General features: G+C 54.2%; 108 protein-coding genes and 1 tRNA gene (1 of these 109 running past the window's edge). 67 read left to right on the forward strand and 42 right to left on the reverse strand.

The window, feature by feature from the left end:
* The first annotated feature begins 3 nt into the window (after positions 1-3).
* Positions 4-79 (forward strand) — tRNA-Gly (locus tag RTX30_RS15390).
* Positions 80-347: 268 nt separating this feature from the next.
* Here RTX30_RS15390 and queG read toward each other — a convergent pair.
* A complete protein-coding gene (gene queG, locus RTX30_RS15395) occupies positions 348-1,487 on the reverse strand; it encodes a tRNA epoxyqueuosine(34) reductase QueG (protein WP_312691036.1) in 1,140 nt (379 codons plus the stop codon).
* A 14-nt stretch (positions 1,488-1,501) separates the two neighbouring features.
* On the opposite strand from queG, the gene nnr reads away from it, so the two are divergent.
* From nnr to RTX30_RS15495, 20 genes are all read left to right on the forward strand, one after another.
* Positions 1,502-3,013 carry a bifunctional ADP-dependent NAD(P)H-hydrate dehydratase/NAD(P)H-hydrate epimerase gene (gene nnr, locus RTX30_RS15400; protein ID WP_312691037.1) on the forward strand — a complete coding sequence of 504 codons (1,512 nt, stop codon included), beginning with the start codon at positions 1,502-1,504 and terminating at the stop codon, positions 3,011-3,013.
* Entirely contained in the window at positions 3,006-3,467 is a 462-nt protein-coding gene (gene tsaE, locus RTX30_RS15405; RefSeq protein WP_312691038.1) for a tRNA (adenosine(37)-N6)-threonylcarbamoyltransferase complex ATPase subunit type 1 TsaE, read from the forward strand. The genes nnr and tsaE overlap by 8 nt, the downstream gene beginning before the upstream one ends.
* 16 nt (positions 3,468-3,483) lie before the next feature.
* A complete protein-coding gene (gene amiB / locus RTX30_RS15410) occupies positions 3,484-4,812 on the forward strand; it encodes an N-acetylmuramoyl-L-alanine amidase AmiB (protein WP_312691039.1) in 1,329 nt (442 codons plus the stop codon).
* A gap of 10 nt (positions 4,813-4,822) precedes the next feature.
* Positions 4,823-6,682, forward strand: coding sequence for a DNA mismatch repair endonuclease MutL (gene mutL, locus RTX30_RS15415; RefSeq protein WP_312691040.1), 1,860 nt, complete (start codon positions 4,823-4,825; stop codon positions 6,680-6,682).
* Positions 6,675-7,625 (forward strand): tRNA (adenosine(37)-N6)-dimethylallyltransferase MiaA, encoded by a 951-nt coding sequence (miaA, locus tag RTX30_RS15420; RefSeq protein ID WP_312691041.1) that lies wholly within the window; start codon positions 6,675-6,677, stop codon positions 7,623-7,625. Before mutL ends, miaA begins: the two co-directional genes overlap by 8 nt.
* Before the next feature lie 96 nt (positions 7,626-7,721).
* Positions 7,722-8,027: an RNA chaperone Hfq gene (hfq, locus tag RTX30_RS15425; protein ID WP_312691042.1), complete on the forward strand. Its 306-nt coding sequence runs from the start codon at positions 7,722-7,724 to the stop codon at positions 8,025-8,027.
* A 76-nt stretch (positions 8,028-8,103) separates the two neighbouring features.
* Positions 8,104-9,384 carry a ribosome rescue GTPase HflX gene (gene hflX, locus RTX30_RS15430; RefSeq protein WP_312691043.1) on the forward strand — a complete coding sequence of 427 codons (1,281 nt, stop codon included), beginning with the start codon at positions 8,104-8,106 and terminating at the stop codon, positions 9,382-9,384.
* Positions 9,385-9,471: 87 nt separating this feature from the next.
* Positions 9,472-10,728 carry an FtsH protease activity modulator HflK gene (gene hflK / locus RTX30_RS15435; RefSeq protein WP_312691044.1) on the forward strand — a complete coding sequence of 419 codons (1,257 nt, stop codon included), beginning with the start codon at positions 9,472-9,474 and terminating at the stop codon, positions 10,726-10,728.
* A gap of 2 nt (positions 10,729-10,730) precedes the next feature.
* Entirely contained in the window at positions 10,731-11,735 is a 1,005-nt protein-coding gene (gene hflC / locus RTX30_RS15440) for a protease modulator HflC (protein WP_312691045.1), read from the forward strand.
* 76 nt (positions 11,736-11,811) lie between these two features.
* Complete coding sequence (locus RTX30_RS15445; RefSeq protein WP_061498457.1) at positions 11,812-12,009, forward strand: DUF2065 domain-containing protein; 198 nt, start codon at positions 11,812-11,814, stop codon at positions 12,007-12,009.
* Between the two features lie 102 nt (positions 12,010-12,111).
* Positions 12,112-13,410 carry an adenylosuccinate synthase gene (gene purA, locus RTX30_RS15450; RefSeq protein ID WP_312691046.1) on the forward strand — a complete coding sequence of 433 codons (1,299 nt, stop codon included), beginning with the start codon at positions 12,112-12,114 and terminating at the stop codon, positions 13,408-13,410.
* Positions 13,411-13,561: 151 nt separating this feature from the next.
* Positions 13,562-13,987 carry a nitric oxide-sensing transcriptional repressor NsrR gene (nsrR, locus tag RTX30_RS15455; protein ID WP_312691047.1) on the forward strand — a complete coding sequence of 142 codons (426 nt, stop codon included), beginning with the start codon at positions 13,562-13,564 and terminating at the stop codon, positions 13,985-13,987.
* Positions 13,988-14,025: 38 nt separating this feature from the next.
* Positions 14,026-16,461 carry a ribonuclease R gene (gene rnr, locus RTX30_RS15460; protein ID WP_312691048.1) on the forward strand — a complete coding sequence of 812 codons (2,436 nt, stop codon included), beginning with the start codon at positions 14,026-14,028 and terminating at the stop codon, positions 16,459-16,461.
* 187 nt (positions 16,462-16,648) lie between these two features.
* On the forward strand, positions 16,649-17,383 hold the full coding sequence (gene rlmB, locus RTX30_RS15465; protein ID WP_312691049.1) for a 23S rRNA (guanosine(2251)-2'-O)-methyltransferase RlmB: 735 nt from the start codon (positions 16,649-16,651) through the stop codon (positions 17,381-17,383).
* Between the two features lie 117 nt (positions 17,384-17,500).
* Positions 17,501-17,902 (forward strand): DUF2170 family protein, encoded by a 402-nt coding sequence (locus RTX30_RS15470; protein ID WP_312691164.1) that lies wholly within the window; start codon positions 17,501-17,503, stop codon positions 17,900-17,902.
* 20 nt (positions 17,903-17,922) lie between these two features.
* Positions 17,923-18,621, forward strand: coding sequence for a PspA/IM30 family protein (locus RTX30_RS15475; protein ID WP_312691050.1), 699 nt, complete (start codon positions 17,923-17,925; stop codon positions 18,619-18,621).
* Positions 18,621-19,280, forward strand: a complete 660-nt coding sequence (locus RTX30_RS15480; protein WP_312691051.1) for a DUF2491 family protein — start codon at positions 18,621-18,623, stop codon at positions 19,278-19,280. The genes RTX30_RS15475 and RTX30_RS15480 overlap by 1 nt, the downstream gene beginning before the upstream one ends.
* A gap of 14 nt (positions 19,281-19,294) precedes the next feature.
* Positions 19,295-19,693, forward strand: coding sequence for a DUF350 domain-containing protein (locus RTX30_RS15485; protein ID WP_312691165.1), 399 nt, complete (start codon positions 19,295-19,297; stop codon positions 19,691-19,693).
* A gap of 9 nt (positions 19,694-19,702) precedes the next feature.
* Entirely contained in the window at positions 19,703-20,338 is a 636-nt protein-coding gene (locus RTX30_RS15490) for a DUF1190 domain-containing protein (protein WP_312691052.1), read from the forward strand.
* A gap of 2 nt (positions 20,339-20,340) precedes the next feature.
* Entirely contained in the window at positions 20,341-21,504 is a 1,164-nt protein-coding gene (locus tag RTX30_RS15495; protein ID WP_312691053.1) for a glutathionylspermidine synthase family protein, read from the forward strand.
* A 64-nt stretch (positions 21,505-21,568) separates the two neighbouring features.
* Here RTX30_RS15495 and RTX30_RS15500 read toward each other — a convergent pair whose 3' ends face one another.
* Positions 21,569-22,858: an MFS transporter gene (locus RTX30_RS15500; RefSeq protein WP_312691054.1), complete on the reverse strand. Its 1,290-nt coding sequence runs from the start codon at positions 22,856-22,858 to the stop codon at positions 21,569-21,571.
* Positions 22,859-23,051: 193 nt separating this feature from the next.
* On the opposite strand from RTX30_RS15500, the gene RTX30_RS15505 reads away from it, so the two are divergent.
* Entirely contained in the window at positions 23,052-24,671 is a 1,620-nt protein-coding gene (locus tag RTX30_RS15505; RefSeq protein ID WP_312691055.1) for an isovaleryl-CoA dehydrogenase, read from the forward strand.
* Here RTX30_RS15505 and RTX30_RS15510 read toward each other — a convergent pair.
* From RTX30_RS15510 to bsmA, 3 genes are all read right to left on the reverse strand, one after another.
* The gene (locus RTX30_RS15510) at positions 24,668-26,602 is read right to left on the reverse strand and encodes a Cache 3/Cache 2 fusion domain-containing protein (protein WP_312691056.1); all 1,935 of its coding nucleotides are present in this window, start codon (positions 26,600-26,602) and stop codon (positions 24,668-24,670) included. The two genes, RTX30_RS15505 and RTX30_RS15510, sit on opposite strands and share 4 nt — an antisense overlap.
* 169 nt (positions 26,603-26,771) lie before the next feature.
* Entirely contained in the window at positions 26,772-27,059 is a 288-nt protein-coding gene (gene yjfN, locus RTX30_RS15515; RefSeq protein WP_312691057.1) for a DUF1471 family protease activator YjfN, read from the reverse strand.
* 123 nt (positions 27,060-27,182) lie between these two features.
* A complete protein-coding gene (gene bsmA, locus RTX30_RS15520; protein WP_312691058.1) occupies positions 27,183-27,512 on the reverse strand; it encodes a biofilm peroxide resistance protein BsmA in 330 nt (109 codons plus the stop codon).
* A gap of 187 nt (positions 27,513-27,699) precedes the next feature.
* Between bsmA and yjfP the strand changes: the two genes are divergently transcribed.
* A complete protein-coding gene (gene yjfP / locus RTX30_RS15525; RefSeq protein ID WP_312691059.1) occupies positions 27,700-28,437 on the forward strand; it encodes an esterase in 738 nt (245 codons plus the stop codon).
* Here the strand turns inward: yjfP and RTX30_RS15530 are convergent.
* Both RTX30_RS15530 and yjfY read right to left on the reverse strand, forming a co-directional pair.
* Positions 28,434-29,627: an MFS transporter gene (locus RTX30_RS15530; protein ID WP_312691166.1), complete on the reverse strand. Its 1,194-nt coding sequence runs from the start codon at positions 29,625-29,627 to the stop codon at positions 28,434-28,436. The two genes, yjfP and RTX30_RS15530, sit on opposite strands and share 4 nt — an antisense overlap.
* A gap of 143 nt (positions 29,628-29,770) precedes the next feature.
* Positions 29,771-30,043, reverse strand: coding sequence for a DUF1471 family protein YjfY (yjfY, locus tag RTX30_RS15535; protein WP_312691060.1), 273 nt, complete (start codon positions 30,041-30,043; stop codon positions 29,771-29,773).
* Positions 30,044-30,386: 343 nt separating this feature from the next.
* Here yjfY and rpsF point away from each other — a divergent pair, with 343 nt between their 5' ends.
* The 5 genes from rpsF (at position 30,387) to RTX30_RS15560 (ending at position 32,910) form a co-directional block, all read left to right on the forward strand.
* Positions 30,387-30,782: a 30S ribosomal protein S6 gene (gene rpsF, locus RTX30_RS15540; protein WP_312691061.1), complete on the forward strand. Its 396-nt coding sequence runs from the start codon at positions 30,387-30,389 to the stop codon at positions 30,780-30,782.
* Positions 30,783-30,788: 6 nt separating this feature from the next.
* Positions 30,789-31,103 carry a primosomal replication protein N gene (gene priB, locus RTX30_RS15545; RefSeq protein ID WP_312691062.1) on the forward strand — a complete coding sequence of 105 codons (315 nt, stop codon included), beginning with the start codon at positions 30,789-30,791 and terminating at the stop codon, positions 31,101-31,103.
* A 4-nt stretch (positions 31,104-31,107) separates the two neighbouring features.
* On the forward strand, positions 31,108-31,335 hold the full coding sequence (rpsR, locus tag RTX30_RS15550; RefSeq protein ID WP_000135199.1) for a 30S ribosomal protein S18: 228 nt from the start codon (positions 31,108-31,110) through the stop codon (positions 31,333-31,335).
* Between the two features lie 41 nt (positions 31,336-31,376).
* Complete coding sequence (rplI, locus tag RTX30_RS15555; RefSeq protein WP_312691063.1) at positions 31,377-31,826, forward strand: 50S ribosomal protein L9; 450 nt, start codon at positions 31,377-31,379, stop codon at positions 31,824-31,826.
* Between the two features lie 154 nt (positions 31,827-31,980).
* Positions 31,981-32,910, forward strand: coding sequence for a DMT family transporter (locus RTX30_RS15560; protein WP_312691064.1), 930 nt, complete (start codon positions 31,981-31,983; stop codon positions 32,908-32,910).
* A gap of 21 nt (positions 32,911-32,931) precedes the next feature.
* Here RTX30_RS15560 and RTX30_RS15565 read toward each other — a convergent pair whose 3' ends face one another.
* Positions 32,932-33,573, reverse strand: coding sequence for a LysM-like peptidoglycan-binding domain-containing protein (locus tag RTX30_RS15565; RefSeq protein WP_312691065.1), 642 nt, complete (start codon positions 33,571-33,573; stop codon positions 32,932-32,934).
* Positions 33,574-33,838: 265 nt separating this feature from the next.
* On the opposite strand from RTX30_RS15565, the gene fklB reads away from it, so the two are divergent.
* Positions 33,839-34,459 (forward strand): FKBP-type peptidyl-prolyl cis-trans isomerase, encoded by a 621-nt coding sequence (fklB, locus tag RTX30_RS15570; protein ID WP_312691066.1) that lies wholly within the window; start codon positions 33,839-33,841, stop codon positions 34,457-34,459.
* Positions 34,460-34,760: 301 nt separating this feature from the next.
* The gene (gene cycA / locus RTX30_RS15575; RefSeq protein ID WP_312691067.1) at positions 34,761-36,176 is read left to right on the forward strand and encodes a D-serine/D-alanine/glycine transporter; all 1,416 of its coding nucleotides are present in this window, start codon (positions 34,761-34,763) and stop codon (positions 36,174-36,176) included.
* Between the two features lie 57 nt (positions 36,177-36,233).
* On the opposite strand, the gene ytfE is transcribed toward cycA, so the two are convergent.
* The gene (gene ytfE, locus RTX30_RS15580) at positions 36,234-36,899 is read right to left on the reverse strand and encodes an iron-sulfur cluster repair protein YtfE (RefSeq protein ID WP_312691068.1); all 666 of its coding nucleotides are present in this window, start codon (positions 36,897-36,899) and stop codon (positions 36,234-36,236) included.
* 273 nt (positions 36,900-37,172) lie between these two features.
* Here ytfE and RTX30_RS15585 point away from each other — a divergent pair, with 273 nt between their 5' ends.
* Entirely contained in the window at positions 37,173-38,828 is a 1,656-nt protein-coding gene (locus RTX30_RS15585; protein WP_312691069.1) for a methyl-accepting chemotaxis protein, read from the forward strand.
* A 241-nt stretch (positions 38,829-39,069) separates the two neighbouring features.
* Positions 39,070-40,719: a methyl-accepting chemotaxis protein gene (locus tag RTX30_RS15590; RefSeq protein WP_312691070.1), complete on the forward strand. Its 1,650-nt coding sequence runs from the start codon at positions 39,070-39,072 to the stop codon at positions 40,717-40,719.
* 90 nt (positions 40,720-40,809) lie between these two features.
* Here RTX30_RS15590 and RTX30_RS15595 read toward each other — a convergent pair whose 3' ends face one another.
* The 3 genes from RTX30_RS15595 to RTX30_RS15605 form a co-directional block, all read right to left on the reverse strand.
* Positions 40,810-41,778 (reverse strand): DMT family transporter, encoded by a 969-nt coding sequence (locus tag RTX30_RS15595; protein ID WP_312691071.1) that lies wholly within the window; start codon positions 41,776-41,778, stop codon positions 40,810-40,812.
* 75 nt (positions 41,779-41,853) lie between these two features.
* A complete protein-coding gene (locus RTX30_RS15600; protein WP_312691072.1) occupies positions 41,854-42,678 on the reverse strand; it encodes an AraC family transcriptional regulator in 825 nt (274 codons plus the stop codon).
* An 82-nt stretch (positions 42,679-42,760) separates the two neighbouring features.
* Entirely contained in the window at positions 42,761-43,609 is an 849-nt protein-coding gene (locus tag RTX30_RS15605) for an SDR family oxidoreductase (RefSeq protein WP_312691073.1), read from the reverse strand.
* An 85-nt stretch (positions 43,610-43,694) separates the two neighbouring features.
* Between RTX30_RS15605 and RTX30_RS15610 the strand changes: the two genes are divergently transcribed.
* On the forward strand, positions 43,695-44,090 hold the full coding sequence (locus tag RTX30_RS15610) for a helix-turn-helix domain-containing protein (protein WP_312691074.1): 396 nt from the start codon (positions 43,695-43,697) through the stop codon (positions 44,088-44,090).
* 76 nt (positions 44,091-44,166) lie between these two features.
* On the opposite strand, the gene cpdB is transcribed toward RTX30_RS15610, so the two are convergent.
* Positions 44,167-46,110, reverse strand: coding sequence for a 2',3'-cyclic-nucleotide 2'-phosphodiesterase (gene cpdB / locus RTX30_RS15615; protein ID WP_312691075.1), 1,944 nt, complete (start codon positions 46,108-46,110; stop codon positions 44,167-44,169).
* A 191-nt stretch (positions 46,111-46,301) separates the two neighbouring features.
* On the opposite strand from cpdB, the gene cysQ reads away from it, so the two are divergent.
* Positions 46,302-47,042, forward strand: coding sequence for a 3'(2'),5'-bisphosphate nucleotidase CysQ (gene cysQ / locus RTX30_RS15620; protein ID WP_312691076.1), 741 nt, complete (start codon positions 46,302-46,304; stop codon positions 47,040-47,042).
* Here the strand turns inward: cysQ and RTX30_RS15625 are convergent.
* Positions 47,032-47,589 (reverse strand): YtfJ family protein, encoded by a 558-nt coding sequence (locus RTX30_RS15625; protein ID WP_312691077.1) that lies wholly within the window; start codon positions 47,587-47,589, stop codon positions 47,032-47,034. The two genes, cysQ and RTX30_RS15625, sit on opposite strands and share 11 nt — an antisense overlap.
* Before the next feature lie 324 nt (positions 47,590-47,913).
* Here RTX30_RS15625 and RTX30_RS15630 point away from each other — a divergent pair, with 324 nt between their 5' ends.
* Positions 47,914-48,120 carry a DUF1107 domain-containing protein gene (locus RTX30_RS15630; RefSeq protein ID WP_028016471.1) on the forward strand — a complete coding sequence of 69 codons (207 nt, stop codon included), beginning with the start codon at positions 47,914-47,916 and terminating at the stop codon, positions 48,118-48,120.
* Positions 48,121-48,195: 75 nt separating this feature from the next.
* On the opposite strand, the gene RTX30_RS15635 is transcribed toward RTX30_RS15630, so the two are convergent.
* Together RTX30_RS15635 and msrA are read right to left on the reverse strand one after the other, a co-directional pair.
* The gene (locus tag RTX30_RS15635) at positions 48,196-49,530 is read right to left on the reverse strand and encodes a hemolysin family protein (protein WP_312691078.1); all 1,335 of its coding nucleotides are present in this window, start codon (positions 49,528-49,530) and stop codon (positions 48,196-48,198) included.
* A 268-nt stretch (positions 49,531-49,798) separates the two neighbouring features.
* Positions 49,799-50,437: a peptide-methionine (S)-S-oxide reductase MsrA gene (msrA, locus tag RTX30_RS15640; RefSeq protein ID WP_312691079.1), complete on the reverse strand. Its 639-nt coding sequence runs from the start codon at positions 50,435-50,437 to the stop codon at positions 49,799-49,801.
* A 244-nt stretch (positions 50,438-50,681) separates the two neighbouring features.
* On the opposite strand from msrA, the gene tamA reads away from it, so the two are divergent.
* The 4 genes from tamA (at position 50,682) to RTX30_RS15660 (ending at position 57,043) form a co-directional block, all read left to right on the forward strand.
* Positions 50,682-52,415 (forward strand): autotransporter assembly complex protein TamA, encoded by a 1,734-nt coding sequence (gene tamA, locus RTX30_RS15645; protein ID WP_312691080.1) that lies wholly within the window; start codon positions 50,682-50,684, stop codon positions 52,413-52,415.
* Positions 52,412-56,188: an autotransporter assembly complex protein TamB gene (tamB, locus tag RTX30_RS15650; RefSeq protein WP_312691082.1), complete on the forward strand. Its 3,777-nt coding sequence runs from the start codon at positions 52,412-52,414 to the stop codon at positions 56,186-56,188. The genes tamA and tamB overlap by 4 nt, the downstream gene beginning before the upstream one ends.
* Positions 56,189-56,190: 2 nt before the next feature.
* The gene (locus RTX30_RS15655; RefSeq protein ID WP_312691083.1) at positions 56,191-56,541 is read left to right on the forward strand and encodes a gamma-glutamylcyclotransferase; all 351 of its coding nucleotides are present in this window, start codon (positions 56,191-56,193) and stop codon (positions 56,539-56,541) included.
* A gap of 67 nt (positions 56,542-56,608) precedes the next feature.
* Complete coding sequence (locus RTX30_RS15660; protein ID WP_312691084.1) at positions 56,609-57,043, forward strand: hypothetical protein; 435 nt, start codon at positions 56,609-56,611, stop codon at positions 57,041-57,043.
* 107 nt (positions 57,044-57,150) lie between these two features.
* On the opposite strand, the gene ppa is transcribed toward RTX30_RS15660, so the two are convergent.
* Positions 57,151-57,681 carry an inorganic diphosphatase gene (gene ppa, locus RTX30_RS15665; protein ID WP_023478348.1) on the reverse strand — a complete coding sequence of 177 codons (531 nt, stop codon included), beginning with the start codon at positions 57,679-57,681 and terminating at the stop codon, positions 57,151-57,153.
* 400 nt (positions 57,682-58,081) lie between these two features.
* Between ppa and ytfQ the strand changes: the two genes are divergently transcribed.
* From ytfQ to RTX30_RS15695, 6 genes are all read left to right on the forward strand, one after another.
* The gene (gene ytfQ, locus RTX30_RS15670) at positions 58,082-59,038 is read left to right on the forward strand and encodes a galactofuranose ABC transporter substrate-binding protein YtfQ (RefSeq protein ID WP_312691085.1); all 957 of its coding nucleotides are present in this window, start codon (positions 58,082-58,084) and stop codon (positions 59,036-59,038) included.
* 55 nt (positions 59,039-59,093) lie between these two features.
* The gene (gene ytfR / locus RTX30_RS15675; protein ID WP_312691086.1) at positions 59,094-60,596 is read left to right on the forward strand and encodes a galactofuranose ABC transporter, ATP-binding protein YtfR; all 1,503 of its coding nucleotides are present in this window, start codon (positions 59,094-59,096) and stop codon (positions 60,594-60,596) included.
* A 10-nt stretch (positions 60,597-60,606) separates the two neighbouring features.
* Entirely contained in the window at positions 60,607-61,632 is a 1,026-nt protein-coding gene (gene ytfT, locus RTX30_RS15680; RefSeq protein ID WP_312691087.1) for a galactofuranose ABC transporter, ATP-binding protein YtfT, read from the forward strand.
* A complete protein-coding gene (gene yjfF, locus RTX30_RS15685; RefSeq protein WP_312691088.1) occupies positions 61,619-62,617 on the forward strand; it encodes a galactofuranose ABC transporter, permease protein YjfF in 999 nt (332 codons plus the stop codon). The genes ytfT and yjfF overlap by 14 nt, the downstream gene beginning before the upstream one ends.
* 110 nt (positions 62,618-62,727) lie before the next feature.
* On the forward strand, positions 62,728-64,293 hold the full coding sequence (locus RTX30_RS15690; protein ID WP_312691089.1) for a methyl-accepting chemotaxis protein: 1,566 nt from the start codon (positions 62,728-62,730) through the stop codon (positions 64,291-64,293).
* 12 nt (positions 64,294-64,305) lie between these two features.
* A complete protein-coding gene (locus RTX30_RS15695) occupies positions 64,306-64,803 on the forward strand; it encodes a DUF2569 domain-containing protein (RefSeq protein ID WP_312691090.1) in 498 nt (165 codons plus the stop codon).
* An 81-nt stretch (positions 64,804-64,884) separates the two neighbouring features.
* Here RTX30_RS15695 and fbp read toward each other — a convergent pair whose 3' ends face one another.
* Positions 64,885-65,883: a class 1 fructose-bisphosphatase gene (gene fbp, locus RTX30_RS15700; protein ID WP_312691091.1), complete on the reverse strand. Its 999-nt coding sequence runs from the start codon at positions 65,881-65,883 to the stop codon at positions 64,885-64,887.
* 279 nt (positions 65,884-66,162) lie between these two features.
* On the opposite strand from fbp, the gene mpl reads away from it, so the two are divergent.
* The gene (gene mpl / locus RTX30_RS15705; protein WP_312691092.1) at positions 66,163-67,545 is read left to right on the forward strand and encodes a UDP-N-acetylmuramate:L-alanyl-gamma-D-glutamyl-meso-diaminopimelate ligase; all 1,383 of its coding nucleotides are present in this window, start codon (positions 66,163-66,165) and stop codon (positions 67,543-67,545) included.
* Positions 67,546-67,606: 61 nt separating this feature from the next.
* On the opposite strand, the gene RTX30_RS15710 is transcribed toward mpl, so the two are convergent.
* Together RTX30_RS15710 and yjgA are read right to left on the reverse strand one after the other, a co-directional pair.
* Positions 67,607-68,815 carry an aldose 1-epimerase family protein gene (locus RTX30_RS15710; protein WP_312691167.1) on the reverse strand — a complete coding sequence of 403 codons (1,209 nt, stop codon included), beginning with the start codon at positions 68,813-68,815 and terminating at the stop codon, positions 67,607-67,609.
* A 335-nt stretch (positions 68,816-69,150) separates the two neighbouring features.
* Complete coding sequence (yjgA, locus tag RTX30_RS15715) at positions 69,151-69,705, reverse strand: ribosome biogenesis factor YjgA (RefSeq protein WP_312691093.1); 555 nt, start codon at positions 69,703-69,705, stop codon at positions 69,151-69,153.
* A 94-nt stretch (positions 69,706-69,799) separates the two neighbouring features.
* On the opposite strand from yjgA, the gene pmbA reads away from it, so the two are divergent.
* The 12 genes from pmbA (at position 69,800) to RTX30_RS15775 (ending at position 80,508) form a co-directional block, all read left to right on the forward strand.
* Complete coding sequence (gene pmbA / locus RTX30_RS15720; protein WP_312691094.1) at positions 69,800-71,152, forward strand: metalloprotease PmbA; 1,353 nt, start codon at positions 69,800-69,802, stop codon at positions 71,150-71,152.
* 55 nt (positions 71,153-71,207) lie between these two features.
* Positions 71,208-71,594 (forward strand): cytochrome b562, encoded by a 387-nt coding sequence (gene cybC, locus RTX30_RS15725; protein WP_312691096.1) that lies wholly within the window; start codon positions 71,208-71,210, stop codon positions 71,592-71,594.
* Positions 71,595-71,899: 305 nt separating this feature from the next.
* Positions 71,900-72,208: a glycine dehydrogenase gene (locus RTX30_RS15730; RefSeq protein WP_312691099.1), complete on the forward strand. Its 309-nt coding sequence runs from the start codon at positions 71,900-71,902 to the stop codon at positions 72,206-72,208.
* 10 nt (positions 72,209-72,218) lie between these two features.
* Positions 72,219-72,581 carry an SFCGS family glycine-rich protein gene (locus RTX30_RS15735; protein ID WP_061498291.1) on the forward strand — a complete coding sequence of 121 codons (363 nt, stop codon included), beginning with the start codon at positions 72,219-72,221 and terminating at the stop codon, positions 72,579-72,581.
* A 2-nt stretch (positions 72,582-72,583) separates the two neighbouring features.
* Positions 72,584-72,880, forward strand: a complete 297-nt coding sequence (locus tag RTX30_RS15740; protein WP_312691102.1) for a DUF4312 family protein — start codon at positions 72,584-72,586, stop codon at positions 72,878-72,880.
* A 50-nt stretch (positions 72,881-72,930) separates the two neighbouring features.
* On the forward strand, positions 72,931-73,707 hold the full coding sequence (locus tag RTX30_RS15745; protein ID WP_312691103.1) for a DUF4311 domain-containing protein: 777 nt from the start codon (positions 72,931-72,933) through the stop codon (positions 73,705-73,707).
* Between the two features lie 9 nt (positions 73,708-73,716).
* Complete coding sequence (locus RTX30_RS15750) at positions 73,717-74,358, forward strand: DUF4310 family protein (protein ID WP_312691105.1); 642 nt, start codon at positions 73,717-73,719, stop codon at positions 74,356-74,358.
* Positions 74,359-74,400: 42 nt separating this feature from the next.
* Positions 74,401-75,534 carry an amidohydrolase/deacetylase family metallohydrolase gene (locus RTX30_RS15755; protein WP_312691107.1) on the forward strand — a complete coding sequence of 378 codons (1,134 nt, stop codon included), beginning with the start codon at positions 74,401-74,403 and terminating at the stop codon, positions 75,532-75,534.
* Positions 75,518-76,636, forward strand: a complete 1,119-nt coding sequence (locus RTX30_RS15760) for a DgaE family pyridoxal phosphate-dependent ammonia lyase (RefSeq protein ID WP_312691109.1) — start codon at positions 75,518-75,520, stop codon at positions 76,634-76,636. The genes RTX30_RS15755 and RTX30_RS15760 overlap by 17 nt, the downstream gene beginning before the upstream one ends.
* Positions 76,633-77,373 (forward strand): 2-dehydro-3-deoxy-phosphogluconate aldolase, encoded by a 741-nt coding sequence (gene dagF, locus RTX30_RS15765; RefSeq protein WP_312691111.1) that lies wholly within the window; start codon positions 76,633-76,635, stop codon positions 77,371-77,373. Before RTX30_RS15760 ends, dagF begins: the two co-directional genes overlap by 4 nt.
* A gap of 60 nt (positions 77,374-77,433) precedes the next feature.
* On the forward strand, positions 77,434-78,582 hold the full coding sequence (locus tag RTX30_RS15770) for a lactonase family protein (RefSeq protein ID WP_312691113.1): 1,149 nt from the start codon (positions 77,434-77,436) through the stop codon (positions 78,580-78,582).
* A gap of 15 nt (positions 78,583-78,597) precedes the next feature.
* Positions 78,598-80,508: a PRD domain-containing protein gene (locus tag RTX30_RS15775; RefSeq protein ID WP_312691115.1), complete on the forward strand. Its 1,911-nt coding sequence runs from the start codon at positions 78,598-78,600 to the stop codon at positions 80,506-80,508.
* 34 nt (positions 80,509-80,542) lie between these two features.
* Here RTX30_RS15775 and RTX30_RS15780 read toward each other — a convergent pair whose 3' ends face one another.
* From RTX30_RS15780 to treR, 7 genes are all read right to left on the reverse strand, one after another.
* Positions 80,543-81,286, reverse strand: a complete 744-nt coding sequence (locus RTX30_RS15780; protein WP_312691117.1) for an oligogalacturonate-specific porin KdgM family protein — start codon at positions 81,284-81,286, stop codon at positions 80,543-80,545.
* Between the two features lie 85 nt (positions 81,287-81,371).
* Positions 81,372-83,087, reverse strand: coding sequence for a polysaccharide lyase family protein (locus RTX30_RS15785; protein WP_312691119.1), 1,716 nt, complete (start codon positions 83,085-83,087; stop codon positions 81,372-81,374).
* Positions 83,088-83,427: 340 nt separating this feature from the next.
* The gene (gene nrdG / locus RTX30_RS15790) at positions 83,428-83,892 is read right to left on the reverse strand and encodes an anaerobic ribonucleoside-triphosphate reductase-activating protein (protein WP_312691121.1); all 465 of its coding nucleotides are present in this window, start codon (positions 83,890-83,892) and stop codon (positions 83,428-83,430) included.
* Positions 83,893-84,061: 169 nt separating this feature from the next.
* The gene (gene nrdD, locus RTX30_RS15795) at positions 84,062-86,197 is read right to left on the reverse strand and encodes an anaerobic ribonucleoside-triphosphate reductase (protein WP_312691123.1); all 2,136 of its coding nucleotides are present in this window, start codon (positions 86,195-86,197) and stop codon (positions 84,062-84,064) included.
* Between the two features lie 380 nt (positions 86,198-86,577).
* A complete protein-coding gene (treC, locus tag RTX30_RS15800; RefSeq protein ID WP_312691124.1) occupies positions 86,578-88,233 on the reverse strand; it encodes an alpha,alpha-phosphotrehalase in 1,656 nt (551 codons plus the stop codon).
* Positions 88,234-88,280: 47 nt separating this feature from the next.
* Complete coding sequence (treB, locus tag RTX30_RS15805) at positions 88,281-89,699, reverse strand: PTS trehalose transporter subunit IIBC (protein ID WP_312691125.1); 1,419 nt, start codon at positions 89,697-89,699, stop codon at positions 88,281-88,283.
* Between the two features lie 128 nt (positions 89,700-89,827).
* On the reverse strand, positions 89,828-90,775 hold the full coding sequence (gene treR / locus RTX30_RS15810) for a trehalose operon repressor TreR (protein ID WP_312691126.1): 948 nt from the start codon (positions 90,773-90,775) through the stop codon (positions 89,828-89,830).
* 205 nt (positions 90,776-90,980) lie between these two features.
* Between treR and mgtL the strand changes: the two genes are divergently transcribed.
* The 3 genes from mgtL (at position 90,981) to RTX30_RS15825 (ending at position 96,526) form a co-directional block, all read left to right on the forward strand.
* Positions 90,981-91,031: a mgtA regulatory leader peptide MgtL gene (mgtL, locus tag RTX30_RS15815; protein ID WP_312691168.1), complete on the forward strand. Its 51-nt coding sequence runs from the start codon at positions 90,981-90,983 to the stop codon at positions 91,029-91,031.
* Positions 91,032-91,287: 256 nt separating this feature from the next.
* Positions 91,288-93,996 (forward strand): magnesium-translocating P-type ATPase, encoded by a 2,709-nt coding sequence (gene mgtA, locus RTX30_RS15820; protein WP_409429823.1) that lies wholly within the window; start codon positions 91,288-91,290, stop codon positions 93,994-93,996.
* Positions 93,997-94,141: 145 nt separating this feature from the next.
* Complete coding sequence (locus RTX30_RS15825; protein WP_312691127.1) at positions 94,142-96,526, forward strand: family 20 glycosylhydrolase; 2,385 nt, start codon at positions 94,142-94,144, stop codon at positions 96,524-96,526.
* 81 nt (positions 96,527-96,607) lie between these two features.
* On the opposite strand, the gene ridA is transcribed toward RTX30_RS15825, so the two are convergent.
* The 9 genes from ridA to arcA all read right to left on the reverse strand — a co-directional run bounded on the left by ridA (position 96,608) and on the right by arcA (position 103,914).
* Entirely contained in the window at positions 96,608-96,994 is a 387-nt protein-coding gene (ridA, locus tag RTX30_RS15830) for a 2-iminobutanoate/2-iminopropanoate deaminase (protein ID WP_312691128.1), read from the reverse strand.
* Between the two features lie 73 nt (positions 96,995-97,067).
* Positions 97,068-97,529 (reverse strand): aspartate carbamoyltransferase regulatory subunit, encoded by a 462-nt coding sequence (gene pyrI / locus RTX30_RS15835; RefSeq protein WP_312691129.1) that lies wholly within the window; start codon positions 97,527-97,529, stop codon positions 97,068-97,070.
* Between the two features lie 12 nt (positions 97,530-97,541).
* Positions 97,542-98,477 carry an aspartate carbamoyltransferase gene (pyrB, locus tag RTX30_RS15840; RefSeq protein ID WP_312691130.1) on the reverse strand — a complete coding sequence of 312 codons (936 nt, stop codon included), beginning with the start codon at positions 98,475-98,477 and terminating at the stop codon, positions 97,542-97,544.
* Between the two features lie 36 nt (positions 98,478-98,513).
* Positions 98,514-98,618, reverse strand: a complete 105-nt coding sequence (locus RTX30_RS15845; RefSeq protein WP_312691131.1) for a pyrBI operon leader peptide — start codon at positions 98,616-98,618, stop codon at positions 98,514-98,516.
* Positions 98,619-98,708: 90 nt separating this feature from the next.
* A complete protein-coding gene (locus tag RTX30_RS15850; protein WP_312691132.1) occupies positions 98,709-99,197 on the reverse strand; it encodes an ArgR family transcriptional regulator in 489 nt (162 codons plus the stop codon).
* Between the two features lie 101 nt (positions 99,198-99,298).
* Positions 99,299-100,702 (reverse strand): YfcC family protein, encoded by a 1,404-nt coding sequence (locus RTX30_RS15855; RefSeq protein WP_312691133.1) that lies wholly within the window; start codon positions 100,700-100,702, stop codon positions 99,299-99,301.
* 46 nt (positions 100,703-100,748) lie between these two features.
* Entirely contained in the window at positions 100,749-101,753 is a 1,005-nt protein-coding gene (gene argF / locus RTX30_RS15860) for an ornithine carbamoyltransferase (RefSeq protein WP_312691134.1), read from the reverse strand.
* Positions 101,754-101,771: 18 nt separating this feature from the next.
* Positions 101,772-102,683 carry a carbamate kinase gene (gene arcC, locus RTX30_RS15865; RefSeq protein ID WP_312691135.1) on the reverse strand — a complete coding sequence of 304 codons (912 nt, stop codon included), beginning with the start codon at positions 102,681-102,683 and terminating at the stop codon, positions 101,772-101,774.
* 10 nt (positions 102,684-102,693) lie between these two features.
* Complete coding sequence (arcA, locus tag RTX30_RS15870) at positions 102,694-103,914, reverse strand: arginine deiminase (RefSeq protein WP_312691136.1); 1,221 nt, start codon at positions 103,912-103,914, stop codon at positions 102,694-102,696.
* A 679-nt stretch (positions 103,915-104,593) separates the two neighbouring features.
* Here arcA and RTX30_RS15875 point away from each other — a divergent pair.
* On the forward strand, positions 104,594-105,046 hold the full coding sequence (locus RTX30_RS15875) for a YhcH/YjgK/YiaL family protein (protein WP_312691137.1): 453 nt from the start codon (positions 104,594-104,596) through the stop codon (positions 105,044-105,046).
* Between the two features lie 43 nt (positions 105,047-105,089).
* On the opposite strand, the gene argF (RTX30_RS15880) is transcribed toward RTX30_RS15875, so the two are convergent.
* Complete coding sequence (argF, locus tag RTX30_RS15880; RefSeq protein WP_312691138.1) at positions 105,090-106,094, reverse strand: ornithine carbamoyltransferase; 1,005 nt, start codon at positions 106,092-106,094, stop codon at positions 105,090-105,092.
* Positions 106,064-106,204, reverse strand: a complete 141-nt coding sequence (gene argL, locus RTX30_RS22395; protein ID WP_409429824.1) for a putative translational regulatory protein ArgL — start codon at positions 106,202-106,204, stop codon at positions 106,064-106,066. Before argL ends, argF (RTX30_RS15880) begins: the two co-directional genes overlap by 31 nt.
* A 52-nt stretch (positions 106,205-106,256) precedes the next feature.
* Between argL and rraB the strand changes: the two genes are divergently transcribed.
* Together rraB and miaE are read left to right on the forward strand one after the other, a co-directional pair.
* Entirely contained in the window at positions 106,257-106,682 is a 426-nt protein-coding gene (gene rraB, locus RTX30_RS15885) for a ribonuclease E inhibitor RraB (protein ID WP_312691139.1), read from the forward strand.
* Between the two features lie 44 nt (positions 106,683-106,726).
* A complete protein-coding gene (miaE, locus tag RTX30_RS15890) occupies positions 106,727-107,485 on the forward strand; it encodes a tRNA isopentenyl-2-thiomethyl-A-37 hydroxylase MiaE (RefSeq protein WP_312691140.1) in 759 nt (252 codons plus the stop codon).
* A 17-nt stretch (positions 107,486-107,502) separates the two neighbouring features.
* Here the strand turns inward: miaE and RTX30_RS15895 are convergent, their stop codons facing one another.
* Positions 107,503-108,006: a GNAT family N-acetyltransferase gene (locus RTX30_RS15895; RefSeq protein WP_312691141.1), complete on the reverse strand. Its 504-nt coding sequence runs from the start codon at positions 108,004-108,006 to the stop codon at positions 107,503-107,505.
* 188 nt (positions 108,007-108,194) lie between these two features.
* Between RTX30_RS15895 and RTX30_RS15900 the strand changes: the two genes are divergently transcribed.
* Entirely contained in the window at positions 108,195-109,397 is a 1,203-nt protein-coding gene (locus RTX30_RS15900; protein WP_312691142.1) for a DUF898 family protein, read from the forward strand.
* Between the two features lie 84 nt (positions 109,398-109,481).
* Here RTX30_RS15900 and RTX30_RS15905 read toward each other — a convergent pair whose 3' ends face one another.
* The 3 genes from RTX30_RS15905 to pepA form a co-directional block, all read right to left on the reverse strand.
* Positions 109,482-112,337, reverse strand: coding sequence for a valine--tRNA ligase (locus tag RTX30_RS15905; RefSeq protein ID WP_312691143.1), 2,856 nt, complete (start codon positions 112,335-112,337; stop codon positions 109,482-109,484).
* Positions 112,337-112,780 carry a DNA polymerase III subunit chi gene (gene holC / locus RTX30_RS15910; RefSeq protein WP_312691144.1) on the reverse strand — a complete coding sequence of 148 codons (444 nt, stop codon included), beginning with the start codon at positions 112,778-112,780 and terminating at the stop codon, positions 112,337-112,339. Before holC ends, RTX30_RS15905 begins: the two co-directional genes overlap by 1 nt.
* Positions 112,781-112,944: 164 nt before the next feature.
* On the reverse strand, positions 112,945-114,456 hold the full coding sequence (pepA, locus tag RTX30_RS15915) for a leucyl aminopeptidase (protein WP_312691145.1): 1,512 nt from the start codon (positions 114,454-114,456) through the stop codon (positions 112,945-112,947).
* 153 nt (positions 114,457-114,609) lie between these two features.
* On the opposite strand from pepA, the gene RTX30_RS15920 reads away from it, so the two are divergent.
* Together RTX30_RS15920 and lptF are read left to right on the forward strand one after the other, a co-directional pair.
* A complete protein-coding gene (locus tag RTX30_RS15920; RefSeq protein WP_216637209.1) occupies positions 114,610-114,660 on the forward strand; it encodes a hypothetical protein in 51 nt (16 codons plus the stop codon).
* Positions 114,661-114,723: 63 nt separating this feature from the next.
* A protein-coding gene (lptF, locus tag RTX30_RS15925) for an LPS export ABC transporter permease LptF (protein WP_312691146.1) crosses the window boundary here: on the forward strand, positions 114,724-115,343 show its 5' portion. Its footprint extends 481 nt past the window's final position; 620 of the gene's 1,101 nt are visible here — the first part of the coding sequence; it begins with the start codon at positions 114,724-114,726; its stop codon lies off the right edge, out of view.

The following is a 115,343-nucleotide window of genomic DNA, read 5'->3' on the forward strand; positions in this document are numbered from 1 at the left end:
TATGCGGGAATAGCTCAGTTGGTAGAGCACGACCTTGCCAAGGTCGGGGTCGCGAGTTCGAGTCTCGTTTCCCGCTCCAAATTTTCACATCAAAAAATTATCCACAGCGGGAATCCTCGTTGGGGGCGTTTTTTATTGTCTTCTGAAAATCATTGTGAACAGACTTATCCACAGGCTGCGCTTTCATTCGCAACATAATCATTGCTTCGCTGGGTAAATAGTCTCTGTTTAACGTGCTGAAAAATCTTAATAAATTAACATTGGAAAGTGTTAACGCGATCGCTTGACGATTTTGTTGACGTTGAATCGCAATGTGTTTTTTATTTTATTCACAAGCTGTGGACGATTTACGCATCGCGCGGCAGGCCTTTTTCAATCACCCGTACCAGGCGTTGTTTTTGCGGCGTTTGTACTTCAATAATGCAGGCTTTTCGCTTATCGATTTGCTGCGCAATCGCCCATTGTATATGTTCGTCAAGAAGTGGGTGCTCACCTAACCGTTTCTCCAGCGCCCGAATATTGGCCTCATCCCAGGGGGCATTACCCAGAGCTACGGCAATATTACGCAGCCAACGCAGATGGCCAATACGACGAATTGCGGAGCCTTCCGTAACTTTTAGGAACCAGGCCTCATTCCAACCGAACAGTTCGATCAACTCCGGCGCATGCAAGACTTTGCGCGGGCTGAAGTCCTCTTCCTCGGTTAATTGCGAATAGCGATTCCACGGGCAGATAAGCTGGCAGTCATCACAACCGTAAATGCGGTTACCCATTAACGGGCGAAACTCTTCCGGGATTGCACCTTCCAGCTCAATCGTGAGATAGGAGATGCAGCGGCGGGCGTCGACAGTGTAGGGCTCAACAATCGCGCCGGTGGGGCAAATTGTCATGCAGGCCACGCAGCGCCCGCAGCCTTCTTCCACCGGGGTATCGATGGGGAGTGGCAAATCAATCAGCAACTCGCCAAGGAAAAAGAACGAACCGGCGTCACGGCTCAGGATAAGTGAGTGCTTACCTGTCCAGCCCAGACCCGCTTTTTCCGCCAGCGGGCGCTCAAGAATGGGCGCGGAATCCACAAACGGTCTAAAATTCAGCGAAGCACAATGCTGCGAAATCATTTCGCCGAGCTTTTTAAGCCGGTTGCGCAGCAACTTATGATAATCACGCCCCAGCGCGTAGCGGCTGACATAACCGAGCGAGGGGTTTTTAAGCGTACTGGCGAATGCGGCGTGTGCAGGCAGATAATTCATGCGCACGCTGATAACGCGCAGCGTACCGGGGAGAAGTTCGTGGGGGCGGGCGCGCATCATACCGTGACGCGCCATCCACTCCATTTCGCCATGGTATTGTTTATCCAGCCACGCCTGCAGCTTTGGCTCAGAGGCGCTGAGATCGGTATCGGTAATGCCGACGTGCTGAAAACCCAGTTCAGAGCCCCACTGTTTGATTTGTTGCGCTAAGTGATTGAGATCGAGGGGCTGTGACATGACGGACCATAAAGATGAAGAAAATCGCAGCAAGTATACCACACTCCATCTGGCATGCTGAGGCACTCCGACAGGCAGAAAAAGACGCTGCAGATAGCCTTGGCATTACGCTCTATGAATTAATGCAGCGCGCAGGTGAAGCGGCGTTTGACGTGGCGCGGAAGCATTTTCCGCACACCCGATGCTGGCTGATCCTTTGCGGGCACGGCAACAACGGCGGCGACGGTTATGTGGTCGCACGGCTGGCCGCTGCGGCAGGAGTGCAGGTAACCTTACTGGCGCTGGAAAGCAGTAAGCCCTTGCCGGAAGAGGCCGCGCAGGCAAGGGAGGCCTGGCTTAACGCTGGCGGTACTATTCATGCCGTGGATGTGCTGTGGCCGGAAGAGATAGATTTGATTATCGATGGCTTGCTCGGTACCGGCCTTACTTGCGCACCGCGCGACAATGTTGCACGGCTTATCACCCAGGCTAATGCTCATCCAGCTCCTGTACTGTCGCTGGATATTCCTTCTGGCTTGATCGCGCAAACTGGCGCAACCCCCGGGGCCGTTATCCATGCCCGGCACACTGTCACCTTTATTGCTCTCAAACCTGGTCTGCTGACCGGGAAAGCCCGTGATGTGGTCGGTCAACTGCATCATCGTGCCCTTGGGCTTGATGCCTGGCTAAACGGGCAGGAGAGTGCCCTTGCCCGTTACGATGCCAGCCAACTGGCGCAGTGGTTTACCCCGAGACGGCCCACATCGCACAAAGGGGATCATGGTCGGTTGCTCATCATTGGCGGCGATCATGGCACGGCAGGAGCAATCCGTATGGCGGGTGAAGCGGCGCTGCGGGCAGGTGCTGGCCTGGTGCGGGTACTGACACGCCGCGAGAATATTGCACCCTTGCTAACTGCCCGCCCGGAGCTTATGGTGCACGAAATGACGGCCAGTACGCTGGATGAGAGCCTTGAATGGGCCGATGTCGTGGTCGTGGGGCCGGGCCTCGGCCAGCAAGAGTGGGGCAAAAAAGCGCTGCATAAGGTGGAAAATTTTCGCAAACCGATGCTCTGGGACGCGGATGCGTTGAACCTTCTGGCAATCAACCCCGATAAACGTCACAATCGCGTACTGACGCCGCACCCCGGCGAGGCTGCGCGTCTGCTGAATTGCAGCGTGGCGGAAATTGAAAGCGATCGCTTACTTGCGGCCCAACGTCTGGTTAAACGCTATGCAGGCGTGGTGGTGCTGAAAGGTGCCGGGACGGTAGTGGCGAGCGCGGAAGGCGCAATGGGCATTGTTGATGCCGGTAACGCTGGCATGGCGAGCGGCGGTATGGGTGACGTATTGTCGGGTATTATCGGTGCGCAACTGGCACAGAAATTAACCCTGTATGATGCCGCCTGTGCGGGTTGTGTAGCGCATGGCGCGGCAGCCGATAGGCTGGCGGCAACGAGTGGTATGCGCGGTATGCTGGCCACCGATCTTTTTACCACGCTCTTGCGTGTTGTTAACCCGGATGTAGTTGATACAAAAGATGATTAATCGAGTTATTCCTTTACCTGACGAGCAAGCGACATTGGATCTCGGCAAGCGTGTCGCGCTGGCCTGCGATGGCGCAACGGTGATTTATTTGTATGGCGACCTCGGCGCGGGTAAGACCACGTTTAGCCGGGGCTTTTTACAGGCCTTAGGCCATAACGGAAATGTCAAAAGCCCGACCTATACGCTGGTGGAACCGTACACCCTCGATAAATTGATGGTGTATCACTTCGATCTGTATCGCCTTGCCGATCCTGAGGAGCTGGAATTTATGGGGATCCGCGATTATTTTGCCAACGACGCCATTTGCCTGGTCGAGTGGCCGCAACAAGGTGCGGGTGTATTGCCTGACCCGGATGTCGAAATTCATTTAGATTACCAGGCGCAGGGGCGTGAGGCGCGCATTAGCGCTGTATCCTCATCTGGCGATTCGTTACTGGCGCGTATAGCCGGTTGACAGGAAGGGTGACGGGATGATCTCTCGCGTGAAAAGTTGGTTGGCAACGGCGTTATTATTACTCTGCGCGCAGGCTGGTGCGGCAAGCCTGGCGGATATTCAGGTATCTAATGGCGATAACCAGGCTCGTATAACGTTCAGTTTTATGGGCGATCCTGATTATGCTATTTCGCAACAGGACAAACGCAGTGTTGCGCTGGACATCAAACAGACCGGCATTATTCAGGGATTACCTTTGCAGTTCAGTGGTAACAATCTTGTCAAAAGCATTCGGGCCGGTACTGCCAGGGATAATCAATCGATTCGTCTGGTGGTCGACTTAACGCAGAATGGCAAAACCCGGGCGGTCAAACAGCAAAACGGTGCGGGTTATACCGTCATCTTTACGATCGATGCTGACGTTCCGCCCCCGCCGCCAAAAGCGGTGGTACAGCGGGCTGAAACGCCAGTCGTTACGGCGCGCCCGGTCCAGCCTTCGCAACCTGGACGCAACCCGTTTCGTTCCGAAAACGACCGTATTACCAGCGTAACCAACAGCAATACGATAACCCGTCCGGCGGCGCAGGCGGTATCCGGCGATAAAGTCGTCATTGCTATTGATGCCGGGCATGGCGGTCAGGATCCTGGCGCGATCGGTTCCGGTGGGACACAAGAGAAAAACGTGACCATCGCGATTGCCCGCAAGCTACGTACGCTGCTGAACGACGATCCGATGTTTAAACCGGTCATGACGCGTGATGGCGACTATTTTATTTCGGTGATGGGGCGGTCAGATGTGGCGCGCAAACAGAACGCCAACTTCCTGGTGTCGATCCACGCCGACGCGGCACCAAACCGCGACGCGACAGGTGCTTCCGTATGGGTATTGTCTAACCGCCGTGCCAACAGCGAGATGGCCGGCTGGCTGGAACAGCATGAGAAGCAGTCCGAACTGCTGGGCGGCGCCGGAGATGTGCTGGCAAATAGCCAGTCTGACCCTTACCTGAGCCAGGCGGTGCTCGATTTACAGTTCGGCCATTCTCAGCGTGTAGGTTATGATGTCGCCACCAATATGCTGGGCCAGCTTCAGCGCGTGGGGGCCTTGCATAAGCGTCGCCCGGAACATGCCAGCCTTGGTGTGCTGCGTTCCCCGGACATTCCTTCAGTGCTGGTTGAAACCGGATTTATCAGTAATTCGGGCGAAGAGCGTCTATTGGGGAGCGACAGCTATCAGCAGCAGATTGCCGAAGCCATTTATAGCGGTCTGCGTAACTATTTCCTCGCACATCCATTGCAATCCGCGCCACGCAGCGGGGGCGGGCAAACAGCCAGCGCTGCTGCGCCGGGTAGCGGTCTGCTTAATTAAGGACATCTTGATGCCGATTCAGGTTCTGCCGCCGCAGCTTGCGAACCAAATCGCCGCTGGCGAAGTGGTAGAGCGCCCTGCGTCGGTAGTGAAAGAGCTGGTAGAAAACAGCCTTGATGCTGGCGCAACGCGTATTGATGTTGATATTGAACGCGGCGGCGCAAAGTTGATTCGCATCCGCGATAATGGCGCGGGCATCAAAAAAGAGGAACTGGCGCTGGCGCTGGCGCGTCATGCGACCAGTAAGATCGCCTCGCTGGACGATCTGGAGGCAATCATCAGCCTCGGTTTTCGCGGCGAGGCACTGGCCAGTATCAGTTCTGTTTCCCGTTTAACGCTCACCTCCCGCACGGCTGAACAGCAAGAAGCCTGGCAGGCTTACGCGGAAGGGCGCGATATGGCGGTAACGGTTAAGCCTGCCGCGCATCCGGTTGGTACGACGCTCGAAGTGCTAGACCTGTTCTATAACACCCCGGCGCGACGTAAGTTTATGCGTACCGAGAAAACTGAATTCAACCATATTGATGAGGTGATCCGTCGCATCGCGCTGGCACGCTTTGATGTGACTCTTAATCTCAGTCACAACGGTAAGCTGGTGCGTCAGTATCGTGCAGTGGCGAAAGGCGGCCAGCAAGAGCGGCGGCTGGGTGCCATTTGCGGTACGGCATTCCTTGAGCACGCGCTGGCTATCGAATGGCAGCATGGTGATTTAGCCTTGCATGGCTGGGTAGCTGATCCGAAGAGTACTACCACCGCTTTTGCTGAGATCCAGTATTGCTATGTGAATGGCCGGATGATGCGCGATCGCTTGATCAATCACGCCATTCGTCAGGCATGCGAAGACAAACTGGGTGCCGACCAACAGCCCGCGTTTGTGCTTTATCTGGAGATCGATCCGCACCAGGTGGATGTCAATGTGCATCCGGCGAAACACGAAGTGCGCTTCCACCAGTCACGCCTGGTGCATGACTTTATCTACCAGGGCGTACTGAGCGTGCTGCAACAGCAGCTTGCTGTGCCGTTACCGCTGGCGAACGAACCTGTGTTGCGTACGCTGCCGGAAAACCGCGTAGCGGCAGGGCGCAATCAGTTTGCTGAGCCGTTGATTGCCCGTGAGCCAGAAGCACCCCGCAGGGAAACGGCTGCACCCGCACCTCGTAGCGGCGGTAATGGCGGTGCGGCTCCCTCCTGGCCCCATGCGCAGCCCGGTTATCAGAAACAGCAGGGCGCACTTTATCGGCAGCTGTTAGATACGCCGCTGGCAGAGCGCAAAAGCGAAGCGCCGCCGCCCGCCTCGCCCGCGCTGGACGGACACAGTCAGAGCTTTGGTCGCGTATTAACGTTGATTGCGCCACACTTCGCGTTGCTTGAACGCCACGGTACGCTTGCGTTATTGGCGCTCCCGGTTGCTGAACGCTGGTTGCGGCAGGCTCAGCTTTCGCCAGCCAACGCTCCCACCTGCGGCCAGCCGTTGCTTATCCCGGTGCGGTTAAAAATTTCCGCTGCTGAGAGCGAGGCTTTGAAGCGCGCGCAGCCAGTGCTGGGGGAAATGGGCATTGAATTTGTGCCTGATGGACAGCATGTGACCATTCGCGCAGTGCCTTTACCCTTGCGCCAACAAAATTTACAAATCTTGATTCCTGAACTGATAGGCTACCTGGCGCAGCAGACAAGCATTCATGCGGCCAATATTGCCCAGTGGCTGGCGCGTCATCTGGCGAGCGATCATCCGCAATGGAGCATAGCGCAGGCGATAACCCTGCTGGCCGACGTCGAACGGCTTTGTCCGCATCTGGTGAAGTCCCCACCAGATGGTTTATTACAACCTGTTGATTTACAAATGGCGATGAACGCCCTGAAACATGAGTGAAGTGAGTAAGGCTGGCCTGCCTGAGGCTATTTTTTTGATGGGCCCGACGGCCTCCGGTAAAACAGCATTAGCCATTGAGCTGCGTAAAGTTTTGCCCGTTGAGTTGATAAGCGTTGATTCCGCCCTAATCTATCAGGGAATGGATATCGGTACCGCGAAGCCTGACGCCGACGAGTTGCGTGCTGCTCCGCATCGGCTGTTGGATATTCTCGATCCCGCACAAGCGTATTCCGCAGCGGATTTCCGTCGCGATGCGCTGGCGGAAATGAAAGCCATCACCGATGCGGGGCGTATTCCGTTGTTGGTGGGCGGTACGATGCTCTACTTCAAGGCGTTGCTGGAAGGATTATCCCCCTTGCCGTCAGCGGATCCTGAAGTCAGGGCCGGGATCGAAAAACAGGCGGCAGAGCGCGGATGGGAAGCGTTGCACCAGCAGTTGCGGGAGATTGATCCTGTTGCTGCAGCACGGATTCATCCAAATGATCCGCAAAGGCTTTCCCGGGCACTGGAAGTTTTTTTCATTTCGGGTAAAACTTTAACAGATCTGACGCAAACGTCGGGAGACGCTCTGCCTTACAAGGTGCATCAGTTCGCCATCGCCCCGGCGAGCCGTGAACTGCTCCATCAACGCATTGAGCAGCGTTTTCATCAGATGTTGGCTTCGGGTTTTGAAGCAGAAGTGCGGGCGCTTTTTGCTCGCGGAGATTTGCATACGGAGATGCCTTCCATTCGTTGTGTGGGATACCGCCAGATGTGGTCTTATCTGGAAGGTGAGATTTCATACGATGAAATGGTTTATCGAGGTATTTGCGCCACGAGGCAACTCGCCAAGCGGCAGATGACATGGTTACGCGGATGGGAAGGCGTTCACTGGTTAGAGAGTGAAAAGCCAGAAAAGTCTTACCATGACGTGTTACAGGTTGTTAGTGCTATCGCAAGGTGAATGTGTACAATTAGGCCGTATCGTGCGCGAATTTTTACGCAGTTTTCAGAGCCTTCGGGTTCTAAGTACAAAACAAGCATATAAGGAAAAGATAGAATGGCTAAGGGGCAATCTTTACAAGATCCGTTCCTGAACGCACTGCGTCGGGAACGTGTTCCAGTTTCAATTTATTTGGTGAATGGTATCAAGCTGCAAGGGCAAATTGAGTCTTTCGATCAGTTCGTGATCCTGTTGAAAAACACGGTCAGCCAAATGGTCTATAAGCACGCGATTTCAACTGTTGTTCCATCTCGTCCGGTTTCACATCACAGCAACAATGCCGGCGGCGGTACCAACAGTAACTACCATCACGGTAGCAACGCGCAAGGTTCTGCACAGCAGGACAGCGAAGAAACCGAATAAGGTTTAATGCTGTTTATCTCTATCGGGGAGCCAGAAAATCTGCGTTCCCCGCTGATCTTTATTGAGGGTTATACGCTTGTTTGACCGTTATGACGCCGGTGAGCAGGCGGTACTGGTACACATCTATTTTTCGCAAGACAAAGATATGGAAGACCTTCAGGAGTTTGAATCTCTGGTCTCTTCCGCCGGTGTCGAAGCAATGCAGGTGATTACCGGTAGCCGTAAAGCACCGCACCCCAAGTATTTTGTAGGCGAAGGTAAAGCAATCGAAATTGCGGATGCTGTTAAAGCCGCGGGTGCTTCCGTTGTGCTTTTTGATCATGCGCTGACCCCTGCCCAGGAGCGTAACCTGGAAAGATTGTGCGAATGTCGTGTTATCGACCGCACGGGCCTGATTTTGGATATTTTTGCCCAGCGTGCGCGCACGCACGAGGGGAAATTGCAGGTTGAACTGGCGCAGTTGCGCCATCTGGCGACGCGCCTGGTGCGTGGCTGGACCCACCTTGAACGACAAAAGGGCGGGATTGGTTTGCGCGGTCCGGGTGAAACCCAGCTCGAAACCGACCGTCGTTTGTTGCGTAATCGTATTACCCAGATCTTATCGCGTCTCGAGAAGGTTGAAAAACAGCGTGAACAAGGGCGCCGCTCCCGCACGAAGGCCGACATTCCAACGGTCTCGTTGGTAGGGTACACGAACGCCGGAAAATCTACGCTATTCAACCAAATAACCGAGGCGCAAGTGTATGCAGCCGATCAGCTGTTTGCGACGCTGGATCCCACGCTGCGCCGTATTGACGTGGGAGACGTAGGTGAAACCGTGCTGGCGGATACCGTAGGGTTTATTCGCCACCTGCCGCACGACCTGGTCGCGGCGTTTAAAGCGACCTTGCAGGAGACGCGTCAGGCGACGTTGCTGCTGCACGTGATTGATGCCGCAGATGTCCGCGTGCAGGAAAACATTGATGCAGTGAACACCGTGCTTGAAGAAATTGAAGCACACGCTATCCCAACGCTGCTAGTGATGAACAAAATCGATATGCTGGACGATTTTGAGCCGCGTATCGATAGGGATGAAGAGAATAAACCAATCCGCGTCTGGCTCTCTGCGCAGACCGGGGTTGGCGTACCACTGTTATTCCAGGCTTTGACGGAGCGTCTTGCCGGGGAAGTCGCGCAGCACACGTTGCGCTTACCCCCGGAGGAAGGGCGTCTGAGAAGTCGGTTTTATCAGCTTCAGGCAATAGAAAAAGAGTGGGTGGAAGACGATGGCAGTGTCGGTATGCAGGTGCGCATGCCTATCGTCGACTGGCGTCGACTCTGTAAACAAGAACCGGCACTCGAAGAATACGTCGTCTGACCGGCACAGGCCTGAAGATTTTTCCCCTTTGGGGGTGCCCGCCAGTTCGGGCATACACCGCACGATAGACACATATGGAGCATATACATGGCGTGGAATCAGCCCGGTAACAACGGACAAGACCGCGACCCGTGGGGAAGCAGCAAACCAGGCGGCAACTCTGAGGGAAATGGAAACAAAGGTGGTCGCGATCAGGGGCCTCCTGATCTGGATGATATCTTCCGCAAACTGAGTAAGAAGCTCGGTGGCTTGGGCGGCGGCAAAAGTTCCGGCGGCGGTAATCCAGGTTCTTCTGGCCCGCGAGGCCATGTGGGCGGGCGTGTTGTCGGCATCGTTGCCGCCGCAGCCGTGATTATCTGGGCGGCTACCGGCTTCTACACCATTAAAGAAGCGGAGCGCGGCGTCGTGACCCGTTTCGGTAAGTTCAGTCATCTGGTGGAACCGGGGCTGAACTGGAAACCTACCTTTATTGATAACGTGACGGCGGTGAACGTTGAGTCCGTGCGTGAACTGGCCGCATCGGGGGTGATGCTCACTTCTGATGAGAACGTGGTTCGCGTTGAGATGAACGTTCAGTATCGTGTGACCGATCCGGAACGTTACCTGTTTAGCGTGACCAGCGCTGATGATAGCCTGCGCCAGGCAACAGACAGCGCCCTGCGTGGCGTGATTGGCAAGTACGTGATGGACCGTATCCTCACGGAAGGCCGTACCGTTATCCGTAGCGATACACAACGTGAACTGGAAGAAACGATTCGTCCTTACAACATGGGGATCACCCTGTTGGACGTGAACTTCCAGGCAGCGCGCCCGCCGGAAGAGGTGAAAGCGGCATTTGATGACGCGATTGCCGCCCGTGAGAACGAGCAGCAATACATCCGTGAAGCGGAAGCGTACACCAACGAAGTTCAGCCACGTGCTAACGGTCAGGCTCAGCGTATCCTTGAAGAGGCGCGCGCGTACAAGACGCAGACCATCCTTGAGGCTCAGGGTGAAGTGGCCCGTTTCGCGAAGATCCTGCCGGAATACAAAGCCGCGCCGGAAATTACGCGTGAACGTTTGTACATTGAAACCATGGAAAAAGTGCTGAGCCATACCCGCAAAGTGCTGGTTAACGATAAAGGCGGCAACCTGATGGTGCTGCCGCTGGATCAGATGCTGAAAGGTGGTAACGCGCCTGCGGTAAAGAGTGACAGCAGTGGCGCGAACAACTTGCTGCGCCTGCCGCCTGCGTCTACTTCTGGCAGCAGTGCGAACAGCGCCCCGTCAACGTCGGCGGGAGACATCATGGACCAACGCCGCGTTAACGCGCAGCGTAACGACTACCAGCGTCAGGGGGAATAACGATGCGTAAGTCAGTTATCGCGATCATCATCATCGTGCTGGTAGTGCTCTACACGTCTGTTTTCGTGGTGAAAGAGGGCGAGCGCGGTATTTCGCTGCGCTTCGGCAAAGTTCTGCGCGACAACGAAAACAAACCGTTGGTGTTTGAGCCAGGCCTGCACTTTAAATTGCCGTTTATTGAATCGGTTAAAATGCTTGATGCCCGTATCCAGACCATGGATAACCAGGCCGATCGTTTTGTGACCAAAGAGAAGAAAGACCTGATCGTCGATTCCTATATCAAGTGGCGTATCAGCGATTTCAGCCGTTACTACCTGGCGACGGGCGGTGGTGATGTCTCTCAGGCGGAAGTGCTGCTGAAACGTAAATTCTCTGACCGTCTGCGTTCTGAAATTGGTCGTCTGGATGTGCGTGACATTGTGACCGATTCACGTGGCCGTCTGACGCTTGAAGTGCGGGATGCGCTGAACTCGGGTTCTGCGGGCACCGAAGATGAAGTGTCGACACCGGCAGCGGATGACGCCATTGCTAAAGCGGCAGAGCGTGTTCAGGCTGAAACCAACGGCAAAGTGCCGGTGATTAACCCGAACAGTATGGCTGCTCTGGGTATCGAAGTGGTGGATGTGCGTATCAAGCAGATCAACCTGCCGACCGAAGTGTCCGAAGCGATTTACAACCGTATGCGTGCCGAGCGTGAAGCCGTTGCGCGTCGCCACCGTTCACAAGGCCAGGAAGAAGCTGAGAAACTGCGCGCTGCAGCGGATTACGAAGTAACCAAAACGCTGGCGGAATCAGAGCGTCAGGGGCGTATCCTGCGTGGTGAAGGCGATGCTGAAGCGGCGAAGCTGTTCGCGGATGCCTTCAGCCAGGATCCGGATTTCTACGCGTTTATTCGTAGCCTGCGCGCTTATGAAAGCAGCTTCCAGAGCAATCAGGATGTAATGGTGCTCAGCCCGGACAGTGATTTCTTCCGTTATATGAAGACACCCAGTTCCGCGACGCGCTAAGATAGCGCCAACGGTTTAGAAGATAAAAACCACCGCCTGATTCAGGGCGGTGGTTTTCTTTTTGGAAGGATCAGGAATGAATTCAACTATCTGGCTTGCCCTGGCGTTGGTGCTGGTGTTTGAAGGGCTGGGCCCTATGTTCTACCCACGAGCGTGGCGTCGGATGATCGCCTCGCTGAGCCTGCTTCCCGATCATATTTTACGTCGCTTTGGCGGTGGGCTTGTGGTCGCGGGAGTGGTGATCTACTACATGTTGAGGAAAACGATTGGCTGAGGGAAAAGAGCCTATCTTTAAGCCATTTTGCCGGGAAAAAGTGCTGAATCTGAAAAAAAGCGGTGGTAGAATCCATTTTTAAGCAAACGGTGATTTTGAAAAATGGGTAACAACGTCGTCGTACTGGGCACCCAATGGGGTGACGAAGGTAAAGGGAAGATTGTTGATCTTCTGACTGAACGGGCTAAATATGTTGTACGCTACCAGGGCGGTCACAACGCAGGCCATACTCTCGTAATCAACGGTGAAAAAACCGTCCTCCATCTTATTCCATCAGGCATTCTTCGTGAAAACGTAACCAGCATCATCGGTAACGGTGTCGTGCTGTCTCCGGCTGCGCTGATGAAAGAGATGAAAGAACTGGAAGACCGTGGTATCCCGGTTCGCGAACGTCTGCTGCTGTCTGAAGCATGCCCGTTAATCCTTGACTATCACGTTGCGCTGGACGTTGCGCGCGAGAAAGCGCGCGGTGCGAAAGCGATCGGTACCACCGGTCGTGGTATCGGCCCGGCCTACGAAGATAAAGTCGCCCGTCGCGGTCTGCGCGTCGGTGATCTGTTCGACAAAGCGACCTTTGCCGACAAACTGAAAGAAGTGATGGAATATCACAACTTCCAGCTGGTGAACTTCTATAAAGTCGACGCGGTTGACTACCAGAAAGTGCTGGACGATGTGATGGCGATTGCCGATATCCTGACTGCGATGGTTGTGGATGTCTCCGATTTGCTGGATCAGGCGCGCAAACGCGGCGACTTCGTGATGTTCGAAGGCGCGCAGGGTACGCTGCTGGATATCGACCACGGTACTTACCCGTATGTGACGTCCTCCAACACCACTGCTGGTGGTGTGGCGACAGGTTCCGGCCTTGGCCCGCGTTATGTCGATTACGTACTGGGTATTATCAAAGCCTACTCCACACGCGTGGGTGCGGGTCCGTTCCCGACGGAATTGTTCGACGATATTGGCGAGTTCCTGTGCAAGCAGGGTAATGAATACGGTGCGACTACCGGTCGTCGTCGTCGTACAGGCTGGCTGGATACCGTTGCCGTTCGTCGCGCGGTACAGATCAACTCCCTGTCTGGTTTCTGCCTGACTAAGCTGGACGTGCTGGACGGTCTGAAAGAAGTGAAACTGTGTGTGGGGTATCGCATGCCGGATGGCCGCGAAGTGACCACCACCCCGCTGGCAGCAGACAACTGGGAAGGCATTGAGCCGATTTACGAATCTATGCCGGGCTGGTCTGAATCCACTTTTGGTGTCAAAGATCGCAGCGGTCTGCCGCAGGCAGCGCTGGATTACATCAAACGTATTGAAGAAGTTACCGGTGTACCTATCGACATCATCTCAACGGGGCCGGATCGTACTGAAACCATGATCCTGCGCGATCCGTTCGACGCATAATGTTGTGCCGGGGCGCGTTCATCGCGCCCCGTTTCTTCGCTTTTTTCGCCCATCCATTCAAATAAATTAGCGGCCTGACAGGTGGCTGGTTTATCATCAATAGTGTTTATACCTGCGGGTATCTTATCTTTTCCCACTTACTGAGGTTGATGTGCAGTTAACGAGCTTTACCGATTACGGTTTACGCGCCCTGATCTACATGGCGTCGTTGCCGGAAGGACAAATGACCAACATTACTGAAGTCACAGAAACGTATGGCGTGTCCCGTAATCATATGGTTAAGATAATCAATCAGCTAAGCCGCGAAGGCTATGTTGCGGCTGTCCGTGGGAAAAACGGCGGTATCCGTCTGGGTAAGCCCGCACAGGATATCCGGATTGGTGATGTTGTGCGCTCCCTCGAACCGCTTGCACTGGTCAACTGCAGTAGCGAATTTTGTCACATCACCAGCGCCTGCCGACTGAAAAAGGCGCTCGCTAAAGCCGTGCAGTGTTTTCTCAAGGAGTTAGATAACTACACGCTTGCCGATTTGGTTGAAGAGAATCAACCGCTTTACAAATTATTGCTGGTGGAATGACGAAAATTTCCACCAGAGCTGACAACGGAGGAACCGCAATGTCACAAGATCCTTTCCTCGAACGCGAATCTGAAAAATATACCAACCCCATTCCCAGCCGCGAATTCATCCTCGATCATTTAGCAAAACGCGAAAAACCCGCCAGCCGGGACGAACTGGCTATCGAACTGAATATTGCAGGCGAAGAACAAAACGAGGCGCTGCGTCGCCGTCTGCGCGCGATGGAGCGCGATGGTCAACTGGTCTTTACTCGCCGCCAGTGTTACGCCTTACCTGAACGTCTGGACCTGCTGAAAGGCGTAGTCATTGGCCACCGCGATGGTTATGGCTTCCTGCGCGTAGAAGGCCGCAAAGATGACCTTTATCTTTCCAGCGAACAGATGAAAACCTGTATCCATGGCGATCAGGTGCTGGCGCAGCCGCTGGGCGCCGATCGTAAAGGCCGCCGTGAAGCGCGCATTGTTCGCGTGCTGGTGCCCAAAACCAGCCAGATTGTCGGCCGTTACTTCACCGACGCTGGCGTTGGCTTTGTGGTGCCGGATGACAGTCGCCTGAGCTTTGACATCCTGATCCCGCCAGAAGAGATCATGGGCGCGCGTATGGGCTATGTGGTAGTGGTGGAGCTGACACAGCGCCCGACCCGCCGCACGAAAGCGGTAGGCAAGATTGTTGAAGTGCTCGGCGACAATATGGGCACCGGCATGGCTGTCGACATGGCACTGCGTACCCATGAAATTCCCTATCAGTGGCCTCCGGAAGTCGAAAAACAGATCGCCGGGCTAAAAGAGCAGGTACCGGAGGAAGCGAAAGTCGGGCGTGTAGATCTGCGCGATCTGCCGCTGGTTACGATTGATGGTGAAGATGCCCGCGACTTTGACGATGCCGTCTACTGTGAGAAGAAACGCGGCGGCGGCTGGCGCTTATGGGTGGCGATTGCCGATGTGAGCTATTACGTGCGTCATGGCACCGCGCTCGACAACGAAGCACGCAACCGTGGCACCTCGGTCTACTTCCCGTCGCAAGTGGTGCCGATGCTGCCAGAAGTGCTCTCTAACGGCTTGTGCTCCCTGAACCCGCAGGTTGATCGCCTGTGTATGGTCTGCGAAATGACCATCTCGACGAAAGGCCGTTTAACCGGCTTTAAGTTCTACGAAGCGGTAATGAGTTCGCATGCGCGCCTGACCTACACCAAGGTGTGGCATATGTTGCAGGGCGATCAGGAGCTTCGCGAGCAGTACGCCCCGCTGGTGAAGCATATCGAAGAGTTGCATAACCTTTATAAAGTGCTGGATCAGGCACGGGCCGAGCGTGGCGGCATCTCTTTTGAGAGTGAAGAAGCGAAGTTTATCTTTAACGCCGAACGCCGTATTGAACGTATTGAACAGACTCAGCGTAACGATGCGCACAAACTGATTGAAGAGTGCATGATCCTCGCCAATATTTCCGCGGCACGCTTTGTGGAAAAGGCCAGTGAACCTGCGCTGTTCCGTATTCACGATAAACCGACTAATGATGCGATTACGGCATTCCGCACGGTGCTGGCGGAGCTGGGGCTGGAACTGCCTGGCGGTAACAAACCAGAGCCGCGTGACTATGCCGAGCTGCTGACGTCGATTGCCGACCGCCCGGATCATGAAATGCTGCAAACCATGTTGCTGCGCTCGATGAAACAGGCGATCTATGATCCCGAAAACCGCGGCCACTTTGGTCTGGCGTTGCAATCCTATGCGCACTTCACCTCGCCTATTCGTCGCTACCCGGATCTGTCTTTGCACCGCGCCATTAAATATCTGCTGGCGAAAGAGCAGGGGCAGAAGGGCAACAGCACTGAAACCGGGGGCTGGCACTACAGCATGGAAGAGGTGTTACAGCTTGGCCAGCACTGTTCGATGACCGAACGCCGTGCCGATGAAGCCACGCGAGAAGTGTCGGACTGGCTGAAATGCGACTTTATGCAGGATCAGGTCGGTAATACTTTCCCGGGTGTAATTGCCAGTGTTACCGGCTTTGGTTTCTTTGTGCGCCTCGACGATCTGTTTATTGATGGCCTGGTGCATGTTTCCTCGCTGGATAATGATTACTACCGTTTTGACCAGATTGGTCAGCGCTTGATTGGCGAGTCCGGGGGGCAAACTTATCGTCTGGGCGACCGTGTGCAGGTGAAAGTTGAAGCGGTCAATATGGATGAGCGTAAGATCGACTTCTCGCTGATCTCCAGTGAGCGCGGCCCGCGTAATGTGGGGAAAACCGAACGCGAAAGAGCGAAAAAAGGGGCCACGGGTAAAAAAGTGGCTGGCAAAAAACCGCCACGCCGCCAGATGGGCAAAAAAGTGAACTTCGAGCCGGACAGTGCCTTCCGTGGTGACACAGGGAAAGGCAAGCCGAAAAAAGCGAAAAACCCCTCAGCGAAAACGCAAAAAATCGCCGCTGCCACCAAAGCAAAACGAGCGGCGAAAAAGAAAGCCGCTCAGTGATCATGAACAAGCCCTTCGAAAATGAAGGGCTTTATATGCTGCACCGCGTCCGCCATGAAGCACAACGGCATCTCAGTTAGCGAGGGGGATGGTTCGTTCTGAGGCATGGGTCGGTTATAATGAGGCCAGGTGATGACTATCACGGCCCAATAACGCGGCGTAAGCCGCCCCCAACTGAGTACCATTAATGAGTGAAATGATTTACGGCATCCATGCGGTGCAGGCACTGCTGGAGCGCGCCCCTGAGCGTTTTCAGGAAGTTTTTATTCTGAAAGGCCGCGAAGATAAACGTCTGCTGCCGCTGATCCATGCGCTGGAAGCGCAGGGCGTGGTGATTCAGGTGGCCAACCGCCAGTATCTGGATGAGAAAAGCGAAGGCGCGGTGCATCAGGGTATCATTGCTCGCGTAAAACCCGGCCGTCAGTATCAGGAAAATGATCTGCCCGATCTGATCGCCAGTCTCGACCAGCCTTTCTTGTTGATCCTCGACGGCGTGACCGATCCGCACAACCTGGGCGCATGCTTGCGCAGTGCGGATGCTGCGGGCGTGCATGCGGTAATTGTTCCAAAAGACAAATCGGCACAACTGAATGCGACGGCGAAAAAAGTCGCCTGCGGCGCGGCGGAAAACGTGCCACTTATCCGCGTGACCAACCTTGCACGCACCATGCGTTTGTTGCAGGAAGAGAATATCTGGATCGTCGGCACAGCCGGTGAAGCGGACCACACCCTGTTCCAGAGCAAAATGACCGGGCGCATGGCGCTGGTAATGGGCGCAGAAGGTGAGGGCATGCGCCGCCTGACGCGTGAGCACTGCGATGAGCTGATCAGCATTCCAATGGCGGGTAGCGTATCGTCGCTGAACGTTTCCGTTGCCACCGGTATTTGCCTGTTTGAAGCGGTGCGCCAGCGCGGGCTTTAAGCGCGCTTCGCCTGGAAAACCACCCTGGTTCGGGTGGTTTTTTTTGTCCTTAAGGCTGGTAGAATTTGCCTGCAGGTCTTTTATTTTAATTTGAATGAAATGATTGGGATATAAATGATGGCATGGACTGTAGAGGCACTGAGCGCAGCATTATTAGATTCCACCACGCTGGCGTTAAATATTCAGCGTGAAGCCGATGTATTAATTCTGAAGCTGGATGATTACGGCGATTTGCAATTAAACGTATCACTCACGTCCCGGCAAATCATTGTCGAAACCTACATCTGCCCGCTGAGCGAAATTAAGCATCAGGATGCTTTTAACGCTTTCCTGCTGCGTAATCAAAAACTCTTACCGTTATCTTCTGTGGGCATTTCGCCGGTCGGCGGTGAAGAGTACTATGTCGCGTTTGGCGCGCTGTCGCTCAACTCTTCGCTTGACGATATCCTGCTGGAAATCACCACGCTTGCGGAAAATGCGTTAGATCTTGCTGAATTAACAGATGATTTTGCCCAATAACATTATCAGGGAGTGGTCGTATGGGAATTTTAAAAAGCCTGTTTACGCTGGGTAAATCCTTTATTGCTCAGGCGGAAGAGTCGATTGAAGAGACACAAGGCGTGCGCATGCTGGAGCAGCACATCCGCGATGCGCGCGTGCAACTGGATAAGGCAGGGAAATCCCGTGTTGACCTGCTGGCGCGGGTTAAGCTGAGCAATGACAAACTGGCCGACCTGCGCGAACGCAAAGCCAGCCTCGAAGCGCGGGCGCTGGAAGCGATGGCGAAAAGCGTTGATGCCGCGCTGCTCAATGAAGTCGCTACGGAAATTGCCCGCCTTGAAAACACGATTACTGCGGAAGAGCAGGTGCTGGCGAATCTGGAAACGTCGCGCGATGCGGTGGAGAAAGCAGTGACCGCGACGGCGCAGCGTATCGAACAGTTTGAGCAGCAACTGGAAGTGATTAAAGCGACCGAGGCGATGCAGCGTGCGCAGCAGGCGGTGACGACTTCTACCGTTGGCGCATCGAACAATGTGGCGACCGCAGCGGAATCTCTTAAACGTTTGCAAACGCGACAGGCAGAACGCCAGGCACGGCTGGATGCGGCCACCCAGCTTGAGAAAGTGGCCGATGGCCGCGATCTGGATGAAAAACTGGCGCAGGCTGGCATTGGCGGCAGTGATAAAACATCGGCGCAGGATGTGCTGGCGCGCCTGCAACAGCAACAAAAACCGTGATGCTCTCCTTTCTCAAAAACCTGCTTGGGCGGTCTGAATCGTCCGCCCCTCGCAGAGGGCCACTCGGCTTGCATCTGCATGCTGGCTTCACCATTGATACGCTACTGTTTCGCTTATGCGAAGAGGAGCTGTTGGTTACGCTGCCCGGCGAAGAGTATACCATTGGCGCCTGCGGCAGCTTTGATCTTGGCGCCGGCTGTATGATCCATCGTTATTACACAACCGGCGATGAGTTCCTGCAAATCAGCACTTCTGGCGGTCTGGAAACGCAGAATATCGATGATATTAAGCTGTTCGTCTATGAGGAGAGCGCTGGCGTTTCGTCTGAGAAAAACTGGCGCGATATGCTGAGCGCGAAAGCCATGGGCAAACCGTTTTTACGTTGGCGCGATTGCGAGTGGCAGCGAGTATTTAATGCAGAAGAGCGCGGCGATATTGAGCCGATTTATACTCTGGAAACCGTTAACAACCCTGCGGGCGCAAGCTGGGAAGTCCATAACTTTATGATGGCTTACCAGCGGCAGGTTGCCGATGACGTGTATGAATATTTACTGTTGAACGGTGAAGAAACTTTTAACGCGCAAAACCAGCCGGAATGGATCTACTCGCGTGCGCTGGGGGTAGATATTCCCCTGACATCATTAAAAGTCATAGGATAATTATGGGAACGGAAATACATATTTGGGGTTCACTGTTGGCCTTTTGTGCCTATTTCTTTATTGGCATGGCGATGGTGCTGTGTTTTCTTTTTGTTTATACCCGTATTACGCCGCACGATGAGTGGCAGTTAATCAAAGAGAATAATATTGCAGCGGCGCTGGCGTTTAGTGGTTCGCTATTGGGTTATGTTATTCCGTTATCCAGTGCGGCGATTAACTCCGTCAGTATTCCAGATTATTTAATCTGGGGCCTCATTGCGCTGGTTGTGCAATTGGTTGTTTACGGTGGCGTGCGTCTGTATATGCCAAAACTGAGCGATAAAATTATCAACAGCAATATTGCCGCCGGGATGTTTATGGGCGCAGCTGCGCTGGCAGGCGGCATTTTCAACGCTGCCTGCATGACATGGTAATGGATGATCATGGCAAGAAAGAGCAAGAATCGTCAAAAGAATTACAGTATTTCGCCCGCACAACGTCGCAGTCAGCGGCCAATTTTTTCCGCGCCAAAGGAGCGTAAAAGCGGGCAGTACCTGACGCTGGCCATTATGGGTGGCGCGGCTTTCTTTGCCTTAAAAAGCTGTAACGACCATAAAGACGACAATGATGGCGACGGCGTGTATTACTCCTCGCAACAGGATTGCGTCGACGACGGTAATAGCGCACAGGTGTGCAATGATGCGTGGAATAATGCACGCATGAGTTTTGAACAAGAAATCCCGCACAATATGTCGCAGCCTTATTGCGTGCAGCAGTATGACAATTGCTATTACGACAATGTTGGGCAGCGCTGGATGCCAGTACTCAGCGGCTTTTTGCTCAGTCAGGCCATCCGCAAAAACCGCGATGAGCAGTATAGCTATAGCAGTGGCGGCTCCACCTACTCTTCCCGCCCGGTGTGGCGTAACCGCGATGGCGACTATAGCTGGCGCTCTGGTACCAGCACCAGTAACTCCAGCGCCAGCAGCCATTATGGTTACACCACCAAAAAGGCGACCACTTTCTCCCGGGGGGGCTTCGGGCGTTCATCCAGCGCGCGCGGAAGCTGGGGAGGTTAACGATGTTACGGCACGATGTGGCTGTCCGTCCCGGTCTGGAAAGGATCGCGCGCGACCACGGTTTTGACTTTCATATTATTGATAACGAAATCTATTGGGATGAGAGCCGGGCGTATCGCTTTACGTTACGGCAGATTGAGGAGCAGATCGAAAAGCCCACCGCTGAGTTGCATCAAATGTGTCTTGAGGTGGTCGAGCGTGCGGTGACTGATGAGGCGATCCTCCGCCAGCTGGCGATCCCGCCGCTTTACTGGGAGGCGATTGCTGAGAGTTGGCGTCAACACGATCCTTCGCTTTACGGGCGCATGGATTTTGTCTGGTGCGGCAAAGATCCTGTGAAATTGCTGGAATATAACGCAGATACCCCAACCTCGCTGTACGAGTCAGCATACTTCCAGTGGCTGTGGATGGAAGATTGCCGGCGCAGCGGGGCCATCCCGCGCGATGCCGATCAGTACAATGCTATTCAGGATAAGCTCATCGCCCGGTTCGGCGAGATCCAGGGGCAGCATCCGCTCTATTTCTGCTGCTGTAAGGATACCGAAGAAGATCGCGGGACCGTGCTCTATCTTGAGGATTGCGCCCGCCAGGCAGGTCTGGATACACGGTTCATTTATATTGAAGATGTCGGGTTAGGCCTTGGTGGTGTGTTAACGGACCTCGACGATAATGTTATTCGCCAGGCGTTTAAGCTTTACCCGCTCGAATGGATGATGCGCGACGAAAACGGCCCGCTGTTGTGCAAGCGCCGGGAGCAGTGGCTGGAGCCGCTATGGAAGAGTGTGCTCAGTAATAAAGGGCTGCTGCCGTTATTGTGGCGCTATTTTCCTGGTCACCCAAACTTGTTGCCGGCCTGGTTTGATGGCGAAACACCACAAGTCGCCGCCGGAGCAAGCTATGTGCGTAAACCGCTTTTCTCGCGCGAGGGGGGCAATGTCACTCTCTTCGACGGCGCACATCAGGTGATTGACCATGAAGAGGGCGATTATGCTGACGAACCGATGATCTACCAGGCATTTCAGCCGTTACCGCGCTTTGGCGACAGCTATACGCTGATTGGCAGTTGGGTAGTGGATGATGAGGCAGTCGGCATGGGGATCCGCGAAGACAGCACGCTTATCACCAAGGACACCTCTCGCTTTATTCCTCACTATATTGCGGGCTAACCGGCGGTGCGGGCCGAAATGCCCGCGCCATCCGGTAAGGATCGTACCTGCCGATGCCCATGCATCACTCATCTAGCGTACGCAGATGATCGTTTTTATTGAGCGTCATCAACGCCACCATACTGACCACGGCGGTTGCCATCACGTAGTAGGCGGGGATATCCAGATTGCCGGTCTCTTTAATCAGCCCGGTAATGATTAACCCGGCGCAACCGGAAAAAAGGGCGTTCGACAGTGAATAAGCCAGCCCAAGCCCGGTGTAGCGCACACGGGTAGGGAACATCTCCGCCAGCATGGCCGGGCCTGGACCTGCCAGCATACCCACCAGGCCGCCTGCCACCAGCACCACCAGAGCTTTTACCGCCAGCGTACTCGACGGCGATTGCAGAATGTTTAACAGTGGAAGTGCCAGGATCAGCAATAGCGCGGTGGCAGTTACCATCACGGCCCGGCGGCCTATGCGATCGCTGAGCATGCCCGACGGGATGATAGTCAGTGCAAAGCCGACATTGGAGATCACCGCAATTAACAATGCCTGGTTAAAACCGGTATGCAGGGATGACTGCAAATAAGCCGGCATGATCACCAGATAGGTGTAACCCGCCGCTGACCAGACCATGACCCGGCCAATCCCGACCATGATGGCTTTCAGCGTTGCGGTGGCTTGTGCCTGCACCGTCAGTGGTTTTTCCTGCTGCTGCACGAACCCTGGCGTTTCCTCCATATTGACCCGCAACCACAACGCGACCACACCCATGGGCAACGCCAATAAAAAAGGAATACGCCAGCCCCAATCATGGAGCGCATCTGCTGTGAGCACTGCCGAAAGTAGCGCCACAATACCCGCCCCTGACAACAGCCCCAGAGCGACCGTAAAAGATTGCCATGCGCCATAGAGGCCGCGTTTGCCGCGCGGCGCAAATTCAGTCATCAGTGAAACCGCACCGCCGTATTCCCCTCCGGCAAACAGCCCTTGCAGAATACGTAGCCCGGTAATGAGCAGCGGTGCAGCCAGACCAATGGTGGCATATACCGGCACAATGCCGATGGCCGCTGTCGCCAGGGTCATTAACACCAGCACAATAATCAGGGTCGGTTTACGGCCAATACGGTCGCCGATGCGCCCGAAAACCATCGCCCCAAGTGGCCGGAAGAAAAAGGCAATCGCAAAGGAAGCATAGGTGAGAAGCAGGCTGGTCAGCCCCGCTTCGCCACTCAACTGGAAGAAATTTTTCGCGATCACTGTAGCCAGGAAGCCATAAACCGCAAACTCATACCATTCGATAAAGTTACCAACAGAGCCTGCAATTAACGCGCGTTTGTGGGCGATGGGTGAAGATTGGGGTGAAGGCATAATGATTATCTCTGCGAAGGTGAGAATAAATTATTCAACAACAATAGTAGCTGTGAAATATATTATTCTTATATTGTGTGAGCTGATTCACGAATGAAGACGGTGAGATCGCCGCCTTGTGACTCTACTCCCATGCAGCGTTTGCCGGGGCTGTCCATACTTACCTTCATTGCCATTGAAGGAGGGACGCATTATGCACTGGCAAACACACACCGTTTTCAACCAACCTTCTCCTTTACATAACAGCAATTTATTTCTTTCTGACCGCGCGCTTTATGATGCCGTGATGCGCGAAGGCGCAGCATGGGATGCGGAGCTGCTCGCCAGTATTGGCCAGCAACTGGGCACGGCGGAGTCGCTGGAACTTGGGCGGCTGGCGAACGCGAATCCACCGGAGCTACTCCGCTTTGACGCCACGGGAGCGCGGCTTGATGATGTGCGATTCCATCCCGCCTGGCATTTGCTTATGCAGGGCTTGTGCGCCAACCGCGTGCACAATCTGGCGTGGGAAGACGACGCGCGCTCAGGATCGTTTGTCGCTCGCGCAGCGCGCTTTGTGCTGCATGCGCAGGTAGAGTCCGGCACGCTGTGTCCGATCACCATGACCTTTGCGGCCACGCCGTTACTTCAACAGGCACTGCCGGCCTCTTTTCAGGGCTGGCTGAAACCGCTACTCAGTGACCGTTACGACTCACATTTGCTGCCTGGGGGGCAGAAACGCGGCCTGTTAATCGGCATGGGGATGACAGAGAAACAGGGCGGCTCGGATGTGCTCAGTAATACGACGCGGGCGGAAAAACATGGCGACCTGTACCGGCTGGTGGGGCATAAATGGTTTTTCTCTGTGCCACAGAGTGACGCCCACCTGGTGCTGGCGCAGGCGAAAGGCGGGCTTTCCTGCTTTTTTGTGCCACGTTTTTTACCGGATGGCCAACGCAATGGTGTGCGTCTGGAACGCTTGAAGGACAAGCTTGGCAACCGCTCTAACGCCAGCAGTGAAGCCGAGTTTTGCGATGCCAGTGGCTGGCTGCTGGGCGAAGAGGGTGAGGGAGTAAGGCAAATCCTGAAAATGGGCGGGCTGACGCGTTTTGACTGTGCGTTGGGCAGTCATGGTTTGATGCGTCGCGCCTTTTCCGTGGCGCTTTATCATGCGCATCAGCGGCAGGCATTCGGTAAGAATTTAGTTGATCAACCAATGATGCGAGAAGTGCTGAGCCGGATGGCGCTGCAACTGGAAGGGCAGACCGCCATGCTATTTCGCCTGGCGCGGGCGTGGGACAGGCGTAGCGATCCCCGTGAAGCGTTATGGGCGCGGTTGTTTACGCCAGTTGCCAAGTTTGCAGTTTGCAAAACGGGCATCCCCTTTGTGGCAGAGGCGATGGAGGTGCTCGGCGGCATTGGCTATTGCGAAGAGAACGAATTACCGCGTTTGTACCGCGAAATGCCGGTTAACAGCATTTGGGAGGGCTCTGGCAATGTGATGTGCCTGGACGTGTTACGCGTTCTGAATAAACAGGCGGGCGTGCTGGACCTGCTGGGCGAGGTTTTTGCTGCCGTGAAAGGGCAGGATCGCCACTTTGATCGCGCGTGGCGGCAGTTACAGCAACGGCTGCATAAGCCTGATGAGGCGCAGGGGCGCGAAGTGGTGCAGCAATTGTGGTTATTGGGAACCGGTGCGCAAATGCTGCAATATGCTTCGCCGCCGCTCGCGCAGGCGTGGTGCCGTTTGATGCTGGATACCCGTGGCGTGTCACCAATTGGCGGGCAGGTGCAAAACGACCTGCTGCTTCGTGCCACGGGCGGAGCCTGTTAGTCCATTTTCAAACGGAACAGGCTTACCAGTTCGCTGAGGTGTGCGCCTTTTTCCCGCAACGTTCGGGCGGTTTCTTCACTCTGAGTGACTCGCCCGGCGTTTACGTGGGTCGCGTCGCCAATATGCGTCATCGCAAGGTTAACCTGGTTAATCCCCGCCGATTGTTCATGCGAGGCGTGGTTAATCTCGTGCACGAGCTGGTTGATGTCGCCCATATGGCTGATGATTGACTGCATGGCTACGCGTGTGGCTTCAGACTGCGCATGCCCTTCGCCGACTTTTTTCAGCGTATCGGCAATCAGGGCGTCGATCTCCTTCACCGCATTAGCACTGCGTGCCGCCAGCGCACGCACTTCCTGGGCGACGACGGCGAACCCTTTACCGTGCTCGCCCGCGCGGGCCGCTTCGACCGCTGCGTTAAGCGCAAGAATGTTGGTCTGGAATGCGATCGACTCAATGACATGGGTAATGTCGGCAATACGCTGCGATGCGCTACGAATGTCTTCCATGGTGGCAACCGAGTTATTCACGGTTTCGCCGCCTTTTTTCACCACGTCGGTGGTTTCATTCACCAGATGTTGCGTTTGCTCCATATTGGCGGCGTTTTGCTGCACCGTTGCGGCCAGTTGCTCCATGCTGGCGGACGTCTCTTCCACACTGCTGGCCTGCTTGTTGATCTGTTCGCTGATCTCGCCGCTGTCGGCGGCAAGCGCCGAGGTCCCAAGGTTGATCTCCGCAGCCGACTCGCGTACCTGCAACACGATGGTATGCAGACCGTCGCCAATGCCATTAATCGCGGTGATCAACTGGCCGACTTCGTCCTGGCGGTCAACCTTCAGCGTTGCACGCAAATCGCCGTCGGCATAACGCTGGGCCAGATCAATCACATCACGCAGCGGGCGGCTCAGCCAGCGACGGATGATCACCACAAACAGTGCAGCAAACAGCAGGGAAACCACCACGCCTGCCAGCAGGAATTGATCGCGCATGCGGGTCACATCCCCCAGCAGCGTTGCTTTGTCTACTTCGCCTACCACGGCCCAGTTCCAGCCGGGCAACGTGGTATAAGACATCAGCAGGGTGCGCCCATCTGTGCCCTGGCGTTGCAGCGTGCCGCTGCTACTTTTCAGCAGGGTCTGCAGATCGCTCTCGTTCCACTGCGGGCGTTTACCTTCCTCGCTGTCATGGAACAGATAATTGCCGTAATTTTTGCCCGCGTTACGGTCGATAACATAAAAGTGACCGCTTTCACCCAGCTTACGACCAAGGATTTTGCTGCGCATGGTTTGCCATGAACGGGAGATATCCACGCCAACAAACAAAATGGCGATCGTATTGCCGCTGGCATCTTTCACCGGTTGATATTGGGTGATATAGCGTTTGCCAAACAGCAGTGCCAGGCCGCGATAAACGTCCCCTTTCATAACCGGTGCGAATGCCGGGCTGGCGGTATCCAGTTTCGTGCCAATGGCGCGATCGCCATTTTCTTTGCGTAGCGAAGTGGCGACGCGCACAAAGTCATCGCCGCTGCGAACAAACAGCGTGGCAATCGCCCCGGTACGGTTAAGGAAGTCATCTGGAATGGTATTGTTATTGTGCAGTTCGGTATCGCCGCCTTTCAATTGCGGTACGTTAATACCGTTAATTTCCCGGCGCTGTTGCGGGTCAATCGATAAGGGTTGCGGTAAAAAACTGGTGAACAAGCGCGTGTAACTTTCGACCTCTTCACTCAGGCTGCTGTTGAACATCTCAACCATATCCACCACGCCGGTAGACTGATTATGAAGATCTTCCATCGCCAGCTTTTCCAACTGTTGGCTGGCGTTATTGCTCATCAAAAAAGTAAATAAGAGAAAAAGCGTCGCAACGCTTGCGCCAGTGAGCAGTGACAATTTGGCACCGAGGCTGGCGCGACGAATAAAGGCGCTCATAATTTGTCCGTTGTTCTGTGTGTGAGGCTCCTTCAACGGCACAAAGCGGATAACATTTAGCACATCAATGTAACAAGATGTAACGTTATTAATTATTTACATTAACATAATCTTAGTAAAAGTATGGGCATTAAAAAGCCACCGGAATTGGGTGGCTTTTTGCGACGGCTCAGGCGTAGAGAATAGCCTGCACACGCCAGTTATCAACACGTTGATTTTCTTGCATTTGAACGATTCGATACCATGACGCTCCTTGTTCATCCGCTTTTAACGCAATCACGCGTTCCACATCTTGTGGACTTCCTGAGACATTGTTGACCGAAATCAGGCCGATTTCGTTAAGTCCCGTTACGCAGTCTGCGCTGGCGAACTCTGCGGGCTGCGCTGTTGTATTTAGCATTCCTGTAGAAAGCAACAGTGAGTTTAAGGCAAGAGATCGTTTCATTGTCAGCTCCATTTTACGTTACCCCGATTCATTGCAGGGCATTCCTTCGCGCAACGGATCCATCAGATCCCATTGTGCACAGGAGAACATCAATGGACGAAAAGCAGTGTAAATGTCCTGAAAATCAACGTTTCGCTACTGCCGATAAAGCATGGCGCGCGAGTACCAGCGGCCGGGGATCACGGTGTCATCCATCATCTGAATAACATAGTAATCGGCTTGCGCGGCGGCGGCTCTGGTCTTGATTGCCTGTTCCACGTCCATGGGAGAACCCAATACGGTGACACTTATCGCGCCGATTTCCTGCAGCGCCTGCGTTTGATTGCGCCGGATCTCCTGCGGATGGTCGCTAACGGGCGGTGCGGGTTGAGGTTTACCCTCCAGCATTGAACAGCTGCTAAGCAGCAGGGCAAACAGCACCGTCAGTAAGGCGCGCATTGTTTTCTCACTTCTCCTGATAGCCATAGTGTAGTTCCTGATGGATTTCCCTTTGGGGGAATGTTCCCGAACTGTTAGCTCGAGCACTGTTTTCGAATGAAAGTATTTTGAAAGCGTAATCTATATCTCAACCTCGCCAAACTCATAGATGAATTCTGACTTGCAGCCGCCATTCACCAGTGGCATACCTGCACTATAGATCAAGGAGAGTGCAATGATTGAGCTTCAAACCGAACAATTTGCTGGCATCGAAACGCTGCATGCTTTTCCGGCGGGAAAACGCGCGCAGCCGCTTCCTACTGTGGTGTTCTACCACGGCTTTACCTCCTCAAAGCTGGTCTATAGCTATTTTGCCGTGGCGCTGGCACAGGCTGGCTTGCGCGTGATCATGCCGGATGCGCCCGATCACGGCGCCCGTTTTCATGGAGATGATCAACAGCGCCTTGGCCAGTTCTGGCAGATCCTGCGTGGTAATCTTGAGGAGTTTTCCGCGCTGCGCGAGGCACTGGAATGCCATCAATTGATTGAGAACCGGCGGCTGGCCGTGGGGGGCGCATCAATGGGGGGAATGACCGCGTTGGGCATTATGACGCACCACCCGGAAGTGCGTTGTGTAGCAAGCTTAATGGGCTCCGGCTATTTCACCACGCTTGCGCACTCGCTTTTTCCGCCGCAGGCGGCAGAACCCGGGGAGCGGGAAGCTGTTATCGCCTCACTGGCGCAGTGGGAGGTGGGTCATCAGCTCTCGCGCCTGGCCGATCGCCCGTTGTTGCTGTGGCACGGTGAACAGGATGACGTTGTTCCTGCAGCGGAGTCATTCCGTTTACAGCAGGCATTGCAGGATGCAGGCCTCGATACGCATCTCACTTATCTGTGGGAAGCCGGGGTAACACATCGTATTACCCCGCAGGCGCTGACAGCAACGACCCGCTTCTTTCAGCGTTATCTCTAATGGGCTGACGGCGTTTTGGGTGCCAGGCGCATCCCAAGAATGGCAAGAAGACAAATGGCTGCTCCAGCCCAGAACGTCGCGGCAGCACCGTGTGTTTCCCAGAGGATGCCAGCGCCAAGACTTGCCAGCAGCAGAGCAATGCCGCTGAGCAGGTTGAACATGCCAAAGGCGGTGCCGCGCAGTTCTGCCGGCGCGGTCTGAGCGACCAGGGTTGCCAGCAGTCCCTGCGTCATACCCATATGCACACCCCACAAGGCCACCCCCAGCAACAGCGTGCTCCAGTGTTGGCTCAGCGCCAGCGTGATGTCGGCCAGGATTAACACCACCAGGCCCGCCTGTAATAAATAGCTATGGGACATGCGATCCGACAGCTTGCCAAACGGGTAAGCGGTCAGCGAGAAGACCAGATTCATGGCCACCATGACCAGGGGAATTGTTGCCAGCGGTATCGCCATTTGCTGCGCACGCAGCACTAGAAAGGCCTCGCTGAAGCGGGCAAGGGTAAAGATAAAACCGAGCGCGACCACCCACCAGTATGCTTTGCTCAGCCGCTTGAGATTTTCACGGCGGATGGGGTTTGTGCGCTTTTGCCCCACCGGTATTTTTGGTTCGTGCAAACCAAAAAACAGCAGCGCGACGGCCAGCCCACCGGGGATCACTGCAATCCAGAAGACGGTCTGAAAGTCGTCATTCCACAGCAGCATAAAGGCAACGGCGAGCAGCGGGCCAAGAAACGCGCCGATGGTATCCAGCGACTGACGCAAACCAAACGCCGCGCCACGGATCTCTGGGGGAGTGACATCGGCGACCAGCGCATCACGCGGAGCCCCACGAATACCTTTGCCGAGGCGGTCTATCATCCGTGCGCCGAAAGCCACGCCCGTGGAGGAGGCCAGTGCAAACAGCGGCTTGCTCAGTGCACCCATGCCATAGCCCAGCAGTGCCAGCCCTTTGCGCTTACCGATATAATCGCTAAGCACACCGGAAAACACTTTCACCATCAACGCGGTGGCTTCCGCCAGGCCTTCAATAAGCCCAATGAGCACAACGCTTGCACCGAGCGTAGTGGCCATAAACAGCGGCAATAAGCTGTGGATCATTTCTGATGAGATATCCATCAGCATACTTACGCCGCCAAGAACCCACACGCCTTTGGGTATACGGCTTAACGTTGCGAAACGCCCGGACATCATTTCCCACCATGCTTTATGCAGTCAGAGGGCCATTAAACCTGTTTAGAAACAGTTTTATAAGATCTTAAAGGAAATAATACGTTCTTGCGCACGGCCTCCCGTTCAGAGGCCGCACCAGTAAAAAGGGGGGCTCTGTACGATTAGCGGTAAATATAGGCGCTGGCGTGCAGAGTGCCGTTGCTTCCCGGCTCATGCATCAATTCGGCATGGTAATATTTGGCGCCGCGGGTGTCGGTTTCAGCGTTGAGCGCCTGGTTAGCTTCCGTTTCGGTGGCGAAGTTATGATTGATGTAGATAACGCCTAAGCTGCGTACATCGTCCATGTTCCGGGCTTGCTGATTGTCGAGTTTGATTGCCGCTGTGGCATTAAGGCTGAGCAGCAAGGTGGTTAATAATAATGTTAAATATTTCATGGTTTTGCGCTCCGGTGAGACATCGTTAATGCGTGTTTTGAAGGTGTTTTCTCCTCTGTTGGAGGCCTGATAAAAGTGTACGCGCTCGCCTGAAAACGTATCGCGACCATTTCTGATGCTGTCGTTCAAAAAATTGCCGTAAGAGATTTTCTTTAATTTTAAATCCTGCTGGCCGGTTCTCTTTGCGCTTAGTGCGAATTATTTGTGCAATCAGCTTGAGTTTGCCGGGGTAGATAAGTATTATGACGCGTCAATTTTTCAGCCGACCTTTAACACGTTCCTTGCCTCCCCGGGATTCGGCTGACCCAGACAGGAGGCTGAATAATCCGTAAGGAGCAATTCGATGCGTCATTACGAAATCGTTTTTATGGTCCATCCTGACCAGAGCGAACAGGTTCCGGGCATGATCGAGCGTTACACGGGTGCTATCACCGGTGCGCAAGGCACGATCCACCGTCTGGAAGACTGGGGCCGCCGTCAGCTGGCTTACCCGATCAACAAACTGCACAAAGCACACTACGTTCTGCTGAACGTTGAAGCTCCGCAGGAAGTGATCGATGAGCTGGAAACAAACTTCCGCTTCAACGATGCCGTTATCCGTAGCATGGTAATGCGTACTAAACACGCTGTTACTGAAGCATCTCCGATGGTTAAAGCGAAAGACGAGCGTCGTGAGCGTCGCGATGATTTCGCCAACGAAACCGCAGATGATGCAGATGCTGGGGATTCTGAAGAGTAATCATTGATGGTTAACCGTCTGAAGTTGTCCGGTACCGTGTGCAGGACGCCGCTTCGAAAGGTCAGCCCATCAGGAATTCCTCATTGCCAGTTCGTGCTTGAGCATCGCTCTGTGCAGGAGGAAGCCGGTTTTCACCGGCAGGCGTGGTGCCAAATGCCTGTAATAATCAGCGGGCAGGAGAACCAGGCCATTACTCACAGTATAACGGTCGGTAGCGCAGTAATCGTTCAGGGGTTCATTAGTTGCCATAAGGCAAAAAACGGCCTGAGCAAAATGGTTCTGCATGCCGAGCAGATTGAATTGATAGATTCTGGAGACTAGCCAAATGGCACGTTATTTCCGTCGTCGCAAGTTCTGCCGTTTCACCGCGGAAGGCGTTCAAGAGATCGACTATAAAGATATCGCTACGCTGAAAAACTACATCACCGAAAGCGGTAAGATTGTCCCAAGCCGTATCACCGGTACCCGTGCAAAATACCAGCGTCAGCTGGCTCGCGCTATCAAACGCGCTCGCTACCTGTCCCTGCTGCCGTACACTGATCGTCATCAGTAATCGGTCACGGTCCATTAATACGACTTTGAGAGGATAAGGTAATGCAAGTTATTCTGCTTGATAAAGTAGCAAACCTGGGTAGCCTGGGTGATCAGGTTAACGTTAAAGCGGGTTACGCTCGTAACTTCCTGGTACCGCAGGGCAAAGCTGTTCCGGCTACCAAGAAAAACGTTGAGTTTTTCGAAGCACGTCGTGCTGAACTGGAAGCCAAACTGGCTGACGTTCTGGCGGCTGCTAACACTCGTGCTGAAAGCATCAATGCACTGGGCACCGTTACCATCGCGTCTAAAGCAGGCGACGAAGGTAAACTGTTCGGTTCCATCGGTACTCGCGATATCGCTGACGCTGTTACTGCAGCTGGCGTTAACGTTGCTAAGAGCGAAGTTCGTCTGCCGAACGGCGTTCTGCGTACTGTTGGCGAGCACGAAGTGGACTTCCAGGTTCACAGCGAAGTATTCGCTAAACTGACTGTAAACGTTGTTGCTGAGTAATTTCTTACTCTGAAACGATGTTGAAACGCCGGCCTTGTGCCGGCGTTTTGCTTTTCTACGCGTCAAGAATCTGTCATTTCACTGCATAAGGTAGCTATTTTCATCGCATTCTTCGATAATAAATTGAAACGCAATTTTATTTCTGAGATTTGCCATGGACACCGCTTTACCCACTCCGGTTTTTGCCCGCCGAAATGTTGCTTATGCCTGCGCTACGCTTTGTTGCCTGCTTTGGGGAAGCTCTTATCCCGCCATTAAAAGCGGTTATGAACTGTTTCACATCGGCACTGATGACATCCCCTCAAAAGTGGTCTTTGCAGGCTACCGTTTTCTCTTTGCTGGCGTTTTACTGCTGTTGTTCGCGCTGGCACAGCGTAAACCTGTCGGCAGACTGACAGCCGCACAGTTTGGACAACTGTCGATTCTGGGGCTGACGCAAACGACACTCCAGTACACCTTCTTTTATATCGGTCTTGCTTATACGACTGGCGTAAACGGCTCGATCATGAACGCGACCGGGACATTTTTCAGCGTTCTGTTAGCGCACTTTATCTACCAGAACGACAAACTGAGCTATAACAAAACGCTGGGCTGTGTGCTGGGCTTTGTCGGCGTATTGCTGGTGAATTTCCACAGTGGTTTAAGCGATTTTGTTTTTGTCTGGCAGGGTGATGGTTTTATTGTGCTGGCGGCGTTTATCCTCTCTGCGGCCACGTTGTATGGCAAACGTATTTCCCAGACTGTTGATCCTACGGTGATGACAGGCTGGCAGCTGGCAATGGGCGGCCTGGCGCTGCTGGCCGGAGGATATCTGACGGGAGGCACGCTGGAAGTGCATAGCGTAAGTGCGGTGGCGCTGCTAGGCTATCTGACGTTGCTGTCGTCCGTTGCCTTCGCGCTATGGAGCATGTTACTGAAAGTGAATCGCGTCAGTATGATTGCACCGTTCAACTTTGTGATCCCCGTTGCTGGCAGCGTACTATCCGCCATTTTTCTCGGTGAGAATATCATGGATATCAAATATGCCGTGGCGCTGGTGCTGGTTTGCTCAGGGATTTGGTGGGTCAATAAGCGCGCCGGGTAGGGAAATTACCCGGCGGCGGGTTTAACGTGCGCGAATAAACGATCCATCCAACTGGCGGGTAAACAGTACTGACTGGCCGCCCGTTTCAATGGTTAACCCGGTAACCACACCGTTGGCGTTCTGGCGGATTTTCACCATCTGGCCGCTCTGCAAGCTGCTCAGCGGTTTACCCTCTCCCTCTACTTTCGCCATGGCGTATACATCGGTCGGCGGCAAATTATGGTCGCGGAATAACTGCGCCAGTGTTTTTCCCTCTTCAACACGGTATGTGCGCCACTGTTGTTCAATACCGGAAGCGGCCACCGGCCGGTTTTGCGCCGGGGCGGTTTGCTGCTGAACCGGCTGCTGCTGTTGCAACGCGTCCTCCGCGCTCGGTGTGCTCTGTTGCGGTTCGCTCACAACCTGCGGCGGAGTGGGCTGCACGGGTGTCGTTTGGGTTTGAGAGGTTGTTGGGAGATTGAGTTGTGCGTCCCGCGCACCGGAGGAAGGGGCCGGCGCGTTATTATCGTTCGTCGATGGCAACAGAAAACCGATCACCACCAGTAAAGCAGCGAGGATCACACCACGGCGGTGCATAGGCGGGAGCGGGTCCATAAGGCGAAAATGGTCCGGGGCGTGCCAGATTTTCGCCAGCGTAGGTTTCAGTTCAAAGCGCCCGGGCATGGCTTTCCTCCTGCTCCGCGTCATTTAATATCCTGTCTTGTTGAAGTATATACACTTTATCATTTAAGCGTGGCTTCCCTTGTGCATAACTGCCTGATCGCGGGCACAAAACGTGAATATCGCAAGGGCAAATCGGGAATTATCTTACTTCCGCTATTCTTTTCCTTTCCCTGCGATTTGTCATCTTTCCTGCGACAACGTTTTACCCCGTGCAGCGCGACTGTTATGCTGCGCGCTACTTTAAAAAGTGATGAAAGGAAAACCCATGACAACCCCAACTTTTGACACGATCGAAGCGCAAGCCAGCTACGGCATTGGTTTGCAGGTAGGACAGCAGCTGAGCGAATCCGGGTTAGAGGGGCTGTTACCGGAAGCGCTGGTTGCCGGTATCGCCGACGCGCTGGCGGGTAAACAACCTGCCGTGCCGGTTGACGTTGTTCATCGTGCCCTGCGTGAAATCCACGAGCGCGCCGATGCTGTTCGTCGTTCGCGTTTTGAAGAGATGGCGGCAGAAGGGGTGAAATACCTCGACGAGAACCGCGACCGTGAAGGTGTAAACAGCACCGAGTCCGGTCTGCAGTTCCGTGTGATCACCCAGGGTGAAGGCGCGATCCCGGCGCGTACCGATCGCGTTCGTGTGCATTACACCGGTAAGCTTATCGACGGCACCGTGTTCGACAGCTCCGTTGCCCGCGGCGAACCGGCTGAATTCCCGGTCAATGGCGTTATTGCAGGCTGGATTGAAGCGCTGACGCTGATGCCGGTTGGCTCCAAATGGGAACTGACTATCCCGCACAATCTCGCTTATGGCGAGCGTGGCGCTGGCGCATCTATTCCGCCGTTCAGCACGCTGGTTTTCGAAGTGGAACTGCTGGAAATCCTGTAATTCCCCGCGTGAATACCTCTCTCCGTCAGGGGAGAGGTTACGCCACAGCGCTGATCGTTTGTTAATAAAACTATTATCAATATATTATCTTGCAAACTGCACAATCGCGTGTATTTTTGTGAGCTGTTTCGCGTTAAGTAAGTGATATGACACTCACTTTAAACAAATATTTAACATTGATTTTATTTCTGAGTATTCATCCCGCCGATTCTTACCTAATATCGTTGCGTCCTGCAAAGGGCGGAACACGCAGATAAAAAAGGCCAGCAGAGCCCCAACACAACACAGACAGGAATTAAACATGGTAGATCAGGTTAAAGTCGCGGCCGACGAACAGGCTCCGGCTGAACAGTCGCTACGGCGCAATCTTACAAACCGGCATATCCAGCTTATTGCAATCGGCGGCGCTATCGGCACCGGGCTGTTTATGGGCTCGGGCAAAACGATCAGCCTCGCGGGTCCGTCGATCATTTTCGTTTATATGATCATCGGCTTTATGTTGTTCTTCGTTATGCGGGCAATGGGTGAGCTGTTGCTGTCAAACCTCGAATACAAATCCTTTAGCGACTTCGCCGCCGACCTGTTGGGGCCGTGGGCGGGGTACTTCACTGGCTGGACGTACTGGTTCTGCTGGGTAGTGACCGGCATGGCGGATGTAGTAGCCATTACCGCGTATGCGCAGTTCTGGTTCCCACATCTCTCCGACTGGGTTGCCGCGCTGGCGGTGGTCTTCGTGCTGCTGAGCCTTAATCTTGCGACGGTGAAAATGTTCGGCGAGATGGAATTCTGGTTCGCGATGATCAAAATTGTCGCGATTGTAGCGCTGATCATCGTCGGGGTGGTGATGGTGCTAATGCACTTTACCTCGCCAACAGGCGTTCAGGCGTCGTTTGCGCACCTGTGGAATGATGGCGGCTGGTTCCCGAAAGGCATCAGTGGCTTCTTTGCTGGTTTCCAGATAGCGGTCTTTGCCTTTGTGGGTATTGAACTGGTGGGTACCACGGCGGCGGAAACAAAAGATCCTGAAAAATCTCTTCCGCGCGCGATTAACTCAATTCCGGTGCGCATTATCATGTTTTATGTGTTTGCGCTGATTGTGATCATGTCGGTGACGCCGTGGAGCTCGGTCGTGCCGGATAAAAGCCCGTTCGTTGAGCTGTTTGTGCTGGTGGGTATCCCGGCGGCGGCCAGCATCATTAACTTTGTGGTGCTGACGTCTGCGGCCTCATCGGCCAATAGCGGCGTGTTCTCCACCAGTCGTATGCTGTTTGGCCTGGCACAGGATGGCGTAGCGCCAAAATCGTTCGGCAAACTCTCTAAGCGCGCTGTTCCGGCAAAAGGGCTGACCTTCTCCTGTATCTGCCTGCTTGGCGGTGTCGCGATACTGTATGTTAATCCTAGCGCCATCGCGGCCTTTACCATGATCACCACCGTGTCGGCGATCCTGTTTATGTTTGTCTGGACGATTATCCTTTGCTCTTATCTCGTGTATCGCAAAAAACGTCCGCATCTGCATGAGCAATCGATCTACAAAATGCCGCTGGGCAAGGTGATGTGCTGGGTGTGCATGGCCTTCTTTGTGTTTGTACTGGTACTGTTGACGCTGGAAGCGGATACACGCCAGGCGCTGATTGTGACGCCGTTGTGGTTTGTCGTGCTGGGCGCAGGCTGGCTGTATGCCGGTAAAAAGCGTCTGGCGGCGAACCGTCAGCCATAAAAAAGAGCCGCGTGGCGGCTCTAAACTTCCATGGTTCAAGGGCGCTCTCGGGCGCCTTTATTTTTCGCCTGCGAGGGCACGCGGGAACAGGTTGTTATTTTCCAGACTGATGTGTTCCATCAGGTCATCTATCAATGTATTGATGCCGTTGTACATGGCTTTCCAGGTGGTGCAGGCTTCTGGCGGCGGCGTCACATTGTCAGTAATGTGCTTGATGACTTCCAGCAGTTCACCCGCTTCGTCATGTTCGCTCTCCATCACGCTGATCGGCCCCATCGCCTGCGAACCCATGCCCTGTTTAATCATCGGGAACAGGATCTGCTCCTCTTTCATCATATGGCTGGAGAGTTCCTGGTGCAGCATAGTCAGGTATTTGGTTAACCCGCGCGGCACATTGGGTTTGTCGGCATGGACGCGTTCGACTTTAGTGGCTTGCAGGATCAGCTCCGGTAACTGCTCACGGTGGCGATCGTGGTAGCGCACGATAATGTGGTCAATGATTTCCGCCAGCCCTGCAACGCGCCAGTCTTTTTCAATCGGCTGTTCTGCCAGCTTTGCCAGCTCCGACTCGATAACCTCAATATCCAGCTCTTTACGGGCCGCAGAGCGCCCCAGCGTTTGTTTACCGCCGCAGCAGTAATCCATGTCGTATTTACGGAACAAAGCCGAGGCGCGGGGGATAGAGAGCGCCAGCTCACCCAGGGGTTGATCGCGGAAAGCCATAGCAGTTACCTCATCATGAAATTATAAGATGCATTTTAAATGCATCTTATAATGGAGGATATACCCCTTCCGGGGGATCCTGAAGGGCCTTATGCTTTTCTTACGCAAAAAACAGTGACATTCATCACAAAAATTATTTCGAATTTAACATGTTGAATACAGATGATATTTCTGGAAAGTTTTGGATAGGGCCACCGTGCAGGATTAAACAACTTTGCCCCGCTGCCGATACCCAGTCTTCAGACAATATCCTGCACAGAACAAAGGCCTCCGATGTTTAAACGTATCAAAGTTATAACTCTATTAATCATGGTATTACTCGTACTGGGTGCCATGCAATTGATCTCAGCGGGTGTATTTATCAGCGCCCTTAATAATGACAAAAACAACTTCACGGTTTCTCAGGTTTCCAGCCAGAACGTTTCTGAATTTACCGATGCCTGGATCAGCCTGAACCAGGCGCGCGTGACGCTGAACCGCGGCATGCTGCGTCTGCAAAGCAGCACCGCCAGCCAGATTAATGGTGGGCAACTCAGCGAGCTGGCTAACAATGCCACCGCACTGCTGAACTCCGCACAGAAGCATTTCGATAAGTACAAAACAATTCCGGAAACGCCAGGGCTTGATAAGAACCTGTCGCAGGATCTGGAAACCCAATACGGTGTCTACCACGCCACGCTGACTGAAATGAATCGCCTGCTGTTAGCCGGTAAGCTGGAAGATATGTTCCGTCAGAATGCGGAATCGAAACAGGTAGCCATGCAGAAAAGCTATCGTGCATGGCGCGATGCGCAAACGCAGCTCGCCAACGAAGGCGTGGCGCAAAATGAGCGCGATTACGTGCGCATTATGTGGATCCTCGGCACCGTGATGGTCGTGGTGCTGATGGTGATCGTGATGAGCTGGATGGCGATGCAGCGTGTACTGCTGAAACCGCTACATGAAATTATGGCCCACATTCGTCATATTGCTGGCGGCGATTTGACGCACAGCATTAACGCGGAAGGTAAAAACGAGATGGCGCTGCTGGCGCAAAACGTGCAGGAGATGCAGCAGTCACTGGTGCAGACCGTCAGTGTAGTGCGTGACGGCGCGGACACCATTTATACCGGTGCCGGTGAAATCTCAGCGGGCAGCAATGATCTCTCCTCCCGTACGGAACAGCAGGCGGCATCGCTGGAAGAGACCGCAGCCAGCATGGAACAGTTGACCGCCACGGTGAAACAGAACGCAGACAACGCGCGTCAGGCAACACAACTGGCGTTAACGGCCTCCGGTACTGCGAAGAAAGGCGGTGAAGTGGTTGACGGCGTGGTACGTACGATGGACGAAATCGCGACCAGCTCCAGTAAAATCGCCCAGATCACCAACGTGATCGACGGTATTGCCTTCCAGACCAACATCCTGGCGCTGAACGCGGCCGTTGAAGCGGCCCGTGCGGGTGAACAGGGTCGTGGCTTCGCGGTGGTTGCCGGGGAAGTTCGTACTCTGGCGCAGCGCAGTGCGCAGGCGGCGAAAGAGATCAAGGGACTGATTGAAGACTCTGGTAGCCGTGTTGATGCAGGGGCTGCACTGGTACATGAAGCGGGTGAAACGATGGCGGAAATCGTCAGCGCGGTAACACGAGTAACGGACATTATGGGCGAGATCTCCTCCGCATCTGATGAGCAGAGCCGTGGCATTGACCAGGTTGGCCAGGCCGTTGCAGAGATGGATCGTGTTACCCAGCAGAACGCCTCGCTGGTTGAAGAGTCTGCTGCTGCTGCCGCGGCGCTGGAAGAGCAGGCAGCCCGCCTGAACGAAACCGTGGCGGTGTTTAAAGTGAATCGCTCTCGTAACGCGAAAACCACGCTGCTGCGACCGCAGGAGAGCAAACCGAAAGCGAAAGCGGCAGAAGGGTTTAGCGAGGCAAATTGGGAAACATTCTGATCCCTGCTTATTCCCTTTGTATTAACCCGGCCTTGTGCCGGGTTTTTTATTTTACCCCGTCAATTCATTTTCATTATTAATATATTAAACAAACATATTCTTTATGATTATTTATTTTATTTCAGCTTTGCCGCTTATGGCGAATTAATTAATTATTCGTGCTTTGTGAAGTAAATAATTAAACGATATGGCCGATAACGGGGAGGTGAAAGTCAATGGACGTTAATAAAAGGGAATAAATATGTTTAAAAGAATAAAGGTGATGTATTTGCTGGTCATGGTGCTGGCCAGTCTGGGTACGCTTCAATTTCTTACTTTAGGTTTATCAATCAGTGCGCTGAATAATGATAAACAGAATTTTATGATATCGAAGGCAATGAATGGCAATGTCATTTCATTTACGGATGCCTGGATAAAGGTGAACCTGGCGCGGGTGGACATTAACCGCGGCCTGCTCCGGTTACAAAGTACGGATGACAGTCAATTAGATGATGCGAGTCTCGAGGAACTGCATAATTCGGCGTCGCTCCTGCTTCAGGAATCTGACCAACATTTTCGCCATTTTACCTCTCTGGAAGAAACACCGGGTATGGATCCTGCCTTATCCCGCAATATGGAAAAGGCGTTTGAGCGTTATTTTTCCTCGCTCACTGAAATGAACCGACTGCTGGTAAAAGGTGATGTGGCTGGCATGTTGCATCAGGGCGCGCAAGAAAAACAAGCGTTGACGCAGCAGCTTTACCAGCAATGGCGTAATGCGGAGGAAAAACTGGCGGCTGCCGGGGTTAAAGAGAATGAGAGCGGCTACCAGCGCATGTTATGGATCATGGCGCTGGTGTTATCGCTGGTGCTGGTTGTGGTGGTTTCAAGCTGGGTGTTTATCAAAGAAGTATTGATAAAACCGCTACGTGTGGTGATGGAGCATATTCGTTATATCGCCGCTGGCGATTTAACCCATGATATTGCCGCCGATGGCGAAAACGAAATTGCGCTGCTGGCAAAAAATGTGCAGGAGATGCAACAGTCGCTGATGAAAACGGTCAGCGAGGTACGCGATGGCGCGAACACTATCTATACCGGCGCTGGCGAAATCTCTGCAGGCAGCAATGACCTCTCTTCCCGAACGGAGCAACAAGCCGCTTCGCTGGAAGAGACCGCCGCCAGTATGGAACAGTTAACCGCAACCGTGAAACGCAATGCTGACAATGCCCGCGAGGCAACGCAACTGGCGCAAAATGCCTCCGGTACGGCTCAAAAAGGGGGACAAGTTGTGGACGACGTGGTGCGCACGATGGACGAAATCGCCACCAGTTCCAGCAAAATCGCTCAGATTACCAACGTGATCGATGGTATTGCCTTCCAGACCAACATCCTGGCGCTGAATGCCGCTGTCGAAGCGGCCCGTGCCGGCGAGCAGGGGCGCGGTTTTGCCGTTGTGGCCGGAGAGGTGCGCACTCTGGCGCAGCGCAGTGCCGAGGCGGCGAAAGAGATCAAAACGTTAATTGAAGACTCCGGGAGCCGTGTGAGTGCGGGTGCGGCGCTGGTGCATGAAGCCGGGGAAACCATGGCGGAAATTGTAAATGCGGTATCGCATGTCACCGATATCATGAGTGAAATTTCTTCCGCATCTGATGAACAGAGTCGCGGCATTGATCAGGTGGCGTTGGCGGTTTCTGAAATGGATCAGGTCACTCAGCAGAATGCCTCGCTGGTTGAGGAATCTGCCGCAGCGGCGGCAGCGCTGGAAGACCAGGCGGCGCGGCTCAATAAGGCGGTTTCGGTGTTTAAAGTAAGCCGCTCGCGCGCATTATCGGTGTTACCAACCGAAAGCCCGCTATCTGCTTTGCCAGGTCAGGCGGATAGCAGCGACAGTAGTTGGGAAAAATTCTGATGTCTCTCTTGCCTGCCGCCACTGCCGATACGAGTAGCGGCAGGTGTGCAGGCAGAGCAGCATGGGTAGCAAACGTTCGCCGCGCCAGCGTTATGCCGTCTCGTTCAGTGGGGTAACGCTGGCTTTTTTCGGCTTCGACAATACGGCCATCACCACGCCTCCCACCAACAACACAATGCCGCCGAGTGTCAGTAACGGTGGCATGCTCTGGCGCAGCAGGAAGGTATAAAGCAGACCGGCGAGGGTTTCAAAGACAATCAGCGGGCCGACTATCACTGTCGGTAACCGCTGACAGGCAATGTTCCAGCACAATGCACCCACCCATGAGCAGAGCACGGCAATCGCAAACATCAGACCGATAAACACCAGCGGGCGTGGACCAAAAGGTAGAACAAAATCGGGCTGCTGATGTGCGAGCCACGCGCCGGCGGCAAAGTAACCGACTAGCGACACCGGCAGTGTGACCAGTGCTTGTGCTGTGGCCCACATCATCGGGTTCTTATTCGGGTTTTCCCGCAGCCAGCGGGCATTACGCAGCGCATACCAGGCCCAGCACGCCACCGAGATAAAGGCCAGCGCTATACCAGAGCCGTACCGCCACCAGCTAAAGTCCGGCAAGCCATGCTGCAGTTCGGCAATATTCACGCAGCCCAGGCCTGACGCAATGCAGACCAGCGCCGGTGCCAGCCGTCGCCATGACAGTTTACCGTCGCGCTGGCTGTACAGCAGGTTGGCGCATATCGGGATCACCACCGGCAGGGTGGCAATAATCATGGTCGACACTGGCGCGCCTGTGCGCTGAATGGCGCTCGCCAGGCAGACGTAATAAATCAGATTGCCCATCATGGTCAGCCCCAATGCAGTGACCCAGTCGCTGCGGGTCAATTGCCGTAGCCGTGCCCGACCCAGCCAGGCCAGCGGCAGCGCAATCAACCCTAATGCCAGATAGCGTCCGGTCGACTGCAATATGGCGGGGTAGTCCGGCACAATCAGCGGCCCGACAAAAATCAGCCCCCATAACAGCCCGGCAAGCAGGGCATACAACACACCACTAATCATCTTTCCGTCCATTTTCCTTGCGTTCAACGTCAGTGTAGGAAAGTGCAGGGGGAGAATATTGTATGAGATTGCGCATTAACGGCGCGTGACCTGTTTTTGGTAACGCACCGGGGTAATGCCGTAACGCCGGGTAAAGGTGCGAGTAAGATGTGACTGGTCGGTTAAACCGGTCACGGCGGCGACATCGGCGGCAGGCATGCCCTGAGTGAGAAAGGCCTTGGCACGCCACAGACGGATGGCCATCAGCATTTGATGCGGAGTGACATGAAAATGTGCCTTAAACTGACGCTGAAAATGATAAGGACTGAGCGCGGCTACGTTCGCCAGCTCATCCAGCGTCAGGCTGTGCATGTAGTTGTCATGCAGGTAGTCGCGTACCCGATCAAAGCGGTGTGCGCCTTCGGGTAATTGCGGCGCATGGTGTGCCAGCGGGCGAAAAGTATCGATCAGATCCAGCAGAATACCTTGTTGCGTCAGCGGGTCGTCGGTATGCCAGAGGTTGTGGATCTGCGTGCAAATCTGGCGGGTGCGCCGGGGATCGTGGCGGGTAACATCGCTGAACCACCACTGGCGGATACCGGTGATCTGTTCCAGCAAATCCGGCTCAAGATAAACCATGCGATAGCGCCAGCCGTCTGCGGTTTCCGCCTCGCCGGTGTGCAGCTCATCAGGATTCATGGTGACAACGGAATTCATCGCCGCGACGTGCTGCGTGCCGCGATAGCGAAAACGTTCGGCTCCGGCTTCGATGGCGCCAATGCCAAACGCTTCATGGGTGTGCGGTTCGAAAGCGTAACGGGAGATATGCGCGTGGTAAAGTTCCACACCCGGCAACAGCGCCAGATGGCGAAAGCGGGCGCAATCTTTCTCATCGTTAAACTGTTCTGGTACACCTTCCACTTGGGTTCCTCCGCGCGGGCCATCTCTCCATTATTAGGGATGGCCCGGCGGGAGGCTACAAAAATTAACCAGTTTGTAACCTTTACAGGATGGCTTTAACGCTATCGGCAATCGGCGTAGTCGGGCGACCAATCAGGGTGCTCAGCGTTTTGCTGTCGTCAAACAGGCCGCCTTTTGCTGCACCGGCGTCGGAATCGGCCAGCAGGTTAGCGAAGCCGTCCGGCAGGCCAACCTCTTTCAACGCGGCGGCAAAATCGGCCTCGCTCAGGTTCTGGTAGACCACCGTTTTGCCACTGGCTTTACTCAGCAGGGCCGCCAGCTCGCTCAACGTCCAGCCATCATCACCGGCCAGTTCATAGACGTTACCTGCATGCCCCTCTTCGCTGATCACGCGCGCTGCAGCAGCGGCATAATCGGCGCGGGTCGCAGAAGCGATTTTCCCATCGCCTGCCGCACCAATAAACACTCCATGCGCCAGCGCTGCAGGGGCGCTGGCAAGGTAGTTCTCGCTGTACCAGCCGTTGCGCAGCAGTGCGTAAGGAATGCCGGATTCCGCCAGCATTTTTTCGGTTTCGACATGTTCAACATGCAGGCCGAGCGGTGATTTATCCGCATGCAGGAGGCTGGTATAGGCAATAAACTTCACCCCGGCCGCTTTGGCGGCAGTGATCACGTTGCGATGCTGGGTGGCGCGTTGGCCGACTTCGCTACTGGAGATCAGCAGCAGTTTGTCGACGCCTGCGAGGGCCTGGGTGAGTGCCGCCTGGTCGCCGTAATCAGCCTGGCGAACGAGCAGACCTTGTTTATTCAGCGTTTCAGCTTTGGCCGGATTACGAACGATAGCGACAATTTCTTTTGCTGCCACGGTTTTCAACACTGCTTCTACCACAAACTGGCCGAGTTGGCCGGTAGCGCCGGTAAGTGCGATCATGAGTATTCTCCTGACGTGTTCGGTAAGTGTTGTGGTAAGCTAACACCTTAACTAACTTTTAGTAAGTACGTACAAAAAGGTAAGTATGAAAACCCCTTCCCGAACGTTAAGTGAACAAGTGCGCGACGGCAATCTGTTCGCCGAACAGTGCCCCTCGCGCGACGTACTGAAACATGTGACCAGCCGCTGGGGCGTGTTGATTCTGGTTGCGCTGCGCGATGGCACCCATCGTTTTAGCGATCTGCGTCGCAAGATGGGCGGCGTCAGTGAAAAGATGTTGTCACAGAGCCTGCAGTGGCTGGAACAGGATGGTTTTATCAACCGCGTGGCTTATCCGGTGGTGCCGCCACATGTGGAGTATAGCCTGACCCCGTCAGGGGAGCAGGTGAGTGAGAAAGTCGCCGCGCTGGCGGACTGGATAGAAGTCAATATTCCGCAGGTGCTGGCACACCATGCGCTGCATGCTGACCGGTCCGTGTAAGCACGTCGCAGTTGCTCGGCTTGCCGGGGGATCAGGCCGGATACGCACCCGCGTTATCCGGCCATTTTCCCTGCAGTTACTGGCTTAAATCGACTTTATAAATAGCGAAACCGATCTCATCATTGCCCACCTTTTCCATTGGGTAGCGGGCTTTCTCTTTGATAAATGCCGCCGCTTTGTCTGTTGGCGCAGTTTCAAAGCGAATATCCAGCTTGCTATGGGTGTGGATGGGAGCCAGTCGCCAGTTGTTATCCGCCGCAGGGTGGATTTCCCCCGCACGTTTTGATTCATCACTAATCCATTTCGCCAGTACCGCGCGGTTTTCATCCGGCGAGGCAAAGGCGATATGGCTGTCGCCGGTACCTGCAAATTTACCGCCGTAGGCGCGGTAATTATTGGTGGCCACCAGGAACTGCGCATTCGGATCGATGGGCTTGCCGTTAAACGTCAGGTTTTTAATACGCTCTGCCTGCGGGTTAATGCTCTGGCACTCACCGTCGTAGCGCGCCGGTTGCGTGACATCAATTTGATAATTCACACCGTCAATAACATCAAAGTTATAGGTACGGAAACCCTCCCAGTTCAGCAGGCTTTGCGGTTTGTCGCTGTTGGGATCAATTTGGTTGAACTGGCCCGCAGAACACTCCAGCCACTCTTTTACCTCTTTTCCGCTCGCTTTGACGACGACCAGCGTGTTGGGGTAAAGGTAAAGATCGGCAGCGTTTCGGAAGGTTAATTGGCCTTTTTCCACTTCCACAAAGCTGGCGGGATCGTTTTTACGGCCACCGGCTTTAAACGGGGCGGCTGCCGACAATACCGGCAGTTTCGCCAGGTCCGGATCGCCCTGAATAAAGTGCTCAACGTAGGCTTTTTGCGCGTTGTTCACCACCTGAACGGTCGGGTCATCCTGTACCAGCGACAGGTAGCTGTACATGTTGTCTGCCGATTTACCGATAGGTTTACCGACAAACTCGCGGGTAGCGTCATGATCGTGTTTCAGTATCGCCACCAGTTTGCTGTCTTCGCCGACCAGCGCTTTTTTCGCTGCTGTGTCATAAATGGGGCGCGCTTCGGCTTTCGAGTCGGTGACCTGCCATTTCCCGGCATCATTATTCAGTACCAGATCGACGACCCCCAGATGATCGCCCCACATGCCAGGCATCACAGAAGGGACGCCATTCAGCGTGCCTTTGCTGATATCGGCGCCTTTAATGGACGCAAACTCCTTGCCGGGGAAAACCGCATGGGCGTGGCCGAAGAGGATGGCATCCACGCCGGGGACTTCACTAAGGTAATAAACAGAGTTTTCCGCCATAGCCTGGTAAGGCTCAGCAGATAACCCGGAGTGCGCCACCACCACGACCAGATCGGCACCTTTGGCACGCATTTCTGGCACATATTTGCGTGCGGTTTCAGTAATGTCGTTAACCGTCACTTTGCCGTTCAGGTTGGCTTTATCCCAGACCATGATTTGTGGCGGCACAAAACCGATATAACCAATGCGTAAGGTGTGCGTCTTGCCGTCTTTATCCTGAACAGCGGTTTCTTTAATCAGATATGGCGTGAATAGCGGCTTTTTGCTTTTGGCATCAATAATATTGGCGTTGACGTAGGGGAATTTCGCCCCCGCCAGCGCACTATGCAGGTAATCAAGGCCGTAGTTGAATTCGTGGTTACCCAAATTACCAACGGCGTAATCCAGCGTATTCATTGCCTTATAAACAGGATGAACCTGCCCGGCTTTCAGCCCTTTTGCCGCCATATAGTCACCGAGCGGGCTGCCCTGGATTAAGTCGCCATTATCGACCAGCACGCTGTTTTTGACTTCCTGGCGGGCGGCGTTGATCAGGCTGGCGGTACGCACCAGGCCAAATTTTTCCGTCGCCGAGTCTTTGTAGTAATCAAAATCCATCATGTTGCTATGCAGATCAGTGGTTTCCAGTATCCGTAAATCCACCGTTGCAGCTTGCACGCTTGCCGCGATCAGCGTGGCAAGAAGCGTTACACTAAACTTAATCATCAGAGGCATCCTTTTTCGATCTGGGCCACAAAAGAAATTGTTATGTACATTTTGTTGCTTACAGAATTGTGAATACTGCCATAAAAGTGAGCGAAGAAAACGCAATCGCTATCACAGATGGCAGATCCGGGCGCAATACGATATAAGTAAAACAACGAGTTACAAACCACTGAACAGACAAGAGGTGGATAATGTTAGATGCAATTTGCCAGCTCGCGCGTGACGCGGGCGACGCCATTATGCAGGTTTACGAGGGGCACAAGCCGATGGATGTCACCAGCAAAGTGGACGACTCCCCCGTGACGGCGGCGGATATTGCGGCGCATGAGGTCATCGTGCGTGGGTTGCAGGCGCTAACACCGGAAATTCCGGTATTGTCGGAAGAAGATCCGCCAGCCTGGGAGATCCGCCAGGCCTGGCAACGCTACTGGCTGGTCGATCCGCTGGATGGCACCAAAGAGTTTATTAAGCGTAACGGCGAATTTACCGTCAATATCGCGCTGATTGAAAACGGTAAACCGGTAATGGGCGTAGTTTACGCGCCGGTGCTGAAGGTGATGTATTTCGCTGGCGGCGGCAAAGCCTGGAAAGATGAGGCGGGCAATCGGCAGGCCATTCAGGTGCGCGATGCGCGGCCGCCGCTGGTGGTAGTGAGTCGATCACATGCGGACGACGAACTGAGGGAGTATTTACACCAGTTGGGCGAGCATCAGACCACCGCGATTGGCTCGTCGCTGAAATTCTGTCTGGTGGCGGAAGGGAAGGCGCAACTCTACCCCCGCTTTGGGCCTACCAACGTCTGGGATACGGCGGCAGGCCATGCAGTGGCGGCAGCTGCCGGGGCCCATGTGCATGACTGGCAGGGGCGCACGCTGGATTACACCCCGCGTGAATCCTTCCTGAACCCCGGCTTCCGCGTCTCTATTTATTAAGCAGCTTGTGCAGCAGGGCGATGACCTGCTGCACCTCTAGCTGGCTCAGGCCGCCATCTTTTGCGTATTCAACCCGTCCCTCTTTATCCAGCACGACAATTGCCGAGCTCTCTTCTTCCAGTTGCCAGGCTTTGCGCGCGACACCGTCGCTATCGACAATAAATTGTGACCACGGATAGAGCTTCTTATTGCTCTCAATGCTGCTGCGCACAAACATGGCGCTGCCGGGAATGGCGTCGTCAGTATTAATGATAGTGGTGGTCTGGTAGCGGTCGTGAGGCAGCCCGGCTGATTTAATCGCTTCTATCAGCGCTGCATTCTTCTCTTTGGCAGAGGTCCGACCGGCAATATGCTGCACAACCCGCACTTTGCCAGGAAGCTGGGCGCTATTCCATTTTTTATAGCTAAACTTGTCGTTATCAAGAATCAATTCCCCTCTGTCGGCTATGCCCACAGGCGGCACGCGTTGGTTGGTTTGGAAATTATGTGCCGAAGCAACCAGCGGCAGTAACAGGCATGTCGCTGCCAGTATCTTACGTAGGGTCATGGTGTTTCCTTGTTGTTATACAGGTGATCCGACCACTTGAGCGGTCGATTTAATCATAAGTGCGATCAATCTGTTTTTCCCGCAATCAGGATGCCAGTTTGCGGGCGAACGCACATATCCGTGAAAAAATGTGGATTTATACTGCGTAGAGAAAAGTGTTGAAAAGAAAATTCTGAATAATTGTCATCAAAAGGTAAATAAAGTTATTCACACTATGTATGAGTGAGGTTCTGAACTATAGTCATTGAGCATTAAATTTGCGCTCATCAACGCTGGTCCGATTGTGGTACCGCAAGGGCGTAATGCTTTACAGGAGATACAAGAATGAAAATTTTCCAGCGTTACAACCCACTTCAGGTGGCCAAGTACGTTAAGATCCTGTTTCGTGGACGGTTGTATATCAAGGACGTTGGGGCTTTCGAGTTCGACAAGGGTAAGATCCTTGTGCCGAAGGTCAAAGACAAGCAGCATTTATCTGTGATGTCTGAAGTTAACCGTCAGGTTTTGCGCTTGCAAACCGAGATGGCGTAATCCGTAGTGCTATGCAGTAGTTCAAGTACGATAAAAAAACGGCCCCGATGGGGCCGTTGATATTTCTGCGCAACGTTACGCTGCGCCTTGCTCTTTCGCATCCGGCAGCTTCGGCGTCAGTACTGCCGCACGCGTATCAACGCGGGTAACCAGCAACTGATCAATCCGGTAGTTATCAATGTCTACCACTTCAAATTTATAGCCAGAGAACTTCACCGCATCGGTGCGCTTCGGGATTTTGCGCAGCATGAACATCATAAATCCGCCGATGGTTTCATAGTTACCAGACTGCGGGAATTCATCGATATCCAGTACACGCATAACGTCGTCAATCGGCGTGCCGCCGTCGATCAGCCATGAGTTTTCATCACGCGCCACGATCATCTCTTCGACCTGGCCGACCAGGTCGCCCATTAGCGTCGTCATCACGTCGTTGAGGGTGATCACACCCACCACCAGCGCGTATTCGTTCATGATAACGGCGAAATCCTCCCCGGCGGTTTTGAAGCTTTCCAGCGCCTCGGAGAGGGTTAAGGTGTCCGGCACGATCAGCGTATTACGGATTTGCACACCGCTATTTAACGCCATACTCTGATTTGCCAGCACGCGGTTCAGCAGATCTTTCGAATCCACATAACCCACAATGTGGTCAATATCATCTTTACAGACGAGGAACTTCGAATGCGGATGTTCGGCGACTTTGTTCTTCAGGCTCTGCTCATCTTCATGCAGATCGAACCAAATCACGTTCTCGCGCGACGTCATCGACGACGGCACAGTGCGTGATTCCAGCTCAAACACGTTCTCAATCAGCTCATGTTCCTGTTTACGCAACACGCCTGCCAGCGCGCCGGCTTCCACCACGGCATAAATATCGTCTGAAGTAATATCGTCTTTGCGCGCCATCGGCAGTTTAAAAATGCGGAAGATGACATTGGCAAGGCCATTAAAGAACCAGACCAGCGGGCGGAAGATAAATAAACAGAAGCGCATCGGGTTGATGATACGCAAAGCCACGGCTTCAGGCGCAATCATACCGATGCGTTTCGGTGTCAGGTCGGCAAACAGGATGAACAACCCGGTCACCAGCGAGAAAGAGATAATGAAACTGAGCTGTTCAGCAAGCTCCGGGGAGACAACGTTGATCAGGATGCTGTGGAAGACCGGTGAGAAGGCCGCGTCGCCGACGATACCGCCAAGGATTGCAACGGCATTAAGACCGATTTGTACCACGGTAAAGAACATACCGGGCGTTTCCTGCATTTTCAGAACACGTTGCGCATTGATGTTGCCTTCATCCGCCAGCAACTTGAGTTTGATTTTTCGCGATGCGGCAAGCGATATCTCCGATAACGAGAAAAACGCACTTACTGCGATCAGACAGAGTATGACTAAGATACTGTTTAACATAATTTATCCAGCTATTAACCGGATCCTCGGAAGGGTTTTTTGAATATCCATGTGGTAAACACACTGAAAGCCTGACCGAAGCGGTGGGCAGGCAATTTCGCCGTTAGTATAGCGTAAGCCTGTTACAGCCTGCCAGAGGTGTAAGCATTATGTTACGGCGATAAAAAAGCACACTTTGTGAGGGGATATAGATGCAGATGCGATTTGCCCGCCGCCAGGCCAAAGGAAGAGAAAACCGATCCACCCCGTGGATCGGTTATTACTGCGCCTACGCTTGCGGCGGCAGGCAAACGCCAATACCAGCGATACCGCAGTAACCATACGGATTTTTATGCAGATACTGCTGGTGGTCATCTTCTGCGTAATAGAACGGTGTGGCGGTTTTGATTTCGGTTGTCACCTGGCGATCATCGCCTGCGCTACGCATGGCGGCCTGAAAACGTTCGAGGCTGGCTTGCGCCGCTGCGCTTTGCTCTGGCGTTAAGGGGTAGATCCCGGAACGGTACTGGGTACCCTGATCGTTGCCCTGACGCATGCCCTGCGCCGGATCGTGATTCTCCCAGAATACCTGCAACAGCTGTTCGTAGCTCACTAGCTGGGGATCGTACACCACGCGCACGGCTTCGGCGTGACCGGTCTGCCCGCTACACACTTCCCGATAGGTCGGGTTTGGGGTGTACCCGCCTGTATAACCCGCCGCAGTGCTGTAAACGCCCGGTAATTGCCAGAAAAGACGTTCAACGCCCCAGAAGCAGCCCATGGCGAACAGTGCAATTTCCATCCCATCCGGAACATGCGTCATTGAATGCTCGTTGACGGCATGTAAACTGGCGACAGGCATCGGTGTATTGCGTCCGGGTAATGCATCCGACTGAGAAACAAGCTCTTTTTTATCAAACAGACTCACGGTTGAACCTCCCGGAGGGTCGAATTGCGGTTAAGGTTGTAACGGAGCGTGTGTTTTAACACAATATGCACCGTAAACCGACTAGATTTAAACATAAGAAATTTTGGGGTAGTCGTCCGTTTTTCAACCCATGTTTTGGGTTTTTATCGGCTTGTGTACCGCCAACAACGCGGTGCAAAGCTCAGCGCGGAGCTGCGCTTACGTTTCCTTCCAGGGGTGGGAACAAGGATATTCAGGAGAGAACGTGCCAAAGATCCGTCTGTTATGTTTTGCCGGTTTGTTGCTGGCGAGCGAAACGGCCTTCGCTGCCAATGTGCGATTGCAACTGGAAGGGTTGACCGGAGCGCTGCAAAAAAATGTCCGCGCCCAGTTGTCGACCATCGAGAGCGATGAAGTCACGCCCGATCGACGTTTTCAGGCACGTGTGGACGATGCCATCCGTGAAGGGTTAAAAGCGTTGGGCTACTACGAGCCGACGATTGATTTTGAACTGCGTCCGCCACCGAAAAAGGGGCGTCAGGTGCTGGTGGCACGCGTGTCACCTGGCGAGCCGGTGCGCATTGGCAGCACCGATGTGGTGCTGCGTGGCGGCGCACGCACCGACAGCGACTACCTCGATTTACTCAAGAAACGCCCGGCCATTGGCTCGGTGCTGAATCACGGCGACTATGACGCCTTTAAAAAGAGCCTCACCAACGTCGCTCTGCGTAAAGGCTACTTTGACAGCCAGTTTAGTAAAAGCCAGCTGGGCATCGCCCTCGACAGACGTCTTGCATTCTGGGATATCGATTACGACAGCGGCCAGCGTTACCGTTTTGGCGCGGTCACCTTTGAAGGGTCGCAAATCCGCGAAGAATATCTGCAAAATCTGGTTCCTTTCCACGCAGGTGATTATTACCAGACCAAAGATCTGGCCGAGCTGAACCGCCGCTTATCAGCCACGGGCTGGTTTAACTCGGTGGTGGTGGCGCCAGAATTTGATAAAGCCCGTCAGACCAAAGTGCTGCCGCTGAAGGGCGTTGTTTCGCCGCGCACGGAGAACACCATCGAAACCGGGGTGGGTTACTCTACCGATGTGGGGCCGCGCGTCAAAGCGACGTGGAAAAAACCGTGGATGAACTCCTACGGCCACAGCCTGACCACCAGCATGAGTGTGTCGGCACCGGAGCAGCAGCTGGATTTCAGCTATAAAATGCCGCTGCTGAAGAATCCGCTGGAACAGTATTACCTGGTGCAGGGCGGCTTTAAACGCACGGATCTTAACGATACCGAAGCCGACTCCACCACGCTTGCGCTCTCTCGCTACTGGGACCTCTCCAGCGGCTGGCAGCGTGCCATTAACCTGCGCTGGAGTCTCGATCACTTTACCCAGGCCAGCGTGACCAATACCACTATGTTGCTTTACCCTGGCGTGATGATCAGCCGCACCCGCTCACGCGGCGGCCTGATGCCAACGTGGGGAGACTCGCAGCGCTACTCCGTGGACTACTCCAACACCGCATGGGGATCGGATGTCGACTTCCTTGTGCTGCAGGCGCAAAACGTCTGGATCCGTACCCTCTATGATCGCCACCGCTTTGTGGTGCGCGGCAATCTTGGCTGGATCGAAACCGGTGATTTTGATCGTGTCCCGCCGGATCTGCGTTTCTTCGCCGGGGGTGATCGCAGTATTCGCGGCTACAAATACAAATCTATCGCGCCGAAAGATGACGATGGCAAGCTGATCGGTGCCTCGAAACTGGCGACCGGATCGCTGGAATACCAGTACAACGTGAGCGGTAAATGGTGGGGCGCCGTCTTTGTCGACAGCGGCGAAGCGGTGAGCGATATCCGCAAGAGCGATATCAAAACCGGCACCGGTGTTGGCGTGCGCTGGGAGTCGCCGGTAGGGCCAATCAAGCTCGATTTTGCCGTACCGGTCGGCGACAAAGATGAGCATGGGTTACAGTTTTACATCGGTCTGGGGCCAGAATTATGAGTTTATGGAAGAAAATCAGCCTCAGTGTACTGGTGTTTATCTTGCTGGTGCTGGGTACGGTGGCATTTTTGGTTGGCACCACCAGCGGGCTGCATCTGCTGTTTAGCGCCGCGAACCGTTGGGTGCCCGGGTTGCATATCGGTCAGGTCATCGGTGGCTGGCGCGATCTGACATTAAAAAATGTTCGCTATGACCAGCCGGGTGTCGCCGTCAATGCCGGGGAGTTTCACCTTGCAGTCAATGTGGGCTGCCTGCGCAGCAGCAGTTTATGTGTGAACGATCTGTCGCTAAAAGACATTAATATCGCCATCGACAGCAAAAAAATGCCCCCTGCCGCGCCGGTACAGGAAGAGGATAGCGGCCCGCTCAATCTCTCAACACCGTACCCGATTACCCTGAGCCGCGTGGCATTGAACAACGTCAATGTCACTATCGATGACACCACGGTCTCAGTAATGGATTTCAGCACCGGGCTGAACTGGCAAGACAAAGATCTGACGCTGAAACCGACATCGCTACAAGGGTTGCTAATAGCGTTGCCAAAAGTGGAGAAAGTGGCGCAGGAACAGGTCATTGAACCCAAGATAGACAACCCGAAACCGGAAGAGAAACCGCTTGGCGAAACGCTGAAAGCGCTGTTTGAAAAACCGCTGTTGCCAGAAATGACCGATGTGCATCTGCCGCTCAATCTTAACATTGAGGAATTTCGCGGCGAGCAACTGCGTGTCACGGGGGACACCGACATCCTGGTGCGTAGCCTGCTGCTTAAAGTGAGCAGCATGAACGGACAGATGAAGCTCGACGCGCTGGAGGTGGATTCAAACCAGGGGCAGGTCAGCGCCACTGGCAGTGCTCAACTGCGTGATAACTGGCCGGTGGATATCACCCTGAACAGCGCGCTGAATATGGCGCCGCTGCAAGGCGAGAAAGTGAAGCTGCACATTGGCGGCGAAATGCGCAAGCAGCTGGACGTTAACGTCAATCTTTCCGGCCCGGTGGATATGGTAATGCAGGCGCAAACGCAACTGGCGGAAGCCGGGCTGCCGTTGAACCTGGCGATCACCAGTAAACAGCTGTACTGGCCGTTTACCGGCGAAAAGGAGTTCCAGGCGGACGATCTGGCGCTGACCTTTAGCGGCAAAATGACCGATTACACGCTGGCGTTCCGGGCTGCGGTTAAAGGCCAGGAGATCCCCCCTGCGACTTTCCAGCTTGCAGGGAAAGGTAATGAGCAGCAAATCAGCATCGATAAGCTCACCATCGCGGCGCTGGAAGGTAAAACCGAATTAACCGCGCTGCTCGACTGGCAGCAGGCGATTAGCTGGCGTGGTGAACTGACCCTGAACGGTATTGATACCGCAAAAGCTTTCCCGGAATGGCCATCAAAGCTGAATGGCCTGATCAAAACCCGCGGCAGCCTTTATGGCGGAAGCTGGCAACTGGATGTGCCAGAACTGAAGCTCAATGGCAATGTGAAGAATAACAAAGTTAATGTGGCCGGGCAGGTGAAAGGCAACAGCTACCTGCAGTGGACGATCCCTGATTTGCACCTTGAACTGGGGCGTAACAGCGCTGATATCAAAGGTGAGCTGGGGGTTAAAGATCTCAATCTGGATGCCAACATTGATGCGCCAGGACTGGATAACGCTCTGCCAGGACTTGGCGGTACGGCAAAAGGGATCGTAAAAATACGCGGCACAGTCGATGCGCCGCAGGCGCTGGCGGACATTACGGCCAACGGATTACGCTGGCAGGATCTTTCCATTGCCCGGGTTCGGGTGGAAGGGGATGTGAAATCCAGCGATCAGATCGCCGGCAAGCTGGATGTTCGTGTCGAGCGTATCAGCCAGCCGGGTGTTAACGTCAGCCTGGTGACGCTGGCGGCCGACGGCAATGAAAAACAGCATAAGCTACAGTTGCGTGTCCAGGGCGAGCCGGTATCCGGGCAACTGAACCTGGCAGGGAGCTTTGATCGCCAGGAACAGCGCTGGAAAGGCACTCTGAGCGATACGCGCTTCGCCACGCCGGTAGGGCCCTGGTCGATTAACAGACCGATCGCGCTGGATTACCGAAACCAGGAGCAGAAAATCGCCATTGGCCCGCACTGCTGGCTTAACCCTAATGCGGAGCTGTGTGTGCCGCAAACCATCGATGCTGGCGCGCAGGGGCATGCGGTGGTGAGCCTCAACCGTTTCGATTTGGCAATGCTGAAACCCTTTATGCCAGACACTACTCAAGCGAGCGGTGTGTTTAGCGGTAAAGCGGACGTCAGTTGGGATGCCAGCAAAGAGGGGCTACCGCAAGGACAGGTGACGTTATCCGGGCGCAATGTGAAAGTGACGCAGGTGGTAAACGATGCGCCGCTGCCGGTGGCCTTTGAGACGCTGAATCTTAATGCCCAGTTACGTAATAACCGCGCCGATCTGGGCTGGCTGATCCGCCTGACTAATAACGGGCAATTCGATGGACAGGTGCAGATCACCGATCCGCAAGGTCGGCGCAATCTGGGCGGTAACGTCAATATTCGCAACTTCTCACTGGCTATGGCCAATGCCATTTTCAGCCGTGGCGAGAAAGTAGCCGGTACCCTGAATGCTAACCTGCGGCTGGCAGGTAATGCCCGGAGCCCGCAACTGTTCGGTCAGTTGGGCCTGAATGGCATTGATGTGGAAGGCAATTTTATGCCGTTCGATATGCAACCCAGCCAGCTGGCGATTAACTTCAATGGCATGCGATCTGTATTGCAGGGCGTGGTGCGGACCGGACAGGGGCAAATCAACCTCAGTGGCGATGCCGACTGGAGCCAAATTGATAACTGGCGCGCACGCATTGCGGCGAAGGGCAGTAAAGTGCGCATTACCGTACCGCCGATGGTGCGGCTGGACGTGTCGCCGGACGTGGTGTTTGAGGCCACCCCAAGCCTGTTTACGCTTGATGGCAGTGTCGACGTGCCGTGGGCGCGCATTGTGGTGCATGACGTACCGGAAAGCGCAGTCGGCGTCTCCAGTGATGAGGTGATGCTTAACGATCAGCTGAAACCCGAGAAGCCGCAGACCGCATCGATCCCGATTAACAGTAATCTGGTTATCCACGTTGGGAATAACGTTCGTCTGGATGCGTTTGGCCTGAAAGCCAGGCTGACCGGCGACCTGAAAGTGGCGCAGGATAAACAGGGACTGGGGCTTAATGGGCAAATTAATATTCCTGAAGGGCGATTCCATGCTTATGGTCAGGATTTGATCGTGCGTAAAGGCGAGTTGCTGTTCTCCGGGCCGCCTGATCAACCGCTGCTGAACATTGAGGCGATCCGTAACCCGGACTCGACAGAAAACGATGTGATCGCCGGGGTGCGGGTCACCGGGACTGCAGACGAGCCGAAAGCGGAGATCTTCTCCGATCCGGCGATGTCGCAGCAGGAAGCGCTCTCCTACCTGCTGCGCGGGCAGGGTCTGGACAGTCAACAGAGCGATAGTGCAGCAATGACCTCTATGTTGGTAGGCCTGGGGGTTGCACAAAGTGGTCAGGTTGTGGGTAAAATCGGCGAGACGTTTGGCGTAAGCAACCTGGCGCTGGATACCCAGGGAGTAGGCGACTCCTCTCAGGTGGTGGTCAGTGGTTATGTGCTGCCGGGTCTACAGGTAAAATATGGTGTCGGAATTTTTGACTCACTGGCGACTCTCACGTTACGTTATCGCCTGATGCCTAAGCTGTATCTTGAAGCGGTGTCTGGCGTAGATCAGGCACTTGATTTGCTCTATCAGTTTGAGTTTTAGCAATGCGAATATTTGTCTACGGCAGTTTACGAAGCAAACAAGGCAACAGTCACTGGATGACCAATGCGCAGTGGCTGGGGGATTTTTGCGTCGAAAATCATCAGCTGTTTAGTCTGGGACATTACCCGGGTGCAGTGCCGGGTGAAGGAAGCGTGCAGGGCGAAGTGTATCGTATTGATGCGGCAACGCTCGGCGAGCTGGATGCGCTGCGCACCGCTGGCGGCGAATATAAACGTCAGCTTATCCAGACGCCTTATGGCAGCGCCTGGATGTATGTGTATCAGCGTTCGGTTGAGGGTAAAACCCTCATCGAAACCGGTAACTGGCTCGACAGAGATAAGTACCAGAAATAGTCAGTATCAGAAGACCGCGCCGCAGGGCGCGGTTTTTCTTTGGGTAAAATAAAGGACGGCAGGGTCAATGAGAAAAACAGTCTGGGCAATCGTGGGCGTACTGCTGCTGATCGGATCGTTCAGTTTTGGCTATCAGACTTACTACTCGTTCCTGCGCTATTTCTGGGGGCCGGCCGAACTGGTTACCACATCCATACAGGATATGCTGGTGGCCAATCTGCTCAATGGCCTGCAATTTGCCTTCTGCGGCTTTTTAATGTTGATGGTGTTGATACGCCGGAATGCCCGGCGCCGTTTCACAACACGTGGTCTGGCACTCACCGGCGTGGGGTTAGTGATCAGCAACGCCGTGCTCTACAGCCTGTTTGTCGTTATCCACAAGTTCGCGCTGGCACCGACGTTACCTGACGGGATCAGTATTAATATCACCCACCAGTATTTCTCTCCGGAAATGTTATTGAGCACAGTGATCGTAGTGCTCTTCGTCAGGGCCCGTCGCTAAGGCTTTTTCCCGGGTCTGAGCGTGGTTTGTGGCAGACGAAAAAAAGACAGGCATAAAAAAGCCCCGACCGCGTTAACCGCGTCAGGGCTTTTGGCCATAAAAGCGAATTACTTCTTGGCAGCGCGTTCGAAGGAGGCAACGATTTCAGCTTTCGCCGCTTCAGCGTTGTCCCAACCGTCCACTTTCACCCATTTGCCTTTTTCAAGATCTTTATAGTGCTCGAAGAAGTGGGTGATCTGCGCTTTCAGCAGTTCCGGCAGGTCGTTCACATCTTTAATGTGATCGTACTCTTTGCTCAGCTTAGTGTGCGGAACAGCAACCAGTTTCGCATCTTCACCGGACTCGTCGGTCATTTTCAGCACGCCAACCGGACGGCAGCGAATAACAGAGCCTGGCTCCAGCGGGTAAGGCGTCGGGACCAGCACGTCTACCGGGTCACCATCCAGAGAGAGGGTGTGGTTGATGTAACCGTAGTTGCACGGATAGAACATCGCGGTGGACATAAAACGGTCAACAAACAGCGCGCCGCTTTCTTTGTCGACTTCGTATTTGATCGGGTCAGCGTTAGCCGGGATTTCGATAACAACGTAGATATCTTCTGGCAGATCTTTACCCGCCGGGACGTTAAGTAAGCTCATGTTTGTTTCCTTTAAAATGTGTGGCAAACAAGTGCCGGGTATTATAGCCAACTGGTTGTGAATGTCTTTGCTTGTTTTAACTTACTCACACTTTTCAGACGCTTTTCTTGTGCCAGTTTGTGACAGTTTTGTCCATAACCATAGCAGCATACTGAATAAATTTATGTAAGCGATTACAGTGAAATTGTCGCACTGTTTCAGCGCAGTAAATTTCTGCAATTTCAATGGATAATTGAGGTGAATTAAACCACCCCTTTTCGCGCGCCAGATCGCAACTGACTCACAACAATTCATTCACTTTTCCGATTTGTGATGTAACGCATTTTGTTACATCCCCGATTGTCTATAGTTTCCCCGCAGGTGAAGTTGTAGCCAACAATAACCCTACGAGGATGCTCTTATGTGGAAGCGCTTACTTCTTGTCACAGCAGTTTCGGCAGCCATGTCGTCTATGGTAATGGCCGCCCCGTTAACCGTGGGATTTTCGCAGGTCGGATCAGAGTCCGGCTGGCGTGCCGCTGAAACCAACGTCGCGAAAAGCGAAGCCAGCAAACGCGGCATTACGCTGAAGATTGCTGACGGTCAGCAAAAACAGGAAAACCAGATCAAAGCCGTGCGTTCGTTTATCGCCCAGGGCGTGGACGCCATCTTTATTGCCCCGGTGGTAGCGACCGGCTGGGAGCCGGTACTGAAAGAAGCGAAAGATGCCGAAATTCCGGTTTTCCTTCTCGACCGCTCCATTGATGTAAAAGACAAATCGCTCTATATGACCACCGTCACCGCTGACAACGTGCTGGAAGGCAAATTGATTGGCGACTGGCTGGTGAAAACAGTGGCGGGTAAGCCCTGTAACGTTGTAGAGCTGCAGGGTACCGTGGGTGCCAGCGTTGCGATCGATCGTAAAAAAGGTTTCGCCGAAGCCATCTCAAAAGCCTCGAACATCAAAATTATTCGTTCTCAGTCTGGCGACTTTACCCGCAGCAAGGGCAAAGAGGTGATGGAGAGCTTTATCAAGGCGGAAAACAACGGCAAGAACATTTGCATGGTTTACGCCCATAACGATGACATGGCGATCGGTGCCATCCAGGCGATCAAAGAAGCAGGCCTGAAGCCGGGCAAAGACATTCTGACCGGCTCTATCGACGGCGTGCCGGATATCTACAAAGCGATGATTGACGGTGAAGCGAACGCCAGCGTCGAGCTGACGCCAAATATGGCCGGCCCGGCTTTCGATGCACTGGAGAAATTTAAAAAAGACGGTACTCAGCCGCCGAAGCTGACCATTACCAAGTCCACGCTCTATCTGCCGGATACGGCGAAAGAGGAGCTCGAGAAGAAGAAAAACATGGGCTATTGAGTCCTGAGTTCCCTCTCCCCGCTGGGGAGAGGGCGATGTAGAAGGGGAGAGGGTCATGACTGACGCAGCACCGCAGGAGATCCTGCGAACCGAAGGATTAAGTAAATTCTTTCCCGGCGTTAAGGCGCTCGATAACGTGGATTTTAGCCTGCGACGCGGCGAGATCATGGCTCTGCTCGGCGAAAACGGCGCGGGAAAATCAACGCTGATTAAGGCCCTGACGGGGGTTTACCAGGCCGATAAAGGCGCAATCTGGCTGGAAGGCCAGCAGATTCGGCCAAAAAACACCGCCCACGCTCAGCAACTGGGCATTGGCACGGTTTACCAGGAAGTGAACCTGCTGCCGAATATGTCGGTAGCGGATAATCTTTTTATTGGCCGTGAGCCGCGACGGTTTGGCCTGCTGCGCCGAAAAGAGATGGAAGCGCGCGCAACCGCATTAATGGAGTCTTACGGCTTTTCGCTGGATGTGCGCGAGCCGCTAAACCGCTATTCAGTGGCGATGCAGCAGATCGTGGCGATCTGTCGCGCGATTGATCTCTCCGCAAAAGTGTTGATCCTCGACGAGCCGACCGCCAGCCTGGATACCCAGGAGGTGGAAATGCTGTTTACCCTGATGCGCCAGCTTAGCGCGCAGGGCGTCAGCCTGATATTCGTCACCCATTTTCTTGACCAGGTTTATGAAGTCAGCGACCGCATTACCGTTCTGCGTAACGGCGGCTTTGTTGGCTGTCAGCCGACCAGCGAATTGCCGCAAATCGAACTGGTCAAAATGATGCTGGGCCGCGAGCTGGAGAGTAATGCACTGCAACGTGCCGGGCGTACGCTGTTGAGCGAAAAACCGGTAGCGGCGTTTAAAGGCTTCGGTAAGAAAGGCACGATTTTGCCGTTTGATCTGGAGGTTCGCCCTGGTGAAATCGTCGGCCTGGCCGGGCTGCTTGGTTCCGGGCGTACTGAAACTGCCGAAGTGATTTTTGGCATCAAACCTGCCGACAGCGGTAGCGCCACCATCAAAGGCAAAGCGCAGACGTTACGTTCTCCGCACCAGGCATCCTGTCTTGGTATTGGCTTTTGCCCGGAAGATCGCAAAACCGACGGCATTATTGCGGCGGCTTCCGTAAGGGAAAATATTGTGCTGGCGCTGCAGGCACAGCGCGGCTGGCTGCGACCCATTCCCCGCAAAGAGCAAAATGCGATTGCCGAACGCTTTATCCGCCAGTTAGGCATTCGCACGCCCAGCGCGGAACAACCCATTGAGTTCCTCTCTGGCGGCAATCAGCAAAAAGTCCTGCTTTCGCGCTGGCTGCTGACTCGCCCGCAATTTCTTATTCTCGACGAGCCGACACGCGGCATCGATGTGGGCGCACATGCCGAGATCATCCGTCTGATTGAGACGCTATGTGCTGATGGCCTGGCGCTGCTGGTCATTTCGTCCGAACTGGAAGAGTTAGTAGGCTATGCGGATCGGGTGATTATCATGCGCGATCGCAAACAGGTCGCAGAGATCCCGCTCGCTGAGTTATCGGTTCCGGCGATCATGAATGCCATTGCGGCATAAGGAGTAGAGTGTGATGCCTCAATCTCTTGGGCAAACCGGGCAGCCAAAGCGGCGGTTTAAGTGGCCTGTCGGCACGCCGCAACTGATAGCTCTGCTGCTGGTACTGGTGGTGGATAGCCTTGTCGCACCGCATTTTTACCAGGTGGTGTTGCAGGACGGGCGGCTGTTCGGCAGCCCTGTCGACATTCTTAACCGTGCCGCGCCGGTCGCGTTGCTGGCGATCGGTATGACGCTGGTGATTGCCACGGGCGGCATTGACCTCTCTGTTGGAGCGGTGATGGCCATCGCCGGGGCGACGGCGGCGTCGATGACCGTTGCCGGCTACAGCCTGGGCATGGTGCTGCTGGCAGCGCTGGGGACGGGCATCCTGGCGGGGCTGTGGAACGGCATTCTGGTGGCGATCCTGAAAATTCAGCCCTTTGTTGCCACGTTGATCCTGATGGTGGCGGGGCGCGGTGTTGCGCAGTTGATCACCTCGGGGCAAATCGTTACTTTCAATGCCCCCTCGCTGGCGTGGCTGGGCAGCGGTTCGCTGTTGTTATTCCCAACGCCGGTGATGATTGCGCTGGCGACGCTGGTGCTGTTCTGGTTATTCACCCGTAAAACCGCGCTGGGTATGTTTATCGAAGCGGTGGGGATCAACATTCGCGCGGCGAAAAACGCCGGGGTCAGCACCCGCCTCGTGGTTATGTTGACCTACGTGCTGAGCGGCGTCTGCGCCGCGATTGCAGGTGTCATTGTCACGGCCGATATTCGCGGTGCCGATGCCAATAATGCGGGGCTGTGGCTGGAGCTGGACGCTATCCTGGCGGTGGTGATCGGCGGCGGCTCGCTGATGGGGGGACGCTTCAATCTCGTGTTGTCGGTGGTGGGCGCATTGATTATTCAAGGGATGAACACCGGTATTCTGCTCTCCGGGTTCCAGCCAGAACTCAACCAGGTTGTGAAAGCCGTGGTGGTGATGTGCGTACTGATTGTGCAGTCGCCGCGCTTTATCGCGTTGATTAAAGGAGTCCGCGGTCATGATAAAACGTAATTTGCCGCTCATGATCACGCTGGGCGTGTTCGTGCTCGGCTACCTCTACTGCCTGACACAGTTTCCGGGCTTTGCCTCGACGCGGGTTATCTGCAACATCCTGACAGATAATGCGTTTCTCGGGATTATCGCCGTTGGTATGACCTTTGTGATCCTCTCCGGCGGTATCGATTTATCGGTCGGTTCCGTCATCGCTTTTAGCGGCGTCTTCCTGGCGAAGGCCATTGGCGACTGGGGCATCTCACCACTGCTGGCTTTCCCGCTGATCCTGGCGATGGGCTGCGCTTTCGGTGCGTTTATGGGGTTGCTGATTGATGCGTTAAAAATTCCCGCTTTTATCATTACCCTGGCGGGGATGTTTTTCCTGCGTGGGGTCAGCTACTTATTGTCGGAGGAGTCCATTCCTATCAACCACCCCATTTACGACACGCTCTCCAGCCTTGCGTGGAAAATCCCTGGCGGCGGGCGCTTAAGCGCAATGGGGTTACTGATGTTGCTGGTTGTGGTGATGGGTATTTTTCTGGCGCACCGTACCCGGTTCGGTAATGAGGTTTATGCCATCGGCGGTAATGCAACCTCGGCGAATTTAATGGGCATCTCTACCCGAAGTACCACGGTGCGGATTTACATGTTGTCGACCGGACTGGCGACGCTGGCCGGGATTGTGTTCTCTGTTTATACCCAGGCTGGCTATGCGCTGGCGGGCGTTGGCGTGGAGCTGGACGCCATTGCCTCGGTGGTGATTGGCGGCACTTTATTGAGCGGCGGCGTGGGGACGGTGCTCGGCACGCTGTTTGGCGTAGCGATCCAGGGGCTGATTCAGACCTATATCAACTTTGATGGTACGCTCAGCTCGTGGTGGACCAAAATCGCCATTGGTATTCTGTTGTTTATTTTTATCGCGTTGCAACGTGGCCTGACAGTATTGTGGGAGAACCGACAAAGCTCTCCTGTAACACGTGTTAGCACAACCGTAACAAAATAGTAACGTCATGAAAAATTGATGTATTCCTAAAGTAATTCCGTTAGCAGTCGATAACTGACGAATGGGCTTAATTTGCGCCAAAAAGTATCACTGCTACCGGAATTCACATCATGCTTAAAACGCTTTCGATCCGTACTGGTTTACTTTCGTTGTTGGCTGTTATGACCCTCCTGCTGCTGCTGGTCAGCGGTATTGGAGTGTATGCATTAAATAAAAGCTCTTCGTCGCTGGAGCGTATTAGTCAGTTGCAGGGCGAGAAAATGGCGCGTCTGAGTGAAGGGTATACCCTGATCCTGCGCGCACGTAATGAAGCAGGCCAGGCTGTGCGTATGATGGAAGTCGGCCTGCTGGATGATGCAGCAAAATCCGTTAAGATGATCAACACCGAAATCGCCCAGGGCGAGAATGCGCTGTCCGGCGTGATCAAGATGGGTGTGGATGACGAACAAGGCGCTGCGCTGCTGGGGCAAATGGCAAAAAGCTATGGCGATTACGTCAACCAGGGCATTACGCCGATGCAGGATGCCCTGAACAAACAGAGCGCCGATGCGTATTACGATCTGCTGGAAAACAAACTTATCCCTATCTCCCGCCAGTTCGACAACGATATGCAATCTTTCCAGCGCTGGGGCGAGGCGCGGGGTAAAACCGAAGTGGCCGCCGTACAGAGCAGTAAAAACGTGGTGATGCTGCTGATTATGGTCGTGGCGCTGCTGGTGGCGGGCATTATCGTGCTGGCCTGGCTGGCGCTGCGCCATATGCTATTGAAACCGCTGGAAAGCTCCATCGAACAGCTTGAAAAGGTTGCCGCGGGTGATTTGGCACAGGTGAAAGCCGAAGTGGCGAGCCAGGAGTTCAACCGCCTGAACGCCGCCATTGAGGAGATGCGCCATGCGCTGATCAACTCAGTAACGCGGGTGCGCGATGCCAGTTCCCAAATCGATACCGGTAGCCGCGAACTCGCTGCCGGCAACGTCGATCTGTCACAGCGTACGGAATCTACGGCCACGTCGCTCGAGCAGACGGCCGCGAGTATGGAACAGATCACCGCCACGGTAAAACTGAATGCCGACAATGCCGAGCAGGCGCACCAACTGGCGCAGACCGTCTCTGATACCGCGGATCGCGGTAGCGAAATGGTGTGTTATGTGATTGAAAAAATGCGCGATATCTCCGGCAGTTCTGATCGTATCGCCGACATTCTTAGCGTTATCGACTCCATCGCCTTCCAGACTAATATTCTGGCGCTGAACGCAGCGGTAGAAGCCGCCCGCGCCGGAGAGCAGGGCCGTGGTTTCGCTGTGGTAGCCGGTGAAGTGCGTAACCTCGCCAGCCGTAGCGCAGAAGCAGCCAAAGAGATCCGCACGCTTATCAGCAGCTCGCAGGCGCAAGTCTCTGAAGGGAGTGATTTGGCAATGCAGGCCGGGGAAACGATGGACGAAATCGCAGAAGAAGTGTTGCGAATGACCAAATTAATGCGCGAAATCGCCAATGCATCGCAGGAACAGAGCCGGGGCATTGAGCAGGTGAACATTGCGGTCAGCCAGATGGATGAAACGGCGCAGCAAAACGCGGCACTGGTGCAGCAGTCCTCTGCGGCGACGCGTTCACTGGAAGAACAGTCTCGCGAGTTGTTACAGGCTATGGCATCATTTCGCCTGCAAACTCAGGCGTAATCAGGAAGGAACATGGGCGTTTGTATTCAGTGCGATAAAGAAGCACTCAAAGACAGTGATTATTGTGCACAGTGTGAGGAGCGCGAATTCAAAAAAATTCGTGGCTGGCTGTATGTGGCCGCCTTCGGACTGATCATGAGCATTCTGAGCACAATCCTCAGCATTAACAGCAGCCTGCGCCTGTTAATGGAGTACTACGCCCAGATTGACGGCACGCGAAAAGCCATTCTGTTTTTTGAACTGTTTGCCTGGCTGATTCTGTTTGGGTTTTCGCTGTTTACCAGCAGCCTGTTTTTCCGCAAGAAGCGTCTGCTGCCGCGCTGCTATATCGCGCTGTTGGTGATGTGGGTTGCGTTTATGGTGATTGATTTGCTGCTTGCGCATCAGTATCTGGCAATGCCCTTTGCCTATGAGACAGTTCAGCCGGTGATCCGCAATATCCTTAGCGCCTGTATCTGGATCCCTTATTTCCTTGTTTCTGTGCGGGTAAAACGCACATTTGTACGCTGATGCTCTAAAATTTGCCCGTCCAGGCGTGTCAGGCTGTGGCCGGGCAAGTCCCTAACTGGCGCTTACAGCGCCAAAAACGGATTATGCGTCCGGGTACTCAAGCATAAAACGTTCAACATCTTCAACCATATGCTCATTGCCGACGAAGAATGGACGGCGCTGGTGCAGGCTTTCCGGCTGGATATCCAGAATACGTGCTTTACCATCGCTGGCCTTGCCACCCGCTTGTTCCGCGAGGAACGCCATCGGGTTGCATTCGTACAGCAGACGCAGTTTCCCTTCCGGGTGGCTGGCGGTGCTAGGGTAGAGATAAATACCGCCTTTCAGCAGGTTACGATGGAAATCCGCCACCAGTGAGCCGATGTAACGCGTAGTATAAGGACGGTGCGTGGCCTTATCTTCTTCCTGGCAGAATTTCAGGTATTTCTTCACGCCCTGCGGGAACTTGATGTAGTTACCTTCGTTGATGGAGTAAGTGTAACCCTGCTCCGGGAAGCGCATCCGCTCCTGGCACAGGCAGAACACGCCCAGCGACGGGTCATACGTAAAGGCATGAACACCGCAGCCGGTGGTGTAAACCAGCATCGTGGAGGAGCCGTACACCACATAACCCGCTGCGACCTGTTTGTTACCCGGTTGCAGGAAATCTTCCATCGTAACCGGCGTACCCACTGGGGTTACACGGCGGTAGATAGAGAAAATCGTCCCGACAGAGACGTTAACGTCGATGTTGGAAGAGCCATCCAGAGGATCCATCAGCACCACGTACTTGGCGTGCTCGCAACCTTCGAAAACGACAATTTCATCTTCTTCTTCGGAAGCGATACCCGCCACGATATCGCGGGCGCGAAGTGCATTTTTCAGTTTTTCATTCGCGAACAGATCGAGTTTTTGTTGCTCCTCGCCCTGCACGTTTTCAGCACCACTGGCACCCAGGATATCGACCAGACCGGCCTTATTGATATCGCGATGAATGATCTTGGCGCCCAGTTTTATCGCCGACAGCAAAGCAGTCAGTTCACCCGTTGCATGCGAGAACTCATGCTGCTTTTCGACAATAAATTCACCTAACGTTTTCATAACACTTTCCCTGCATTTTTAATATGGAGTAAAGCGATTGTAGCCTGTGGTTTTCAGGTTGCTGATGACAGCAAGTTCCGGATATTAAACAGCTGACGCTGTAACAGCCAGAGCTTTCGCAAACGAAAACGCGACGTACATGCAACAATACTAACAAAGATTCAAAAGTTCGTGCTCAGGTGAATCGCGCCAGCTACATACGGATTATCCTGAAATGCATTTCTCAGACGTTAAACATATGAGTAAAATGTGCGCCAGTTTAAGAAAGGATAATGACGCATGCGCATTCATATTTTGGGGATTTGTGGCACGTTCATGGGAGGGCTTGCCATGCTGGCGCGCTCCCTTGGACACCAGGTTACCGGGTCGGATACCGATATTTATCCGCCGATGAGCACCCTGCTCGAAAAAGAAGGCATTGCGCTGACGCAGGGATACGACGCCAGCCAGCTCGATCCTGCGCCGGATTTGGTGATTGTCGGTAATGTAATGAAGCGCGGTAATCCGTGTGTTGAAGCCGTTCTGGAGAAAAACATTCCGTTTATGTCCGGCCCGCAATGGCTGCACGACTTCGTACTACGCGACCGCTGGGTGGTGGCCATTGCCGGGACACACGGTAAAACGACCACCGCCGGAATGGCGACCTGGATCCTTGACGCGTGCGGTTACAAGCCTGGGTTTGTGATCGGCGGTGTTCCGGGTAATTTTGAGGTTTCTGCACGTCTGGGTGAAAGCCCGTTCTTCGTTATCGAAGCAGATGAATATGATTGCGCCTTCTTCGACAAGCGTTCCAAATTTGTGCATTACTGCCCGCGTACGCTGGTGCTCAACAACCTTGAGTTTGACCATGCGGATATTTTTGACGATCTGAAAGCGATCCAGAAACAGTTCCACCACCTGGTGCGTATTGTGCCAGGGCAGGGGAAAATTATCTGGCCTGAAAACGACATCAATCTGAAACAGACGATGGCGATGGGCTGCTGGAGCGAGCAGGAACTGGTGGGTGAACAAGGCCACTGGCAGGCGAAAAAACTCAATACCGATGCCTCCCATTGGGAAGTCTGGCTGGATAACGAATGTGTCGGCCAGGTGAACTGGGGTCTGGTTGGCGAGCACAATATGCACAATGGCCTGATGGCGATTGCTGCGGCGCGCCACGTGGGGGTTGCGCCGGCAGATGCGGCCAATGCGCTGGGATCGTTCATCAATGCCCGTCGCCGTCTTGAACTGCGTGGTGAAGCCAACGGCGTAACGGTGTACGACGACTTTGCTCACCATCCGACGGCAATTCTGGCGACGCTTGCTGCACTGCGCGGTAAAGTGGGTGGCACGGCCAAGATCATCGCCGTGCTGGAGCCGCGTTCCAACACCATGAAAATGGGCGTGTGCAAAGACGATCTGGCCCCGTCTCTGGGACGTGCTGATGAAGTTTACCTGCTGCAGCCGCAGCATATTCCGTGGCAGGTTGCCGAAGTGGCAGATGCCTGTGTGCAGCCAGCTTACTGGAGCGCGGATGTCGACACGCTGGCCGATATGATCGTGAAGAGTGCGCAGCCGGGCGATCACATTCTGGTGATGAGCAACGGTGGTTTTGGCGGCATTCATCAGAAACTGCTGGATGGCCTGACGAAGAAAGCGGAACTGGCGGCTGAAAACGTCTGAGCCTGCGTGGCTGAATAAAAACCGCGACCGGTACACCGGCGCGGTTTTTTTTATGCGGTGATTACTCTTTTGCCATCGGTGTTTCAATGGTTTGTGGAGTTTTGCTTCCCTGGATCGTCTGTACGCGTTTTTCCACTTCCGCCACCTGATTGCTGTTGTGCAGCAGGGTGTAGGTCAGATCAAAACGGGTACTCTGGCCGGGTTGCAGCTGTTTCACGCGTTTTTGCTCCCGCTCAATAGTAACCGGATAGGCGTAGCTGGTACCCGGTTCGATACCGGTGACGTAGCCCTGTTTTTCCGTGTCGGTGTTTTTCCACAGCGTTAGTACCGGCAGCTGGTCGGTGTTATAACCGATGGCCACCCCTTTATCGCCAGCTTTGTTCAGCAAGGCGGCAACGGTCTGCTTGTTGGCATCGGCCAGCGGTTTGATATTAAAGACCATTTCATCAAAACCTTTGGTCGGCCCGGCATAGGTTTGCCACGTTTTCAGTCCATCTTTTGCATAATCGTTGAACGGGCTGACATTTTCATGCGGTGTAATAAAACGCGCGCCTTGTTCAAGGATCGGTTTGCTGAAGTTGCTGTGGTAAATGATTTGGTAGTCATGTGGGTAATCGGCATGGTTCGTCAGCACATCATGCAGGCTAAAGCTGTTGCTGCCCGGAATGTAACGCAGCTCCATTTCAGTTTGCAGGTCAGCCTTTTTGAAGGTGCTCTCTAACACACGCCCGCGTATACGGATTTCGTATGGCGCTTTTTCACTGACCTCGACAGAAACTTGCGACGCCGGGGTATTGCCGGCTTTGCCATGCAGAGTATAAATCTGCCCGTCAGCGGTCACCGGATGGCCGGTCCATTCGTAGCCGCAACGCACAACCATCTCGTTGAAACCTTCCAGCCAGCCCAGGCCATTACGGCTTTCCAGATTGATAAACGCCGGGTTCACCACTTCTTTCACTGGCGAACTCCAGCCCAAATGCACCCCGAAACCATCAGCATAGAGTAAGTTCATACCGCGAGTCGGACTCAGGGCAATGCTGAGGCCGTTTTTATCGCTTATTTTGATGACTTTACTGCCTTCCTGCTTCCCTCCGTGCAGCACAACCTGCTCAATGCTGAACTGTTGATTTTTGATGTTCAGCTGATCGCTGGTAATACGCCAGTTTCCTTGTTCAATACCGCCTTCAGCACTGGTCAGCACCCAGGTTTTTGCCATTACCGGACCAGAAATAAGCAGAGCAAGCGCAGAGAACATTACCGTCTTTTTCATCATTTCTTCCTTTTATGCTGAATCGATTAGATGTGTCGCAACCGGAATTTACGGATTGCGCAGAAAAGAAAATGTGATCCGTTTCATCTGATGAAAATGAGCAGCGAGAAGAGCGTCAATAGCAGATATTGATCGCATTTATAATTGAAATGCAAAGTATTGATAGAATAAATTTGTGAAGTGAGCAGATTGTAGCTTTAACGATTCAGCTAAACTTGCGGTCGTTTTACCAGACAGAAATCACAGGCAAAAAAGGAAAAATGAGAAACTACTAACCAAAACGCAGCAGGCGGAAAAGAAAAACCCTCCCGGCGGGGAGGGTTCAGAGACGGCAATCAGGCTTCGCTGCTTTCAGCCAGTTCACGCAGGTACTGGAAGATCAAACGCGCGGATTTTGGCGCTTTATTGCCTTCTTTCTCTTTTTGGGCGTTGCGGACCAGCGAACGCAATTGCTGACGGTCAGCAGCCGGCCACAGGTTCAGTACCTCCGGCACGGCATCATCGCCTTCTTCAATCAGACGATCACGTAAATGCTCCAGCTTGTGGAAAAACGCCACCTGCTGGTTATGACGGTTTTTCAGCTTGTCCAGCGCCTGGCGAATGGGATCCACATCGCGTTGACGAAGCATTTTGCCGATCAGCTGCATTTGACGGCGGCGGCCCTCTTTCTTAATGCGCTGCGCCAGTTCAATCGCGTCGCGCAGATCCTGGTCAAGCGGCAGTTTATCCAGCGCGTTTTTCCCCAGGTCTACCATTTCCGCGCCAAGCTGCTTTAACTCTTCCGCATCGCGCTTAATTTCACTCTTACTGACCCAGATGATCTCATCATCTTCGTCTTCAATATCATCACCGGGCACGTCGTCGAGCCAGTCGTCGGGCTGCTTTGTCATCTCAGGCTCCTTAAAAAAGAGGCTAATGTTACCAGTTAAGGCGCGCACTGAAAAACGGTTCTCTGTTAGACTTCAAAGATTCTCTCCCTTAATTATGGCATTGGCGATGAAAGTGATCACACAAGTTGCACAACAACGCAAAGTACTGGAAGACGCAGTTTCCACGGCGCTGGAGCTGGCCGCCGGGAAATCGGACGGTGCGGAAGTGGCCGTCAGCAAAACCACCGGCATTGGTGTCAGCACACGCTACGGCGAAGTGGAGAATGTGGAATTTAACAGCGACGGGGCGCTGGGCATCACGGTTTATCACCAGAACCGTAAAGGCAGTGCCTCGTCGACCGACCTTAGCCCGGATGCGATAGCCCGTACCGTGCAGGCAGCGCTCGACATCGCCCGCTATACCTCGCCAGACCCGTATGCGGGCGTGGCGGACAAAGAGCTGCTGGCGTTCGACGCGCCGGATCTTGACCTTTTTCACCCGGCAGAAGTGACGCCGGATGAAGCCATCGAATGGGCAGCTCGCGCCGAGCAGACCGCGCTGAAAGCGGACAAACGCATCAACAATACCGAAGGCGGCAGCTTTAACAGTCACTATGGCATCAAAGTGTTCGGCAACAGCCACGGAATGCTGCAGAGCTACTGCTCAACGCGCCACTCACTCTCCAGTTGTGTGATTGCCGAAGAAAACGGGGATATGGAGCGGGATTACGCTTACACCATCGGGCGCGACATTCGCGATCTGCAAACCCCGGAGTGGGTTGGTGAAGAGTGCGCGCGTCGTACTTTGTCCCGCCTTTCTCCGCGCAAACTACCGACGATGAAAGCGCCCGTGATTTTTGGTCATGAAGTGGCGACCGGGCTGTTTGGTCACCTGGTCGGAGCGATTGCGGGCGGTTCAGTGTACCGTAAATCCACCTTCTTACTGGATTATCTGGGCAAACAGATCCTGCCGGAGTGGCTGACCATTGAAGAGCATCCGCACTTGCGCAAGGGGCTGGCATCAACGCCGTTCGACAGCGAGGGCGTACGCACCGAACGGCGAGATATTGTGAAAGAGGGCATCCTCACCCAGTGGCTACTGACCAATTATTCGGCACGCAAGCTCGGGCTGAAAAGTACGGGTCACGCAGGTGGCATTCACAACTGGCGTATCGCCGGGCGTGGGCTGAGTTTTGAGCAGATGTTGAAGGAGATGGGCACTGGCCTGGTGGTTACGGAGCTGATGGGCCAGGGTGTCAGCGGGATTACCGGTGACTACTCGCGCGGCGCGGCGGGTTTTTGGGTGGAAAACGGTGAAATCCAGTATCCGGTAAGTGAGATCACCATCGCAGGTAATTTGAAAGAAATGTGGCGCAATATTGTCACGATTGGCGACGATATTGAACATCGCAGCAACATTCAATGTGGTTCAGTGTTACTCCCGGAGATGAAAATCGCCGGACAATAACTCCGTGGCGCTAAGACCTGCGCCTGAAGCGTAATAATAAAAAAGGAAGTGAGCAATGCGTAAAAACCTGTTAGCAATCCTTGCCGTATCTTCGTTGTTTATCGGCTCTGCGGCGTTTGCCGCCGATCTGGAAGATGATATGGAAATCCTCAGCGATAACCTGAAAGTGGTGCAAAAAACCAGTGATGCCAGTGAAATGAAAACGGCATTAACCAAAATGCGTACCGCCGCGCTGGATGCGCAAAAAGCCACCCCGCCGAAGCTGGAAGGCAAAGCGCCGGACAGCGCCGAGATGAAAGATTACCGCCACGGCTTTGATATCCTGGTCGGTCAGATTGACGGTGCGCTGAAACTGGCCAACGAAGGCAAAGTGAAAGAGGCGCAGGCCGCAGCAGAAGGTCTTGCCAATACCCGCAACACTTACCACAAGAAGTTCCGCTAAAATACCTGAGCGGGGCTACGGCCCCGCTTAATCAATAAGCAAACCTTATTCATCTCACACTTTCTCCTTTCTGTTACCTGCGTTGTTATGCTTTCGAAGACGCAAATTTCCGCCACTTTTCTTCAATCCTGTGACCGCCGCACAGTGAAAAATCCCTCCTGGGTACATTTATGTGGCGCAGATCACTAACACCTGTCTCCTTTCCACTTCGAAGTGGAAAACTCCTCGCTACAAACTCGTAACCTGCGACGCTAGTTTTATTCCAGGGCCATTAATGGGGCAGACCTGTGAATAACGGAGCAGTAATGAACGACGCGGAGCAAATGGCGACCCTCGCGGAACGCATGCTGGCGCAGGTGTATCGCTTGTTAAGCGAGCAGAACATCACGCCGAACGCAGTACAGCAACAGATGCTGACTTCTCATGTAAGGGCGATGGCGCACCGCTCGGTGACCGGCGAACCATTGCCGGATGTGGATGCCAGCCTGTTTGACGAAATCTCGACCGAGTCGATGAACCTTGCCCGCGATGTGGTGGCCGCTTTTGGCAACCTCCCGGAAGAAGAAGCCTGGCTGCTCTCCGTGCACTTCGAAGTGGCGAAAGACAACCTGTAAGGAGCAAACGATGGAACAAATTACCGTAGTGATTGGCGATCGTCTGGGCAAAGGCCAAAAAGTCGCTGCAGGCGTGGAGAAAGCAGGCGGCCGCGCAGTGGTCGTGCCGGGTGTGGCGGCAGATATGAAGCTGGGAGATGTGATGAAAGCAGAAAACGCCACCTTCGGCATTTCGTTTTGCGGTAGCGGCGGTGCGGGCGCTATCACCGCGCAGAACAAACATGGCTACAAAGCCAAATATGGCATGCGTTCAGTCGAAGAGGGCGTTACCGCCATCAATGAAGGCTGCAATGTGCTGGGCTTCGGCTTTATGGATAAAGAAGAATTGGGCGAGCGTCTGGTGCAGGCGTGGCTGAAAAAATACGGCGCATAACCATGAAAGAACAGTTCACCACCACGGTCAGGGTTAAAGGCAAGGGCGATGCGAAAGCGCGCGCCTTCGCCGATGCGTTGAACCATGTTCAGGCCGCGGTGATGAAAACGTCGCCGCATATTTTACTGCGTATTGAGCCACAGGATGTGCGGGTTGTTCATGCGCAGGAAACGACGCGGAAAGAGGCCTTTTTGTTCCTTTTTCTGCGTCGGGAACGACGTGCATACAGCGTGGAGCTGGATGTGACTGTCAACGTGACCGCCATCAATCTCGACAAAGTGGATTTCGTCACGAAGTAACTAAACGCATACCCGTGAGTCAGACCCACAGGGTTGAAGAGGGCAGACTGATGTTCTTAATCATACTAATAAAATCGCTCATCATTGGCGGTCTGGTCGGCGTGGGTGTAGGCGCCGGGGCTGCACGCATGTTCCATGCGCCGACCACTCAGGGGATGGGCGCATTTCGTACTTTGGGGGAACTCAACTCCTGTGAGGGTGATCCGGCGTCTCACTTCTCCTTTGGCCTGGGCTTCTTTTTTAACGCCTGGGCGTCGTCTGTGGCGGCGGGGTCGTTCACCCAGGATGTTGATCACCGTATTATCCCCAACTGGGGCGCTGCAGCGTTGATGGTGAAAAACCGCAACGTGGGCGAAACCCTGCACGATCCGAAAAAAATGGCCATCGCCTGTGCGCTGATCGGCATGGTAGTGGTCACCTTCCTTAACCTGACGGCCTCATCCGTTCCGGCGGCGCTGCAAGTGACCGCGGTAAAAGTATTGGTGCCGGCGGCAAACCTGCTGGTGAACACCGTGATGCCGGTAATTTTCTGGCTGGCGGCCATCGACGCGGGGAAAAAATCCGGCTTCTGGGCAACTGTCTTTGGTGGCGCGGCGCAACTGATAATGGGTAACGCCGTACCCGGTCTGGTGCTGGGCATTCTGATTGGTAAAGGCGTTGAGGAGAGCGGCTGGAACCGCGTCACTAAAGTCATGATGACGGCGATTGTCGCGCTGTTTGTACTCAGCGCTTTCTTCCGCGGCTTCGACCTGAAAATGATCGCTTCTTTTAATCTGAGCGCGCCGAACTGGCTGGAGCTCATCCATAACTCGCTCAGCGGCAAATAAGGAACCGACATGGAACAGAATAAAGGTTTTTGGTACGCCGACTGGTCATTTCCGATTTTTGTCGGCCTGCTCTCATCCGGCGTGTTTGCCGGGACGCACATGTACTACCTGTACGGTATTGGCGCGTTTAACGAGGTGGCTTTCGTGTCAATGCTGCGTTCCGGTATGGATACCGGCGTCTATGGCGCGGTAGCCGCGTTTGGCGCCAGTTTTCTCTTTGCCCGCATTATTGAAGGGTCGCTGGTCGGCATCCTCGACATCGGCGGGGCGATCCAGACCGGTGTAGGGCTGGGTGTCCCGGCGCTGTTGTTGGGCGCAGGCTTTGTCTTCCCGGTGGCAAACTTTGTTGCTTCGCTGGCAACTGGCCTGGTGATTGGGCTGGCGATTGGTTACCTGATTATCCTGGCGCGTAAATTCACCATCAACCAGAGCGACTCCACCTACGGTGCTGACGTAATGATGGGCGCAGGCAATGCGTCTGGCCGTTTTCTTGGCCCGTTGATTATTCTCAGCGCCATGACCGCGTCGATTCCTATCGGCATGGGTTCGCTGGTGGGCGCGCTGCTGTTCTACCTCTGGCAAAAGCCGATTACCGGGGGCGCGATCCTTGGTGCGATGCTGCTGGGATCACTCTTCCCGGTAGCCCTCTGATACACACGGGCGCTGCGGCGCCCGTTACTCCTGGAGATACGCATGTTTGATTTACTCCTGCGCCGGGCGCGTCTGGTTGACGATACGGTGACGGATATCGCCATCGAGGCGGGGAAAATCGCCGCACTGGGCGACATCCGCGATCCGGCGAGCAAAACCGTCGATTTATGCGGCGAGTATTACGTCAGCGCCGGGTGGATTGATTCCCACGTGCACTGTTACCCGAACTCTCCGATTTATCATGACCAGCCCGACAGCGTCGGTATCCACACCGGGGTGACCACGGTGATCGATGCAGGCAGCACCGGCGCTGATGACATTGACGATTTTTATGCTCTGACCCGCCAGGCAACGACCGACGTTTTTGCCCTGCTGAATATCTCCCGCGTGGGGCTGATTGCCCAAAACGAACTGGCAAACCTGAGCCATGTCGATGCCGGAGCGGTACGCGCGGCAGTGCAGCGCCATCCCGATTTTATTGTCGGGCTGAAGGCGCGCATGAGCAGTAGCGTGGTGGGGGAGAACGGCATCACGCCGCTGGTGCGAGCGAAAGCCATCCAGAAAGAGAACGGCGATTTGCCGCTAATGGTGCATATCGGCAATAACCCGCCCAATCTGGATGAGATCGCCGACCTGCTGACCTCGGGCGATATCATTACCCACTGTTACAACGGGAAGCCGAACCGCATTCTCACGCCTGGTGGCGAACTACGAGCCTCGGTTGCACGCGCTATCCGCCGCGGTGTGCGTCTGGATGTAGGGCACGGTAGCGCCAGCTTTAGCTTTGCCGTCGCCAGGCAGGCCATCAGCCTGGGTATTTTGCCGCACACCATCAGCTCAGATATTTACTGCCGCAATCGAATTGACGGCCCGGTGCGATCGCTGGCGAATGTCATGTCTAAATTCCTCGCCATTGGCTTGTCGCTGCCGCAGGTCATTGCCTGTGTGACCGATCACGCCGCTGAAGCCCTGCGTCTGACGCAAAAAGGGCGTCTGGCGGTCGGTTTTGATGCTGACCTGACGATTTTCGACCTGAAGCGCCAGCCAGTGGTATTTACCGATGCGGAAAAGGTGGGCTTACAGGCCGAACAGATAATCACGCCGCTGGCTGCTATTCGCGCGGGCCACGGCTATATGACCGAACAAGGGAGTGCGGAAAATGCCTTCGATTTATGATAAGTACCAGTTGAAACATGTGATTAATGCTTCAGGGCGGATGACGGCCCTCGGTGTTTCTACCCCGCGCCCGGAGGTGGTTGACGCGGTGTTAAGCGGCATGAACCACTACTTCGAAATGAAAGATCTGGTGAATAAAACCGGCGAATACATTGCGAAGTTGCTGGAGGTGGAGGGCGCGACGGTCGTCTCCTGCGCGTCGGCAGGCCTTGCTCAGTCGGTGGCTGCGGTGCTGGTGCGCGATAGCGACTGGCTGCTCGAAAATCTGCACAGCACGCCCGTCGAAAATAACGAAATCGTGCTGCCGCGTGGGCATAACGTCAACTTTGGTGCGCCGGTCGGCACCATGGTGGCGCTGGGCGGCGGAAAAGTGGTGGAAGCCGGCTACGCCAACGAATGCTCCGCCGATCAACTGGCGGCGGCGATCTCTCCCCGCACGGCGGCGATCCTCTACATCAAGTCACACCACTGCGTACAAAAAAGCATGCTCAGCGTGGAGCAGGCTGCTGTTGTAGCACGTAAACACAACCTGCCGCTGATTGTGGATGCGGCCGCAGAAGAAGATTTGCAGTGCTATTACCGCGCCGGTGCAGACCTGGTGATTTACAGTGGTGCAAAGGCCATTGAAGGGCCAACCAGCGGGCTTGTGATTGGCAAAACCCAGTATGTGGAGTGGGTAAAACGCCAGACGGCGGGCATTGGCCGCGCCATGAAAGTGGGCAAAGAGGGCATTCTCGGTTTGACCTGCGCCATTGAACACTACCTTAGCGCGCGTAAAGAGAGCGGGGCGGAGATGGTCGCCAAAATGACGCCCTTTATCGACCAGCTAAATACCCTGCAGGGCGTAAGCGCTCGCGTAGTGTGGGACAGCGCCGGGCGTGATATCGCCCGCAGTGAAATCAAATTTGATGAAGCAGTCACCGGCATGGCAACCGGTGATCTGGTGAGCGCGCTGAAACAGGGCGAGTACGCCATTTATTTCCGGGGCTATAAAGCCAATGAAGGCATTATTGAAGCCGATGTGCGCAGTGTAACGGCAGACCAACTGGACATTGTTTATCGCCGTATCGCCGAAGAACTGAACAAGGAGCAACAGGCATGAAACTGACCCCCCATTTTTACCGCGATCGTGTCTGCCTGAATGTGCTGGCCGGAAGTAAAGATAATGCCAGCGCCATTTATCAGGCGGCAGAAGGGCATGTGCTGGTGGGAGTACTGTCAAAAAACTACCCGGACGTTGCAACGGCGGTTGCCGATATGCGCGACTATGCTGCGCGCATTGATAACGCGCTCTCCGTTGGGCTGGGGGCGGGCGATCCGAATCAATCGGCGATGGTCAGCGCCATCTCGCGGGAAGTGCAACCACAGCACGTTAATCAGGTCTTTACTGGCGTGGCAACCAGCCGCGCGCTGCTGGGGCAGCGCGAGACGGTGGTCAATGGTCTGGTCTCGCCAACGGGGACGCCGGGGCAGGTGAAGATTTCGACCGGGCCGTTGAGCAGCAAAGCGGCGGCGGGCATCGTGCCTATCGATACCGCGATTGCGTTGCTAAAAGACATGGGCGGGAGCTCGATTAAATATTTCCCGATGGGCGGCCTGGCGTGCCGCGACGAGTACCAGGCGGTGGCCGAAGCCTGTGCCCGTTACGATTTTTGGCTGGAGCCGACGGGAGGGATCGATCTGGATAATTACAATGACATCCTGCAAATCGCGTTGGATGCGGGCGTCAGCAAAATCATTCCGCATATTTACAGTTCGATTATTGATAAAGCGAGCGGCAACACCCGCCCGCAGGATGTACGCCAATTACTGGCGATGACGAAAGCGTTGGTACAGTAGTCCTGTTCTCCTGCTCCAGGCGGGAGAAGGGGCGTTTGAGACAACCATTAAGGAGCGACCATGCACACTGCCCGCCATTTGCTTGCCGCGTCACTTTCGCTGCTGGCGACCACTGCCATAGCCCAGACCCAGTACGCCTGGGTAGGGACCTATAATCCGAATGGCGAAGGCGTCTATCGCTTTAACGTCGACCCACAATCTGGCGCACTCAGCCAGAGAACGCTCGTCAGCCAGTTGCCCAATGCCGCACAGCTTGCGGTGTCGCATGATGGCAAAACACTGTATGTGGCCAGCGAAGTGGAAAAAGGCATGGTACAGGCGCTGCGCATAGGCAGTGACGGTGAATTGAGCGCATTAAACCAGGTCGCTTCGGGCGGCGCCGGGCCAGTCTGGCTGGCGTTGACACCACAGGGGCATCATCTGCTGGTGGCGAATTATGTCAGCGGTTCAATCACCGTTTTGCCAGTGAATGCGGATGGTAGCCTCGGTGAGGCCGTGGACAGTCATCAGGATCAGGGAACGCCGGGGGCAGCAAAACCGCAGGCAGCGGCAGAGGGCAGCTTTGCCATCAGCGATCATAACGGGCCGCATGCGCATATGATTGCGGCGGATCCGGGCGGGAAATTTGTCTTTTCTACCGATTTGGGCCTGGATCGCATTTATCAATATCGGTTTGATGAACAGAGTGGCAAGTTGACGCCAAACGACCCACCTTATATTGAGGCGTCCTCACAAGGCGCGGGGCCGCGTCATTTTGTTTTTACACCGCAGGGCGATGGGCTGTGGCTGATTAATGAAGAAGCCTCGACGCTGACTCACTACCGTCTGGATCACGCCAGCGGCACGTTGAAAGAGGGGAAAACAATTTCAGCGTTGCCGAAAGAGTATAAAGGCACCAGTTTTGCCGCCGGGCTGGTACTAAGCCGTGATGGCAGTCAACTGTATGTCGCCAACCGATTGCACAACAGCATCGGGCATTTTCGCGTCCAGCCTGACGGCACACTCACGCATCTGGATGATGTCTGGACGCGCGGTGATTATCCCCGCTCACTCACGCTGGATAATCACGGCCGCTGGCTGTATGTCATGAATCAGCGCAGCGATAACATTACCCGTTTTCGTGTAGCGCAGGATGGCAAACTGCGCTTTACACCGGATTATACGCCGGTGGGCAGCCCATCTCAGATGGTCATTTCTACTCAACCTTAAGCCCTGGAGAACGACGTGCGATTCCCGAACCAACGTTTAGCGCAACTGTTTATGATGTTGCAAAACGAGACGCTGCCGCAGGACGAGCTGGCGCAGCGGCTGGCGGTGTCGACGCGTACCGTTCGGGCTGACATCACCGCATTAAATGCGTTGCTGCATCACCACGGCGCGCAGTTTGTATTAACGCGTGGCAGTGGCTACCAGCTAAAAATTGACGATGCCGTGCGTTATCAGAGTCTGCAGGCTGCCCGCCCGCGTGCGTTGCGCATTCCGCGTAACGGGCAGGAGCGCGTGCATTATCTGGTGGTGCGCTTTCTGACTTCGGCGTTTTCGCTCAAGCTGGAAGATCTGGCAGACGAATGGTTTGTGAGCCGCGCGACGCTCCAGAACGATATGACCGAAGTACGGGAATGGTTCTCTCGCTACCGTCTGACGCTGGAGACGCGCCCGCGTCATGGCATGAAGCTGTTTGGCAGTGAAATGGCGCTGCGCGCCTGCCTGACCGATTTACTGTGGGAGCTGGCGCAACAAAATGCGCACAATCCACTGATCACCGAAGAGGCCCTCAATCCCGGCGTGCCGGAGGCGCTGGTGCCCGTGCTGCAGGCGAGCTTTAGCCGTTATCATATTCGCCTGACCGATGAGGGCGAGCTGTTTATCCGCTTGTATTGTGCCGTGGCGATACGTCGCATTAGCGAAGGATATCCGCTGTCGGAATTCACCGCCGAAGATGGGGATGAAAATGTGCGTGATGCCGCGCGGGATATCTCAACGGCGTTACAGCAACTGGCGGGAAAACCGCTGGCGGCAGCAGAAGAGCACTGGCTGCGGGTGCATATTGCCGGGCGACGCGTACAGGAGCTTGCACCAAGCGCCATCAGCGCCGATGACGATGAAACCCTGGTTAACTACATCCTTGGCTATATCAACACGCACTATAACTACAACCTGCAAAACGACACGCAACTGCATGCGGATCTGCTCACCCATATCAAAACCATGATCACCCGTGTGCGCTACCAGATAATGATCCCCAATCCCTTGTTGGATAACATCAAGCAGCACTACCCAATGGCATGGGATATGACACTGGCGGCGGTGTCCAGTTGGGGAAAATACACCCCGTATGTGATCAGCGAAAACGAGATTGGATTTCTCGTTCTGCACATTGGTGTTGGGCTGGAACGCCATTACAACGTCGGTTACCAGCGTCAGCCCTGCGTGCTGTTAGTGTGCGACGCCGGGAATGCAATGGTGCGGATGATTGAAGCCGTACTGGCGCGTAAATATCCGCAGGTTAGGGTCACGCGCACGGTGACGTTGCGTGAATATGAGCAGTGCGCGGGCATTGCAGAAGATTTTGTTATCTCGACGGCCAGGGTCAGCGAAAAAGATAAACCCGTTGTTACCATTGCGCCGTTCCCGAGCGATTACCAACTCGAGCAGATCGGCAAGCTGGTGCTGGTAGACAGAACGCGGCCGTGGATGCTTGAAAAGTATTTTGACGCGCTCCATTTCCGCATTATTGATGGGGCAATGGATCAGCAAACCCTGTTCAAAACGCTTTGTGATCAGTTATATGACGAAGGGTTTGTCGACGCGACGTTTCTCGATTCGGTGGTCGAACGTGAGGCGATTGTCAGCACCCTGCTGGGGGAAGGCATTGCATTACCACACGCTCTTGGGCTGCTGGCGAAAAAAACCGTGGTCTATACCGTGCTGGCTCCGCAGGGCATCGCGTGGGGGGATGAAACCGCTCACGTTATTTTTTTACTGGCGATCAGTAAAAGCGAGTACGAAGAGGCGATGGCCATCTACGATATCTTCGTCACCTTTTTGCGCGAGCGGGCGACCGCCAGGTTATGTGTGTGCAAGGACTTTGCCGCCTTTAAAAGCGTGGCAATGGAATCCCTCAGCCGTTTTTAAGTAGAGGAGAGGGGCACCCCCTCTCCTGGGCGGATTATTTAAAGGTATAGGCGATACCGGCGCGCAGGCGAAGCTGGCGTTCGCTGGATTTCGATGAGCGGTTAATGTCGCCAAAGCTAATATAGGGACTCCATTCCCGCTTATCGCCTAACGCATAATTAAATTGTAATTCCTGCTCATAATTATACTTTTTGTTGGCATAGAGATTTTCATCACCATATTGGTAAATCAATTTGTAGGTGGTCGTCAGGTTGGCAATGTTATAACGCAGGTAACCATCCACACGATTGACCGTACGATGCTTATTGGTGCTGCAGTTGGCGCAGCCGCTATTATCATGGGCGTAATCCGTTAATTCCAGGCGGTAAAGGCCGCCGACTGACCAACTATCATTGATTTTGTACCATGGCGACACGCCAACTTTCCATTCAGTGCGGGTTGAGTTAAATTCCGGTTGAAATAACGGAGAGACGGTCCAGTTGCCAAAACTGTATTTTTTCGCCAGCGTCATTTCCACCGCATTGAGAACGGGATCTTCATAATATTTATCTTTGACATCCGATCCGCCGGTTTTGAATTTCGTTTCCACGGCGAAAGAGAAGTTTTGCGGCAGTTGGGTAGCCAGGGTTAATTTGTCGTAATGGGTGCGATCGCGAAGGCGATACTCATGACGATAATCCAGGCTGACATTGCGTAATACAATGTCATCTGCTGTGGCATAGCCAATGGCAAATAAAGGGAGTGCGGCACAGAGCGTATTGATGGTTTTCTTATTCATGGTCGAAAGCCTTTTTCATTTATTATCGGCAAGGGCAGTCACCCGTACTGTGGCATTCTCACAATACGGGGGGGTATAAATAAAATTATTCGCTAAGGGTAATCACATCGTACATTACGCTACCGCCTGTTAATTGCAGCGTAATCGTATTATTTCCCTGACGTAACAGGTCGGCATTGAGTGGAATAGCGGCAAGATGGTATTGCCCATTTTGTAATGCACCGCGATACAGCGTTTTATCGTTGGCGTATTTCAGCGTATTCACCGCTTTGCCATTCACTTTAACCACCAGTGACGGCGCGCTGTTGCTGCTGCCCATTCCGCTGTTACTGGCGGCAGCCAGCGCAATATTCAGCGTGTAGACGGGCTTATCTGGCATCATGGCAAAGCGTATGTCCCATTTTCCAGGTTTAGTCTGGGCATAGTACCAGTCGCGGCTATAGTCGCTGCGGCCAATGTCGAATACCAGGTCGGCAGGCACATCGTTCTGCCAGTGATAGCCTCTCGGCTCGTTACCATAACGGAACTCGCGCGCCTGGCGGTTGGCCTGGCCAATCGACCACAACACCCTGGAGGCCGGTTTGAGGGCAATATCGCCCAGCGTTTGTTTATCCCCTTCAATGACCACCTGCTGCTGGGCCAGTATGCCGGGCTGTGTTCCGGCATTGGCATATACCGCGAGCTGGTAACGCCCGGGGATGACATTGTCGAGGTGGAAAGCACCTTGACTGTCCGTGCTGGCCGAAAACAGATAACCCCGCGTCTGCAAATCGAAAGGCTCATCCAGTGAGGAAGAGAGCACCACGGTGGCCGGCGTAGCGCTGCTGATATGGCCAGTCACCTGAGTCCGTTTGTCGATGTAGCGCGCGTCATCTACCCATTTATAGGGCCAGTTGGCGCGCTCGGTGCGCGATTGCTGGCCTGCATCTACAAGCATCTGCTTTTTGTCGCCGCGGTTGATGTACAGCAACCAGGGGCCGTAGACTTTTTTCCAGCCGGGTTGCGCCTGCATATCTGGCGTGCCCATATGTGCCCCGGTCATATAGTTCAGTATGATGGCGTCCTGATGCACCATCAGATCCTGCTTCAATGCATCGCCAGAAAAATATTCGCCACTGCCGGGGATCAACCACGCGCCAATACCTTCGCCGTATACCCCCCAAAACGCGCTGCCGCGTTGATAACCGGCAAAATCATATTTTGAATAGACGTCGCCGTTCGGTAACTGCCACGTTTCGTCCTGCACTTTCGGCATTTGTTCCAGTTGCGCATATAAATACGGTTTGCCGTGGCGTTCGCCGTTAAAAATATGATCAAGACGTTGCGGGTTAAAGCGGTAAACATTGCGCAATTCACTGATCTGTACCGTTTGTTGACCGGTATTTTCTGCAACTACATAACTGTAAATACCACTAATGCCTTTACGCATGATTAAATGGTATTCCAGCCGTAACAGGCTTTTTTTGTCATCAACCCATGCAATATGTACCATGTCTTTATCATTGCGGATGACCTCCAGGCGTTCCGGCAGAAAATCTTTTACGCCTTTCGAATAAAAGTCGAGATAAGCACTGCGTGTTTTGCTGGGATCACGCTGCGCGCCAGATAATGAGGTCAGCAAATTTATGCCGTCTTTCACCATCGCGACGGCGCTGGCATCCTCATTAAATTCGACGTGCAGCAAGCCATTATCCAGGGTGGCATTCATCCCTGAGACAGTCAGCGATACCGGTAAATCGGTATTGCTGTAACTCAGTGAAGAAAATAAAAGTAAAGCGGTAACACCATACCGAATGTGCATGTTTTTGTTCCTGTTATAGAACCATATTACCCAGAGAGTGAATGGTCTTTTTCAATGTTATGTTGGGTTAGTTAGTGCATGTCGGGCGTTATTTCATTAAAGGTTGAAAATAGTCAGCAGAGTAATCCGATGTTTTTTCAACCACCTTTGCCTTACTGCCAGTGTTGAAGGTTTACTGGCAACCAGACGAAGATATACGCGATCCTTATCTAAAATTAAAAATAAGGATTAATGTATTTGAAATAATGTTTTGATTTGAGTTTGAGACGAGAGAAAGAGGGCTTTCCTTACTAAAAAGGAGAGTAAATTATTCAGCCTCTAATGATTTACCGAAGGGAGATTAACGTAAATGGTGCAGCACCTGGTTGCTGCTGCCGCGCCAGATCAGCATCGGATCTTTCAGATCCTGGACAAATTTACCGTCCACCAGCACGTTAATCAGCGCCACCACTTCTTGCTGGTCGGCATTGAGCTCGTCAATTTTGTAACCGGTCCACACCCAGATATCTTTGCCCGGGCACTCAGCGCGGATGCGGGTGACCAGCTTTAAGACAGACGGGACGTTTTCCGGGTGCAGCGGATCGCCGCCGGACAAGGAGATCCCCTGGCGCTTCACGCGCGTATCGTTGAGATCGGCAATAATCCGCTCTTCCATTTCAGCGGTGAACGGCACGCCAGAATTCAGCCGCCAGGTGCTTTTGTTATAGCAGCCGGGGCATTCATGCACACAACCGGAAACGAACAGGGTGCAGCGTGTGCCCGGGCCATTGACGATATCGACAGGGTAATATTGGTGAAAATTCATCTTTCGTATCTCATCCGCTTAGCAATTAACGCCATTACTGCGTTGGCTGTTTGCGCGCACCCGGAGATTACGCTCCCCGGGAGACACGACATTGCCGCCTTGTTCTGACATTAAGTGCGTTGCGGATACATAACAAATTGATCGTGCAGTGCCATTGGGCAAAGTCCGGTTACCCGATTTGCCCATTACCCAGGTGCTTCACGCGGCGTTTCACTTCTTCCTGCTTACCCGCGTTAAACGGGCGGGCATCCGGGCTACCAAGGTAACCGCATACCCGACGCGTTACCGACACCCGTGACGCATCGTGGTTGCCGCATTTCGGGCAGGTAAAACCCTTGCTGGTGCACTCAAACTCACCGGTAAAGCCGCACTCGTAACACTCATCGATCGGTGTGTTGGTACCGTAATACGGTACATGCTGATAGCTGTAATCCCAGACATCTTCCAGCGCCCGCAGGTTATGCTGAATGTTCGGGTACTCGCCATAGCAGATGAAACCGCCGCTGGCCAAAGGTGGATAAGGCGCTTCGAAATCGATCTTGTCGTACGGGTTAACCTTTTTCTCCACATCAAGGTGGAAGCTGTTGGTGTAATAGCCTTTGTCCGTTACGCCATCTACCACGCCAAACTCTGCAGTATCGAGACGGCAGAAACGGTCGCACAGGTTCTCGCTTGGTGTGCTGTAAAGGCTGAAACCGTAGCCGGTTTCCTCTTTCCACTCGTCTACCGCTTTACGTAAGCGTTCAACAATCGCCACGCCTTTCGCGCGCAGAGTTTCGCTGTCGTAAATATGTTGATTACCGGACAAAGCATTAATGGTTTCGTGAATACCGATATACCCCAGCGAGATCGACGCGCGGCCATTTTTGAAAATTGGCGCAATATCGTCATCCGCTTTCAGGCGTACACCGCAGGCACCTTCCATATAAAGGATCGGCGCAACGCGGGCTTTTACCCCTTCCAGGCGGGCAATACGCGTCATCAGGGCTTTACGTGCCAACAGCAGTCGGCTGTCCAGCAATGCCCAGAACGCCTCTTCGTTACCCTTCGCTTCCAGTGCGATGCGTGGCAAGTTCAGACTGATCACACCAAGATTGTTACGCCCATCGTGGATCTGCTCACCGTTTTCTTCATATACACCCAGGAAGCTGCGGCAACCCATCGGCGTTTTAAACGACCCGGTGACTTTGACGACCTGATCGTAGTTAAGGATATCCGGGTACATCCGTTTGCTTGCGCACTCGAGCGCCAGTTGCTTAATGTCGTAATTCGGATCGTCAAACTTGTGGTTCAGGCCGTCGCGAATGGCGAAAACCAGTTTCGGGAAGACCGCCGTTTTGCGGTTTTTACCGAGGCCGGCAATACGGTTACGCAGAATCGATTGCTGGATCAGGCGGGATTCCCAACGGGTGCCCAGACCAAAACCGAAGGTCACGAACGGCGTCTGACCGTTGGCGGTGTGCAGCGTATTGACCTCATATTCCAGCGACTGGAACGCGTCGTAGCACTCTTTTTCCGTGCGGCTGCGCGCATAGCCGTCTGCGTCCGGAATATTCCATTCGCTGGCGACACGGCGGTGTTTTTCGAAGCTGGCGGCCACAAACGGTGCCAGTACTTCATCAATACGGTTGATGGTCGTGCCGCCATAAATGTGGCTGGCGACCTGCGCAATAATCTGCGCCGTCACGGCGGTGGCCGTAGAGATCGATTTTGGTGGTTCGATCTCTGCGTTACCCATTTTGAAACCGTGGGTCAGCATGCCTTTCAGGTCGATCAGCATGCAGTTGAACATGGGGAAGAACGGGGAGTAATCGAGGTCGTGATAGTGGATCTCGCCACGCTCGTGCGCCAGCACAACGTCACGCGGCAACAAATGCTGGCGTGCGTAGTGTTTGGCAACAATGCCGGCCAGCAGATCGCGCTGGGTAGGGATCACTTTACTGTCTTTGTTGGCGTTTTCGTTCAGCAGCGCTGAGTTGGTCTGCTCAACCAGCCCGCGAATGTCCTGATTCAGGCGGCCACGTTTTTCACGCGCAATATCGCGATCGTGACGATATTCAATGTAGGCGCGCGCCAGCTGTTTGTAAGGCCCGGACATAAGCTGGTTTTCGACTGCGGTCTGAATTTCGCTGATATCCACCTGCGAACGGCCCTGCATTTGGCCACTGATAACGTCTGCGACGGTGGCGCAATAGTCTGCGTCATCGACTCCCGCTGCTTTAGCTGCACGCAAAATAGCTTCCTGGATGCGCGCTGAGTTGAAAGGCACTTTACAGCCGTCTCGTTTCATCACATGCGGTGTCATGATCACTCCATTTTAGAAAACAGGTTATCCACAATGAAGGAGGCACTGACTGGTGGGTTATTCATTACCAAAACCAATAAGTTCGTCCTTTCCTGACCCGTGTTATCCACAGCGTGTTACGCTGTCCAGCCGATTGGGCTGAGTGAATTTTAGTCGATTAATACAACATATTGGGTCGGCGTGCATTCTAATTTCTATATATAGTGATTTGCATCAAACATGTTTACGCTTTTATTGACTCAGGACAAAGTAAAAATCAGATAGCACACAGGACGGGCGGCCTGGCGGAATGTAAATTTTCTGATTCTTATTTTGACTAAAAATTCAACAAAAACAGCAGGTTTATTCCCTGCTGTTTTTCTGTGCGCAACGTCGAAAAATCAGGCTTGCAGCCACCACACCGCTTCAAACGGGCGCAGGGTCATCTCGCCGGGGCAGGACGCAACTTCGGCATAATTGCTGTGCAATACTTGCCAGTTGCCAGGCATGATCTCAGGACGCCAGGGCTGGCACGCATTGCTGAGATTAGCCATAACCAGCAGCGTCTGCCCTTGCCACTGGCGGCGGTAACACCACAAATCCGCGTGGGCTGGGAGCAGATCCTGATAGTCGCCCCACGTGAGGAGTGGCAAGGTTTTGCGCAGGCGGATCAGCGTTTGATAGGTGTAGAAAACGGAGTCAGGATCGCTGACGGCGTTTTCCACGTTGATCTCGCGGTAGTTATCGCACAAGCCAATCCACGGATCGCCGGTGGTAAAACCGGCGTTTTTGCGTGCGGTCCACTGCATCGGCGTGCGACTGTTATCACGTGATTTACTGGCCAGGATCGCCAGTAATTCTTCCGGCTCTCTGCCTGCAGCCCGCCTTTCAGCAAACATATTGTGGCTTTCAACGTCGCGGTAATCGGTAATTCGGGTGAAGTGGGGGTTGGTCATGCCGATCTCCTCACCCTGATAAATGTACGGTGTGCCTTGCATTCCGTGCAGTATCATCGCCAGCATTTTAGCGGAGACGGTGCGAAGCGGGCCTTCATCACCAAAGCGTGAAACAACCCGTGGCTGATCGTGGTTACACCAGAACAACGCATTCCATGCCACATTATGCATGCCTTGTTGCCAGTGGCGGAAAAGCGCTTTCAGGGCACTAAAATCTGGCCGCGCGAGCGTCCATTTTTCGCCGCCGGGGTAATCGACTTTCAGGTGATGGAAGTTAAACGTCATCGACAATTCACTGCCGTCCAGCGCGGCATAGCGCTGGCAATGCGCCAGCGAGGTAGAGGACATTTCCCCTACCGTCATCAAGTTGCGAGGTTGAAAGACCTCGCGGCTCATTTCCTGAAGAAAAGTATGGGCACGTGGGCCGTCTGTGTAGTGTCGGCGACCATCACCTTCAGGATCGTCCGGGAAAGTTTGCGCCTTGGAGATCAGATTCACCACATCGAGGCGCAGGCCATCGACGCCGCGATCGGCCCAGAAGGCGCACACTTTTTTCAATTCGTCGCGTACTGCCGGGTTTTCCCAGTTGAGATCGGCCTGCTCGGGTGCAAACAGATGGAGATAGTATTGCCCGCTCTCGCTGTGCCAGCGCCATGCGCCGCCACCGAATTTGGAGCGCCAGTTGTTCGGCGGCGTTTGCGGTTCACCATCGCGCCAGATATAGAAGTCGCGATAAGGGCTCGCAGGATCCTGGGATGCCTGAAACCATGCGTGCTGCGTCGAGGTATGGTTAAACACCATATCCAGCACCAGACGAATACCACGCTGATGTGCCTGTGCCACCAGTTCGTCAAAATCGTCCAGCGTGCCGTATAAAGGGTCGATAGCCGTGTAATTGGCCACGTCATAGCCGTTGTCCACCTGCGGCGAGACATAGAACGGAGTCAGCCAGATGGCATCAACGCCCAGGGTTTGTAAGTAGTCGAGACGCGCGATCACGCCGCGCAGATCGCCGGTGCCGCTACCGGTCGTATCCTGGAAACTTTTGGGATAGATCTGGTAAATAACGCCGTTTTGCCACCAGTGGGGAAGGGTATTCATAGCGATTTCCTGCAAAAAAGGAAGGGGCGCAAAGGCGCCCCAAAACATTACACAATCTGCAAGGTGCCGTGACGGAACTTGCGTTGATAGACAAATGATGTCAGTACCATGGGAACCACCACAGCGATGGCCATCGCCATCATAAAGACCTGCCAGAATGCGGGTTGAATGGAGAGGATCCCCGGCAATCCGCCCACACCAATCCCGTTGGCCATTACGCCGTTCAGGCCGCACAGTAACCCGGCGATGCCGGAGCCAATCATGGCGCACAGCATGGGGAAGCGATATTTCAGGTTGATGCCGTACATGGCCGGCTCCGTCACCCCAAGGTAAGCGGAGATCGCGGCAGGTACAGAGATTTCACGTTCGTTGTGTTTCCGGCTGCTGATAATAATGCCCACCACTGCCGAGCCCTGCGCAATATTCGACAGCGCAATCATCGGCCATACGGGCGTGCCGCCCAGGCTTTGGATCATCTGCATATCGACCGCCAGCGTGGTCTGATGCACGCCAGTGATCACCAGTGGGGCATACAGGAAACCGAACAACGCCGCGCCAATCGGTGCAAAGCTACCGGTCATCAGATGACGCACGGCGAAGGCGACGCCATCGCCGATTAGGCGGCCAAACGGGCCAATAAGAGCGTGAGCCAGGAAAACAGCGAGGATCAACGAGCAGACCGGGACCACCACCAGGTAGAGGTAATCCGGCACCAGGCGTTTTAAACGGGTTTCAATAAAGCCCAGAGCAAGACCCGCCAGCAGAGCCGGGATCACCTGCGCCTGATAACCCACTTTGGCGATGCTAAACAGGCCGAAGTTCCACACTTCTGGCGTTTGCGAGCCGAGCAGATACGCGTTCATCAACTGCGGCGACACCAGCGTGATGCCAAGTACGATGCCGAGAATTGGCGTACCGCCGAGTTTGCGCACCGCCGACCAACAAATCCCGACGGGCAGATAGAAGAAAATGGCTTCGCCGATCAGCCACAGGAAGTCATAGACCGTTTTCAGCGCAGGGAACATTTGCGCCAGCGTTTGCCCGTTGCTCATCGGCACATCGCCGATGACGTTACGAAAACCGAGGATCAACCCGCCGCTGATCAGCGCTGGCAGCAGGGGGAAGAAGATCTCCGCAAAATGCGAAATCAGGCGTTCGTGCCATTTCATATTTTGCCGCGCTGCCAGCTTAGCCTGCTCTTTATCCGCATGCGCCAGTCCGGTGGCCGTGCGCAGAGCCTGGTAATAATCGCCCACGTTTGTGCCGATTACGACCTGGAACTGCCCGGCGTTAGTAAAACACCCTTTTACCATCGGTAACTGTTCAATGCCTTTTGGATCGGCGGCGGCCGGGTTATTCAATACAAAGCGTAACCGCGTAATACAGTGGCTGACGGTGGCGATATTTTCGCGCCCGCCGACCAGCGCGATCAGCTGTTCAATGTCTGCCTGATTTACTTTGCTCATCGTGGTGCCTCTCGGGGGAGAAATGCTGGGTAATGACCGGAAAGAAGCGTAACCAGGAGCGCGTTAATAGAAAATGGGAACGTTCCCGAAATCGGGCGAGGATCACAATAAACCGTACGGCGGGGCAGTTAAACCAGTTGTGGTGGGATGATGATTTGCCGTGGATCGGCGCGGCCATTGACCTGATTGATTAGCTGTGCGGCAGCCTGCCGACCGGCTTCGGCATAACCGGGATCGACGGTGACTATTTCTGGATGCAGGAATTTCATCAGCGGCGTGTTGCCAACGCTGGCGAGTTGCAGGTTATCAATTCGCTGCTCCTGCAAATATTTGCTGGCACCGAGCGCCAGCGTATCAGTGGCACACAGTAGCGCAGTGGTATCAGGCGTTAAGACCTCCGCAACATGCTCATAACCCTGTTTCATAGCCAGACCCGGCAACGCTGACACCGGCGCAAGTTGATGCGTTTTGCAGAACGCCAGATAGGCGTCGTGGCGGCGTTTACCGGTGGTGATATCGCTATGCGGTACGCCAATAAAGCTGATATGGCGATGACCCTGCGCGTAGAGCTTCTCCATCAGCAACTGGATTGCGCCCTCATCGTCATAGCACACCGAGGCAAAACCACTGGCGTCGCGTGCCAGCAGTACGAGTGAGGATTGCCAGGAGGCGAGCAAACTCTCTGTTACGCCAGTGAAACCAAACAGCACCACGCCATCAATATTGCGGCGGCTGAGCATCTGCAAATGTTCCTCAACCAGCGTTGGCGAGAACTGGCTTTCCATCATGATGGGATCGTAGCCCTGTTCATAAAAGGCGGGCAGCATGGTCTGCACGGCAAGATTTTCTGACAGAGAATCAAGACGGGAGACAATAATCGCCACGACTTTATCGCTCTGCCCTCGCATGGCGCGGGCAGAACGGGACGGGGAGAAACCGTGCTGATTAACCACCGCCTCCACCCGCTGACGCGTACGCTCACTGACGCCGCTTTCATTATTCAGCACGCGAGAAACGGTGGATTTACCCACGCCGCTCAAGCGCGCGATGTCTTTGATCGTCAGCCGGTTTTGCATACGCTCTGTCCTGTTCCTTATTAAGGCGGTTTGCAGAATAAAGGAGTTTCGTCCTGGTTCCAACTCACAACAATGAGCAAAGTCTGGTTTATGCACTTTGCGGCGCGACCCGATAAACAGAAGTGTGTATACGCTTGGTTTAATTCAGCGGAGTTATGATACGGCCATGCAATAATTCCCTTTTCACTCACTTACCGGAGGCCAGATGGATCCCGATCCCACCCCTCTCCCGCGACGGAGAAACCTTTTCCGGTAAGCTCGCTTTTGCTGCCTTACCGGATGCGTAAGGCAGCGACGCCATTTTCGTCCCTGCCCAATAAACGCCAATTGGCGCGGCTTTGCTACGCCACTTGTCAACAATTTACACCTTACCTTGCCTGATGTGCCGGGGCGTTTCGGTGGCGGATCCATGGTGCTTAGCGCCGGGAGCCGACACCACACTCCGCAACCAGGCCATGAGTGAAATGAGGTGTAGGAATGCACCCGCGAGATGCGGGGGCAAGGACACAATTATGCTGAAAAACATGACCCGGCAGCTTTTTGCTCGCCTTCACCGCCATTTACCACGTCGTCTGGTACAGCGCGATCCGCTGCCCGGCGTACAACATGTCACGCATGGCGATATTCCGGCTTCGTTAAGCGAGCGCTGCCTGACGCTGGCTTTGATGGCGCAGGATCAGCTGTGGCACAGGTTCGCCAGTCACCCGGAAGGGCTGAATCCGCAGGAAGTCGAACTGGCGCGGGAAACGCACGGTGCCAACCTAATCCCGGCGCAAAAACCCTCACCGTGGTGGGTACATTTATGGGTGTGTTACCGCAATCCTTTTAACCTTTTGCTGACGTGCCTTGGCGCCTTTTCTTATGCCTCGGAAGATCTGTTTGCCGCCGGGGTGATCGCCCTGATGGTGGCGATTTCCACGCTGCTTAACTTTTTGCAGGAAGCACGCTCGACCAAAGCGGCGGATGCGCTGAAAGCGATGGTCAGCAATACCGCGACCGTGTTGCGCGTGGTGAATGAGAAAGGTGAAAACGGCTGGTGCGAGATCCCTATTGATCAACTGGTGCCGGGCGACATCGTCAAGCTGGCCGCCGGCGATATGATCCCGGCCGATCTGCGGGTGATTCAGGCGCGGGATCTGTTTGTTGCGCAGGCCTCGCTGACGGGTGAATCGTTACCCGTAGAGAAGGTGGCCACGACCCGTCAGCAAGGGCAACTGAATCCGTTGGAATGCGACACGTTGTGCTTTATGGGCACCAATGTGGTGAGTGGCACGGCGCAGACAATGGTTATCGCTACTGGCGCGGAGACCTGGTTCGGACAACTGGCCGGGCGGGTAAGCGAGCAGGAAAGCGAGCCGAACGCCTTCCAGAAAGGGATTGGTCGCGTCAGCATGCTGTTGATCCGTTTTATGTTGGTAATGACGCCGATTGTGTTGCTGATCAACGGCTTTACCAAAGGTGACTGGTGGGAAGCGGCGCTGTTTTCGCTGTCCGTCGCCGTTGGCCTGACGCCGGAAATGCTGCCGATGATTGTGACCTCCACGCTGGCGCGCGGCGCGGTGAAACTGTCGAAACAAAAAGTGATCGTCAAACATCTGGATGCGATCCAGAACTTTGGCGCGATGGACATTCTGTGCACCGATAAAACCGGGACGCTGACGCAGGATAAAATTGTACTTGAAAATCATACGGATATAAGCGGTAAAAGCAGCGAGCGGGTATTGCACAGCGCCTGGCTGAACAGCCATTACCAGACCGGGCTGAAAAACCTGCTTGATACCGCTGTGCTGGAAGGCGTCGATGCAGATGTTGCCCGGACGCTGGCGGCAGACTGGCGCAAAATCGACGAAATTCCTTTTGATTTTGAGCGCCGCAGGATGTCAGTTGTTGTGGCTCAGCAGGCGGAGGTTCATCAACTGATTTGCAAAGGCGCGCTGGCCGAGATCCTGAGCGTTTGCTCGCAGGTGCGTTTCAACGGTGAGATTGTTCCGCTGGATGACAGCATGCTGCGCCGCATTGAGCGCGTGACCAGTAATCTCAATCGGCAGGGATTGCGGGTTGTGGCCGTTGCCACAAAATATCTCCCGGCGCGCAGCGGTGACTACCAGCGCGTGGATGAGTCGGATTTGATCCTTGAAGGCTACATTGCCTTTCTCGATCCGCCGAAAGAAAGTACCGCTCCGGCGCTGAAAGCGCTAAAAGCCAGTGGTATTACCGTGAAAATTCTGACCGGCGACAGTGAACTGGTTGCCAGCAAAGTGTGCCGCGAAGTGGGGCTGGACGTTGGCGAGGCTGTAACGGGTAACGAGATTGAGTCGCTGAGCGACGATGCGTTAGCCGCGCTGGCGAAGCGTACCACGCTGTTCGCCCGCCTGACGCCAATGCACAAAGAGCGCATTGTGACTTTGCTCAAACGTGAAGGGCATGTGGTGGGCTTTATGGGCGATGGCATTAACGACGCGCCCGCGCTGCGCGCTGCTGATATCGGTATTTCTGTTGACGGTGCGGTGGATATCGCCCGGGAAGCGGCCGACATTATCCTGCTTGAAAAGAGCCTGATGGTGCTCGAAGAGGGGGTGATTGAAGGGCGTCGTACTTTCGCCAATATGCTGAAATACATCAAAATGACCGCCAGTTCGAACTTCGGTAACGTCTTTAGCGTGTTGGTGGCAAGCGCTTTTCTGCCCTTCCTGCCGATGCTGCCGTTACACTTGTTGATCCAGAACCTGCTGTACGATGTGTCACAGGTGGCGATCCCCTTTGATAACGTCGATGACGAACAGATCGAGAAACCGCAGCGCTGGAACCCGGCCGATTTGGGGCGGTTTATGATCTGCTTTGGCCCTATCAGCTCTATCTTCGATATTCTGACCTTTTGCCTGATGTGGTTTGTGTTTAAGGCTAACGTGCCGGAAGCGCAAACGCTGTTCCAGTCCGGCTGGTTCGTGGTGGGTTTGCTGTCGCAAACCTTGATTGTGCATATGATCCGCACTCGCCGCGTGCCGTTTATCCAGAGCCGCGCTGCATGGCCACTGATGGCGATGACGGTGATGGTTATTGGCGTTGGCATTGCGCTGCCGTTCTCGCCGCTGGCAACTTACCTGCAATTGCAGGCGCTGCCGCTCAGCTACTTCCCTTGGCTGGTGGCTATCCTGGCAGGCTATATGACGCTGACCCAGTGGGTTAAAGGGCGCTACAGCCGTCGTTACGGCTGGCAATAACCCCATTAAATACCCGGTATAAAAGCCGGGTATTTCTCTTAATTTCAATAACCTGTGATCGTCGTCTGGCCGTGCGCTTGACCCCGCATCCGGCGCATGTTAACCCAATGTTCTACTTCGCCTTCCCGCCCTCTGAAGGAACATTATGTTACGTCACAGCCTCTTAACCGCCGGGTTGCTGCTCGGCACGTCTGCCCTTGCTGCACCCGCCGGGGATTTACCCTTGATGCCGTGGCCGGCACATGTTGAACGTCCGGCGACGCAGGGAAGCCTGGTACTTGATAATGCGCTGTCGGTGCGCGTCCAGGGCGACGATCTGGGTGATGCCGTGAGTCGACTACGTGCGCGTATTGCACGCCAGACCGGCTGGACGCTCCAGCCGCAAGCAGACCACCCGAACACCGCCACCATCACGATCGCCATTGCCCATAAAGTACCCGCACAGCCGATGCCGGATAGCGATGAAAGCTACACCCTGAACGTGGACGCCAGTGGTGTGGCAATCGCGGCAAACACACGCTTCGGCGCGCTACGCGCAATGGAAACGCTGCTGCAACTGATACAAAACGGTGCAGAAAATACCGCGCTGCCATGGGTTACCATTCATGATGCGCCGCGTTTTCCGTGGCGTGGTTTACTGCTCGACTCGGCCCGTCATTTTGTGCCCGTCGAAGACATCAAACGCCAGATTGACGGTATGGCGGCGGCAAAACTGAACGTCCTGCACTGGCATTTAACCGACGATCAAGGCTGGCGCTTCAGCTCGAAGCGCTACCCCAAACTGACCCAACTCGCCAGCGATGGGCAGTGGTACAGCGAAGATCAAATGCGCGATGTGGTGCGTTATGCCATGGCGCGCGGTATTCGTGTGGTGCCGGAAATCGACATGCCGGGGCATGCATCGGCCATTGCGGTGGCTTACCCGGAGCTGATGAGTGCGCCAGGGCCTTACACAATGGAACGTCACTGGGGCGTACTGAAACCGGTGCTGGATCCGACAAAAGCGGCAACATACGCTTTTGCTGAGACAATGATCAGCGAACTGGCCGCGATCTTTCCCGATCCTTACCTGCATGTTGGCGGCGATGAGGTGGATGACACGCAATGGAAGAACAATGCGGCGATCCAGCAATTTATGCAGCAAAACGCGCTGGCCGACAGCCATGCGTTGCAGGCCTATTTCAACCGCAAACTGGAAACACTCCTCGAAAAACACCACCGCCAGATGGTTGGCTGGGATGAGATTTACCACCCTGATCTGCCGAAGCGTATTTTGATCCAATCCTGGCAAGGGCAGGATGCGCTGGGCGAGGTAGCGAAACAGGGTTACAAAGGTATCCTTTCGACAGGTTTTTATCTCGATCAGCCGCAGTACACGGCTTATCACTACCGCAATGAAATTGTGCCGCAAGGGTTGAACGGTGTGGATACGCTCACCGATAACGACAGTGCCCAGAGCTGGGCGTTTTCGATGCCGCGCCTGAAAGGAAGCCCGGTCGAAGGGAGTTTTACGCTGGTGAAAGGCCGGGAAGGCTGGCGCGGCTTTATTGATTTTAAAGGGAAATCGCGGCGCGCTGTGCAGAACATTCACTGGTACAGCGACCATCATGTCACGTTTACCGTCGACAGCTGGATGGGCGAAACCCGACCGGTGATCACCATTAACGAGAACAACATCGGCGGCTATTTCCTGCTGGGCAATACGCGTTACCCCATCTCCGGTATGCGGTTGGATGCGGTACCCGACGGGAAGCCTCCCGTGGTGCCGGACGCCAGTCAACAGGCGAACCTGCTGGGGGGCGAAGCGGCGCTGTGGGCGGAAAACGTCGTGGCGCCCGTACTGGATATCAAACTGTGGCCGCGCGCGTTTGCGGTGGCAGAGCGCTTGTGGTCGGCGCAGGATGTGAACGATATCGACAATATGTACACCCGCCTGCAAGCGATGGACAGCTGGTCCACGGTTTCGGTTGGTCTGCAGCAGCATAGCCAGCAACTCGCGCAGTTTACCCGTCTGGCGAACAGTGCCGATACGGTGCCGCTACAAATCCTCGCCCAGGCGATTGAACCGGCGCATTACTACACGCGCCAGCATCTGAAATTCCAGGCGGGCAATTACCATCAGTTTGAGCCGCTTAACCGTTTTGCCGATGCGCTGGCTGCAGAGAGCTATACCGTGCGGCAGATGAATAAATGGGCCGAGCGACTGGTCAGCGATGCAGAAGATAGCGAAAGTGCCGATGCACTGCGCCATATCTTCAACCGTTGGCAGAACAATACCAGCGATGCGCTGGCGCTCAGCACCAGCAACGCGCTGTTAAAACCGATGCAGCCGGTAATAACCGAGGTCGACAAACTGGCAGCGATTGGCCTGCGGCTGACGGATCTGGTGGCGAGGCAGGGAACGCTGGATGAGGGCGAAATTACCGCGATTCAGAATGAGCTGGATAATGCGGCGAAGACCCAGGATGAAGTGGTGATTGCCGCCGTCGTACCGCTGGAAACACTGCTGCGGGCAACACATAACCGATAATAAAAGAGCCGGACAGCGAGTGAGTATGTCCGGCTCTGAAGAGCGCAGGCCTGATGACGGAACCGCCATCAGGCCCGTGTCTTAACGGCGTACAGCAATGGCTTCGATTTCGATCTTCACATCTTTCGGCAGACGTGCCACTTCCACGCAGGAGCGCGCCGGGAACGCGGCATTGTGCTCAGTAAAGAACGCTTCGTAGGTGGCGTTTACGGTCGCGAAATCATTAAGATCTTTGACGAACACTGTGGTTTTCACAATGTCGCCCACTTTCAGACCCGCCGCTTCGACGATTGCTTTCACGTTTTCCAGCGACTGACGCGCCTGTGCTGCGATGTCGTCCGGCACGCTACCCGTTTTCGGATCAACCGGGATCTGACCGGAAGTAAGGATCATATTGCCAAGATCAACAGCCTGCACATACGGGCCGATAGCTGCTGGTGCATTTTCCGTCGCGATAACTTTGGTCATAATAGTTCCTGAATGACTACAAATAGGGGTTCCTGCTCATTATAGGGAGGGCGTACCCCAATACCAACCGCAATTAGTTCGCCAGCACCACATGGTGCGAGAACTCTTTCTCACAGTATTTGCACTTCAGCGCGATATCGTCCGCCCGTTTTTTCACGGCGAAGCTGGAGAAGACCGGCTCCGCGTGGCTGATGCAGTTACTGTTCGGGCACACCAGCACGCCGACAATATGATCCGGCAGACTCGGGCGCGATTTACCCACAACTTCGTAATCGTCAATACGGTTTACCGTGGCGTGCGGGGCATACAGTGCTAACTGATTAACCTGCTCGGCGGTCAGAAAGGTGTTTTCAATTTTAATCAAATCCTTACGGCCCATCTCGCCCGATGGCAGATTCAGGCCGATGGTGATGCGTTGATCGGTTTCGGTCAGTTTGAACAGCGTCAGCAGCTTAAAGCCGACCCGTGCCGGAATATGGTCAATCACGGTGCCGCATTTGATGGCTTCGACCTGCAGTTTATTATCGTGAGTCATTGTCATTCTCCCTTACAGAGCCAAATCGCGATTGAGAACCAGCGCCAGCAGTGCCTGGCGGGCGAAAATACCGTTACCGGCTTGCTGGAAATACCAGGCGTGCGGCGTTTTATCCACATCGGTGGTGATTTCATCAACACGCGGCAGTGGGTGCAGCACTTTCATATTGCTGCGCGCCCCGGTCAGGTCGCTGGCGCGCAGCACAAACTGCGCTTTAACGTTGGCGTATTCCGACGGGTCGAGGCGCTCTTTCTGCACGCGGGTCATATACAGGATATCGACGTCTGCCATCACCTCTTCGATGCTGGCGTGTACGCTCCAGGCCATGCCTTTCTCATCCAGCATGTCGAGGATGTACTGCGGCATTGCCAGCGCATCCGGCGCGATAAAGTAGAAACGGTTACCGCTGAACTTGGCCAGCGCCTGCGCCAGCGAGTGCACGGTACGGCCATACTTCAGGTCGCCGACCATCGCGATATGAAGATTTTCCAGGCGGCCCTGCGTTTCCTGAATGGTAAACAGATCCAGCAAGGTTTGCGTCGGGTGCTGGTTTGCGCCGTCGCCTGCGTTCAGGACCGGAATGCCGCCAGAAAACTCCGTGGCCAGTCGTGCCGCACCTTCCTGTGGGTGTCGCATCACAATAGCGTCCACATAGGTGCTGATCACCGAGATGGTGTCTGCCAGCGTTTCACCTTTCTTGCCAAGCGAGGTGTTGCTGCTGTCAGAGAAACCGACGACGCTGGCGCCGAGTCGGTGCATCGACGTTTCGAAAGAGAGACGCGTGCGGGTAGAGGCTTCAAAGAAACAACTGGCGATCACTTTATGCTTCAGCAGTTCTGGCTGGGGGTTAGCCTTCAGGCGTGCTGCGGTGTCGAGTACCAGTTCCAGTTCTTCGCGGCTGAGATCGTTTATGGAAATGATATGTTTTTGATACAGCGGGTTAGCCATGTTTATCTCCTGACGACTGCGCAAAAAAAAAGCCCCTCAATAGAGGGGCTGTGGAATACGGTGAGCAACGGGAAAGAAAAACGGCAGGTCAGCGCCCTTTTTCAGGCGCGGTAAGACAGTTTGTCGTACACACTTGACCATGCATCCTCCCGGCAAATTGTCCCGGATTATACGCAGCTGTTTTTGCGGATCAAGCGAATGATGCACATTTTAATCATGGCAAACGGTTCTCTATGAATATAAATGCGTTTTAAGTAAATATTTTATTTGCTTGTACACCAGCGCAGTGCGTGCGACCTCACGCGGAGCGACCCAGACAATGCTGCTGCCGGCCACCACCCCGAGCACGCCGGATAACTGCTGGTAATCCAGAATCCGAGCCACGGCGCGGCCATAGCCTGCCGCCGTATGGATAAGGATAAATTCGCTATTGTGCTCGACGCTGACCACCATTTCAGATACCGATCTGGCGGCATCCGGCGCGGGACGTGACTGCGGATTTACCGAATAAATTTTTTGCCCTTTTGCGTTGCGAATTTTAATCACGCCGAGCAATTTCAACAGACGGGAAACGGTAGACTGGCTGATACTGTCAAAACCGCGATCCTGCAGATCGCGGCGAATTTCCTCCTGCGAGAGGTAGCTTTTTTCGCTGATCAGACGCTGGCAAACCTCCAGCTGTAGCTGCTCTTTTGCAGAATAATCTCCATATTCGTTCATGTTATTTTTCCCATTGATGTGCCAACAGCCCGGCAATACAGTGCAACCGGGCCTACATAAACCTGACTGTAGGCCAGATAAGCACAGCGTCATCCGGTACGCTACAGCAGGGCGCCAAGGCTCAACGCCGCCATGATCAGAACAGTCAGGATCGCCAGCAGCGGTGCCACCCATTTCAGGTAACGCACATAGGGAACATGAGCAATCGCCAGACCGCCCATCACCACCGCGGAGGTGGGCGTGACCAGATTGACAAGGCCAGATGCCGATTGATAGGCCGTGACCACCAGGTCGCGGTTGACGTTAGCGAAATCAGCCAGCGGCGCCATGATCGGCATCGTCAGAACCGCCAGCCCGGATGAAGAAGGCACAAGAAACGACAGCACCACCTCCAGCCAGTACATCACGTTGATAAACGCAATCGTGGATAACCCGCTGACCATGCCCTCTGCGCTGTGCAGAATCGTGTGAGTAATCATTCCCTTATCCATGATCACCACGATGCCGCGCGCAATGCCAATAATCAGTGCCACGCCCAGCAAGTCCCGCGCACCGTTGATAAAGGTGGACGTCAGCTCCTCTTCACTCATTCTGGCAATAACGCCAATAATAATCGCACTGGCGAGAAACACCGCCGAGATCTCCGCCATCCACCAGCCGCGCACCGAAACGCCGTAAATCATCACCGCGAAAGCCAGCACAAAAATCATCAGGATAATTTTTCGTACCGGCGTAAACGCCAGCGACTGTGCCGATTTATTGCCGAGAAACCAGGCCCGGTCTTCTTCCTGCTTGTCGGCGACTATTGATAGCGCCGGGTTACTCCGCACTTTTCGCGCGTAACGCATCACCCACGCCACGCAGACTAGCCAGCCAGTTAATAACATAACAACACGCAGGATCATGCCGTGGGTAAAGGGGATCCCGGCGGCGTTGGCGGCAATCACCGTGGCAAAGGGGTTGATGGTCGAACCGAGTGTACCAATCCCCGCGCCGAGCAGGATGGTCGAGGCCGCAACCACTGGATCGAACCCGGCAGCCAGCATCACCGGCACCAGCAACGTATAGAACGGTAACGACTCTTCCGCCATACCGTAGATGGTGCCGCCTGCGGCGAAGAGCGCCATCAGAATCGGGATCATCCACTCTTCACGCCCGCGCAGACGGGTAGTGACGCGCTCAATACCGGCATCGATCGCCCCTGTTTTGGTGACGATGCCCAGAAAACCGCCGATGATCAGAATAAATAACGCCACATCAATGGCGCCCGCCTGGCCGCTCACGGGATCGTAGAGACCGCTGATTGGCGCCATGATCACCGCAATCAGCCCTTGTGGATGGGCCGCAACGTGCGCATAGGTTCCGGCAATGGGCACCTCTTTACCGAGCGCCGGGTTCATTGCCATTTGATACTGCCCGGCGGGGATCACCCAGCTTAGTGCTGCAACAGCGGCAATCAGACAAAAGAGAATGGTGTAAGCGGAAGGGAATTTGAACTTGCCCATGATGTTCTCCGTAGCCCCGGCGCACCCGTGGCGCGCCGGGTGAAGGTTAGTCGCCGAGTGTTGCCACCATGACCGCTTTAATGGTGTGCATACGGTTTTCTGCTTCGTCAAAGACGATAGAGGCAGGGGACTCAAACACCTCTTCGGTGACTTCCAGCCCTTTCAACCCGTACGCCATTTCAATTTCACTGCCCACTTTGGTGTGCTCGTTGTGGAACGCGGGCAGACAGTGCATAAATTTGACGTTAGGGTTGCCGGTCGCTTTCACTACGGCGGCATTGATCTGATAGGGTTTCATCAGGCTGACGCGTTCAGACCAGGCTTCTTTCGGCTCACCCATCGACACCCAGACGTCGGTGTAAAGAAAATCAACGCCCTGAACGCCTTCCTCCACATCATCGGTGAGCATAATGCGAGCGCCGGTCTGCTGCGCAATGTCGCGGCAATGGGCAACCAGCGTCTCTTCCGGCCAGAAGGACTTCGGTGCCACCAGGCGGATATCCATCCCCATTTTTGCCGCCCCCACCATCAGCGAGTTACCCATGTTGTTACGGGCGTCGCCCAGATAGGCAAAACTCAAATCTTGCAGGGACTTACCGGGCGCATGCTCCAGCATGGTCATCAGATCGGCGAGGATCTGCGTGGGGTGGAACTCGTTGGTTAAGCCGTTCCATACCGGCACGCCAGCATATTGCCCCAGCTCTTCCACGATCGCTTGCCCGTAACCGCGATATTCAATGCCGTCATACATCCGGCCCAGTACGCGTGCAGTGTCCTTCATTGATTCTTTATGGCCAATTTGTGAACCGCTTGGCCCGAGATAAGTCACCTGTGCGCCCTGATCGAAAGCACCAACTTCAAACGCGCAACGGGTGCGGGTAGAGGTTTTTTCAAAGATCAGCGCAATGTTTTTGCCGACCAGTGTTTTCTTTTCTCGCCCGGCTTTTTTGTCGGCTTTTAGCGTAATGGCCAGATCGATCAGGTGTTGGATCTCGGCCGGTGTGTAGTCCAGCAGTTTAAGAAAGTTACGGTTTTTCAGCGTGATAGTCATTTCAGTGTCCTTATGAAATCAGTTACGAATCAGAGTGCCTTTATCCCCGGCGAGGATGGAAAGGCCATCGGCCAGTGCGCCGATCCCGGCGATGCCGTTGCAGGCTTCAACGAACTGGCGACAGGCGGCGACTTTGGGGCCCATCGAACCGGCGTCGAAGGTCATTTCTTTCAAAACCGCGGGTGAGATTTGCGCCAGCGGGCGCTGCGTCGGTTTTCCCCAATCGAGATAGACAGCGTCGGCATCGGTCAGGATCAGCAGGGCATCGGCTTCGATCTGGCGTGCCAGTAGCGCGGCGGAGAGGTCTTTGTCGATCACGGCTTCAATACCGTGGTAGCCGTTGGCGTTTTCCACCACCGGCACGCCGCCACCGCCGTTACAGATCACCAGATGGTCTCGCTGGATCAGCGCCATAATGGCGTCGCTTTCTACAATGCGTTTGGGTTGTGGAGAGGGAACAACGCGACGGAAATAACGCCCGTCGGCTTTGAACAACCAGCCTTTTTCGTGCTGTAACGCATTCGCCTGCGCTTCGCTATAAACCGGGCCGATATATTTGGTCGGGTTGCGGAATGCCGGATCGGCTGCATCCACTTCGACCTGTGTGAGCAGGACGCTCACTTCACGCTGTGGCAGCTGATTTTTCAGTGCCTGTTGCAGCATGTAGCCAATCATTCCCTGGCTTTCCGCTCCCAGAATGTCGAGCGGGTAGGGTGTCACTTTGTCATAGGCACTATTTTGCAGCGCCAGCAAGCCGACTTGCGGCCCGTTGCCGTGCACCAGCACCACGTTCCATTGCCCGGTCAGCGCGGCGATGGTGCGGGCGGCAAGATCGATGTTCTGCCTTTGGATTGCCGCTTCAAGAGGTTCGCCACGTTTGAGTAGTGCATTGCCGCCGAGAGCGACAACCAGCGTCGGTTTTCTGTCCATGATGGCTCCTTTAAATTCCGTCTCGTTCCAGCGGGCAACTCATGCAGCGTGCGCCGCCGCGCCCGCGTCCCAGTTCGTCGCCGGGGATTGGCAGAACAGTGATCCCCGCTTTGTCGTATTTTTCGTTGGTCCAGATGTTGCGTTCATAGCCCACCACCACACCTGGGCGCAGCGTCAGGACATTGTTGGCGTCGTTCCACTGTTCGCGCTCCGCTTCAAAGGCATCACCGCCGGTGGTGATCAAACGGACCTGATCAATGCCGAGGGCTTTTTCAATGGCGTGCAATAAGTCCTGTTCCTGGGTGCGTTGCAGGCCGCCACGCCCGTCCGGGGTGAGCGTCCAGCACTGGGCGTCTTTGCGTACCACTTCGGGGTAAACAGAGAAAACGTCGACATCGATATGTGTCATTACCGTATCGAGGTGCATGCAGGACCGGTGCTTCGGCAGTTCTACGGCGATAACGCGCTCTGCCTGACGGTGTTTAAACAGGCTGTTGGCAAGAAACTCGACGCCCTGCGGCGTGGTGCGTTCCGACAGGCCAATTAATACCGCGCCGCGACCAATGACTAAAACATCGCCGCCTTCGAGAGTGGCATGGTCATAATTAATATTTTCATCGCCGAAATATTTAATAAAATCACCCCCGGCGAAGGCCGGGTGCCAGCGATATATTGCGCGGAGATTATTGGTTTCGCGTTGACGGGCTGTTTTAGCCATCGGATTAATCGACACACCGTTATAAATCCAGCATGAGGTATCGCGGGTAAATAAATGGTTAGGCAGCGGCTTCATAATAAAATCATTGGCTGTGTGGGTATCAACAACCATATTTTTAATCATTGCCGGAATTTCACCATAAGTCAGGCCACCGCTCAGTCGCCGCGCCAGTTCGCGGTGCGGCATATCCGCCAGCCAGCTTCGCACATCACCAGCGAAGGTTGGCCCGAGTCGATAATCAGAGATTTGCATCTCCAGTAGCCAGGCTTTTGCTTCTGCTATATCAAGCGTTTGTGTTAGCAAGTCGGTTAACAGCAGGACTTCAACACCCTGTTCGCGCAGCGTGTTAGCAAAAATATCATGTTCGGCACCGGCCCGCTCCACCGATAAAACATCATCAAAGAGCAACTCCTGACAATTAGACGGGGTTAAGCGTTTCAGGCTTAAATTTGGGCGGTGCAACATGACACTACGTAATTGACCTATTTCAGAACCGACGTAATGCTTTTCCATAATTATTCCTTTAACTGTTTTTAAGAATAAAAAGGGGGCGCGCCATGTAAATGCATTAATTTCATGGCGGGGTAAATTCAATTAATTTTCACGGTTAATAGTAGATGTGACTGGAATTAAAAATGTGACATGGCTCACGTCGAAATGGCGACAGAATGCTTTGTTTTCGAATGCATGATTCGTATCAGAGAATAGTAATTTAGCCGTAATATAAGGATGAATGCCTACGCGTTAATGCGTGTAATTATTTATGGTTGTTATGAGTATGTGGTGATTGATTGATTTTTATTATTATTTAACCAATTGATTTTTAATGTATTATCGGTTCTTGATACATAGATATGCATTAAAGGGAATACAATATTCTTTCCCTGAACATTCGTCAGGGATAATTATTGTATTTATGCAGAAATAAACGGGATGATAAAATGTGATGTGCCAGCATGTTTTTTGATAAAACTTTAATTATCAATGCATTGTGGTACAAGCCACCGTTAATCATTTCTGGCTTTATGCAGGATTACTGCATAAATGCGGCCTGCGCTTTAACAGCCAATTAACATCATTTCCAATAACTATGCGCTGTAACAAATCTCCTGCAAAAAAGGGTGGTAGGGGCGCGGGAATTTTCGTATAAACATGAGAAATGAAACAGTGTTTTATATCGAGGGTTTGAACAATGATCGTTGGCAATATTCACCATTTACAGTCCTGGTTGCCGCAGGAGCTGCGCCAGGCTATCGAGCATATTAAGCAGCATGTTACCGATGCAACGCCGGTGGGTAAGCATGATATCGACGGTAGCCGTTTGTTTTATCTGGTATCAGAAGATATGACACAACCGTTTGTTGAACGTCGCGCGGAGTATCACGCCCGGTATCTTGATATTCAGATCGTGCTGAAAGGGCAGGAGGGGATGACATTCAGTACGCAGCCCGCGGGCGCGCCGGACACCGACTGGCTGGCAGACAAAGACATCGCCTTTTTGCCGGAAGGGGTGCAGGAAAAGACCGTGGTGCTGAACGAAGGCGACTTTGTTGTGTTCTATCCGGGCGAAGTGCATAAACCGCTGTGTGCAGTGAACACGCCTGCACAGGTACGCAAAGTGGTTGTGAAACTGCTGGTGGGCTAAAAATGGCGGCCCGGTAGCGTTGCGCACACCGGGCCTGTAAAGGTTATTGGCTCAGAGTTGCTACCATTACCGCTTTGATGGTGTGCATGCGGTTTTCCGCCTGGTCAAACACAATGCTTGCCGGGGATTCGAACACCTCGTCGGTCACTTCCATTCCGCCGTGTAAACCAAACTCTTCCGCCATTTTTTTGCCAAGCGTGGTTTGATCATCATGGAATGCGGGCAGGCAATGCAGGAATTTCACCTGCGGGTTGCCGGTCAGCGACAGCATTTTGCTGTTGACCTGGTAGGGGCGCAGCAGCGCAATACGTTCCGCCCACTTCTCTTTGGCTTCTCCCATCGACAACCAGACATCGGTATAGATGAAATCCGCACCCTTCACGCCTGCAGCGATATCTTCCGTCAGGGTAATATTGCCGCCGTTTTTGATTGCCAGCGCCTGGCATTCCGCCACCAGGCTGGCATTCGGCCAACAGGCTTTTGGCGCGACCAGACGTAAGTCCAGCCCCACCAGCGCTGCAGCCTCCAGCATGGAGTTACCCATGTTGTTGCGCGCATCGCCCGCATAGACCAGCGTCATCTGGCTGAACGGTTTACCCGGCAGATGCTCACGCATCGTTAACAGATCCGCCAGCAACTGTGTTGGGTGAAACTCATCGGTTAATCCATTCCAGACCGGCACGCCGGCATACTGCGCCAGTGTTTCAACGATCGGCTGGCCGTAGCCGCGATACTGAATGCCGTCATACATCCGGCCCAGTACGCGCGCGGTATCTTTAATTGACTCTTTATGCCCAATCTGACTGCCGCTTGAGCCGAGATACGTTACGCGGGCACCCTGATCAAATGCGGCAACTTCGAAAGAGCATCGTGTACGGGTTGAGTCTTTTTCGAAGATGAGCGCGATGTTTTTGCCGGTAAGCTTCTGGACTTCCTGGCCTTTTTTCTTGTCAGCCTTCAGTTGAGAGGCAAGTTGCAGCAGGGAATTGATTTCCGCAGAGGTAAAATCGAGTAATTTTAAGAAGTGTTTTTGATAAAAAGAAGACATGTTTTCCTCACATGGCAAAGGCCACTAGTTGAATTAAAATTCAATTTATATGTATGAATATGCATTTGCAACCCCGGGAAAGAAATCTTTTCTGCAGAGAGTGGAGGCATTGACGGCGGTGTGTGACAATAAGTGTATCTGCCACATTATGAGGAACGAGCCATGGCGAACCCGGAACACCTGGAAGAACAGCGCGAAGAGACGCGTTTGATTATTGAAGAATTGCTGGAAGACGGCAGCGATCCTGACGCGCTTTACACCATTGAGCATCACCTGTCGGCAGACGACTTTGAGACGCTGGAAAAAGCGGCGGTTGAAGCGTTCAAACTGGGTTACGAAGTGACCGAGCCGGAAGAGCTGGAGCTGGAAGAGGGCGACGTCGTGATCTGTTGCGATGTGCTGAGCGAAAGTGCATTGAATGCCGATCTGATCGATGCGCAGGTTGAGCAGTTGCTGAATCTGGCCGAGAAGTTCGACGTCGAATATGACGGGTGGGGCACTTACTACGAAGATCCGAACGCCGAAGAAGGCGACGAGGATGATGATGACGAGTACCTCGACGAAGAAGATGATGGAGTACGTCACTGATGACCGTTGCGGCAGCCCAGGCTGCCGCATAGCAAGGAATAGCCATGGATTACCTGCAAATACTCGCCCCTGTTTCAGCCTTCCTTCACTGCCCGACACCGCAATCCTGGATAGACAAAGCCCGCGATCCGGCAATGCTACCGCTGCTCTTAACCGATCATATGGTGTGCGAGCTGAAAGCCGCGCAAACCGCGATGTTGCTGGTGCGCAAATATGTGGCGGATAAAAGCGGTGCAGATGCGCTGCTGGCGTGGCTGAAACCCTATGAAGCATTCACCTTTCGCGAAGGGCCGGAGCCGGACTTTGTTGCACTGCATAAGCAAATCAGCAAAAGCGTCATGCCGCAGACTGATGACGCCTGGGGCCAACAACTTATCGACAGCATGGTGTTGTTGATTAAAGAAGAGCTGCACCACTTCTGGCAAGTGCGCGAAGCGATGCAGGCCCGTCACATTCCCTACGTGAAAATCACAGCCAGCCGCTATGCCAAAGGGATGCTGAAAGAAGTTCGCACCCATGAGCCGCTGACGCTGGTCGATAAATTAATTTGCGGGGCTTATATTGAAGCCCGTTCTTGTGAGCGTTTTGCGGCTCTGGCACCGTGGCTGGAAGAGGATTTGCGCAAGTTCTATTTGTCGCTGTTGCGCTCCGAGGCGCGCCATTACCAGGATTACCTGACGCTGGCGCAGGCGATTTCAACGGTGGATATTGCCCCGCGTGTACGCCATTTCGGTGAGGTGGAAGCGTTGCTTATCACGACGCCGGATTCGGAGTTTCGTTTTCACAGCGGTGTGCCGGTGTAATACTGCGCGCTGCGCTATTACAGCGTTTTCAACATCCGAACTTCGCAGTCCACGTGGCCGGTACAACCCAGCGGCCCGTCGATATGCTCAAACCCTAAATGCTCATACAGGCCGATGGCATCGGTAAGAAAGGCGGTGGTTTCCAGATAACAGCGTTTGAATCCCTGAATGCGGGCGTGTTCCAGTGCCATGTGCGCCAGTTTTTTCGCCAGGCCCTGGCCGCGTGCGGCGGGCAGGAAATACATCTTCTGCAATTCGCAGATGTCCGGTTCGCTGCATTTGAGCGGCGCAACGCCGCCTCCGCCTACGACATTGCCGTTTTGTTCCACAACCCAGTACGCACAGCCAGGTCGGCTGTAAAGCTGATAGAGCTCGTCCAGTTCCGGGTCGGCAACGGTGTAGCCTTTATCGGCGGTAAGGCCATATTCCGCCGAAACCTGACGGATCACCGAGGCGATAGCTGCGTTGTCTGTCGCAGCAATCCGGCGCATTTTTACCTCTACCGGCGCGGTCACATTCATTTCTGCACTCTGTTTTTGTGGGGATAACGTGATCCTGCTTAATACCACTACAGAAACCTTCTGGCAAGACCAGGAATATTGGGCGCTATATTTTAGCCTTAACTAATCTAAAATAAATTGTGGAGATAACCCTGCCGCAATATTGTTGTGGTGTACTTTTTTATGTCTCTTTTACGATAAGGATTGTTATGACTTCCGAAACTCCTGGTTCCGCGGCCACGCCTGTGCGTCGTTTTCTTTTTCAAGGCAGTGGTAAAGGCTATTTCTTGGTGTGGCTGGTAAATATTCTGCTTACCTTAGTAACGTTGGGGTTATATTTGCCCTGGGCGTTAGTACGCGCGCGCCGTTATTTTTACGAAAATACCGAACTCGCTGGTGCCCGTTTTTCTTACCATGCCACCGGGCGCTCTATTTTCGTGGGCTGGCTGTGTCTGCTGGTACTGTATGCGATTTTCTTTATTAACGTTGCGTATGAAAACATCGCTCTGCAACTCTGTATGATTGCGCTGTTCCTGATTTTCTTCCCGTGGTTGATCACGCAGGGGCTGCGTTATCAGATGTTGATGACGGAAATCAACGGCGTACGTTTTAACTTTTATGCCAGCCCGCTTCGCGCCTGGTGGGTAATGATGGGGTGCCCGCTGCTGATTATTATCGCATCGGTGGTCGTGTTCTCTTTCTTTACCACATCGGCATTAAGTAGTGACTCATATGGCGCTATTGCTACGCTAATTGGCATCGGTATGTTGGTATTACTGCTGGGCATTGCCATTATGCAAGGTGTATATGCTGCGCAGTGGTTCGGTATGCTGATAAATAATCTGCAATACGGCAAACTGAAATTCTCCGGCGAGATTTCAATGAAAAAATGCATCACCATTGTGGTGCTGTCGATGTTGCTGTTCGTGCCGTTTATCGTGCTGGTTATGGTGCTGGTCGTTCCGTCATTTATTACGTTGCAAGAGTATGCCTACGCAGCGGGCGGCGATCCGGAGCAATTAGCCATGATGATGGGGCCGCTGTATGGCAAATTAATGCTGAGCTACCTGATTTATATCGCCGGGGCGATTGTCTGCTTCCTGTTCGCGTTTGTGAAACTGCGTGCTTACATTTACGGGCAACTGGTTCTGGAAGGGGGGATTCGTTTCTCTTCTACGGTCGGCATCGGTCGCATGTTCTGGATCTCCATCTCTAACATGCTGGTGTGCTTCATTACGCTGTTCCTGGCCTGGCCGTGGGCAAAAGTGCGTATGACCCGTTACTTGCTGGAAAATACCCTTGTACATGGCGATCTGGAAGCTGTCACGCTTGAAGATCACGGCGTGCAACCGGCCAAAGATCCGGCAAACCTGCTGGCGCGTGGTCTGTCGTTCTATCCGGCAGCGTTTTAATCTGCGTGTATTGCGCAGGGCTTTTTCGTCCTGCCAATAAAAAAACCGGGCATATAGCCCGGTTTTTTCTTTAACGCAGAGTGATTACAGCGCGGCGATAACGGCCTGTTGCTCAATCAACTTCGCTTTGGCTTCTGCATACCCTTCCAGCTTCTCACGCTCTTTCGCAATCACCGCTTCCGGTGCGCGAGCAACAAAGCCTTCATTGCCGAGTTTGCTTTCGATGCGGCCAATTTCTTGCTCCACTTTCGCCACTTCTTTTGCCAGACGCGCCAGCTCAGTCTCTTTATCGATAAGACCAGCCATTGGGATCAGTAACTCTGCGCCATCAACGATCTTGGTAACCGATACCGGGCCTTTATCGTTGTCAGCGAGCAGGGTGATGTTCTCCAGGCGCGCCAGCGTTTGCAGGAAGCTGAGGTTATCGTTCACACGACGTTTAACCTCTTCGCTTGCGCTACGCAGCAGCAGCTCCAGCGGTTTACCCGGGGAGATGTTCATCTCAGCACGGATATTACGTACTGCGATGATCGCCTGCTTCAGCCATTCGGTATCCGCCAGCGCTTTCTCGTCAACCTGAGCGGCGTCGTATTGCGGGAACGGCTGCAGCATGATGGTGTCTGCAGTAATGCCTTTCAGCACTTTCACGCGCTGCCAGATCGTTTCCGTGATAAACGGAATGATCGGATGCGCAAGACGCAGCAGACCTTCCAGCACGGTAACCAGCGTATGGCGGGTACCGCGCAGTTCCGCGTCAGAACCGCCATTCATAACCGGTTTGGTCAGCTCAAGGTACCAGTCACAGAACTGGTTCCACGTGAACTCGTACAGGATGCCTGCTGCAATGTCGAAGCGGTAGTTATCCAGCGCATCACGGTAAGCTTTAATGGTCTGGTTGAATTCAGCGAGGATCCAGCGATCTGCCAGCGACAGCACTTTTTCGCCGCCGTTAAAGCCACAATCCTGATCTTCGGTGTTCATCAGCACAAAGCGGCTGGCGTTCCACAGCTTGTTACAGAAGTTACGGTAACCTTCCAGGCGCTTCATATCCCAGTTGATATCGCGTCCGGTAGATGCCAGCGCCGCTAGCGTGAAGCGCAGGGCATCGGTGCCATGCGGTTCAATGCCGTCCGGGAACTGTTTCTCGGTGCGCTTGCGGATTTTCTCCGCCAGTTGCGGCTGCATCATGTTGCCGGTGCGTTTTTCCAACAGATCCGCCAGCGAAATACCGTCCACCATATCCAGCGGGTCAATCACGTTGCCCTTGGATTTGGACATCTTCTGGCCTTCGTCATCGCGGATAAGGCCCGTCATGTAGACGGTCTTAAACGGCACCTGCGGTTTGCCATTCTCATCTTTGATAAAGTGCATGGTCATCATGATCATGCGCGCAATCCAGAAGAAGATGATGTCGAAGCCGCTGACCATGACGCTGGTCGGGTGGAACTGACGCAGCGCGTCGGTGTTTTCCGGCCAGCCGAGGGTCGAGAAGGTCCACAGCGCAGAAGAGAACCAGGTATCGAGCACGTCTTCGTCCTGACGCAGGGCGATGTCCGCAGAGAGGTTATTCTCCTGACGCACTTCGTCTTCGCTGCGACCAACATAAACGTTGCCATCGTTGTCGTACCAGGCCGGAATACGGTGGCCCCACCACAGCTGGCGGGAGATACACCAGTCCTGAATGTCACGCATCCAGGAGAAGTACATGTTTTCGTACTGCTTCGGTACGAACTGGATATCGCCGTTTTCCACTGCTTCTACTGCCGGTTTCGCCAGTACGTCGGCACGCACGTACCACTGGTCGGTCAGCATCGGTTCAATCACCACGCCGCCGCGATCGCCATAAGGAACGGTCAGGTCGTGCGGTTTGATCTCTTCCAGCAGGCCGAGCGCGTCTACTGCGGCGACTATTGCTTTACGCGCGGCAAAACGCTCCAGTTTCTGGAAATCTGCCGGGATGTCTGCCGGGTAAACGTCGGATTCGTTACCGTTAGTGTCATATACCTGCGCGCTTTCACGGATATCGCCGTCAAAGGTCAGGATGTTGATCATCGGCAACTTGTGGCGACGACCCACTTCGTAGTCGTTAAAGTCATGCGCCGGGGTAATTTTCACGCAGCCGGTGCCTTTTTCCATGTCGGCGTGTTCATCGCCAACAATCGGAATACGGCGGTTCACCAGCGGCAGTACTACAAATTTGCCAATCAGATCTTTGTAACGCGGATCTTCCGGGTTTACCGCTACGCCGGTATCGCCGAGCAGGGTTTCCGGACGCGTGGTGGCGACGACAAGATAATCTTTACCGTCGGCGGTTTTTGCACCGTCGGCCAGCGGGTAGCGGATATGCCACATTGAGCCTTTGGACTCGCGGTTTTCCACTTCCAGATCGGAAATGGCGGTGCGCAGTTTCGGATCCCAGTTTACCAGGCGTTTGCCACGGTAAATCAGGTCTTCCTGGTACAGGCGGACAAAGACTTCTTTTACGGCATTGGATAGGCCTTCGTCCATGGTGAAGCGCTCACGCTCCCAGTCCACAGAGTTGCCAAGACGGCGCATCTGGCGGGTAATGGTGCCGCCAGATTCCGCTTTCCACTGCCAGATTTTGTCGATAAACGCTTCGCGACCGTAGTCGTGACGGGTTTTCCCTTCTTCTGCGGCAATTTTACGTTCAACCACCATCTGGGTAGCGATACCGGCATGGTCAGTCCCCGCCTGCCACAGGGTGTTTTTGCCCTGCATGCGCTGGTAACGGATCATGGTATCCATGATGGTTTGCTGGAAGGCGTGGCCCATATGCAAACTGCCGGTGACGTTCGGCGGCGGGATCATGATGCAGAAGCTTTCCTGGCTTTCATCACCGTTGGGTTTGAAATAGCCCTGCTTTTCCCACTGCTCGTACAGCGGCTGTTCGATATCTTTGGGGTTGTATGTCTTTTCCATTATTTCCAGGTTGCCGTGTTCAGGTTGAAACCGGCCACGCGGTAGGCTTTATAGCGTTCGCGCGCCAGTTGTTTCAGAGAGTCTTCATAAGGAACGAAGTCTACCACTTCTGTGAAAGCGGTGGCAAAATCTGCAAATTCCACGCGCAGGCTGATCAATACATCGCGCGGACTGCTACTGCGCTTTTGCGGCCAGGCCAGCTCGACTGGCGCACCTCCGCGTGGGCCTTCGCCCGCCAGGTTGTGCGGAACAAAGCTTTCCGGCGGACGCGCCCACAGCGCCTCATCCAGCCGAATCGCCTGTTGCTCATCAGCACAGGCGATCAACACGCGTTTGCCATTGCGCCAACGTTCTGCGGCAATCTCACACACCAGTTGTTCTACGGCGTTTAAGCCATCAACGGCGTTGTCATTGTCCAGAAGGTAGAACGTTGCATTTTTCATATATGGGGCTTTTGGTTGAGGATTTAAACGCTATATCTGTCGTCGTTGGCGTAGCCGCTTTGTCGGCTGCCTTTGCGCACCCCAGTCACAGAGGTCACTCTGCTCCTGGGGATTTGCTCAGTTGCCGTCACCCGGCAATCGCAGCCATCCGGCGTGGACGACAACTACTCTTCGCCGTTAAATCCGGCGCGGTTCAGCAGGAATTGCGACAGCATCGCAACCGGACGGCCGGTGGCACCTTTGGCTTTACCGGAGCGCCATGCCGTCCCGGCGATGTCCAGGTGGGCCCAGTTGTACTTACGGGCAAAGCGCGACAGGAAGCAACCCGCGGTGATTGCTCCGCCAGGACGGCCGCCAATGTTCGCCATATCCGCAAAATTAGACTCCAGTTGCTCCTGGTATTCGTCGCCCAGCGGTAAACGCCATGCGCGGTCACCCGCTTGTTCAGACGCGCCAATCAGTTCATGCGCTAGCGGATTATGGTTCGACAGCAGGCCGGTAATATGATGGCCCAACGCAATCACGCATGCGCCGGTCAGCGTTGCCACATCGATCACCGCTTCCGGCTCGAAACGCTCCACATAGGTCAGTACATCGCACAGTACCAGGCGGCCTTCCGCGTCCGTATTCAGTACTTCAACGGTCTGGCCGGACATGGTGGTCAGCACATCACCCGGGCGGTACGCACGCCCACCAGGCATGTTTTCACAGCCCGCCAGCACACCAATCACGTTGATCGGCAATTGCAACTCGGCCACCATGCGCATCACGCCATATACAGCCGCCGCGCCGCACATATCGTATTTCATCTCATCCATGCCTTCGGCAGGTTTGATCGAAATACCGCCAGAGTCGAACGTCAGGCCTTTACCGACCAGCACGATCGGGCGCGCATCTTCAGACGGGTTGCCTTTGTATTCGATGACCGACATCAGCGATTCGTTCTGCGAACCCTGGCCTACTGCCAGGTAGGAGTGCATCCCCAGCTCGCGCATCTGTTGCTCGCCAATAACGCGCGTGATGACGTTTTTACTATAGGTGTCGGCCAGCTGGCGTGCCTGAGAGGCGAGGTAACCGGCGTTACAAATGTTTGGCGGCATGTTACCGAGATCTTTCGCTGCTTTAATACCGGCGGCAATGGCCAGCCCATGCTGAATGGCTCGCTCGCCACTGGTCAGCTCGCGGCGGGTCGGCACGTTAAACACCATTTTACGCAGCGGACGACGTGGCTCGCTTTTGTTGGTTTTCAGTTGATCGAAGCTGTACAGCGTCTCTTTCGCGGTTTCGACGGCCTGGCGTACTTTCCAGTAAGTGTTACGCCCCTTGACGTGCAATTCAGTCAGGAAACAGACGGCTTCCATTGAGCCTGTATCATTCAGCGTATTGATTGTTTTCTGGATTACTTGCTTGTACTGGCGCTCATCCAGTTCACGCTCTTTACCGCAGCCAATCAGCAAAATACGCTCAGAGAGGACATTCGGTACGTGATGAAGCAACAACGTTTGCCCCGGCTTGCCTTCCAGTTCGCCGCGACGCAGCAGCGCGCTGATGTAGCCGTCGCTGATCTTATCAAGTTGTTCGGCAATCGGAGAGAGTCGGCGCGGCTCAAAGACACCGACAACGATGCAGGCACTCCGCTGTTTCTCCGGGCTACCGCTTTTTACACTGAACTCCATGCACTACGCTCCTGAATCTTAAAGACAACGGCGGCGGCTACGGATAGAATTGCAAGCTTTCGTAACTCGTGTCCGCTGTTGCGGTGACTTCGTGTTAATCTTAATGTTACTTCGGTTTAGGCGCGTCAGAATCGGGTCTTACGCACGTATCCGCTGAGTATATTAATCTTAGCGATGATTTCGACGACTCAAGAGAATAAATGACGTTTAAGCCATGAAACAAGCGATTTTCCAGGAAAAAGACTGGTTTTTACGGGCGTAATTAAAGTGATAATCATAAGATATCTGGCTCGGGAGACGCTGAAAAGCCAGCTTGCGATACTATTCATCCTGCTTTTGATTTTCTTTTGTCAAAAACTGGTACGAATTTTAGGCGCAGCGGCAGACGGTGAAATCCCTACCAACCTTGTACTCTCCTTGCTGGGTCTGGGCGTGCCTGAAATGGCGCAGCTTATCCTGCCGTTGAGTCTGTTTCTCGGCCTGCTCATGACGCTGGGTAAACTTTATACCGAAAGCGAAATCACGGTTATGCACGCCTGCGGTCTCAGTCGCGGCGTCCTGGTGAAAGCCGCCATGATCCTTGCGCTGTTTACCGGTGCGGTGGCGGCAGTCAACGTGATGTGGGCTGGCCCGTGGTCGTCTCGCCATCAGGATCAGGTGCTGGCAGATGCCAAAGCCAACCCCGGCATGGCCGCACTGGCACAGGGCCAGTTCCAGCAGGCATCAGATGGCAATTCCGTCCTGTTTATCGAAGGGGTGGAAGGCCGCACTTTCCATAACGTCTTCCTTGCGCAGCTTCGCCCAAAAGGCAATGCGCGCCCGTCGGTCGTGGTTGCCGATTCGGGGCAAATTAGCCAGCATAAAGATGGTTCCCAGGTGGTGACGCT

The sequence above is a fragment of the Kosakonia sp. genome (assembly GCF_032052965.1).
GTDB lineage: Bacteria > Pseudomonadota > Gammaproteobacteria > Enterobacterales > Enterobacteriaceae > Kosakonia.

Coding starts and splice junctions, on each gene's coding strand:
- queG (WP_312691036.1), bottom strand. CDS start 1,487: ATGTCACAGCCCCTCGATCTCAATCACTTAGCGCAACAAATCAAACAG.
- nnr (WP_312691037.1), top strand. CDS start 1,502: ATGAAGAAAATCGCAGCAAGTATACCACACTCCATCTGGCATGCTGAG.
- tsaE (WP_312691038.1), top strand. CDS start 3,006: ATGATTAATCGAGTTATTCCTTTACCTGACGAGCAAGCGACATTGGAT.
- amiB (WP_312691039.1), top strand. CDS start 3,484: ATGATCTCTCGCGTGAAAAGTTGGTTGGCAACGGCGTTATTATTACTC.
- mutL (WP_312691040.1), top strand. CDS start 4,823: ATGCCGATTCAGGTTCTGCCGCCGCAGCTTGCGAACCAAATCGCCGCT.
- miaA (WP_312691041.1), top strand. CDS start 6,675: ATGAGTGAAGTGAGTAAGGCTGGCCTGCCTGAGGCTATTTTTTTGATG.
- hfq (WP_312691042.1), top strand. CDS start 7,722: ATGGCTAAGGGGCAATCTTTACAAGATCCGTTCCTGAACGCACTGCGT.
- hflK (WP_312691044.1), top strand. CDS start 9,472: ATGGCGTGGAATCAGCCCGGTAACAACGGACAAGACCGCGACCCGTGG.
- hflC (WP_312691045.1), top strand. CDS start 10,731: ATGCGTAAGTCAGTTATCGCGATCATCATCATCGTGCTGGTAGTGCTC.
- RTX30_RS15445 (WP_061498457.1), top strand. CDS start 11,812: ATGAATTCAACTATCTGGCTTGCCCTGGCGTTGGTGCTGGTGTTTGAA.
- purA (WP_312691046.1), top strand. CDS start 12,112: ATGGGTAACAACGTCGTCGTACTGGGCACCCAATGGGGTGACGAAGGT.
- rnr (WP_312691048.1), top strand. CDS start 14,026: ATGTCACAAGATCCTTTCCTCGAACGCGAATCTGAAAAATATACCAAC.
- rlmB (WP_312691049.1), top strand. CDS start 16,649: ATGAGTGAAATGATTTACGGCATCCATGCGGTGCAGGCACTGCTGGAG.
- RTX30_RS15470 (WP_312691164.1), top strand. CDS start 17,501: ATGGCATGGACTGTAGAGGCACTGAGCGCAGCATTATTAGATTCCACC.
- RTX30_RS15475 (WP_312691050.1), top strand. CDS start 17,923: ATGGGAATTTTAAAAAGCCTGTTTACGCTGGGTAAATCCTTTATTGCT.
- RTX30_RS15480 (WP_312691051.1), top strand. CDS start 18,621: ATGCTCTCCTTTCTCAAAAACCTGCTTGGGCGGTCTGAATCGTCCGCC.
- RTX30_RS15490 (WP_312691052.1), top strand. CDS start 19,703: ATGGCAAGAAAGAGCAAGAATCGTCAAAAGAATTACAGTATTTCGCCC.
- RTX30_RS15495 (WP_312691053.1), top strand. CDS start 20,341: ATGTTACGGCACGATGTGGCTGTCCGTCCCGGTCTGGAAAGGATCGCG.
- RTX30_RS15500 (WP_312691054.1), bottom strand. CDS start 22,858: ATGCCTTCACCCCAATCTTCACCCATCGCCCACAAACGCGCGTTAATT.
- RTX30_RS15505 (WP_312691055.1), top strand. CDS start 23,052: ATGCACTGGCAAACACACACCGTTTTCAACCAACCTTCTCCTTTACAT.
- RTX30_RS15510 (WP_312691056.1), bottom strand. CDS start 26,602: ATGAGCGCCTTTATTCGTCGCGCCAGCCTCGGTGCCAAATTGTCACTG.
- yjfN (WP_312691057.1), bottom strand. CDS start 27,059: ATGGAGCTGACAATGAAACGATCTCTTGCCTTAAACTCACTGTTGCTT.
- bsmA (WP_312691058.1), bottom strand. CDS start 27,512: ATGGCTATCAGGAGAAGTGAGAAAACAATGCGCGCCTTACTGACGGTG.
- yjfP (WP_312691059.1), top strand. CDS start 27,700: ATGATTGAGCTTCAAACCGAACAATTTGCTGGCATCGAAACGCTGCAT.
- RTX30_RS15530 (WP_312691166.1), bottom strand. CDS start 29,627: ATGTCCGGGCGTTTCGCAACGTTAAGCCGTATACCCAAAGGCGTGTGG.
- yjfY (WP_312691060.1), bottom strand. CDS start 30,043: ATGAAATATTTAACATTATTATTAACCACCTTGCTGCTCAGCCTTAAT.
- rpsF (WP_312691061.1), top strand. CDS start 30,387: ATGCGTCATTACGAAATCGTTTTTATGGTCCATCCTGACCAGAGCGAA.
- priB (WP_312691062.1), top strand. CDS start 30,789: ATGGTTAACCGTCTGAAGTTGTCCGGTACCGTGTGCAGGACGCCGCTT.
- rpsR (WP_000135199.1), top strand. CDS start 31,108: ATGGCACGTTATTTCCGTCGTCGCAAGTTCTGCCGTTTCACCGCGGAA.
- rplI (WP_312691063.1), top strand. CDS start 31,377: ATGCAAGTTATTCTGCTTGATAAAGTAGCAAACCTGGGTAGCCTGGGT.
- RTX30_RS15560 (WP_312691064.1), top strand. CDS start 31,981: ATGGACACCGCTTTACCCACTCCGGTTTTTGCCCGCCGAAATGTTGCT.
- RTX30_RS15565 (WP_312691065.1), bottom strand. CDS start 33,573: ATGCCCGGGCGCTTTGAACTGAAACCTACGCTGGCGAAAATCTGGCAC.
- fklB (WP_312691066.1), top strand. CDS start 33,839: ATGACAACCCCAACTTTTGACACGATCGAAGCGCAAGCCAGCTACGGC.
- cycA (WP_312691067.1), top strand. CDS start 34,761: ATGGTAGATCAGGTTAAAGTCGCGGCCGACGAACAGGCTCCGGCTGAA.
- ytfE (WP_312691068.1), bottom strand. CDS start 36,899: ATGGCTTTCCGCGATCAACCCCTGGGTGAGCTGGCGCTCTCTATCCCC.
- RTX30_RS15585 (WP_312691069.1), top strand. CDS start 37,173: ATGTTTAAACGTATCAAAGTTATAACTCTATTAATCATGGTATTACTC.
- RTX30_RS15590 (WP_312691070.1), top strand. CDS start 39,070: ATGTTTAAAAGAATAAAGGTGATGTATTTGCTGGTCATGGTGCTGGCC.
- RTX30_RS15595 (WP_312691071.1), bottom strand. CDS start 41,778: ATGATTAGTGGTGTGTTGTATGCCCTGCTTGCCGGGCTGTTATGGGGG.
- RTX30_RS15605 (WP_312691073.1), bottom strand. CDS start 43,609: ATGATCGCACTTACCGGCGCTACCGGCCAACTCGGCCAGTTTGTGGTA.
- RTX30_RS15610 (WP_312691074.1), top strand. CDS start 43,695: ATGAAAACCCCTTCCCGAACGTTAAGTGAACAAGTGCGCGACGGCAAT.
- cpdB (WP_312691075.1), bottom strand. CDS start 46,110: ATGATTAAGTTTAGTGTAACGCTTCTTGCCACGCTGATCGCGGCAAGC.
- cysQ (WP_312691076.1), top strand. CDS start 46,302: ATGTTAGATGCAATTTGCCAGCTCGCGCGTGACGCGGGCGACGCCATT.
- RTX30_RS15625 (WP_312691077.1), bottom strand. CDS start 47,589: ATGACCCTACGTAAGATACTGGCAGCGACATGCCTGTTACTGCCGCTG.
- RTX30_RS15630 (WP_028016471.1), top strand. CDS start 47,914: ATGAAAATTTTCCAGCGTTACAACCCACTTCAGGTGGCCAAGTACGTT.
- RTX30_RS15635 (WP_312691078.1), bottom strand. CDS start 49,530: ATGTTAAACAGTATCTTAGTCATACTCTGTCTGATCGCAGTAAGTGCG.
- tamB (WP_312691082.1), top strand. CDS start 52,412: ATGAGTTTATGGAAGAAAATCAGCCTCAGTGTACTGGTGTTTATCTTG.
- RTX30_RS15655 (WP_312691083.1), top strand. CDS start 56,191: ATGCGAATATTTGTCTACGGCAGTTTACGAAGCAAACAAGGCAACAGT.
- RTX30_RS15660 (WP_312691084.1), top strand. CDS start 56,609: ATGAGAAAAACAGTCTGGGCAATCGTGGGCGTACTGCTGCTGATCGGA.
- ppa (WP_023478348.1), bottom strand. CDS start 57,681: ATGAGCTTACTTAACGTCCCGGCGGGTAAAGATCTGCCAGAAGATATC.
- ytfQ (WP_312691085.1), top strand. CDS start 58,082: ATGTGGAAGCGCTTACTTCTTGTCACAGCAGTTTCGGCAGCCATGTCG.
- ytfR (WP_312691086.1), top strand. CDS start 59,094: ATGACTGACGCAGCACCGCAGGAGATCCTGCGAACCGAAGGATTAAGT.
- yjfF (WP_312691088.1), top strand. CDS start 61,619: ATGATAAAACGTAATTTGCCGCTCATGATCACGCTGGGCGTGTTCGTG.
- RTX30_RS15690 (WP_312691089.1), top strand. CDS start 62,728: ATGCTTAAAACGCTTTCGATCCGTACTGGTTTACTTTCGTTGTTGGCT.
- RTX30_RS15695 (WP_312691090.1), top strand. CDS start 64,306: ATGGGCGTTTGTATTCAGTGCGATAAAGAAGCACTCAAAGACAGTGAT.
- fbp (WP_312691091.1), bottom strand. CDS start 65,883: ATGAAAACGTTAGGTGAATTTATTGTCGAAAAGCAGCATGAGTTCTCG.
- mpl (WP_312691092.1), top strand. CDS start 66,163: ATGCGCATTCATATTTTGGGGATTTGTGGCACGTTCATGGGAGGGCTT.
- RTX30_RS15710 (WP_312691167.1), bottom strand. CDS start 68,815: ATGAAAAAGACGGTAATGTTCTCTGCGCTTGCTCTGCTTATTTCTGGT.
- yjgA (WP_312691093.1), bottom strand. CDS start 69,705: ATGACAAAGCAGCCCGACGACTGGCTCGACGACGTGCCCGGTGATGAT.
- pmbA (WP_312691094.1), top strand. CDS start 69,800: ATGGCATTGGCGATGAAAGTGATCACACAAGTTGCACAACAACGCAAA.
- cybC (WP_312691096.1), top strand. CDS start 71,208: ATGCGTAAAAACCTGTTAGCAATCCTTGCCGTATCTTCGTTGTTTATC.
- RTX30_RS15730 (WP_312691099.1), top strand. CDS start 71,900: ATGAACGACGCGGAGCAAATGGCGACCCTCGCGGAACGCATGCTGGCG.
- RTX30_RS15735 (WP_061498291.1), top strand. CDS start 72,219: ATGGAACAAATTACCGTAGTGATTGGCGATCGTCTGGGCAAAGGCCAA.
- RTX30_RS15740 (WP_312691102.1), top strand. CDS start 72,584: ATGAAAGAACAGTTCACCACCACGGTCAGGGTTAAAGGCAAGGGCGAT.
- RTX30_RS15745 (WP_312691103.1), top strand. CDS start 72,931: ATGTTCTTAATCATACTAATAAAATCGCTCATCATTGGCGGTCTGGTC.
- RTX30_RS15750 (WP_312691105.1), top strand. CDS start 73,717: ATGGAACAGAATAAAGGTTTTTGGTACGCCGACTGGTCATTTCCGATT.
- RTX30_RS15755 (WP_312691107.1), top strand. CDS start 74,401: ATGTTTGATTTACTCCTGCGCCGGGCGCGTCTGGTTGACGATACGGTG.
- RTX30_RS15760 (WP_312691109.1), top strand. CDS start 75,518: ATGCCTTCGATTTATGATAAGTACCAGTTGAAACATGTGATTAATGCT.
- dagF (WP_312691111.1), top strand. CDS start 76,633: ATGAAACTGACCCCCCATTTTTACCGCGATCGTGTCTGCCTGAATGTG.
- RTX30_RS15770 (WP_312691113.1), top strand. CDS start 77,434: ATGCACACTGCCCGCCATTTGCTTGCCGCGTCACTTTCGCTGCTGGCG.
- RTX30_RS15780 (WP_312691117.1), bottom strand. CDS start 81,286: ATGAATAAGAAAACCATCAATACGCTCTGTGCCGCACTCCCTTTATTT.
- RTX30_RS15785 (WP_312691119.1), bottom strand. CDS start 83,087: ATGCACATTCGGTATGGTGTTACCGCTTTACTTTTATTTTCTTCACTG.
- nrdG (WP_312691121.1), bottom strand. CDS start 83,892: ATGAATTTTCACCAATATTACCCTGTCGATATCGTCAATGGCCCGGGC.
- nrdD (WP_312691123.1), bottom strand. CDS start 86,197: ATGACACCGCATGTGATGAAACGAGACGGCTGTAAAGTGCCTTTCAAC.
- treC (WP_312691124.1), bottom strand. CDS start 88,233: ATGAATACCCTTCCCCACTGGTGGCAAAACGGCGTTATTTACCAGATC.
- treB (WP_312691125.1), bottom strand. CDS start 89,699: ATGAGCAAAGTAAATCAGGCAGACATTGAACAGCTGATCGCGCTGGTC.
- treR (WP_312691126.1), bottom strand. CDS start 90,775: ATGCAAAACCGGCTGACGATCAAAGACATCGCGCGCTTGAGCGGCGTG.
- mgtA (WP_409429823.1), top strand. CDS start 91,288: ATGCTGAAAAACATGACCCGGCAGCTTTTTGCTCGCCTTCACCGCCAT.
- RTX30_RS15825 (WP_312691127.1), top strand. CDS start 94,142: ATGTTACGTCACAGCCTCTTAACCGCCGGGTTGCTGCTCGGCACGTCT.
- ridA (WP_312691128.1), bottom strand. CDS start 96,994: ATGACCAAAGTTATCGCGACGGAAAATGCACCAGCAGCTATCGGCCCG.
- pyrI (WP_312691129.1), bottom strand. CDS start 97,529: ATGACTCACGATAATAAACTGCAGGTCGAAGCCATCAAATGCGGCACC.
- pyrB (WP_312691130.1), bottom strand. CDS start 98,477: ATGGCTAACCCGCTGTATCAAAAACATATCATTTCCATAAACGATCTC.
- RTX30_RS15845 (WP_312691131.1), bottom strand. CDS start 98,618: ATGGTCAAGTGTGTACGACAAACTGTCTTACCGCGCCTGAAAAAGGGC.
- RTX30_RS15850 (WP_312691132.1), bottom strand. CDS start 99,197: ATGAACGAATATGGAGATTATTCTGCAAAAGAGCAGCTACAGCTGGAG.
- RTX30_RS15855 (WP_312691133.1), bottom strand. CDS start 100,702: ATGGGCAAGTTCAAATTCCCTTCCGCTTACACCATTCTCTTTTGTCTG.
- argF (WP_312691134.1), bottom strand. CDS start 101,753: ATGACTATCACGCTGAAAAACCGTAACTTTCTTAAACTGCTGGACTAC.
- arcC (WP_312691135.1), bottom strand. CDS start 102,683: ATGGACAGAAAACCGACGCTGGTTGTCGCTCTCGGCGGCAATGCACTA.
- arcA (WP_312691136.1), bottom strand. CDS start 103,914: ATGGAAAAGCATTACGTCGGTTCTGAAATAGGTCAATTACGTAGTGTC.
- RTX30_RS15875 (WP_312691137.1), top strand. CDS start 104,594: ATGATCGTTGGCAATATTCACCATTTACAGTCCTGGTTGCCGCAGGAG.
- argF (WP_312691138.1), bottom strand. CDS start 106,094: ATGTCTTCTTTTTATCAAAAACACTTCTTAAAATTACTCGATTTTACC.
- argL (WP_409429824.1), bottom strand. CDS start 106,204: ATGCCTCCACTCTCTGCAGAAAAGATTTCTTTCCCGGGGTTGCAAATG.
- rraB (WP_312691139.1), top strand. CDS start 106,257: ATGGCGAACCCGGAACACCTGGAAGAACAGCGCGAAGAGACGCGTTTG.
- miaE (WP_312691140.1), top strand. CDS start 106,727: ATGGATTACCTGCAAATACTCGCCCCTGTTTCAGCCTTCCTTCACTGC.
- RTX30_RS15895 (WP_312691141.1), bottom strand. CDS start 108,006: ATGAATGTGACCGCGCCGGTAGAGGTAAAAATGCGCCGGATTGCTGCG.
- RTX30_RS15900 (WP_312691142.1), top strand. CDS start 108,195: ATGACTTCCGAAACTCCTGGTTCCGCGGCCACGCCTGTGCGTCGTTTT.
- RTX30_RS15905 (WP_312691143.1), bottom strand. CDS start 112,337: ATGGAAAAGACATACAACCCCAAAGATATCGAACAGCCGCTGTACGAG.
- holC (WP_312691144.1), bottom strand. CDS start 112,780: ATGAAAAATGCAACGTTCTACCTTCTGGACAATGACAACGCCGTTGAT.
- pepA (WP_312691145.1), bottom strand. CDS start 114,456: ATGGAGTTCAGTGTAAAAAGCGGTAGCCCGGAGAAACAGCGGAGTGCC.